Origin of the sequence: Flavobacterium sp. DSR2-3-3 (genome assembly GCF_049896585.1) — a bacterium.
Classification (GTDB): Bacteria; Bacteroidota; Bacteroidia; order Flavobacteriales; family Flavobacteriaceae; genus Flavobacterium.
Map to the genome: position 1 here is coordinate 1 of NZ_JAFCUP010000009.1, position 115,343 is coordinate 115,343.

Annotated in this window: 98 protein-coding genes, 1 tRNA gene and 2 pseudogenes (1 of these 101 running past the window's edge); 39 read left to right on the forward strand and 62 right to left on the reverse strand. The window is 33.8% G+C overall.

Annotation, left to right across the window (positions count from 1 at the left end):
* Positions 1-1,260 precede the first annotated feature (1,260 nt).
* The 4 genes from ACP7AQ_RS12285 to ACP7AQ_RS12300 all read left to right on the forward strand — a co-directional run bounded on the left by ACP7AQ_RS12285 (position 1,261) and on the right by ACP7AQ_RS12300 (position 7,734).
* A complete protein-coding gene (locus tag ACP7AQ_RS12285) occupies positions 1,261-1,536 on the forward strand; it encodes a hypothetical protein (protein ID WP_426095648.1) in 276 nt (91 codons plus the stop codon).
* A 252-nt stretch (positions 1,537-1,788) separates the two neighbouring features.
* Positions 1,789-1,878, forward strand: coding sequence for a T9SS type A sorting domain-containing protein (locus ACP7AQ_RS12290; protein WP_426095757.1), 90 nt, complete (start codon positions 1,789-1,791; stop codon positions 1,876-1,878).
* A gap of 368 nt (positions 1,879-2,246) precedes the next feature.
* Positions 2,247-7,367 carry a choice-of-anchor D domain-containing protein gene (locus tag ACP7AQ_RS12295; RefSeq protein WP_426095649.1) on the forward strand — a complete coding sequence of 1,707 codons (5,121 nt, stop codon included), beginning with the start codon at positions 2,247-2,249 and terminating at the stop codon, positions 7,365-7,367.
* A 133-nt stretch (positions 7,368-7,500) separates the two neighbouring features.
* On the forward strand, positions 7,501-7,734 hold the full coding sequence (locus ACP7AQ_RS12300) for a hypothetical protein (protein WP_426095650.1): 234 nt from the start codon (positions 7,501-7,503) through the stop codon (positions 7,732-7,734).
* Positions 7,735-7,822: 88 nt separating this feature from the next.
* Here the strand turns inward: ACP7AQ_RS12300 and ACP7AQ_RS12305 are convergent, their stop codons facing one another.
* Positions 7,823-8,275, reverse strand: a complete 453-nt coding sequence (locus tag ACP7AQ_RS12305; RefSeq protein WP_426092247.1) for a DUF4442 domain-containing protein — start codon at positions 8,273-8,275, stop codon at positions 7,823-7,825.
* A gap of 278 nt (positions 8,276-8,553) precedes the next feature.
* Here ACP7AQ_RS12305 and ACP7AQ_RS12310 point away from each other — a divergent pair, with 278 nt between their 5' ends.
* The 6 genes from ACP7AQ_RS12310 (at position 8,554) to ACP7AQ_RS12335 (ending at position 15,515) form a co-directional block, all read left to right on the forward strand.
* Entirely contained in the window at positions 8,554-9,009 is a 456-nt protein-coding gene (locus ACP7AQ_RS12310) for a DUF4870 domain-containing protein (protein ID WP_426095651.1), read from the forward strand.
* Between the two features lie 275 nt (positions 9,010-9,284).
* On the forward strand, positions 9,285-9,617 hold the full coding sequence (locus ACP7AQ_RS12315; RefSeq protein ID WP_091205948.1) for a PadR family transcriptional regulator: 333 nt from the start codon (positions 9,285-9,287) through the stop codon (positions 9,615-9,617).
* Between the two features lie 2 nt (positions 9,618-9,619).
* Positions 9,620-11,353: a PspC domain-containing protein gene (locus tag ACP7AQ_RS12320; RefSeq protein ID WP_426095652.1), complete on the forward strand. Its 1,734-nt coding sequence runs from the start codon at positions 9,620-9,622 to the stop codon at positions 11,351-11,353.
* A 2-nt stretch (positions 11,354-11,355) separates the two neighbouring features.
* The gene (locus tag ACP7AQ_RS12325; protein WP_426095653.1) at positions 11,356-12,096 is read left to right on the forward strand and encodes a head GIN domain-containing protein; all 741 of its coding nucleotides are present in this window, start codon (positions 11,356-11,358) and stop codon (positions 12,094-12,096) included.
* A gap of 193 nt (positions 12,097-12,289) precedes the next feature.
* Positions 12,290-14,563 carry a M1 family metallopeptidase gene (locus tag ACP7AQ_RS12330; RefSeq protein ID WP_426095654.1) on the forward strand — a complete coding sequence of 758 codons (2,274 nt, stop codon included), beginning with the start codon at positions 12,290-12,292 and terminating at the stop codon, positions 14,561-14,563.
* A 118-nt stretch (positions 14,564-14,681) separates the two neighbouring features.
* Positions 14,682-15,515 (forward strand): GIN domain-containing protein, encoded by an 834-nt coding sequence (locus ACP7AQ_RS12335; RefSeq protein WP_426095655.1) that lies wholly within the window; start codon positions 14,682-14,684, stop codon positions 15,513-15,515.
* Between the two features lie 382 nt (positions 15,516-15,897).
* Here the strand turns inward: ACP7AQ_RS12335 and ACP7AQ_RS12340 are convergent, their stop codons facing one another.
* The 5 genes from ACP7AQ_RS12340 to argS all read right to left on the reverse strand — a co-directional run bounded on the left by ACP7AQ_RS12340 (position 15,898) and on the right by argS (position 21,806).
* The gene (locus tag ACP7AQ_RS12340) at positions 15,898-16,824 is read right to left on the reverse strand and encodes a magnesium transporter CorA family protein (protein WP_426064900.1); all 927 of its coding nucleotides are present in this window, start codon (positions 16,822-16,824) and stop codon (positions 15,898-15,900) included.
* A gap of 224 nt (positions 16,825-17,048) precedes the next feature.
* Positions 17,049-17,930, reverse strand: coding sequence for a bifunctional 5,10-methylenetetrahydrofolate dehydrogenase/5,10-methenyltetrahydrofolate cyclohydrolase (locus ACP7AQ_RS12345; protein WP_426064902.1), 882 nt, complete (start codon positions 17,928-17,930; stop codon positions 17,049-17,051).
* Between the two features lie 78 nt (positions 17,931-18,008).
* On the reverse strand, positions 18,009-19,358 hold the full coding sequence (ffh, locus tag ACP7AQ_RS12350; RefSeq protein ID WP_426092241.1) for a signal recognition particle protein: 1,350 nt from the start codon (positions 19,356-19,358) through the stop codon (positions 18,009-18,011).
* Between the two features lie 128 nt (positions 19,359-19,486).
* On the reverse strand, positions 19,487-19,957 hold the full coding sequence (locus ACP7AQ_RS12355) for a hypothetical protein (RefSeq protein WP_426095656.1): 471 nt from the start codon (positions 19,955-19,957) through the stop codon (positions 19,487-19,489).
* Positions 19,958-20,027: 70 nt separating this feature from the next.
* The gene (gene argS, locus ACP7AQ_RS12360) at positions 20,028-21,806 is read right to left on the reverse strand and encodes an arginine--tRNA ligase (RefSeq protein ID WP_426095657.1); all 1,779 of its coding nucleotides are present in this window, start codon (positions 21,804-21,806) and stop codon (positions 20,028-20,030) included.
* A 202-nt stretch (positions 21,807-22,008) separates the two neighbouring features.
* Here argS and ACP7AQ_RS12365 point away from each other — a divergent pair, with 202 nt between their 5' ends.
* Together ACP7AQ_RS12365 and ACP7AQ_RS12370 are read left to right on the forward strand one after the other, a co-directional pair.
* Positions 22,009-26,295, forward strand: a complete 4,287-nt coding sequence (locus ACP7AQ_RS12365; protein ID WP_426095658.1) for a choice-of-anchor L domain-containing protein — start codon at positions 22,009-22,011, stop codon at positions 26,293-26,295.
* 226 nt (positions 26,296-26,521) lie between these two features.
* On the forward strand, positions 26,522-28,921 hold the full coding sequence (locus ACP7AQ_RS12370) for a TonB-dependent receptor domain-containing protein (protein ID WP_426095659.1): 2,400 nt from the start codon (positions 26,522-26,524) through the stop codon (positions 28,919-28,921).
* A 99-nt stretch (positions 28,922-29,020) separates the two neighbouring features.
* Here the strand turns inward: ACP7AQ_RS12370 and ACP7AQ_RS12375 are convergent, their stop codons facing one another.
* The 3 genes from ACP7AQ_RS12375 to ACP7AQ_RS12385 all read right to left on the reverse strand — a co-directional run bounded on the left by ACP7AQ_RS12375 (position 29,021) and on the right by ACP7AQ_RS12385 (position 31,846).
* Positions 29,021-29,692: a copper homeostasis protein CutC gene (locus tag ACP7AQ_RS12375; RefSeq protein ID WP_426095660.1), complete on the reverse strand. Its 672-nt coding sequence runs from the start codon at positions 29,690-29,692 to the stop codon at positions 29,021-29,023.
* On the reverse strand, positions 29,693-30,688 hold the full coding sequence (locus ACP7AQ_RS12380) for an isoaspartyl peptidase/L-asparaginase family protein (protein ID WP_426064909.1): 996 nt from the start codon (positions 30,686-30,688) through the stop codon (positions 29,693-29,695). It lies immediately after the preceding gene.
* Between the two features lie 150 nt (positions 30,689-30,838).
* The gene (locus ACP7AQ_RS12385; RefSeq protein WP_426095661.1) at positions 30,839-31,846 is read right to left on the reverse strand and encodes a 3-oxoacyl-ACP synthase III family protein; all 1,008 of its coding nucleotides are present in this window, start codon (positions 31,844-31,846) and stop codon (positions 30,839-30,841) included.
* A gap of 293 nt (positions 31,847-32,139) precedes the next feature.
* Here ACP7AQ_RS12385 and ACP7AQ_RS12390 point away from each other — a divergent pair, with 293 nt between their 5' ends.
* Positions 32,140-34,551, forward strand: coding sequence for a prolyl oligopeptidase family serine peptidase (locus ACP7AQ_RS12390; protein WP_426095662.1), 2,412 nt, complete (start codon positions 32,140-32,142; stop codon positions 34,549-34,551).
* A gap of 195 nt (positions 34,552-34,746) precedes the next feature.
* Here ACP7AQ_RS12390 and ACP7AQ_RS12395 read toward each other — a convergent pair whose 3' ends face one another.
* The 3 genes from ACP7AQ_RS12395 to ACP7AQ_RS12405 all read right to left on the reverse strand — a co-directional run bounded on the left by ACP7AQ_RS12395 (position 34,747) and on the right by ACP7AQ_RS12405 (position 36,988).
* On the reverse strand, positions 34,747-35,694 hold the full coding sequence (locus ACP7AQ_RS12395; protein ID WP_426095758.1) for an ABC transporter ATP-binding protein: 948 nt from the start codon (positions 35,692-35,694) through the stop codon (positions 34,747-34,749).
* A 104-nt stretch (positions 35,695-35,798) separates the two neighbouring features.
* Entirely contained in the window at positions 35,799-36,494 is a 696-nt protein-coding gene (locus ACP7AQ_RS12400; RefSeq protein ID WP_426092232.1) for an OmpA family protein, read from the reverse strand.
* A gap of 17 nt (positions 36,495-36,511) precedes the next feature.
* Positions 36,512-36,988, reverse strand: a complete 477-nt coding sequence (locus ACP7AQ_RS12405) for a lipocalin family protein (protein WP_426064914.1) — start codon at positions 36,986-36,988, stop codon at positions 36,512-36,514.
* Between the two features lie 180 nt (positions 36,989-37,168).
* Here ACP7AQ_RS12405 and htpG point away from each other — a divergent pair, with 180 nt between their 5' ends.
* The 3 genes and pseudogenes from htpG (at position 37,169) to ACP7AQ_RS12420 (ending at position 41,145) form a co-directional block, all read left to right on the forward strand.
* Positions 37,169-39,070 carry a molecular chaperone HtpG gene (gene htpG, locus ACP7AQ_RS12410; protein ID WP_426095663.1) on the forward strand — a complete coding sequence of 634 codons (1,902 nt, stop codon included), beginning with the start codon at positions 37,169-37,171 and terminating at the stop codon, positions 39,068-39,070.
* Between the two features lie 417 nt (positions 39,071-39,487).
* Positions 39,488-40,102: a hypothetical protein gene (locus ACP7AQ_RS12415; protein WP_426095664.1), complete on the forward strand. Its 615-nt coding sequence runs from the start codon at positions 39,488-39,490 to the stop codon at positions 40,100-40,102.
* A gap of 488 nt (positions 40,103-40,590) precedes the next feature.
* Positions 40,591-41,145 (forward strand): annotated as a pseudogene (locus tag ACP7AQ_RS12420) (REP-associated tyrosine transposase).
* A gap of 323 nt (positions 41,146-41,468) precedes the next feature.
* Here ACP7AQ_RS12420 and ACP7AQ_RS12425 read toward each other — a convergent pair.
* From ACP7AQ_RS12425 to ACP7AQ_RS12450, 6 genes are all read right to left on the reverse strand, one after another.
* Positions 41,469-42,434: a sodium-dependent bicarbonate transport family permease gene (locus tag ACP7AQ_RS12425; protein ID WP_426095665.1), complete on the reverse strand. Its 966-nt coding sequence runs from the start codon at positions 42,432-42,434 to the stop codon at positions 41,469-41,471.
* 36 nt (positions 42,435-42,470) lie between these two features.
* Positions 42,471-43,823 (reverse strand): dihydroorotase, encoded by a 1,353-nt coding sequence (locus ACP7AQ_RS12430; protein WP_426095666.1) that lies wholly within the window; start codon positions 43,821-43,823, stop codon positions 42,471-42,473.
* A 3-nt stretch (positions 43,824-43,826) separates the two neighbouring features.
* Positions 43,827-44,786: an L-threonylcarbamoyladenylate synthase gene (locus ACP7AQ_RS12435; RefSeq protein WP_426095667.1), complete on the reverse strand. Its 960-nt coding sequence runs from the start codon at positions 44,784-44,786 to the stop codon at positions 43,827-43,829.
* 3 nt (positions 44,787-44,789) lie between these two features.
* Positions 44,790-45,626, reverse strand: coding sequence for a DUF6671 family protein (locus tag ACP7AQ_RS12440; protein WP_426095668.1), 837 nt, complete (start codon positions 45,624-45,626; stop codon positions 44,790-44,792).
* Complete coding sequence (locus ACP7AQ_RS12445) at positions 45,619-45,921, reverse strand: hypothetical protein (RefSeq protein ID WP_426095669.1); 303 nt, start codon at positions 45,919-45,921, stop codon at positions 45,619-45,621. The genes ACP7AQ_RS12440 and ACP7AQ_RS12445 overlap by 8 nt, the downstream gene beginning before the upstream one ends.
* A gap of 282 nt (positions 45,922-46,203) precedes the next feature.
* Positions 46,204-47,640 carry an NADP-dependent isocitrate dehydrogenase gene (locus tag ACP7AQ_RS12450; RefSeq protein ID WP_426064925.1) on the reverse strand — a complete coding sequence of 479 codons (1,437 nt, stop codon included), beginning with the start codon at positions 47,638-47,640 and terminating at the stop codon, positions 46,204-46,206.
* 87 nt (positions 47,641-47,727) lie between these two features.
* Here ACP7AQ_RS12450 and ACP7AQ_RS12455 point away from each other — a divergent pair, with 87 nt between their 5' ends.
* Positions 47,728-48,645, forward strand: a complete 918-nt coding sequence (locus tag ACP7AQ_RS12455; protein ID WP_426064926.1) for a LysR family transcriptional regulator — start codon at positions 47,728-47,730, stop codon at positions 48,643-48,645.
* Positions 48,646-49,859: 1,214 nt separating this feature from the next.
* Here ACP7AQ_RS12455 and ACP7AQ_RS12460 read toward each other — a convergent pair.
* Both ACP7AQ_RS12460 and ACP7AQ_RS12465 read right to left on the reverse strand, forming a co-directional pair.
* A complete protein-coding gene (locus ACP7AQ_RS12460) occupies positions 49,860-50,078 on the reverse strand; it encodes a hypothetical protein (protein ID WP_426095670.1) in 219 nt (72 codons plus the stop codon).
* A 309-nt stretch (positions 50,079-50,387) separates the two neighbouring features.
* The gene (locus tag ACP7AQ_RS12465; RefSeq protein WP_426095671.1) at positions 50,388-52,496 is read right to left on the reverse strand and encodes a TonB-dependent receptor domain-containing protein; all 2,109 of its coding nucleotides are present in this window, start codon (positions 52,494-52,496) and stop codon (positions 50,388-50,390) included.
* A gap of 168 nt (positions 52,497-52,664) precedes the next feature.
* On the opposite strand from ACP7AQ_RS12465, the gene ACP7AQ_RS12470 reads away from it, so the two are divergent.
* The 10 genes from ACP7AQ_RS12470 to ACP7AQ_RS12515 all read left to right on the forward strand — a co-directional run bounded on the left by ACP7AQ_RS12470 (position 52,665) and on the right by ACP7AQ_RS12515 (position 60,815).
* Positions 52,665-53,066, forward strand: coding sequence for a DUF2721 domain-containing protein (locus ACP7AQ_RS12470; protein ID WP_426095672.1), 402 nt, complete (start codon positions 52,665-52,667; stop codon positions 53,064-53,066).
* A 360-nt stretch (positions 53,067-53,426) separates the two neighbouring features.
* Positions 53,427-54,323 carry a DMT family transporter gene (locus ACP7AQ_RS12475; protein ID WP_426095673.1) on the forward strand — a complete coding sequence of 299 codons (897 nt, stop codon included), beginning with the start codon at positions 53,427-53,429 and terminating at the stop codon, positions 54,321-54,323.
* 68 nt (positions 54,324-54,391) lie between these two features.
* Positions 54,392-54,745: a DoxX family protein gene (locus ACP7AQ_RS12480; protein ID WP_426095674.1), complete on the forward strand. Its 354-nt coding sequence runs from the start codon at positions 54,392-54,394 to the stop codon at positions 54,743-54,745.
* 4 nt (positions 54,746-54,749) lie between these two features.
* Positions 54,750-55,358, forward strand: coding sequence for an alpha-ketoglutarate-dependent dioxygenase AlkB family protein (locus ACP7AQ_RS12485; protein WP_426095675.1), 609 nt, complete (start codon positions 54,750-54,752; stop codon positions 55,356-55,358).
* A 45-nt stretch (positions 55,359-55,403) separates the two neighbouring features.
* Entirely contained in the window at positions 55,404-56,231 is an 828-nt protein-coding gene (locus ACP7AQ_RS12490) for a sterol desaturase family protein (protein WP_426095676.1), read from the forward strand.
* A gap of 119 nt (positions 56,232-56,350) precedes the next feature.
* Positions 56,351-56,629: a DUF2805 domain-containing protein gene (locus tag ACP7AQ_RS12495; RefSeq protein ID WP_426064933.1), complete on the forward strand. Its 279-nt coding sequence runs from the start codon at positions 56,351-56,353 to the stop codon at positions 56,627-56,629.
* 65 nt (positions 56,630-56,694) lie between these two features.
* Positions 56,695-57,039 (forward strand): hypothetical protein, encoded by a 345-nt coding sequence (locus ACP7AQ_RS12500; protein ID WP_426064934.1) that lies wholly within the window; start codon positions 56,695-56,697, stop codon positions 57,037-57,039.
* A 1-nt stretch (position 57,040) separates the two neighbouring features.
* Positions 57,041-57,988 carry an alpha/beta hydrolase gene (locus tag ACP7AQ_RS12505; RefSeq protein ID WP_426095677.1) on the forward strand — a complete coding sequence of 316 codons (948 nt, stop codon included), beginning with the start codon at positions 57,041-57,043 and terminating at the stop codon, positions 57,986-57,988.
* 54 nt (positions 57,989-58,042) lie between these two features.
* Positions 58,043-59,905, forward strand: coding sequence for a peptidase M61 (locus tag ACP7AQ_RS12510; RefSeq protein ID WP_426095678.1), 1,863 nt, complete (start codon positions 58,043-58,045; stop codon positions 59,903-59,905).
* Between the two features lie 199 nt (positions 59,906-60,104).
* Positions 60,105-60,815 carry a DUF4369 domain-containing protein gene (locus ACP7AQ_RS12515; protein ID WP_426095679.1) on the forward strand — a complete coding sequence of 237 codons (711 nt, stop codon included), beginning with the start codon at positions 60,105-60,107 and terminating at the stop codon, positions 60,813-60,815.
* Between the two features lie 128 nt (positions 60,816-60,943).
* On the opposite strand, the gene ACP7AQ_RS12520 is transcribed toward ACP7AQ_RS12515, so the two are convergent.
* The 7 genes from ACP7AQ_RS12520 to idi all read right to left on the reverse strand — a co-directional run bounded on the left by ACP7AQ_RS12520 (position 60,944) and on the right by idi (position 64,586).
* Positions 60,944-61,408, reverse strand: a complete 465-nt coding sequence (locus ACP7AQ_RS12520; RefSeq protein ID WP_426095680.1) for a hypothetical protein — start codon at positions 61,406-61,408, stop codon at positions 60,944-60,946.
* Between the two features lie 132 nt (positions 61,409-61,540).
* Positions 61,541-61,614: transfer RNA gene (locus ACP7AQ_RS12525), tRNA-Thr, on the reverse strand.
* A gap of 78 nt (positions 61,615-61,692) precedes the next feature.
* Complete coding sequence (locus ACP7AQ_RS12530) at positions 61,693-61,959, reverse strand: hypothetical protein (protein WP_091205856.1); 267 nt, start codon at positions 61,957-61,959, stop codon at positions 61,693-61,695.
* A 68-nt stretch (positions 61,960-62,027) separates the two neighbouring features.
* Positions 62,028-62,990 carry a type I phosphomannose isomerase catalytic subunit gene (locus ACP7AQ_RS12535; protein ID WP_426095681.1) on the reverse strand — a complete coding sequence of 321 codons (963 nt, stop codon included), beginning with the start codon at positions 62,988-62,990 and terminating at the stop codon, positions 62,028-62,030.
* Positions 62,991-63,143: 153 nt separating this feature from the next.
* The gene (locus ACP7AQ_RS12540; protein WP_426095682.1) at positions 63,144-63,605 is read right to left on the reverse strand and encodes a peroxiredoxin; all 462 of its coding nucleotides are present in this window, start codon (positions 63,603-63,605) and stop codon (positions 63,144-63,146) included.
* On the reverse strand, positions 63,602-64,012 hold the full coding sequence (locus tag ACP7AQ_RS12545) for a 6-pyruvoyl trahydropterin synthase family protein (protein WP_426095683.1): 411 nt from the start codon (positions 64,010-64,012) through the stop codon (positions 63,602-63,604). The genes ACP7AQ_RS12540 and ACP7AQ_RS12545 overlap by 4 nt, the downstream gene beginning before the upstream one ends.
* Before the next feature lie 13 nt (positions 64,013-64,025).
* Entirely contained in the window at positions 64,026-64,586 is a 561-nt protein-coding gene (idi, locus tag ACP7AQ_RS12550) for an isopentenyl-diphosphate Delta-isomerase (protein ID WP_426095684.1), read from the reverse strand.
* Between the two features lie 287 nt (positions 64,587-64,873).
* On the opposite strand from idi, the gene msrB reads away from it, so the two are divergent.
* The 4 genes from msrB (at position 64,874) to ACP7AQ_RS12570 (ending at position 68,579) form a co-directional block, all read left to right on the forward strand.
* Positions 64,874-65,434 (forward strand): peptide-methionine (R)-S-oxide reductase MsrB, encoded by a 561-nt coding sequence (msrB, locus tag ACP7AQ_RS12555; protein ID WP_426064946.1) that lies wholly within the window; start codon positions 64,874-64,876, stop codon positions 65,432-65,434.
* A 1-nt stretch (position 65,435) separates the two neighbouring features.
* A complete protein-coding gene (msrA, locus tag ACP7AQ_RS12560) occupies positions 65,436-66,050 on the forward strand; it encodes a peptide-methionine (S)-S-oxide reductase MsrA (protein WP_426095685.1) in 615 nt (204 codons plus the stop codon).
* A gap of 209 nt (positions 66,051-66,259) precedes the next feature.
* Positions 66,260-67,567: an amidohydrolase gene (locus ACP7AQ_RS12565; protein ID WP_426095686.1), complete on the forward strand. Its 1,308-nt coding sequence runs from the start codon at positions 66,260-66,262 to the stop codon at positions 67,565-67,567.
* A 229-nt stretch (positions 67,568-67,796) separates the two neighbouring features.
* On the forward strand, positions 67,797-68,579 hold the full coding sequence (locus ACP7AQ_RS12570; protein WP_426095687.1) for a CHAD domain-containing protein: 783 nt from the start codon (positions 67,797-67,799) through the stop codon (positions 68,577-68,579).
* Between the two features lie 370 nt (positions 68,580-68,949).
* Here ACP7AQ_RS12570 and ACP7AQ_RS12575 read toward each other — a convergent pair whose 3' ends face one another.
* Together ACP7AQ_RS12575 and ACP7AQ_RS12580 are read right to left on the reverse strand one after the other, a co-directional pair.
* Positions 68,950-69,129: a hypothetical protein gene (locus ACP7AQ_RS12575; RefSeq protein ID WP_091205832.1), complete on the reverse strand. Its 180-nt coding sequence runs from the start codon at positions 69,127-69,129 to the stop codon at positions 68,950-68,952.
* A gap of 281 nt (positions 69,130-69,410) precedes the next feature.
* Positions 69,411-70,973, reverse strand: coding sequence for an NAD(P)/FAD-dependent oxidoreductase (locus ACP7AQ_RS12580; RefSeq protein ID WP_426095688.1), 1,563 nt, complete (start codon positions 70,971-70,973; stop codon positions 69,411-69,413).
* A gap of 215 nt (positions 70,974-71,188) precedes the next feature.
* On the opposite strand from ACP7AQ_RS12580, the gene ACP7AQ_RS12585 reads away from it, so the two are divergent.
* Positions 71,189-71,425, forward strand: a complete 237-nt coding sequence (locus tag ACP7AQ_RS12585) for a hypothetical protein (RefSeq protein WP_091205826.1) — start codon at positions 71,189-71,191, stop codon at positions 71,423-71,425.
* 66 nt (positions 71,426-71,491) lie between these two features.
* On the opposite strand, the gene recQ is transcribed toward ACP7AQ_RS12585, so the two are convergent.
* Positions 71,492-73,687, reverse strand: a complete 2,196-nt coding sequence (gene recQ, locus ACP7AQ_RS12590) for a DNA helicase RecQ (RefSeq protein ID WP_426095689.1) — start codon at positions 73,685-73,687, stop codon at positions 71,492-71,494.
* A gap of 85 nt (positions 73,688-73,772) precedes the next feature.
* On the opposite strand from recQ, the gene ACP7AQ_RS12595 reads away from it, so the two are divergent.
* The 5 genes and pseudogenes from ACP7AQ_RS12595 (at position 73,773) to ACP7AQ_RS12615 (ending at position 77,219) form a co-directional block, all read left to right on the forward strand.
* A complete protein-coding gene (locus tag ACP7AQ_RS12595) occupies positions 73,773-74,738 on the forward strand; it encodes a KpsF/GutQ family sugar-phosphate isomerase (RefSeq protein ID WP_426095690.1) in 966 nt (321 codons plus the stop codon).
* On the forward strand, positions 74,738-75,553 hold the full coding sequence (tatC, locus tag ACP7AQ_RS12600) for a twin-arginine translocase subunit TatC (RefSeq protein ID WP_426095691.1): 816 nt from the start codon (positions 74,738-74,740) through the stop codon (positions 75,551-75,553). The genes ACP7AQ_RS12595 and tatC overlap by 1 nt, the downstream gene beginning before the upstream one ends.
* Entirely contained in the window at positions 75,546-75,899 is a 354-nt protein-coding gene (locus ACP7AQ_RS12605) for a carboxymuconolactone decarboxylase family protein (RefSeq protein ID WP_091205817.1), read from the forward strand. The genes tatC and ACP7AQ_RS12605 overlap by 8 nt, the downstream gene beginning before the upstream one ends.
* Positions 75,900-75,996: 97 nt before the next feature.
* Positions 75,997-76,737 carry an LPS export ABC transporter ATP-binding protein gene (gene lptB / locus ACP7AQ_RS12610; protein WP_426095692.1) on the forward strand — a complete coding sequence of 247 codons (741 nt, stop codon included), beginning with the start codon at positions 75,997-75,999 and terminating at the stop codon, positions 76,735-76,737.
* A gap of 113 nt (positions 76,738-76,850) precedes the next feature.
* A pseudogene (locus tag ACP7AQ_RS12615) lies at positions 76,851-77,219 on the forward strand (four helix bundle protein).
* An 81-nt stretch (positions 77,220-77,300) separates the two neighbouring features.
* On the opposite strand, the gene ACP7AQ_RS12620 reads toward ACP7AQ_RS12615, so the two are convergent.
* Both ACP7AQ_RS12620 and ACP7AQ_RS12625 read right to left on the reverse strand, forming a co-directional pair.
* On the reverse strand, positions 77,301-78,164 hold the full coding sequence (locus tag ACP7AQ_RS12620; RefSeq protein ID WP_426095693.1) for a glycoside hydrolase family 25 protein: 864 nt from the start codon (positions 78,162-78,164) through the stop codon (positions 77,301-77,303).
* A gap of 7 nt (positions 78,165-78,171) precedes the next feature.
* On the reverse strand, positions 78,172-78,888 hold the full coding sequence (locus tag ACP7AQ_RS12625; protein ID WP_426095694.1) for a CDP-alcohol phosphatidyltransferase family protein: 717 nt from the start codon (positions 78,886-78,888) through the stop codon (positions 78,172-78,174).
* A 447-nt stretch (positions 78,889-79,335) separates the two neighbouring features.
* On the opposite strand from ACP7AQ_RS12625, the gene ACP7AQ_RS12630 reads away from it, so the two are divergent.
* Together ACP7AQ_RS12630 and ACP7AQ_RS12635 are read left to right on the forward strand one after the other, a co-directional pair.
* On the forward strand, positions 79,336-80,322 hold the full coding sequence (locus ACP7AQ_RS12630) for a PorV/PorQ family protein (RefSeq protein WP_426095759.1): 987 nt from the start codon (positions 79,336-79,338) through the stop codon (positions 80,320-80,322).
* Positions 80,323-80,768: 446 nt separating this feature from the next.
* Positions 80,769-81,908, forward strand: a complete 1,140-nt coding sequence (locus ACP7AQ_RS12635) for a DUF4105 domain-containing protein (RefSeq protein WP_426095695.1) — start codon at positions 80,769-80,771, stop codon at positions 81,906-81,908.
* Positions 81,909-82,146: 238 nt separating this feature from the next.
* Here ACP7AQ_RS12635 and ACP7AQ_RS12640 read toward each other — a convergent pair whose 3' ends face one another.
* The 30 genes from ACP7AQ_RS12640 to ACP7AQ_RS12785 all read right to left on the reverse strand — a co-directional run.
* The gene (locus ACP7AQ_RS12640; RefSeq protein WP_426095696.1) at positions 82,147-83,541 is read right to left on the reverse strand and encodes a sugar transferase; all 1,395 of its coding nucleotides are present in this window, start codon (positions 83,539-83,541) and stop codon (positions 82,147-82,149) included.
* 515 nt (positions 83,542-84,056) lie between these two features.
* Positions 84,057-85,409, reverse strand: a complete 1,353-nt coding sequence (locus ACP7AQ_RS12645) for an O-antigen ligase family protein (protein ID WP_426095697.1) — start codon at positions 85,407-85,409, stop codon at positions 84,057-84,059.
* Complete coding sequence (locus ACP7AQ_RS12650) at positions 85,406-86,506, reverse strand: glycosyltransferase (protein ID WP_426095698.1); 1,101 nt, start codon at positions 86,504-86,506, stop codon at positions 85,406-85,408. Before ACP7AQ_RS12650 ends, ACP7AQ_RS12645 begins: the two co-directional genes overlap by 4 nt.
* A 98-nt stretch (positions 86,507-86,604) precedes the next feature.
* Positions 86,605-87,729 carry a glycosyltransferase gene (locus tag ACP7AQ_RS12655; protein WP_426095699.1) on the reverse strand — a complete coding sequence of 375 codons (1,125 nt, stop codon included), beginning with the start codon at positions 87,727-87,729 and terminating at the stop codon, positions 86,605-86,607.
* Positions 87,726-88,823, reverse strand: coding sequence for a glycosyltransferase family 4 protein (locus ACP7AQ_RS12660; protein WP_426095700.1), 1,098 nt, complete (start codon positions 88,821-88,823; stop codon positions 87,726-87,728). The genes ACP7AQ_RS12655 and ACP7AQ_RS12660 overlap by 4 nt, the downstream gene beginning before the upstream one ends.
* A gap of 91 nt (positions 88,824-88,914) precedes the next feature.
* The gene (locus ACP7AQ_RS12665) at positions 88,915-89,952 is read right to left on the reverse strand and encodes a glycosyltransferase family 2 protein (RefSeq protein WP_426095701.1); all 1,038 of its coding nucleotides are present in this window, start codon (positions 89,950-89,952) and stop codon (positions 88,915-88,917) included.
* Positions 89,904-91,445, reverse strand: a complete 1,542-nt coding sequence (locus tag ACP7AQ_RS12670; protein WP_426095702.1) for a glycosyltransferase family 2 protein — start codon at positions 91,443-91,445, stop codon at positions 89,904-89,906. Before ACP7AQ_RS12670 ends, ACP7AQ_RS12665 begins: the two co-directional genes overlap by 49 nt.
* A 2-nt stretch (positions 91,446-91,447) precedes the next feature.
* Positions 91,448-92,587, reverse strand: coding sequence for a glycosyltransferase family 4 protein (locus ACP7AQ_RS12675; RefSeq protein ID WP_426095703.1), 1,140 nt, complete (start codon positions 92,585-92,587; stop codon positions 91,448-91,450).
* A 3-nt stretch (positions 92,588-92,590) separates the two neighbouring features.
* Entirely contained in the window at positions 92,591-93,943 is a 1,353-nt protein-coding gene (locus tag ACP7AQ_RS12680) for an alpha-1,2-fucosyltransferase (RefSeq protein WP_426095704.1), read from the reverse strand.
* Between the two features lie 159 nt (positions 93,944-94,102).
* Complete coding sequence (locus ACP7AQ_RS12685; RefSeq protein ID WP_426095705.1) at positions 94,103-94,978, reverse strand: hypothetical protein; 876 nt, start codon at positions 94,976-94,978, stop codon at positions 94,103-94,105.
* Positions 94,978-95,868 carry a hypothetical protein gene (locus ACP7AQ_RS12690; RefSeq protein WP_426095706.1) on the reverse strand — a complete coding sequence of 297 codons (891 nt, stop codon included), beginning with the start codon at positions 95,866-95,868 and terminating at the stop codon, positions 94,978-94,980. The genes ACP7AQ_RS12685 and ACP7AQ_RS12690 overlap by 1 nt, the downstream gene beginning before the upstream one ends.
* The gene (locus tag ACP7AQ_RS12695; RefSeq protein WP_426095707.1) at positions 95,868-97,301 is read right to left on the reverse strand and encodes an MBOAT family O-acyltransferase; all 1,434 of its coding nucleotides are present in this window, start codon (positions 97,299-97,301) and stop codon (positions 95,868-95,870) included. The genes ACP7AQ_RS12690 and ACP7AQ_RS12695 overlap by 1 nt, the downstream gene beginning before the upstream one ends.
* Positions 97,302-97,318: 17 nt before the next feature.
* On the reverse strand, positions 97,319-98,713 hold the full coding sequence (locus ACP7AQ_RS12700; RefSeq protein ID WP_426095708.1) for a UDP-glycosyltransferase: 1,395 nt from the start codon (positions 98,711-98,713) through the stop codon (positions 97,319-97,321).
* Positions 98,713-99,834 carry a UDP-N-acetylglucosamine 2-epimerase gene (gene neuC, locus ACP7AQ_RS12705; RefSeq protein WP_426095709.1) on the reverse strand — a complete coding sequence of 374 codons (1,122 nt, stop codon included), beginning with the start codon at positions 99,832-99,834 and terminating at the stop codon, positions 98,713-98,715. The genes ACP7AQ_RS12700 and neuC overlap by 1 nt, the downstream gene beginning before the upstream one ends.
* Before the next feature lie 142 nt (positions 99,835-99,976).
* Positions 99,977-101,017: an N-acetylneuraminate synthase family protein gene (locus tag ACP7AQ_RS12710; RefSeq protein WP_426095710.1), complete on the reverse strand. Its 1,041-nt coding sequence runs from the start codon at positions 101,015-101,017 to the stop codon at positions 99,977-99,979.
* Complete coding sequence (locus ACP7AQ_RS12715; RefSeq protein ID WP_426095711.1) at positions 101,014-101,661, reverse strand: hypothetical protein; 648 nt, start codon at positions 101,659-101,661, stop codon at positions 101,014-101,016. Before ACP7AQ_RS12715 ends, ACP7AQ_RS12710 begins: the two co-directional genes overlap by 4 nt.
* Positions 101,658-102,317 carry a cytidylyltransferase domain-containing protein gene (locus ACP7AQ_RS12720; protein WP_426095712.1) on the reverse strand — a complete coding sequence of 220 codons (660 nt, stop codon included), beginning with the start codon at positions 102,315-102,317 and terminating at the stop codon, positions 101,658-101,660. The genes ACP7AQ_RS12715 and ACP7AQ_RS12720 overlap by 4 nt, the downstream gene beginning before the upstream one ends.
* A 272-nt stretch (positions 102,318-102,589) precedes the next feature.
* Positions 102,590-103,492, reverse strand: a complete 903-nt coding sequence (locus ACP7AQ_RS12725) for a glycosyltransferase family 2 protein (RefSeq protein WP_426095713.1) — start codon at positions 103,490-103,492, stop codon at positions 102,590-102,592.
* A complete protein-coding gene (locus ACP7AQ_RS12730; RefSeq protein ID WP_426095714.1) occupies positions 103,480-104,388 on the reverse strand; it encodes a glycosyltransferase family 2 protein in 909 nt (302 codons plus the stop codon). Before ACP7AQ_RS12730 ends, ACP7AQ_RS12725 begins: the two co-directional genes overlap by 13 nt.
* Positions 104,389-104,597: 209 nt before the next feature.
* The gene (locus ACP7AQ_RS12735; RefSeq protein ID WP_426095715.1) at positions 104,598-105,809 is read right to left on the reverse strand and encodes a hypothetical protein; all 1,212 of its coding nucleotides are present in this window, start codon (positions 105,807-105,809) and stop codon (positions 104,598-104,600) included.
* Between the two features lie 5 nt (positions 105,810-105,814).
* Complete coding sequence (locus ACP7AQ_RS12740; RefSeq protein WP_426095716.1) at positions 105,815-106,732, reverse strand: glycosyltransferase; 918 nt, start codon at positions 106,730-106,732, stop codon at positions 105,815-105,817.
* A gap of 13 nt (positions 106,733-106,745) precedes the next feature.
* Positions 106,746-107,663: a glycosyltransferase family 2 protein gene (locus ACP7AQ_RS12745; RefSeq protein WP_426095717.1), complete on the reverse strand. Its 918-nt coding sequence runs from the start codon at positions 107,661-107,663 to the stop codon at positions 106,746-106,748.
* Between the two features lie 58 nt (positions 107,664-107,721).
* A complete protein-coding gene (locus ACP7AQ_RS12750; protein WP_426095718.1) occupies positions 107,722-108,828 on the reverse strand; it encodes an acyltransferase in 1,107 nt (368 codons plus the stop codon).
* Between the two features lie 258 nt (positions 108,829-109,086).
* The gene (locus ACP7AQ_RS12755) at positions 109,087-110,043 is read right to left on the reverse strand and encodes a glycosyltransferase family 2 protein (protein WP_426095719.1); all 957 of its coding nucleotides are present in this window, start codon (positions 110,041-110,043) and stop codon (positions 109,087-109,089) included.
* On the reverse strand, positions 110,036-110,944 hold the full coding sequence (locus tag ACP7AQ_RS12760; RefSeq protein WP_426095720.1) for a glycosyltransferase family 2 protein: 909 nt from the start codon (positions 110,942-110,944) through the stop codon (positions 110,036-110,038). The genes ACP7AQ_RS12755 and ACP7AQ_RS12760 overlap by 8 nt, the downstream gene beginning before the upstream one ends.
* A 2-nt stretch (positions 110,945-110,946) precedes the next feature.
* Positions 110,947-111,783, reverse strand: a complete 837-nt coding sequence (locus ACP7AQ_RS12765) for a glycosyltransferase family 2 protein (protein WP_426095721.1) — start codon at positions 111,781-111,783, stop codon at positions 110,947-110,949.
* Between the two features lie 94 nt (positions 111,784-111,877).
* Positions 111,878-112,732 carry a glycosyltransferase family 2 protein gene (locus tag ACP7AQ_RS12770; RefSeq protein WP_426095722.1) on the reverse strand — a complete coding sequence of 285 codons (855 nt, stop codon included), beginning with the start codon at positions 112,730-112,732 and terminating at the stop codon, positions 111,878-111,880.
* A gap of 23 nt (positions 112,733-112,755) precedes the next feature.
* On the reverse strand, positions 112,756-113,640 hold the full coding sequence (locus ACP7AQ_RS12775; protein WP_426095723.1) for a glycosyltransferase family 2 protein: 885 nt from the start codon (positions 113,638-113,640) through the stop codon (positions 112,756-112,758).
* Positions 113,637-114,794 carry a glycosyltransferase gene (locus ACP7AQ_RS12780; RefSeq protein ID WP_426095724.1) on the reverse strand — a complete coding sequence of 386 codons (1,158 nt, stop codon included), beginning with the start codon at positions 114,792-114,794 and terminating at the stop codon, positions 113,637-113,639. The genes ACP7AQ_RS12775 and ACP7AQ_RS12780 overlap by 4 nt, the downstream gene beginning before the upstream one ends.
* Positions 114,773-115,343, reverse strand: partial view of an NAD-dependent epimerase/dehydratase family protein gene (locus tag ACP7AQ_RS12785; protein WP_426095725.1) — the 3' portion only. 323 nt of this gene lie beyond the right edge of the window; 571 of the gene's 894 nt are visible here — the last part of the coding sequence; its start codon lies beyond the right edge, outside the window; the stop codon is at positions 114,773-114,775. Before ACP7AQ_RS12785 ends, ACP7AQ_RS12780 begins: the two co-directional genes overlap by 22 nt.

Sequence of the window (115,343 nt, forward strand, 5' to 3'; positions counted from 1 at the left end):
CCTTTATTGGGTTATTCAAGCTTTTTAAACACTTTTTTTTGACCTTTTCTTAACTTTATCTTTAACTAACTGATATCATGTTTTTTGAAAGAACAAGTTTTTTAAACAAATCTACAATCTAATACACGTTAAACTCCTTTTCTTGTCAAAATCCCATATTTCATTGCGGACAGATCGCTTTTTACTTTCCATTCCTATCTATACAATATTAATGAATTCAAACATTATTGCACTATTTATAGCTTATCGCTACACTTTGCTCGTCCAGAAGTTACTTTCGTGACATCATCTAAGCACATAATTAAACTAACCAAGGGTTTTGTCCGATACATTATATTGTACTAGTACTTTTTCACTCCTATATATAAGGTAACATAATATTGCTCGAAATAACTAAGAATGCTGGCTTAATAAAGTTCGCGTTAGGGATAGCAGCGAAAAGCCCACAGGCTCGCCTTTTTTTTGGCGGGACGAGGACTTGAAGCGAATAGCCCGACCGTTTATAAAAAAGAGGCTATTATCGATATCGATAATGGCCTCTTTTTTATAAACGGTAACGCACAAATGAAAATCTAATCGAAACGTATGGCTTTGACTGGTGAAATTTTGGTTATTATAAAGGATCTACTTTTCAAGGGCCAGAAACTTCAGGAACACAAAATCTCACCTTTACAGAAAAACCAGATTACGGAACAATACAAATATTGCTGGTTCCGATCAGTTATTATTGCTAGGTAATCCGTATTGATCAGCATTGGACACTAATAAATTTATTAATGATAACATTGGTTCTGTAGAAAAATCAATTACTAATGGAGCTAAAGGCGGAGCAATCTATTCTGGGAACATTACTCAACCAATAATACGCACAATTTAGGTGTTTTCCAAGATGGCTGTAAAGTTTACAATAAAGTCGGAGTTTTAAAACCAAGTGCTACAGGAGTTGATTTTATAAGTGGTTCTGTATCTTCCTCAAAATTACTTCCGAAAAGATATAATCCAGTAGGACAAGGATTCTTTGTGATTGGAAAAATTGAATCTGCTGGAACTGTAACTTTTTATAATAGGCAACGAGAGTTTATTAAAGAGGATAATATCAGCTTATCGCAGACTGTGTATAGAATTTATTCAAAAGTTAAAGATTTAAATCATTGAACTAATAATAGTGATGCTAAAATAGCATATGACACATACGATGGAGTACGTTTACGCTTCAATTTTTACAATCAAAATTTTCTCGGACAAGTACTTTCAGCTTTTATGGATGAAAAAGAAAATAATGAGATGAATGATGGTTCCGATGCCTGTAATATCGATGATTCTCCAAGTGATATGCATTTGTTGAACGGGGAAAATGAGCTAACAATACAAGGTGAAGTTTATTTTGATATAGAAACCTCCTACGCTATTGGTGTTCAATCTAACACAACAGGAAGAATATCTTTTGTTTTGGATGGTTTGGAAAATTTTGACGAAAGTCACAATATTTTTATTCGTGACAATGAAACTAATACCTACAGTAGGATCAAAGAGTAAGTCTACGAAATAGAACTTCCGCAAGGAACCTTCAACGAGCACTTCTCATTACGTTTCACCGATAAAAGTCTTGCTACAAAAGATCAAATGTCTGATAACGCTACTACCGTATTCTTTCTACGTTCAAATAATGTGTTAAATATTAAAAATAGTGCCAATAATAACAACGTGTTAACTGCTACATTATACAACATTCAGGGAAAATTAATTTCTACATGGGATGTGAAGGAATAAGAGCAGTCCAACATTAAAATACCTATTCAGAACAAAACTTCAGCTGTGTATTTTGTGAAACTCAAAACGTCTAAAGGAAACATTAGCAAGAAAATTATCGTAAAATAATTTTTACTCCGCTTTAATTTCAAAAAGATTTCTTTTAATCGGGAAGTATTTTTTTTTGTAAAATACAGTCCTGATACAAGCAAATCGAAAGCAGGAATGTTATTAAAAAATAGAAATAAAATCATCTGAAAAATGGTAGTTTCATTCTTTAAATAAATATTACGTAACAGTAAAATGACTTTTATATTAACTTAAAAATAAACTTACATTTTTTTATTATTTATGTATTTCATCGACTTTATCTGTATTTAAACCGATTATTTCAAATGATTAATTTAAATTTAGTTTTCGAAAATATTTGTGTTACGGCGCTTAACATTTTACAACGAAAAATTAAACCATAATTAATTAAATACTGTGATTGAATTATGAAGAAAACTACTCCAATAAATAAAAAGCTGTTTTTTACAATCAATCTGCTATTTATTATAATTTACGGTTATTCCCAAACAACACAAACATACAGCACTTCTGGAACTTTTACAGTTCCCACAGGTGTTACCAGCTTAAAAGTTGAAGCTTGGGGAGGAGGGGGAAGTGGAGGTACAAGAACATCAAATGGAGTTAGCGGCGGCGGCGGTGGCGGTGCTTATGCTAAAAAAACAGTAACCGTTATACCAGGAGAACAATACACTTATATTGTAGGTACTGGAAGCACATCAAATACATCTGGTGGCGATTCTTCATTTTCTTCACTAGTCCCAACTATTCTTTTACGAGCAAAAGGGGGTAATAGTGTAGCAGATAATACAACAACTGGAGCAATTGGAGGATTAACTTCAGGTTGTATAGGCGATATAAGCTTTAATGGCGGTAGCGGTGCTGCAGGTAGTGGTGGAACATTTAGCGGAGGCGGTGGTTCATCAGCAGGGACAGCTTCTAATGGTACTACTGCTACAAATCAAACCGGAGCAACAGCTCCTTTGAATGGAGGAAATGGTGGCTCAGGCACAAATACCAGTAATAATGGATTACCGGGAATTATTCCTGGCGGTGGCGGTGGTGGTGCGTTTCGTACATCATCAGTTAACAGAACAGGCGGCTCTGGAGCTGATGGAAAAATAGTTGTTACTTGGGTGGCGCCTCAAGAAATAAACATTCTTGGAAATACTATAGCTATAACTGACGATGACGTCACTCCGAGTCCCACAGATTGGACAGATTTTGGGTCAATGGAAACCAGTACGGGAACTATCACAAAAAAATACACCATTCAAAATACGGGGAATCTTGCCCTATCTATTGGTTCCATAACTATTTCTGGAACTAATGCTGCTAATTTTACACTTACCGCAAGCCCTAGTACTTCAATTGCTGGAGGAGCAAGTGCTACATTTTCTGTTACTTTTGACCCTGAAACTGTAGGAACAAAAACTGCCACAATTTCAATTATAAACAATGACTCTGATGAAAATCCATACAATTTTGCGATTAAAGGAGTGGGAATCCAAACTTTTTTTGACAGCGATGGAGATGGCGTTTACGACAATTTTGACATTGATGATGATAATGACGGTATTATGGACGCTACCGAGGAAATAAATTGCAATAGTTCAAAGGGACGTAAAGTAGATTATAAGTTTCTTAATGAAACCTTTGGAACAGGCGGTAGAACTTCAGACTTTACTGCAGCCTATAATGCAACAACAACCTATTGTTATGAGGACGGAATAGTTGGTTCTAATACAGCAACATGTCCTTTTCAAACAAGCAAAATATTAGATGATGGAGAATACACAGTGGTTTCCAAAATCACGGGAACCGTAGCGAGCGATCCTGAAAATATTCATGGCGATTTAGCTTGGTACAATGGAGAAGATCATACCACAGGAGATATTAATGGAAGAATGGCAGTATTTAATGCCAGTTTTGAACCGGGTGTGTTTTATGAAACTACAATTACAGGCATATTGTCAAATCTGCCCATAACCTACAGTTTTTGGGCATTAAATATCATGGCATCATCTACGTACCCTAATTCAATTTTGCCCAATATAACCGTTGAATTTTTTGATTTGTCCAATAATCCGCTAGCTTCTTTCAATACTGGAGACATTGGGAGATGTTCCTCTAATACTTTAGACAATAGCTGTTCTCAAGGAGTCTGGCAACAATTCACCACTAGCGTTAATCTGGGAAACATCAATGCTTTTATCATCCGATTCAAAAATAATGCTCCCGGGGGTGGCGGTAATGATCTCGCTTTGGATGATATACTTATCTCACAAACCTTATGTGATTTAGACAATGATGGCGTTGCGGATATGTTTGATTTGGATGCCGATAATGATGGAATCGAAGACATTATTGAAGTGGGTTTAGGAAATTTAAGCGATGGTAAAGGTAAGATTGCTGTGGCTTGGGCCGATTCAAACGGAAATGGATTGCATGACAATGCCGAGCCAAGCGCGGCATTAGTAGCACTTGATTCGGATGGAGACAGCATTCCAAATTACTTGGATTTAGACAGTGATAATGATAGTGTTTTTGATGTGGATGAATCCGGTGCAGGAAATACTAGTGCAGCTGCAAGCTTTGTTAATGGTGATGGGGATATCAACGGAGACGCGACAGGAGACGGATTAGATACGGAAACTTTTAGGAGCAAAGACACTGACGGCAACGGAACTTCGGAACTTTTTGGCGATGGAATACTAGACATTTACGATTACGGTACCGGAGTTAATCAATACGGGAATTTGGGACAAGGAAGTACAGTTGCTCCTTTTCTGAATTATCTTTTGGATACTGATGGTGATGGAATTCCGAATTATATTGATGTAAAATCTAACGGACTTATATTTGATATCTCAAATACGTTGTTAATCTATGATTACAAAATTTTGGACAGTAACAGTAATGGTATTATTGACGGTGCTACTGATATTGATAAAGACGGAATTATGGATGCTTTTGATACCAATACCGCATATTTTGGTTCTCCTAGGGATTTGCGTACCAAATTATTTCTTGATTTTGATGGTCGAAACGATTACGGACAAAGTACTTCTATTCTTGGTGGTTTAACCAATGCTTCTTTAATGGCATGGATCAATTTGAATCCTGCTTTTTCAACAGATGGTGTTGTTGTGGGTCAGGATAAATTTCAAATTCGCGTTACTGCTGCCAAAAAACTGGAAGCAATAGTTAATGGGACAACAGCGACTTTTATTACAGCGCTGAATGTTTCTCAATGGTACAATGTAGCCACGATTTATGACGGAAATAATTTGAAACTTTATCTCAATGGCGCTTTGGTAGCAACCCAAGCTGCGTCAGGAAGTATCGCTGCTGATCCATCAGTTCTCACTTTAGGAAAAAATCCAGTTGCAAACACAAATTATTTTAAAGGAAAAATAGATGAAGTACGTGTATTCAATATTGCGCTGACGGATCCACATTTACAAAGAATGGTGTATCAGGAAATTGAGGATAATAGTTCACAAATTAGAGGAACGATCGTGCCTAAAAACATTGCCTCTACTCCTGCTTCCCTGCCTTTTGCAAACGTACTTCGATATTACAGAATGGACAATTATAAAGATGATATTATTGATGATTTGACAACTCCTACAATTGATATTAGTGGAACAAAAATCTACAATCATAAAAATATTTATCTTCAACAAGCTCCATTACCTTTTTTAACGGAACGAACTGGAAGTTTTGCAACAGCAGTCAATAGCCCTTCCAAAGAAATTCGAGGAAATGACATTATGGAGAATGACTGGTCCATCGTAAAGGTTCAACATGATATCACCGAAACGGCCAACAACATTGATTTAGGAATGCTGGTAGCTACCGAAAAAAAAATTGTTATGAATAACAATACCAAGATACAAAATGACTGGTATCTAAAATTAGACGGAACAATCGACTTAACCGGAATGTCACAATTGGTGCAAACAACGGAGAGTACCTTAGACGTGGCCAGTACAGGTTTTATCGAAAGAGATCAACAAGGGCAATCCAACTTTTACAACTACAATTATTGGAGTGCACCGGTAAGTCCTATCAATACCGTAGCCAACAATACTAATTATACTGTAAATGGGGTATTTAGAGATGGGACTAATCCTGCAAGCCCAGCAAGTATCACTTGGGTTAGTGGATACAACGGAGCACCAACAAATCCAGTTAGCATGGCGCGTTATTGGCTTTATAAATTTGATAATAATGCCAGTGCTTACGCAAATTGGATTCAAATAAATGAAACCAGCCCGTTACGTGTAGGTCAAGGGTTCACCTTAAAAGGAAGCGGCTCGGCCTCGGGTACACAAAATTACACCTTTGTAGGAAAACCGAATAATGGAACGATATTGACCAATACCGTCAGTGCCGAACAATTGTTGCTAACCGGAAATCCTTATCCATCCGCCCTAAATGCGTATGCTTTTATAAACGACAATCTGAATTCAGTAGACCGAGTTCAAGACGTTGGTTTAGATGGAACCATTTATTTTTGGGAACATTCCTCCAATAATAATACACATGTATTAAAAGATTACTTAGGTGGCTACGCCGTACTCAATTTGTCAGGCGGTTTACCACCTGTAGTGCCAGACTTGATCAGTGGTGTTGGGTTGAGTAATAAAATTCCAAAGCAACATATTCCAGTGGGACAAGGATTTTTTGTCTATGGAAAAACAGGCGGTGGCGGAACAGTAATTTTTAATAATGGACAACGGGCGTTTCAGAGGGAAATTGACTCCACTTCCAACACCCTTTTTAAAATCAAAGCTAAAGCCAAAGCTGAAAACGCATGGGATACAAATACCAATGATCCAATACAAAAAGACACGTTAAAAAGAATTCGTTTGGGATTCAATTCTACTAATAATTTCCATCGTCAAGTATTGTTAGCGTTCATGCAGGAGAAAGCAACCAGCGCAATTGATTACGGTTATGACGGATATATTCTGGATAATTTCCCTAACGATATGTATTTTTTAAACGGAGCCGATCAACTGGTAATTCAGGGAGAAGGCTATTTTGATATGGAATCCTCCTTCCCTATTGGGGTAAAAAGCGACATAGAAGGAACCATAAAATTCATGATTGATGATGCAGAAAATTTTGAAACCAACCAACCTATTTTTGTGTATGATGACGAAACAAAAATGTACCATAACATCAGGAATAAAACTTTTGAAATCAATATTCCTAAAGGGGAATTCCACAACCGATTTTCATTGCGTTTTAAAGATAAAACCCTTGCTACAAATGAAGAAATCAGTAGTACAAATGATATTGTAATTCTGCATTCACAAAACAAAAATACGCTCGTAATCAATAATAAATTACTGGATACAACAGTTCAAGATGTCACCTTATTCAATATTCTTGGACAGGCCGTTGCCAATTGGGAGATTGAAAATCAAGGTCAGGAAAACATCCAGCTTCCTATAAAAAAAATAAGTTCAGGAGTGTACATTGCACTACTTAAAACGTCAACAGGAGTTCTCAGCAAAAAGATAATTATTAATTAATTCGTTTTTTCTGCGAAAAAATCAAATACAATTAAATACATATTAATGTAAATCGTATCGATTAATTTGAATTATTATTTATATTTGAATTGATATTCGATGTAAAATAGAAACCGATTTTAAAATTTAGATAATGAAAAAAATAGTAACATTTGTAGCAATAGCATTCCTTATCCTAAATGGTAGTGCACAGGAAGTCAAAACTGTAACTAAAGATCAAACGAAAAAAGAATCCTGTTGTACAAAAAAAGACTCAAAGTCAAAAGATATGACTGCAGCAGAACTTGAAAAATGCAAAACAAAATGCAAAGCTGAAGGGAAAAAATGCGATGCCACAATGGCTAAAGCAAGTGGAAAAAAATGTTAATCTAAAAGATTCTTATTTTATCTAACAGAAAACGCCTCTAAAATTTAGAGGCGTTTTTTATTGGTATATTTCGTGAGGGAATCCGTTTTTATTTTACCCTGACACTCCATTCAAAATCCATTTCTGATACCTGAATTCCTTTTTCATCGGTTCCTATGGATTTCATCCAGAAAGTTTGTCCTACTCCAGTGGTTATGGTTTCTTGAATTGCTTTTTCTATCAAATGCCCATCATTACAAGTAAAAGTAATTCTGCCAGTCGCTTTTTTCGTAAAATTACCTTTATTATTGGCTACCAACATTGAGATTTTCCTGCCGCTTTTTTGAATTTGAAACATTACCAAAGCTCCTGTAGAAAGTTCAGCCGCCATGGCTTGTACTGCAAAATACATCGAGTTAAATGGATTTTGGTTGATCCAACGGTGTTTTACAGACACCACACATTGGTTCTCATCAATGGTTTTTACACGTACACCACAAATAAATGCCGACGGTAATTTGAACAATAGAAATTTATTAAGTTTTGACGCGGTAAGTTTCATAAGTAGTTACTGTTTATTTTTTAAAGAAATATAATACCGCCATTGCTTCTTATTATTGGGTTTTTAAATCCTGGCGGGTTCATAATCAGTGGTTTTTTTGCTAAAATACAAAAAAATAGTATGCGTACATATAAAATTGTTTTGTTAATTTTATGTTAATTTTAGGTACTATGTGAAACAAGATACTGTCTTTTAGATATATATTTGCATAAGAAATTACTAGGTAACATATTTAGTAATTGCGCTGAAAGTTTTAATCATCATCAAAATCAAAAAAAATGGAAACAACTACTGAAAAAAACATCGCAACATTTACACATTTGAGTTCACTTACTCAATATTTCATTCCTTTTGGAAATTATATTTTTCCAATAATTCTTTGGAGTACCAAAAAAGAGGAATCCGAATTTGTAGATCATCACGGAAAACAAGTTCTGAATTTTCAATTGAGTTTATTACTCTACTCCTTAGTGCTGATTATGATTGCGATTCCTTCGTTTCTTATTTCAGCTTTCGAAAATGTTTCTTTCCAATCATTGGTACATCATAATGACATTACACTTTCGAATTTCAACTTCGAAGACAACATTGCACTATTAACGGTTGGATTAATTTGCGTTTTGATTTTCGGACTTTTGAAAGTGGCTGAATTCTTTTTAATTATTTATGCCTCGATCAAAACATCAAACGGAGAACGATACAAATATCCAATAACGATTCCGTTCATTAAATAAGGAAGCAATCAGATTAAAAGAGAAAAAACGTAATACATAAAGCGAACAAACTAGCCCTGATTGCAATGGAAATCCTTTTATATTTTTTCTTTAAAAATATAAAAGATTGAAATGGAAAGCAGGAATTAGCTCCAAAAAAATTAAAAGAGTATCAGGCAATAGGAGATTGCTTCGTTCCTCACAATGACAAATCATCATCCGAGCCAGAAAGGCGAACTGGCAAAACAATCAAAAAATGAACGGTTTAATCAACACAAAATCAAAAAAAAGAAATTATGAACATTGAAAACACGAAAGCTCAAATGCGAAAAGGTGTTCTCGAGTTTTGCATCCTATCTGTTTTAAAAGAAAAAGATGCCTACACATCGGAAATATTGGACACTTTGAAAAATGCAAAATTATTAGTGGTGGAAGGAACCATATATCCGTTATTAACACGACTAAAAAACGATGGATTGCTCAACTACCGTTGGGAAGAATCCACTTCAGGACCGCCAAGAAAATATTACGGTCTGACAGAAATTGGACAAACTTTTTTAAACGAATTAAATGGTACCTGGACTGAATTATCCGATGCCGTAAACCTAATAACCAACCAAAAACAATAGTCATGAACAAAACTGTAAATATAAACCTAGGCGGAATGTTTTTTCACATCGATGAAGATGCATACCAAAAATTGACACGCTATTTTGACGCGATAAAACGTTCTTTATCCAATTCATCCGGACACGATGAAATCATCAAAGATATTGAGATGCGTGTTTCGGAATTATTGAACGAAAAGCAAAAAACGGATAAATATGTTATCGGTTTAAACGATGTAGACGAAGTGATTGCCGTTATGGGTCAACCGGAAGATTATATCATTGAAGATGAATTGAAAGGAACAAATACCTATAACAGCACCGCAACGAGAGCTACAAAAAAATTATATCGTGATAAAGAAAAAGGAATGATTGGCGGAGTTGCTTCAGGATTGGGACATTATTTTGGTATTGACGCCGTTTGGATCAGAATCGTACTCATTTTATTGGTTTTTGCTGGATTTGGAACTGGAATCCTGGCGTATATAATTCTTTGGATTGTGACTCCAGAGGCTCTCACTACTACAGAGAAACTGGAAATGACAGGAGAACCTGTTACGATTTCCAACATTGAAAAAAAAGTGCGTGAGGAATTTGAAAATGTTTCTGATAAAATAAAAAATGTCGATTATGACAAATACGGCAATCAAATAAAAACAAGTGCCGGGAAAATAGGAAGCTCTTTTGGTGATTTCATCATGACTGTTTTCAAGATTTTCGCAAAGTTCTTAGGAGTACTTTTAATACTTGGAGGAGTAACTGTATTATTTTTTCTTTTAATTGGAATTTTTACCCTAGGTTCAGGTGCATTTATTGATTTCCCATGGCAAGGTTTTATAGAAGCGGGGAATTTTACAGATTATCCAATATGGGCCTTTGGACTTTTAATGTTCTTTACCGTTGGAATTCCGTTCTTTTTTCTAGCATTATTAGGTTTTAAACTTTTAGCCCCTAATATGAAATCAATAGGGAACATTGCTAAATACACCTTGCTGGCTCTTTGGTTAATCGCAGTTGCATTAGCAATATCAATTGGAATAAAACAAGCCAGTGCGTTTGCAGTTGATGGACGAGTGGTTAAGAAAGAAACTATCAATTTGAATCCGAATGATACGCTTTACATCAAATTCAAACACAATGATTATTTTGCTAAAAATGTGGAAGACCGTAATGATTTCATGGTAACACAAGATTCTACCGGAACTGATATTATTTATTCGAATGAAGTAAGTATCAAAATCGAAAAAACAGATGAAAAACTGCCTTATCTTCAGATTGAAAAAGAGGCAAGAGGAAAATCATTATCAGAAGCAAAACAAAGAGCCGAACAAATTAAATACGGTTATAAAATAATTGGCAATCAATTGATTTTAGACAACTATTTACTTACTGATTTAAAAAATAAATACAGAGATCAAGAAATAGAAATAACATTATACTTACCAGAAGGAACACTATTAAAACCAGATACTTCAATACAAAATTATGATAGATCAGATGACGAATATTTTAATTTGCACTACAGTTCAGGTAATTACATTTACAAAGTTGAGAATTCTCAAATAAAATGTTTAAATTGTCCTGCAAATGAAAACGAGTACAATGATGTGGACAGTGATACTGAAAACGACAGTACAGATGTGACAGTTACCATTAACAACGACGGAGTTTCAATAGAAAATGATACTATAAAATCAAACAATAACAATAAAGGATTGAAAATAAATAAAGACGGTATAATCATTAAAACGAATTAGTCATGTTAAAAATCATCACATTAATTACAAAATTCATTCTGGTTGTATTCAGTGCTTTGTTACTCGCTTCGTGCAACCACACCATCAAATTGAATTCAATAGAAGGAAGTGGAAATGTAACCACCGAGAGACGAAATGTTGAAGGTGATTTTAAAAGCATAGAAGTCAACAACGGCATAGACCTGGTTATTGAGCAATCAGATAAAACGGAAATAGTGGTTGAAGCTGATGATAATTTACAAAAACACATTACCACCACAGTAGAAAATGGAACCCTTATTATTTCTTGTAATAAAAATTATTTTTCTAATATAGGATCTAAAAAAGTTACTGTAAAAATGCCAATTATTGATGAGCTAGAGGCCACAAGTAGTGCAACGATAACGAGTAAGAATACACTGAAAGGGGAAAACATCCGATTAAATACTTCTAGTGCCGCCTCCATCGATGTGAGTATTGAATCTGACAATATTACTTGTGACACCAGTAGCGGAAGTAGCATCACGATTAATGGGAAAGCATTACAGATGAAAACGACTGCATCAAGTGGTAGCGAAATCAACGCTGATAAATTATTTGCAAATGAAGTTAGTGCCGATGTTTCCAGTGGAGCTTCCATAAGTGTTCATCCTATAGTCAGCTTAACTGCAAAAGCATCCAGCGGAGGGGATATTAATTACGATATACAACCAAAATCAATTCAGAAGAATACCAGTTCTGGAGGCAGTATTAGCAGACAGTAAAAAAAAATTCAAATTTTAAAAATAAACATCCACCAATCATGGGTGTTTTTTTCGCTTTAGTTAATCAAAAAGACCTAATCAACTCTTTATTTACAGTAAAATTTAAAACAAGTGGGCATTTTATAAATTAATGTCACTTCCTAAAAAAACAATACAGCACTTTTACCAATCATCAATCAAAATCAATAAAATCATGAAAAACAATCTCTTGAAGGCTGCATCCTTTGCCGCATTATTTTTTGGAGCTACGACGCTACAGGCGCAACAGAATCCAGCTACTACCCTATCGAGCAAGGCCGTATCAAAATACAATTATCACGATACTTTTGGCCCTAATTTTTACGCTAAAAACGGTACCGATTCCCGCTCCGCCAGTGGACAGCCCGGTCCAAAGTACTGGCAAAACAAAGCCGATTATAAATTATCAGCCACATTAAACGATAAAAACAATGAAGTTATCGGCTCGGAAATTTTAACCTACACTAACAACAGTCCAGATAAAATTTCTTTTTTATGGATGAATGTCGATCAGAATTTATTTAAAAACAATTCTCGCGGAAAAACCGTAATTCCAATAACTGGTAGTCGTAATGGAGATAAAGGACAAGTTTTTGACGGCGGTCACAAAATAAAATCGATCAAAATAGTTTCTGGGAAAAATGGAAAGACTGTCGAGACGGAAGCCAAATATGAAATAATCGATACACGAATGCAAGTATTCCTTCCTCAGGATGTGAATCCAAATGGAGGAAGTATTAAACTTAAAATTGACTTTTCATTTATTTCTCCAGATTACGGATCAGACCGAATGGGGGTTTTAGAAACCAAAAACGGCAAGATATTTACAATGGCACAATGGTACCCTAGAATGTGTGTTTATGACGATGTCAAAGGTTGGAATACCTTACCTTATTTAGGCGCTGGCGAGTTTTATCTGGAATTTGGTGACTTTGATGTAACCATAACAGCTCCTGCAAATCATATCGTAGTTAGCTCCGGTGAATTAATGAATGCATCTGAGGTATATTCTGCTGAACAGCAAAAACGATGGGCAACTGCTTCTCAAAGCGACAAAACAGTGACAATTCGTTCGGCGGAAGAAGTAACAAATATTGCTTCAAGACCTATTGGAGAATCTACTTTAAATTGGCATTTTAAAATAAAAAATGCTCGCGATGTTTCTTGGGCATCTTCGGCAGCATTTATTATTGATGCCGCAAAAATTAATTTGCCAAGTGGTAAAAAATCATTAGCCATTTCAGCCTACCCTGTTGAAAGCGGTGGTCAAGATGCTTGGAGTCGTTCAACAGAATACACAAAATCATCGGTTGAAAATTATTCTAAACGATGGTTTGAATATCCTTATCCCACAGCAACTAATGTAGCAGGAAACGAAGGCGGAATGGAATATCCCGCAATTGTGTTTTGTGATTGGCAATCAAAAGGCAAAGAGTTATGGAGAGTTACGGATCATGAATTTGGACATGGATGGTTCCCCATGATTGTGGGCTCTAACGAACGTTTATTTGCCTGGATGGACGAAGGATTTAATACTTTCATCAACTCATTGAGTGCCGAAGATTTCAATAAGGGAGAATATAAACCCAGACGACCTTCAGATATGCAAAGAATGGCAGATATGTTAACCAATCCGAAATTAGAACCTATTATGACCGCTCCAGACGGGATGAAAGAACATAATATGGGATTACTCGCTTACGAAAAACCGTCCTCAGGATTAGTTATGTTGCGTGATCAGGTGCTAGGCAAAGAACGTTTTGATAAAGCCTTTAGAGTTTATACCGAACGTTGGGCTTTTAAACATCCAACGCCAGATGATTTTTTCAGAACTATGGAGAATGTTTCCGGAGAAGATTTAAACTGGTTTTGGAGATCATGGTTTGTAAACAATTGGAGTTTAGACCAAGGCATTTCTAAGATAAAGTATTTAAAAAATGATCCTAAATTGGGAGCGCTTATTTACATCGAAAATCTGGAAAAAATGGCTATGCCTGTCGTATTAGAAATTAAAACCAAAAGCGGAACTATTAGTCGTGTGCAACTACCGGTAGAAATATGGCAACGCAATACATCCTGGTCATTTAAACATGCTTCTACTGAAGAGATTGACACCATTACTTTAGATCCAGATCAAGCTTTACCTGATACAAATACAACAAATAACGTGTGGAGTTCAGAGAAAAGTGAGCTGGAAAAAGCAGTTATTTTAGATGAATATTTGGGTGATTTTGTAAGTAAACAGATTTCAGTAAAATTAGCTTTTAGCGAAGATAATGGAATACTTGTAGTAACTCCAGAAGGCGAAACATCCATTCATTTTGACTCTATTGGTAAAGATACGTTTGGTGCTGATCAGGAAGGAGGGATTGAAATTCAGTTTAAAGAGAATAAAACAGAATTTACCTTAAAAATGGAGGGTCAGGAATTCTTGTTTACCAAGGCATAAAGAAAATGCGCTAAGAAAGAAGTTGTCCATAAAAAAAATCATTTTACTAAAATCAAAAAATCATCCATCACAAGCGGATGATTTTTTTATATTTGTGTAGACTCTAATCCAAATGACTATGAAAAAATATACGGTTATACTCCTGCTCCTTTTATCAACCACATTGACACTGGCACAAAATAAGGAAAAAATAAAAGGATCAAAAACGGTGACTGTGGAACAAAGACAAGTTGGTAATTTTGAAGCATTAATAGTCGAAGACAATCTCGAAGTTCATCTGGAAAGAGGGGAAAAAACAGAATTAAAAATCGAGGCCGACGAAAACTTACATGACATTATTTCTTTAGATTTAAGTGATAAAATATTGCGAGTTTATACTACAAAGCAAGCCACAAACTATAAAAAAATGATAGTCCGAGTGACGTATACCACTGATTTGAATCTGATTACTTCAAAAGATGAATCGACCGTCAATGCGATACAGGAACTTTTATTGAAAACCATTACTTTAAAAGCCCATGATGTTTCCAAATTATTTTTGAACGTTAACACCAAGGATTTCTTACTTCAGGCAGACGATAAATCAAAAATAGAACTCAATTTAAAATCAGAAAATACGATAATCGAATTAAGTAAAAATGCATCGCTGAAAGCCTTAGTTAACACTACCGATTTGAAAGTGGATATGTACCAAAAATCAGGTGCTACTCTTGAAGGAAACGCTGTAAATACTATGCTTCGACTGGACAACAATGCCTCATTTACTGGCAACAAGTTGACTACAAAAAATGCGGATGTAACGACCGAAAGTTATTCCAACTGCAGTCTATTTACTGAAACAGCCGTGATTATTGATGCGGCTGATAAATCAGAAATCCAACTGCTGGGTTCCCCAAAAATTGAAATACGAAAATTTGCTGATGAAGCTAAATTGATAAAAAAGTTGAAATAGAGAATCCTCTCTCTCCCGCGACCCCTTTAAAGGAGGGGAAGAAAAACTATTTTTGATTATTTAAAAGTTCAATCAAATGGTTTGGTATTTTTAGGGAACGATTCTTTTTTGCAGTTTTGTGAATTAGGGAAATACAATCACGGATTACAATATCGCTGTAAATAAAGGGGCAGAGCCTACATTTTTATCTGCACTAAATTGCAATGATGAAAGGCGCAGCAATTATTATGTCCAAAAGAAATGAGATTGACAATACATTGAAATTTCAAGAGAGAAGGAAAATAGTCGGATGCAGGCCGAACTCTTTTTGTCTAAAGCTTTAGATTATGAAACTATTCAATCAAAAATGAAAAAAATAAGATTGTATATGGTAATCAAAAAATCAAAACCATCTTTTTCTTTTGAACAAAAACACACCAAAAGCAGATAACAAAACGGATCCAGAAATGACAATCCAGATTCCATAGCGATTGTCTTGTAAATCATTGGGAACGTTCATTCCGTACAAACTTGCAATCAATGTTGGAATCATAAGAATTATCGAAATCGAAGTCATTTGCTTCATAATCGTATTCATATTGTTAGAAATCACAGAAGCATAAGCATCCATAGTCCCCGTTAAGATATCGCTGTAAATATTCGTAGTTTCTTGCGCCTGACGCAATTCAATTTCCACATCTTCCAGCAGATCCAAATCAAAATGCTCTTTTTGGGATTTTATATTCTTAATTCGGTGTAACAAAATATCATTCCCCTTCAACGATGTCATAAAGAATACCAAACATTTTTCTATTTGAAGCAACGCTTGTAATTCTTCATTCTTTATTGACTTCTCTAAATTGTCCTCGGCTAATTTTATTTTTTGATTGACTTGCTTTAAGTATTTCAAAAACCAAACACTGGACGACAGCAATAACTTCAGCACTAAATCGAAGTTATCTTTTATGTTGATATTTTTGCGTTTCGTGTAGGTTACAAAGTCAGTAATCATTTCCGTTTGATGGAAACTGATGGTGATGCAAACTTCTTCCTTAAAGACAACCCCGACAGGAATCGTATGAAAAGGCAACTTCACATCGTTGCTCTTTACAGGAATTCGCATGATAATTAAAGTCCAACCATTTTCAATTTCTATCCTTGGTCTTTCGTCAATATCTTCAATGTCATTATAAAATGCTTCAGGAATTTGTAATTCGTCGAGTAAATATTTTTTTTCTGCTTCGGTAGGGCATTCAATATTTATCCAACAGTTAGGAATCCATTCAGGAATGGCAATTAACCCGTTATTATTTTTGTAAAAAGCTCTCATTTCAAAATTCTATAGGTTTATTTACAGCGTCTTGAAAACAGTGCAAGAGCTGTATTAGTTTAATATTTCCGAATAATAATCGTCCATTTTAAAGGTCATTTTTAAGTGATGCAAAAGTATTCTTTAAATTCCGTTTTAGCATCAATCATGATAAATTTAAGCGTTTTTTAAGATAAAAAAAGCCTTAAACGTGTGTTTAAGGCTTTTAATCAAAACTATTTTCTCTATTTGTTTCTTTTCATTTCTCTTGCTAAAAGTGTATTTTTCAACAACATTGCAATTGTCATTGGTCCTACTCCACCCGGAACTGGAGTAATAAAAGATGATTTTTTACTTACTTGTTCAAAATCAACATCACCGGTGATTACATATCCTTTTTCATTAGTTTCATCAGGAACACGAGTAATACCCACATCAATTACAACAACTCCTTCTTTCACCATGTTCGCTTTTAGGTAATTAGGAACACCCAGAGCCGTAATGATGATATCCGCCTGAATGGTTATTTCTTCAATATTTTTAGTGTAACTGTGCGTTAGAGTTACCGTTGAATTTCCAGGAAATCCTTTTCTTCCCATCAAAATACTCATTGGTCTTCCCACTATATGGCTGCGACCAATTACTACAGTATGTTTTCCTTTTGTTTCTACTCCGTACCTTTCTAATAATTCTAAAATTCCGAAAGGAGTTGCAGGAATAAAAGTAGTCATGTCTAACGCCATTTTTCCAAAATTTTCAGGATGAAATCCATCCACATCTTTGCTTGGATCAACCGCCATCAAAACTTTCCGCTCGTCAATTTGCTCGGGAAGCGGCAACTGAACAATAAATCCATCAATAGCTTCATTCTCATTTAATTCCTTTATCTTTTTTAGCAATTCAACTTCAGTAGTTGTACTTGGCATTTTCACTAAGGTAGATTCAAAACCTACTCTTTCGCAAGCTTTTACTTTACTGCCCACATAGGTTAAACTCGCTCCATCATTTCCAACAATCAGCGCTGCTAAATGAGGAACTTTCTCCCCATTGTCTTTCATTTTTTGTACTTCTGCAGCGATTTCACTCTTAATATCTTCCGCTGTTTTTTTTCCGTCTAGTAGTTGCATTGTTATTTAGTTTTATGCATTAAAGCCGAAAGTCTTAAAATCATTACAATTTTAAGACTTTCGGCTTTTGACTCATTTTTATTTCATTCCTGGCATTCCGCCTTTCATGCCGCCCATCATTTTCATCAGGTTTTTTCCTCCTGGTCCCTGCATCATTTTCATCATCTTGCTCATTTGGTCAAACTGCTTCATCAACTGATTCACTTGTTCGATTTTAGTTCCGGAACCTTTTGCAATTCTGGTTTTCCTTTTTACATCGATTAACGCCGGCTTGCTTCTTTCAATTGGCGTCATCGAATGGATTATCGCTTCAATATGTTTAAAAGCATCATCTTCTATCTCAACATCTTTCATGGCTTTTGATGCACCTGGTATCATTCCAACCAAATCTTTCATATTACCCATTTTTTTTACCTGTTGAATTTGAGAAAGGAAATCATCAAAACCGAATTCGTTTTTAGCAATTTTCTTTTGGATTTTTCTTGCTTCTTCTTCGTCAAATTGCTCCTGAGCTCTTTCTACCAAAGTCACAACGTCTCCCATTCCCAAAATCCTTTCAGCCATACGAATTGGATAGAACACATCAATCGCATCCATCTTTTCCCCTGTACCTACAAATTTTATGGGTTTATTAACAACCGATTTAATCGAAATTGCAGCTCCACCACGAGTATCTCCATCTAATTTGGTTAAGATAACCCCATCAAAATTTAATCTTTCATTGAAGGCTTTTGCTGTATTTACAGCATCTTGACCTGTCATTGCATCCACAACAAATAATGTTTCTTGCGGCTGAATGGCTTTATGAACGCGTTCTATTTCGTTCATCATTTCCTCATCGACTGCTAAACGACCAGCTGTATCGACAATCACTACATTGAATCCGTTCGCTTTCGCATGTTTGATTGCATTTTGAGCAATTTCAACAGGGTTTTTATTTTCTGGCTCTGAATAAACCTCAACTCCTATTGAATCTCCAACAACATATAATTGTTGAATTGCCGCAGGACGGTAAATGTCACACGCTACTAATAATGGTTTTTTATTTTTCTTTGTTAAAAGATAATTGGCCAATTTTCCTGAGAAAGTAGTTTTCCCTGATCCTTGCAATCCTGCCATCAAAATAACCGATGGATTTCCCGAAAGATTAATTCCGGCAACATCACCACCCATTAATTCTGTCAATTCATCTTTTACTAACTTCACCAATAATTGTCCTGGTTGAAGTGTCGTTAATACATCCTGACCAATCGCTTTTTCTTTTACCTTGGCGGTAAAATCTTTGGCAATCTTAAAGTTAACATCCGCGTCAAGTAAAGCTCTCCGCACCTCTTTGAGCGTTTCGGCTACATTTATTTCGGTGATTTTTCCGTGACCTTTAAGTATATGAAAGGCTTTATCTAGTTTATCGCTTAAATTATCGAACATAGTATTGATTTATTTTGAAATGCAAATTTAAGCATTTGATTTTGAAGTTGTATTCATAATATTATAAAAAAAACAGTCTTTTTTAAGACTGCTTTTAAAGTTTTACGAAATCGTGAAACACCATAAATTTATTTTTTTTTGAAAGTCAAATAATTGATTCCATCCACATTGCTCGATTTACTTTTCATCCGAACCTTAGTTTCTTCAATTTCAGTGACATCCCAATGCTCCGATAACTTCATTAATGTTTCAGAACTTGAAAATGAAATAACAAAATCCAAATCATTGTTTGGATTATTATTGATACCGTTTGATTTTACGACAGACCACTTCCCAGAAAACGTATTGGCAGCATCGTTACTAGTCAAAATTTCATTCGTTCCAAAAGTGAAATTATATCCTGAATATTCACTTGTCAGATTACTATTTTTATCAATAAAATAGCTCACTTTCCAAGTGCCTTCACTTAGTATACCATTTACTTTTACCAAATCATTTTTTGCATTAGACACTATTTCGGGATCGTCAGCACAGCAGGTTCCGGCTACATTTAGCAAAAAAACACCAAACAAAAGTGGATATAAAAACAGTTTTTTCATGACTAAAGTGTTTATTTGATACTAAATGTATTAAAAAAACATTGTTTTCACAAAAAATAAGCCAAAAAAATTACATTCTTTCCGGAACATTAATTCCCAACAATTTAAATGAAGCAGCAATAGTATCGGCAACTTTTTTAGACAATTGAACTCTAAAAATTTTCTTTTCTAAATCCTCTTCACCGAGAATAGGAACCGCCTGATAGAATGAATTGTATTCCCGAACTAAATCATAGGTATAATTAGCAAGCAAAGCAGGACTGTGATGCTGTGCAGCATTTTGAATAACGTCAGGGAATAACTCTAATTGTTTCACCAATTCTTTTTCTTTTTCATGAAGCGTTGTCATTTTTGATTTATTCGAAAAATCAAAATTTGCTTTACGAATAATCGATTGAATTCTGGCGTATGTATATTGAATAAACGGTCCAGTATTTCCTGCAAAATCTACCGATTCTTCCGGATTGAATAGGATTCGTTTTTTTGGATCTACTTTTAAAATATAATATTTTAAAGCCCCTAAACCAATCGTGTAGTATAATTTTGCTTTTTCATCAGCAGAATAGGAATCTAATTTTCCTAAATCTTCTGCAATTTTTTGTGCTGTATCTGTCATTTCCTGCATTAAATCATCGGCATCGACAACCGTTCCTTCACGGCTTTTCATTTTCCCCGAAGGTAAATCAACCATTCCGTAAGACAAATGAAATAGATTTTTAGACCAGTCAAAACCTAGTTTTTTCAGAATTAAAAACAACACTTTAAAGTGATAATCCTGCTCATTTCCTACGGTATACACCATTCCGCCTACATCCGGATAATCTTTTACACGCTGAATGGCAGTGCCAATATCTTGTGTCATATATACCGCGGTACCATCTGAACGCAATACAATTTTACGGTCTAAACCTTCGTCTGTTAAATCAATCCAAACGGAACCGTCAGGATCTTTTTCGAAAACGCCTCTGTCCAAACCAATTTGAACGACATCTTTTCCTAACAAATACGTATTGCTTTCATAATAAAAACAATCGAAATCAACACCAAGATTTTCATAGGTTTTGGCAAAACCATCATAGACCCATTGATTCATGGTTTTCCAAAGGGTGATTACTTGTTCATCTCCAGCTTCCCATTTTAGTAACATTTCCTGAGCTTCCAAAATGATTGGCGCTTGTTTTTTAGCTTCTTCTTCCGTTTTGCCGGCGCTCATTAATTGCGCTATTTCTTCTTTGTACGCTTTATCAAAAGCAACATAATAATTCCCAACTAATTTATCCCCTTTTAAACCTGTTGATTCTGGAGTTTGTCCGTTTCCGAATTTTTGCCAAGCCAACATTGATTTGCAGATATGGATTCCTCTATCATTAATGATTTGAGTTTTATACACTTTTTTACCGGAAGCTTTGATGATTTCCGCAACTGAATATCCCAAAAGGTTGTTACGCACGTGACCTAAATGCAAGGGTTTGTTCGTATTTGGTGAGGAATACTCTACCATAACCGCTTTATCATCTTCCGAAGGCGTTACAAAACCAAATTTAACATCATCTTTTATTTCTCCAAAAAAATCTAAATAATAATCATCTGAAATAACAATATTTAAAAATCCGGAAACTACATTGAACCGATTTACCTCAACTAAATTTTCAACAAGATAGGCTCCTATTTTATTCCCTAATTCCACTGGATTGCTTTTCACTACTTTCAACAATGGAAAAATAACCATCGTTATATCCCCTTCAAATTCCTTGCGTGTAGTTTGAAATTCAGCTTTATCAATAGTAACGTCAAATAAAGCTTTTACAGCTTTTTTAATGGAGGGCGTAAGAATCTGTTGTAATGTCATGATGTAAATTTAAAAGTGCAAAGATAATTCTAATTCCTTAATTTGGTTAGAAAAGTTACTCAATTACGTCTTAAAAACACTAACAAATAAAAAAAACCGTTGTACTGCTATATTTAGGATTGAGTTAACAAAATTTTAGCATTTTTTAAAAATGATAATTCAATTTTCACTATTTTTACTCTGCAAATTAACAACATAAGACATGAAAAAGACTCTTATTTTTATATTGTTGATGGCTTCATATGCTATTCATTCCCAAGCAGTTACCGTAAATACTACAAAATACACGATTGACCAATTGGTGAATCAGGTACTCGTGAATTCGCCATGTGTTCAGGGTACCAATGTAACTTCAAGAACAGGAACATTTTACGGATCGTCCAACGGAATAGGCTATTTTGAAAATACTAATTCTGCCTTTCCATTTTCCAACGGAGTTGTATTAAGTACGGGAGATGTTACTAAAATTCCGGCACCCAATACAACTATTTTAAGCGATGGTATTCCAGCATGGTCAGGCGATTCAGATTTGGAAGCTAATTTACTTTCGCAGTCGGGAATAACTCTTAATTCAATAAATGCCAGTTTTATTGAATTTGATTTTCAACCCAAAACACCCAATTTCGATTTTTCTTTTCTTTTTGCTTCTGAAGAATATGGGACTTCCCAATGCAGCTTCTCGGATGCTTTTGCTTTTCTTTTAAAAGATGTAACAGCCGGCGGTGCTAATGTAAATTTAGCCGTAATACCAAGCACAGCCATCCCGGTATCTGTTGAAACCATACGAGACACGGCTTACAATCCTAACTGTCCTTCCGCCAATCCAAACTATTTTGGTGCTTTTAACGGAGGTGGATTTGGCCCTGCCATAAATTTCAACGGACAAACAGTTTCAATGCTAGCTTCGGCAACTGGGTTAGACATTACGCACGTGTATCGCATTAAATTAGTTATTGCTGACGGAGGAAATAATACGGGTTATGATTCTGCTATTTTTCTACAAGCCAATAGTTTTAATATCGGGCAAGATGTTGTAGGACGGGATTATATAACGGCAAACAATGCTGCAATTTGTCCGGGAAACACGTTACCAATATTATCCGCCGCAGGTTTAGATTCCGGAACTACTTTCGAATGGAAAAAACAAGGAGTAGCATTCTCACCACCACAAACAGGGGTAACATTAGACCTCAACACAGTTATTCCACTGGTTAGTTCTGGAATTCATATTTACAGTGTTACATACAAAGAACCCGGTTGCATCGAAGTCACAGATGATATCACGATAGAAATTTTTCCCAAGATTGGAGTAATTACATCTGTTCCCAACATTTATATGTGTGATTCGGGGGCTTCCTCTTATGATTTTAATCTCAGTAAAAATAGTTCAATCATTCTGGCTGGAGTTAACCAATCTACTAGCACAACTGGTATTTTAGATGATTTACCCGCAAATACAATTATCACGTATCACTTTACTGATGCAGATGCTAGGAGAAATACTGCCGCAATCTCAATTCTTCAAACTATTTCAAGTACGGAAAGTGGCAAACAAATTTTTGTCAGAATTCAAAACCTTAACACGTTGTGCTATGAAATTAGATCTTTTCAATTGCTAATTGTCGCATCGCCACTAATTGCAAATATTCCTATTGATAATACATTGTGTTCCAGAAATTTATCTGAAACTCCTCTGAAAGCTAATTTTAACTTAACGTCACAAATTGCGTCCATTACTGGTTCTCAAAACACCTCATACAACATCCTCACTTTTCACTCCTCGGAAACGGGAGCAAATAGCAATACTAATAGTATAACTTTAAATTCGAGCAACCAATTATTATCGGCAAGCACAACATTATGGGTGCGATTACAAAATATTTCAAATCCCAGTTGTTTTGTTATTACCAGTTTTAATTTGATTGTCACGCCTTTACCAGAAGTAGATATATTGCCAGATGTATTTGTATGCACCTCTTACAAACTCCCACCATTAACAAAAGCTGGAGCGCAATACTGGACTGGAAATAACGGAACTGGAACACAACTTTTTGCCGGGGATGTTATTAACACTACCACAATGAACCTTTATGTTTTTAATCAATCTGGACTGTGTACCAACCAAGATTCTTTTAATGTTACCATTGCTGATTTAGACACAATCACACCAGCTTCTGAAACCTATTGTATACAATATTCCCTTCCAGCTTTACCGTATGCAAAATATTTCACTCAAAGCGGAGGTCCCACTACTCCGGGAAATATCCAGTTACCAGCTGGATTTATAGTAAATACTGCAGGAGTAAACAGAATATATGTATGGTTTGAAGATACTACTGTTACACCATCCTGTACGCAAGAAAACCCATTTGCTATAACTATAATTCCATTTAGTCTATTGCCTAATTACCCAAATCAATTTGCATGTACTTCTTACACGCTGCCCGTTGATCCAAATGGTGGTGTTTATTATACTGGTAGTAATAAAAGTGGATCTCTTTTGTCTCCAGGAACAGTAATAAATACGACGACCATTATTTATGTGTATAAAGAGAGTGGTACGGTTCCAAAAAATTGTGTTGACGAAAAAACCTTCACGTTTTTTATTAGCGTGGGAAGTATTACACCTCCAACAGATGTAAATTCCTGTTCTGCCTACAGTCTCCCTGCATTGACCGTTGGAGAATATCGAACTGCTGCTGCCGGCAGAGGAAATATTGTTCCTGCTGGAACATTAATTAATGCAACTACAACTCTTTGGTTTTATGTCACAGGACAAACGTGCACCGATAATTTAGACTTTACTGTTACTGTAAATATTGCTCCTTTACCAGTAATACCAGACACCACCCCTCAATGCGATGTCTATTATTTACCTAGTGTGGCACATTCAGGCAACTACTATACCGGACCTTTAGGGACTGGACAACTTCGTCCAGTGGGATTTCCGGTTACCACAACTCAAAAAATGTACTTCTATGATAAAGCTGTAAGTGGACCTTGTTATGTTGAAGAAGAATTCCTAATTACCATTAATAAATCTCCTGTAATTGATGCAAAACCTGTAGAAGTTATTCGATGTGGTCAAAGTTATATTTTAGATGATTTAAGAAATGGGGAATATTACGAATTTGCCGGTGGTCCATCGCCAACGAATCCTGTTTTACCGGCTGGTACCGTTTTGACAACCTCAAAAATAATCTATGTTTATGTCGCAGCTACAGCACCAAATACCTGCGTTTCAGAATACAGTATAGACGTTTTGGTAACTTTTGTAAATGACAAAGAAGATCAATATGCTTGCAATAGTTTTAACTTACCAGCCATCGTAGGTATGGGAAGTTATTACACCGCTCCAAGTGGTCCAAATGGAACTGGAGTACGATTGCTCCCTCCTTATTCCCCAATAACTACCACGACAACGATATATGTTTACGTAGAGAATAACAATAGAGTTAATTGTACTGATGAAGACCCTTTTACTATTACCATTAATAATAGCCCAACCATAACAACTATTGCGCCTGTAACAAGATGCGAATCTTATGAACTGCCGTCCTACACAGCACCTGTAACAAGATATTTTACAAATCCAGGTGGTCCGGGAAGCAACAACACTGAAAAATTTCCGGGGGATTTCATCACTGCTTCAACCACTATTTATGCGTATGCCGAATCAGGAACATCTGCAACAGTTATTTGTCCTGTTGAAAGACCAATGGTAATTACTATCACCGCAAAACCAAAACCAGTACTTAACATTCCAGCCATTTGTATTGATATTGATACCGGAATCACGACTGATGCTTTTATTAAAAGTGGATTTACTACACCTCAATTCTCTTTTGAATGGAAAAGCGAAGACGGGACGTTAGTAGGTACCGAAGAAAATTTTTCAACAAGTGAACCTGGTAACTACACACTCACTGTTACCAACTTATCTATTTTTGGTTGTACCTCTGACATCGTCCCTTTTATGGTTATTGAATCTTCGATACCCTCTTCCGTAACATTTACAACCAGCGGATGGTTCACGGATAACCAAACCATAACTGTCAATGCCGTCCCGTTTGTAGGAGATGGGAGTAATTTTCTGTATTCTTTAGATGGAGGTTCCCCTCAAAGTAGTAACGTATTTAACGATGTAAGTTCCGGACTTCACGAAATATCGGTTAGCGATGCCAATTGTGGAACCTTTACCAATCCAATATCGGTTAAGCTGATTAACAGTCCTAAATTCTTCACTCCAAACGGAGATGGTTTTAATGACACTTGGAATATTACTGGAATACCAAATAGCGAAAATTTTAAATTATATATTTTTGATCGCTATGGAAAACTGCTAAAAGAATTATTCGCAAATGGCTCTGGTTGGGATGGAACTTTCAATGGTTATGCGCTACCAGCGGATGATTATTGGTTTTCAATCTCGTATACTGAAGACACTGTCACCAAAGAATATAAATCCCATTTTTCTCTAAAACGATAAATATTACTCTATTCTCTAGAAGGGCTTTTCTAATCGAAAGCCCTTTTTTTGTTATTTAAATAAATAAAAATGCAGAATGTATGTAACAAAACTGAGCCTCATCAGTCTATTATGTAGATTCAAAATCAAAAAAATTATATTTATGTATAAAATAGTACTTTGTAATACATAATATTAAAATAAATATTTACCTTTGCATCATCAATCAATTAAATCACAATCAATCATGAAACTTAAATTAATCTTAATCTGCTTTATTGGAACATTGTTTTCAATGCAGGCGCAAACTTCGGTCAAACCGACACTTCTTAATAATTCCGGAAGTATTTCAGGAAAAATCACTGATAAAAACACTAACGAGCCATTGCCGTATGTGAATGTTGTGATAAAAGAAAACAGCAAAGTAATTACTGGCGGAATTACATCTGAGAAGGGAACTTTTCAAATCAAAAATTTAGCATTGAAAGATTATATCGTAGAGATCCAATTTATGGGATACAAAACGATTTCAAAATCGGCTAAATTAACGTTAGACAATAGCATCAACTTTAACACCATTGCTCTTGAAGAAGATGCAATTAAGCTGGAAGGAGTCGAAATTGTAAAAGAAAAATCTACCATTGAACAAAAAATTGACCGTAAGATTATAAACGTGGGAAAAGATTTAATATCTGCCGGAGCAACAGCTGCAGAAATAATGAACAACATTCCATCTGTGAGTGTTGATCCGCAAACAAACGCCATCAGTTTAAGAGGAAATTCAAATGTTCGGATCCTAATCGATGGAAAACCAACAAATATGGATGCCGCTCAAGTTTTGCAACAAATTCCATCCGCATCCATCAAACAAATTGAGTTAATCACCAATCCGTCGGCTAAATACAATCCGGAAGGAATGAGCGGAATCATCAACATTGTTTTAAACAAAAATAGCCGACTCGGATTTAACGGAAGTGTAAATAACGGGGTAACCTTTGGGATAACACCAAAAGTAAATTCATCTCTTGACTTAAATTACAGAACAGGTAAATTCAATTTTTATGGGAATTATGGCTTTAATCATGGGAAATATTCGAACAACGGTTTTATAAACAGTCAAGAATTAAACAATGAAAATAAGCAGATTTTTGACATGAATTCTAAGAATACCTCTCATTTAGCAAAACTTGGATTTGATTTCAATATTAATGACAAAAACACATTCTCTTTTTATACCAATCAGAACCTTTCTAAAGGAAAAGATTTTGGAAATACTAAAGTCGATTATGTTTCGTCGGCTACCAATGACAGATTCCAATTGTTTGACAATAAAAGCGAAAACCACTCTGAAACTTATAATTTTGATTACAAATTAGACTTCAAAAAGGAAGGACACAATTTAGAATTAGAAGTGAATTACAATAAAAATGACAGTCCCGAAAATGCATTATACACTAATGTAAATGGCACGACTAATTCGTTTACAAATGATGTAAAAACGTTAGGAAAAAATACGATTGTAAATCTTGATTATGTAAATCCGCTTTCTGAAACGACTAAATTAGAATTAGGTTTAGAAAGCAGAAATGAAAATACGGACAACAACCTGTTTTTGAATAATGCTTACAATTCTGATTTCACCTACGAAAGAACTTTATATTCCGCCTATGCAACCCTCGGAAAACAATGGAAAAAATGGAATTTTCAAGCGGGAGCACGTTTAGAACAATACAATGTTGAAGCTTTATTTAGAAAAGTCAGTGAAGTTGATTCAAAATTTGAAGATGATATTTTAAGTATTTATCCATCGGCATTTATAACCTACAACCCTAGTGAGAACAACTCGTTCAGTTTGAATTATTCTCGAAGAGTAGACAGGCCAAGTATTTCTCAGGTAAATCCTATTAGAGAATGGAGTACACCAACGATAGATTCTGAAGGAAATCCGTTTTTGGTTCCTCAATTCACCAATTCATTTGAATTAAATTACACCCGAAAAACTAAAATTGGCTCTATTACTTCAGGGATTTTTTATAGAAGAATTCAAGACGAAATAACACGTGTGATTTTCACAAATCCAAATGCTCCGAACAGACAAATCATCTCTTACGATAATTTTGATAACAATAATGCGTACGGAGTTGAAGTTTCCGGAAACCTAGATTTCAAAAAATGGTGGAGTGCCAATATCAGTTTTGATGCCTACAATAAGAAAACCAAAGGCACTATTGAGGATACGCCGGGAAATTATGAATTTGTAGAGATAGATGTTACAACCTTTAATGCCCGTATTAATAATACGTTCAAAGCAACAAAGGACTTGCGTTTTCAATTATTTGGAATGTACAGAGGAAGAGATTTAAGTCTTCAGCTTGACAGAAGCCCAATGTGGAAAATGGATATTGGGGCGAGTTATAACGTATTGAAAGGTAGCGGAACCATCAGTGCGCGATTCAGTGATATTTTCAAAACCATGCGATTTGCTTTTAATGGAGAACGTCCTTACAAAACAAATGGAGAATTCAATTGGGAAAGCAGAACCGTTTATTTAGGTTTTAATTACAGATTTGGAAGCGGAAAAAACAAAGCAGCCGCAAGAAAGCAAAGAGACAAGAACGAAACCCAAGGAGGCGGAGGGCTTTTGTAAAATTAGTATTAATAGTTAGTTAGTTAGTTAGTTAGTTGCAAAAAGAAAAACTCGGAGTATGCCAACTCCGAGTTTTTTGATTTCACAAAATTATGCGAATTATAAATGTGTTTTTATGGCTTGTATTTCTTCCTCATTTGCTATTTCCCCAACATCAATAATTGCTGATGAATGATAGAAAACAGCTTTTATTTTTTCTTTTAATAATTCAATATTTGATGAACGCAATCCGCCGCCTGGCATAATTACAATCCTATTATTCGCCTTTTCCACTAATCTAGCCAAAACATCAATACCGTCAACCACATTGGTCTCTTGGCCAGAAGTCAAAATAGTTTTAAAATCACATTCTATTAAAGATTCAAGTGCTTTCAATTTGTTTTTTATTCCATCAAAAGCGCGATGAAATGTGCAAGGCAATGGGTTTGCCAAAGCTACTAATTCCGCATTTTGTAGTTCATTTACATTACCGTCTTCTTTTAAAATTCCAAAAACAAAACCATCAACCTGAAGTTTTTTGAATGTCAAAATTTCTGATTTCATTTGTTCGAATTCAAAATCAGAATAAATAAAATCCCCACCACGAGGCCGAATCATAACATTCAAATCTATAGCTATTTTTTTACGAACAGTTTTAGTGAGTTCATAATCTGGCGTTATTCCGCCCTCTTTCATACTGGCACATAATTCTACTCTATCGGCACCATTTTTCTGTGGGATAATCGCCGATTCTAAATTAAAACACGCAATTCCCAGTTGTGCTTTTTTCATTTACTTTAAAAAATAATCGGCATCAATTAATCGATTTCCCATAGCATCATTGACAGCATAATTGAAACCGCCCTGAATACAATATGAACCATATTCTCCTTTTTTATTTAAAGCAATAAAACCAACTTGAATATCTTTTAAATTTTTATTCCTTTTTTTAGTCAAATTCACTATTCGAGCAACTGCCTCTTCGCAGGCTTTCTGTGGCGATTTCCCTTGTCGCATCAACTCTACCACCAAATGACAGCCGGAAATCCGAATTACTTCTTCTCCATGGCCCGTAGCCGTTGCCGCACCAATTTCGTTATCGACGTACAATCCTGCCCCAATAATTGGCGAGTCCCCTACACGTCCATGCATTTTAAAAGCCATTCCGCTTGTAGTACACGCACCGGAAAGATTACCTTCAATATCCAAAGCAATCATTCCAATAGTATCATGATTTTCTATATTAGCGATAGGCTTATAATTACTGGTTTTCAACCATTCCTTCCATTCTTTTTCGGATTCTTCCACTAACAAATTTTCTTTTACGAAACCTTGAGACAACGCAAACTGCAAAGCTCCATCACCAACCAACATGACATGCGGCGTTTTCTCCATCACTGCACGAGCCACAGCAATAGGATGTTTGATAAATTCTAAACATGCTACTGAACCAATATTTGCATTTTCATCCATAATGCAAGCATCTAGTGTGACGCGACCATCTCGATCCGGTCTTCCGCCATAGCCCACGCTTCTTTCGGTTGGATCGGCTTCAGGAATTTTTACCCCAGCTTCGACAGCATCTAGGGCTCGACCGTTAGCCCGTAAAACCTCCCAAGCAGCTGCGTTAGCTTGAATTCCAAAATTCCATGTCGAAAGCACAATGGGTTTTGTTCCTTTTTTAGATAAAAAATCATTTTCTTCCGCTGGTTTCCCTTCGAATGAATGCAACGCCACAGCTGCTGAAGCAAAAGCTGCTGTTTTCAAAAAATTTCTACGATTTGTCATTTTGATTGTTTTAGTATTGGCTGCATCTCATTTAAACTATAAATATAAAGGTTCCACTTTAAATAAAAAAACCTGCACAATAATTTGCGCAGGCTTAGAATATTTATCTTGAATCAACTGGAATCGACAACCGATTTATTAGACCATTTTTTACCATTTAATAATAGCACTTCCCCAAGTAAAACCACTTCCAAAAGCTGCCAAAACAACCGTATCTCCTGATTTTATTTTGCCTTTTTCCCATGCTTCAGTTAGCGCAATAGGAATAGAAGCTGCGGTAGTATTTCCGTATTTTTGAATATTATTGTACACCTGATCATCGGTCAAGTTGAATTTCTTTTGAATAAACTGTGAAATTCTCAAATTTGCCTGATGCGGAATTAACATATTAATATCTGAAACCTGCAAATTATTTGCCTGCAATCCCTCATTAATTACTTCGCTGAAACGAACCACAGCATTTTTAAATACAAACTGTCCATTCATGTACGGGAAATAACTTTCATCATTCGGATCATTATCCGCCAAAATATCCGTTATCCAGCGGCCTCCCATTCCTGGAGCTTTTACGATTAATTCTTCGGCGTGCTGCCCTTCAGAATGTAAATGTGTGGACAAAATTCCTTTTGTCAAATCTTCTTCTCTGCTCAAAACAGCTGCTCCGGCACCGTCTCCAAAAATTACCGAAACGCCTCGTCCACGAGTCGTCATATCCAATCCGGTCGAATGAACTTCAGATCCAATAACCAATATGTTTTTATACATTCCGGTTTTGATATATTGATCTGCCACTGATAACGCATAAATAAAGCCTGAACACTGATTCCTGACATCTAATGCACCAACGGTTCGTAAACCCAAATCACGTTGTACTAAAACTCCAGGGCCAGGAAAATAATAATCAGGACTTAACGTGGCAAAAACTATAAAATCGATATCTTCTTTCGCAATGCCAGAACGTTCAATCGCAATTTTGGCCGCTTTTACACCCATAGAAGTGGTTGTGTCTTCTCCTTTTATAATATGTCTTCGTTCCTGAATTCCTGTTCTTTCCTGAATCCATTCGTCATTGGTGTCTATGATTTTGGATAAATCGTCATTAGTTACTACGTTTTCGGGAACATAATAACCCAATCCTGCTATTTTTGAATGATACATACAATTGTTATTTTATTATAAAAAGAGTTCAAATTTAAAACATTCTTAAAAATTTGAGCCGACAAATTACTAATTTTTTAGCAATTTACAAGTTTTATGGCTTTTGTCATCCTTTACAGCTTGCTTCAGTACTAAAATTATGACAGAACATAAATCAAAAACATAATCACAAGAAAGCAAACTGAAACCAACGCAAAAGTTAAAAAGAGATATTTATTTCCAAATGTAACAACATTGAATTATTTTAGACCAATTATTGACAATACCAACGCTAATTTAAAATCATTCAAATTATGAAATTAAAAATTCCATTTTTTTTATTTCTTGGACTAAGCTTAACCACTTTTGCACAAGAAAACTTAACCTATCAAAGACCATCTCAATCCATATTGGATTTGGCGGATTATGAAAGAGCGCCTTCGGTATCGATGGATACCAAAAAAGAATACATGCTGTTGACGTATAGAAATACCTATAAATCATTGGACGATTTAAACCAAGAAGAACTTCGTTTGGGGGGATTGCGAATTAATCCAATTACGAATATTTCAAGTACAGTTACGTATGTGAACAACCTGAAATTACGTAAAATAAAAGACAAAAATGAAGTACAGGTTGCAGGTTTGCCAACGAATCCTCGCATCAGTAATATTGCTTGGTCACCAAATGATAAAAAAATCTCATTTTCCCACACCACAGCTTTAGGTGTTGAACTTTGGTTTATCGATGTTGCTTCGGCGAAAGCCACAAAATTAACAGAAGCGACAGTTAATGCCAACATAGGAAGTCCGTTCAGCTGGATGAATGACAACGAAACTATTTTGGTGAAAATGTTACCAAAAAACAGAGCGGCACTTTTGGATGCCAAAAAAGATTTGCCAACCGGTCCTATAATTTCGAATGCTGATGGTGCGAAATCCCAAAACAGAACGTATCCGGACATGTTGAAAAACAAGAATGATGAAATCAATTTTGAAAACATCATGACTTCTGAATTGTACAAAGTAAACTTGAACGGAACAACAACTTTATTCAAAAAAGCCGATATGTACGCCGGAGAAAGCTTTTCCCCGGATGGTAATTATTTGATGGTGACTACGATTCAAAAACCATTTTCATACATTGTTCCATTAAGTCGTTTTCCATCAAAATCTGTTATTTATGACATGGCTGGTAACGAAGTGAAAGTGGTTAATGAAGTACCGCTTACTGAGATTATCCCTAAAGGATTTATGGCAGTTCGAAAAGGAAAAAGAAACATGAGCTGGAGAACAGACAAACCGGCAACATTAGCGTATGCTGAAGCTTTAGATGGTGGCGATCCTGCAAACAAAGTGGAATTCAGAGATGAAGTTTTTCTTTGGAGCGCACCGTTTGATGGAGCAGCTACTTCATTGGTAAAAACTCCGCAACGCTACGATCAAATCATTTGGGGAAATGACAACACCGCCATAATTACAGATGAATGGTACGATACGCGTAATACCAAAACGTATGTAATCAATCCCTCGAATCCAAGTCAGGCGCCAAAAGTAATTTTCGACAGAAACTCACAGGATGTGTATGCGGATCCGGGGAATTTCGAAACTAGAAAAAACCAATACAACAGGTATGTTTTGGCGATCGAAAATGACAATGCGTATCTTATTGGGGACGGATTCACTAAAAACGGTCAATTTCCGTTTATCAGTGAATTTAATTTGAAAAACTTTCAAGCAAAACGTTTGTATACCTCAACGTACAACGATAAAAAGGAAGACGTTTTGGAGATTGAAGACTACAAAAAAGGAACTGTTTTAGTCCAAATCCAGTCTAAAAATGAATACCCTAATTATTACCTTAGAAATATCAAACAAAAAAATAAACTGACACCAATTACCTCGTTCAAAAATCCTTTTGAAAGTATCAAAAACGTGAGTAAGGAAGTGATAAAATACAAACGTAAAGATGGTGTTGAATTATCCGGAACATTGTATTTACCAGTTGGTTATGACAAAGCAAAAAAAGAGAAAATGCCCTTGTTGATTTGGGCATATCCAGCAGAATACAAAGACAAAAATTCAGCGGGACAAAGTACACAAAATCCGAATGAATTCACGTTTCCCAGTTATGGTTCGTTCGTATATTGGGTAACCAAAGGCTACGTAGTTCTTGATGACGCTGCTTTTCCCATTGTTGGTGAAGGAACAACGGAGCCCAATGATAATTTCATGACCCAATTAGTAGACAATGCAGAAGCCGCCATCAATGCCGTGGATGCTTTAGGATACATCAACAGAAAAAAAGTAGCTGTTGGAGGTCACTCCTATGGTGCTTTTATGACTGCTAATTTATTGACGCATTCTAATCTTTTTGCCTGTGGAATCGCTCGAAGTGGTGCTTACAACAGAACGTTGACTCCTTTTGGTTTCCAAACAGAACAACGCAATTACTGGGAAACTCCTGAAGTTTACAACACGATGTCGCCATTCATGAATGCGGATAAAATGAAAACGCCAATGCTTTTAGTTCACGGTGAAGCCGATAATAATCCAGGAACGTTCACTTTGCAAACCGAACGTTATTTTCAAGCTTTGAAAGGTTTAGGCGCACCGGCAAGAATGGTAATTCTTCCAAAAGAAGCGCACGGTTATGCAGCCAAAGAGAACATTTTACATTTACTTTGGGAACAAGATCAGTTCTTAGAAAAGTATTTGAAGAATTAACGCTGAAAGTAGTGATCAGTGACCAGTTAAGAAGTGGTCAGAAAGCTGAACATAGAACAAAACCCCAAATTCACTTTGATTTTGGGGTTCTTGTTTTTTACTACTTTTATAAAAGTTGAAAACGACTTCTACTTTTGATAGCTATCAGAACTGAAAATCACTGAATACTGAGCACTGTTTACTGAATTCTTATCATCAGGATAACATCAAATATACCTCTTGATTTAATGCTAATTCCGAATCGTGTTCGAAAAAAATCGCTCTTCTTTCAAAAGCTGCTTTGACTAAATAATGACTTCCTTTGAAATAACATTGTTTCACGACTGCTTTCATAATGGCGTTGTCCACCACTTTCAATTGATGCGGATACAACAAAAGCGAGGCATCTTCGTCATCTTCAAGTTCTATTAACTGAGACAATTTTAACTCATTTACTTCCCCAAAAAGTGAAGCAATATATTTGTTAGCGGGGTTTTCATACAAGGATTTGGAATCACCTTTTGCTACTACTTTTCCGTTTTGAACCACTATAGTTTCATCCGAAAACGACAAAGCATCAGTACTGTCATGTGTGGCAATAATGCAGGTGACGCCTTTGTCTTTTAAGTAACGGAATAAATTGCGACGCAAAGAATTCTTTCGGAAAGAATCAATTTGACTGAAAGGTTCGTCCAGCAAAATAATTTCAGGTTCCAAAGCTAAAACTCTTGCCAAGGCTACTCGCTGCTGTTGTCCACCACTCAGGAATTTTGCTTTTACTTTTGCGAAAGCGGTCATTTCGACCATTTCCAACAATTCTTGAACGCGGGCTTTCTTTAGTTCAGGATACATATTCGACAAGAACTTACCGACATTTTCTTCAACGGTTATGTACGGCATCAAATCGAAGTCCTGCGCTAAATATTTAATGTAATCTTCTCCGGGAACCAGATTGTATTTGGGTCCCAAAATGGGTTTATCATTATAGCTAATTGCTCCAGTATCCAAATCATACAATCCGTAAATCAGTTTTAGCAAGGTACTTTTACCGCAACCGCTTTCGCCAATAATAGCAGTATTTTGGCCTTTAGCAATCGTAAAACTTACATTTTCAATAACGGGGGTTTCAGTGTAAGTAAAGGAAATATCTTTTATCTCGAGCATCATCTTTTTTTAGAGCTACAAATTTACAATGTTTAATTCTAATTTAGACACAAAAAAAGGCTGCTTCTTGATGAAACAGCCTTAGTTTTTATGGTATTTTTTGCTTAGTTTTTCACTTCAGCTTCTGCATCTTTAATCATTTTATCGTTTGCAGTGATAGCAAATTCAACACGACGGTTTTGGCTTCTGCCCTCAACCGATTCATTAGAAGCAATTGGATCAGCAATTCCTAAACCAGTGACTTGAAACCTACTTGAAGAAACACCTTTGCTAGCTAAATAATTTTTAACTGCCGCTGCTCTTGCTGCTGAAAGTTTCAAATTGTAAGCTGCTGCACCCGTATTATCAGTATATCCGTAAATTGTGATATCAGTATCAGGGTATTCCGCGAAAACTGGAACTAATTTATCCAAATTTGCTTTTGCACCAGCAGTCAAAGAAGACTTGTTGGTATCAAAACGCACTGCATTTTCATTTAAAACTAATTTGATTCCTTCTCCAATACGAACCACTTCAGCTCCTGGAAGAACAGCATCAATTTCTCTTGCTTGTTTATCCATTTTGTTACCAATAACTCCACCGGCAACTCCACCAATAACACCACCCAGTACTGCGCCCATTGCGCCTTTTCCACCTTTTCCAAGATTGTTTCCAAGAACACCTCCAAGTACAGCTCCGGCAACTGCGCCGATTCCTGCTCCTCTCTGTGTTTTATTTGTATTTTTCACAGCCTCACAGCTTGTAAACATTGAACCAATAACCATTATCGTTGCTATTGCAACTATCGAAATCTTTTTCATATCTTTTTTTTTACTTATTAATTAACTTTTTGAAACTGATACACAACGTCAGTCATTTTTCCACCTACATTAATTTTATCTATCAATTGAAAAGAAGATTCTGTTTGATTGGCTACATTTAAAACATATCCTTCTCTAACTTTTCTAGCTTTTTCTCCAGCATTAAGTACTTTAAGTACAAATTGCCCCTCTTTATTAATAAACCATGTAATTGGTGAGCTGAATGTCATACAATTCGCTTTTGTCAAAGCCATAGTTCCTTTATTGTTATTCGAAACAAACTTCCAATTACTTCCTACGAAACATTCTGAATCTGCAATTTGAAAAGTATTCACTTTTACATATTGTGAACCTGGGTAGGTTACAGAACTAATAACCCAATTTCCTTTAATGGCAACCTGAGATTTTCTATCTGTGTTTGTACCTGTCGCTGACGTAGACTTACATGCGAACATCAGAACCGCTAGCGTGCACAATAAAATAACTTTTTTCATTTTCTTAAATTTAATGAATTAATACTTACACAAAGATACAATTGGATCTAACAAGTTTGTTTCAGAATTAAATTATTTTATATCATAATTAACGCTTGCGACAATTTGTCACTACATTTATAATTGGTATTCTATTTGAAAGGCTTATGGATATTCAAATAAACTAAAAAAAATCAAAATATGACAACAGGTAAAATTAATGTTTCGGTAGAAAACATCTTTCCCTTAATCAAGAAATTCTTATACAGCGATCACGAAATTTTCTTGCGTGAATTAATTTCTAACGGAACAGATGCGACACTCAAATTAAAGCATTTAACAAGCATTGGTGAAGCCAAAGTAGAATACGGAAACCCAATCATCGAGGTGAAAATCGATAAGGAAGGCAAGAAACTGCACATCATCGATCAAGGTTTGGGAATGACTGCTGATGAAGTAGAAAAATACATCAACCAAGTGGCGTTTTCTGGTGCTGAAGAATTTTTGGATAAATACAAAGATTCAGCTAAAGATTCTGGAATTATTGGCCATTTTGGTCTTGGTTTCTATTCAGCTTTTATGGTAGCCGAAAAAGTGGAAATCATCACTAAATCATTCAAAGATGAACCTGCTGCACATTGGACTTGTGATGGTAGTCCGGAATTTACCTTAGAGCCTGCTGACAAAACTACTCGCGGAACAGAAATTATCTTGCATATTGCTGAAGATTCTCTGGAATTCTTAGAAGATTCCAAAATAAATCAGCTTCTTAATAAGTACAATAAGTTCATGCCTATTCCAATTAAATTTGGAACTAAAACGGAGAAAATTGAACAAAAAAAGGGTGAAGAAGTTGCTGTAGAAGATAAAGACAAAACTTTTACTGAAGTAGAAGTTGACAACATCATCAACAACCCAAATCCAGCTTGGACGAAACAGCCAACTGAATTATCAGATGCTGATTACAAGGATTTCTACAGAGAAGTATATCCAATGCAGTTTGAAGAACCGTTATTCCACATTCATTTAAATGTTGATTATCCGTTTAACTTAACCGGTATTTTGTATTTCCCAAAATTAGGTTCTGATCTACAAATTCAGAAAGACAAAATCCAATTGTACCAAAATCAGGTGTACGTTACGGATAATGTAGAAGGAATTGTTCCTGAATTTTTGACTATGTTAAAAGGAGTTATAGACTCACCGGATATTCCTTTGAATGTATCTCGTTCTGGATTGCAAGCAGATGCTGCAGTGAAGAAAATCTCCAATTACATTACGCGTAAAGTTGCCGATAAATTGAAATCGTTGTTTACTGAAAACCGTGAGGATTTTGAACAAAAATGGAACGATATCAAAATCGTTTTGGAGTACGGAATGCTTTCTGAAGATAAATTCTACGAAAAAGCTGGCGCGTTTGTTTTGTATCCAACAGTTGATGGAAAATATTACACGCTGGAAGAATTAAAAGAAAATCTTGCTGCGAATCAAACGGATAAAGACGGGAAATTAGTGGTTTTATACGCTGGAAGTAAAGAAGCGCAACACTCTTATATCGAAATTGCAAAAGACAAAGGATATGAGGTATTAGTGCTTGATTCTCCAATTATTTCGCATTTAATTCAAAAAATTGAAGGTGATAACAGCAACATGACTTTTGTACGTGTGGATTCAGATCACATTGATAATTTAATCAAGAAAGAGGAAACGACTATTTCTAAATTATCCGAAGAAGAGCAGACCAACTTGAAAACCGTTTTAGAAGCTATTGTTCCTAAACAAACATATTCCGTACAACTGGAGGCTTTAGATAGCAATGCTTCTCCATTTATCATCACGCAACCGGAATTTATGCGTAGAATGAAAGAAATGAGTCAGTCTGGCGGCGGTGGAATGTTCGGAATGGGAAATATGCCCGAAATGTACAATTTAGTAGTAAATACTAATTCTGAATTGGCAACCAGCATTCTAAACAACAAAGATAAAGACGCTCAGGAAAGTTTGGTCAAACAAGCGCTTGACTTAGCTAAATTATCACAAAACCTATTAAAAGGAGAAGCATTAACCGCTTTTGTGAAAAGAAGTTTTGAGTTAATCAAATAAGCAGAGAAACCATTTTATGAAGTAAGTGTGAATCTCCTATTCTAAACTTGCTTCGGAATATCCAAAATATTAAAGCTGTCCAACCTTGGGCAGCTTTTTTTTTGGAGCAAAACGATTGTTTTCCAGAATTACTTTCGTCCCGCTATGCGCTACAATCTTTGCTTTTAGCTCACGCCAAAGCAAAGGATTTCCACTCCTATCGGGGCTATTTACAGCTTTTTAAGGTTATAACTTCGTTCAGCAAAAGGACTAACCAATTGATGATTTGTAAAGGATTATTTATATATTTGTATTTAAACCGCTATTTAATAGCGACAATCTACCCAATTTTGGGTGCATACTGGCTATAGAGTAACGGGTATATACAAGTTAGCCGTTATTTAACCGCAGAATTGCACAAAAAGAAAAATTAAGAAAATGAGAAAAATAATATTATTAGTTTTTATTATCACGAATTCGATAAATTTGGTTTACAGTCAAAAAACATTCTTAAACAAAGAATACGAATTTGAAATTCAAGAACCAGAAAATTGGATTGAAGCGAGTAATAAAGTTCTTCTAAAAAATCTTGAAAAGTTTGAAGTAAATGAAGAAAATCTGAACAAATTAATTTCAGATAATAAAGGTTCTGTTTTATTAACGTCATTTTACAAATATGATCCAAAAACTTACGCTGGAATAATTCCCACAATACAAATAAATGTAAGATCAAAAGGGAAAAGTGATTTTGAGCAATTTAAAAGTGGAATGGCGCAAAGTGCAAATGGATTTAAAAAATATTTTGAAGATTTTGAGTTTATAAATGAAATAACAGAAATTGAAATATCTGGAATTAAATGTGTTTATTTTATAGGTAAATTTACAATGAAAACACAAAACGGTCAAGAAATGAAGGTAAGAAGTAGAACTTATGCAATTCCTTATAAAAATTACTTTTTTCAATTGAACTTCACTGATGGACAAATTGGAGAAGATTGCACCAAAGAATTTGACGAATTGGTAAAAACAATAAAAATCGGTGTGAAAAAATAAACAACGGCTAACAGCCGTTTCAAGAAATGACGAAAAATGTGCAAAATTCACATTTTTCTTCCCGATCGCTCCGATATACCACAACAGTTAGCGCAGTTTTGCAAACTGTGCCCACAATAGTGAGCAAAAAATAGTGAGCAAATAAACCTTTTAAATTCTTCACTATATTTTGATTCCCATTTTGATGAAGATTCTTTTGAATATCTTTCCATAATTTTACACTTTCGTGTAAACCTATTTTCGGACAAGACATCTCAAAGCGCCGGAACTTTAGTGGTGATTTTGCGGAAAACGAAGAAGAAGAGCACTAATTAAAATCCTTTAAAAATAGTTTTAATCTATAAAAACAATAAATACTATAAGAACATACAATTAAAATATTGCCTTGTTTTAGATTTACCCTGATCGTGCCGATATACCACAACCGTTAGCGCAGTTTTGCAAACTGTGCCCACAATAGTGAGCAAACAATACAAATAATACAAAAAATGTCTACAAAGTATAAAGCCACAACAACCGAAGATGCTTATTTTATTTCTATTACTACAGTGGGTTGGGTAGATATTTTTACACGATTAAATCAAAAACAAATTATTATACAAGCGTTACACTATTGTCAAGATCAAAAGGGCTTAGAAATCTACGGATATTGTATTATGCACAGCCATATTCATCTGCTTTGCAAAGCAACAAACGGTTTTATACTATCCGATGTCATGCGCGATTTTAAAAAATATACATCTAAAAAAATTATATAGGCTATTATTGAACAGCCGGAAAGCAGAAGAGAATGGATGTTGGATTATTTTAAAAAAGCTTGTCAGCATTTAAAACTAGAACAACAATACAAAGTTTGGCAAAACGGCTATCATGCAGAACATATTTACAGCAATAAATTTATTAGACAAAAAATGGATTACATACACAACAATCCTGTAAATGAAAAAATTGTAACGATGCCGGAAGATTATTATTTCAGTTCTGCAAGAAATTATGCTACATTAGAAAATGAATTAGAGGTGGTTTTATTAGATTTATTTTAGTTGCCAATTGAAATGGGCATAGTTTGCAAAACTGCGCTAACGATTGTCTTTAAATAAGCGATCTGACAAAGGAAATTCGCAATTTAAAAATTTCAAAAAAAAGGATCGTAAAACATATTTAATTGATCACTGGAATCAGGTATTGCATCTCCGATTTAACGAAAGTTTCGAGATGGTTAGATAAAATTTCACCTTAAACTCTGGGAAGAAAATTGTAACCTGCAAGCGCAAACTTGCAGGTTTTTTGTTTAAAAAATTACCATATTATGCGCTGCATTTAAACAACAATTAGTATGCTAAACTACACCGGATAAAGCACCATATTAAATGTGACACAGCACAATTGAAAAATAAATAGGCATTCCAAAAGTAATGTTAAAAGGAAACGTTACCGCCAAAGCCATAGGCAAAAAGATCCCTGGATTCGCCTTTGGAACTGCTATTTTCATCGCGGCCGGAACGGCAATATAAGAAGCACTCGCCGCCAGGACAGCAAAAATAAAACGATTCCCAACATCATCGGTAACGAATTGACTTAAAAAAGCAACAATACACCCGTTTAGCAATGGGAAAACAACAGCAAAAAAGACGCTAAACCAGCCACTTTTGAAAAAATCATTTAATTTTCGTCCACTAACAATTCCCATATCCAATAAAAATAAAGCCAAAAACCCTTTGAAAATATCAGTAGTAAATGGCTTAATTCCTAAAGCCTGTTGCTCACTGGCCAAAAACCCAATAACCAAACTTCCAAGAATCAAGAGTACGCTTCCGTTGGTAAACGAGTGTTTAACAATCGTACTCATTTTAGTTTTCTGAACTTTTTCCTTACTAAATAATCGGATTAAAATTACTCCAATAATGATTGCAGGGGCTTCCATCAGCGCCATAACAGCAACCATGTGGCCGCTAAAATTGTAATTTTGAATTTCTAAAAAAGAGATGGCAGTTACAAAGGTAACTGCACTCACGGATCCATAAGCCGCAGCAATAGCACCTGAATTCTCAATGCTATATTTTTTCTTTAAAATAAAAAAGGTATAAAATGGAATTAATACCGCAATCAATACCCCAAAAACAATAGACCAAAGTATGTCAACAGTAAAGTGACTGTGCGCTAGTTCCTGTCCGCCTTTAAAACCAATGGAAAAAAGCAGGTACAGCGATATAAATTTAGAGGTATTCTCAGGAATTTCTAAGTCACTTTTTACGTAGACTGCTATAATTCCCAACACAAAAAACAATAAGGCTGGATTAGTTAAATTATCCAGTAATAAACTAAGATTCATATTTTAATTATTTTAAAATTATTTTAAACATATTGATTATCTTATCTTTTCAAATCGCAATCTTTTTCCTTTTATATCTGTCTTTACAAGTCCTTTTTCATACACCAAATTTCCATTTACAAAAGTTGAATTGATGCTGCTTTTAAAAACCTGTCCTACAAAAGGAGACCACTTGCATTTATATAAAAGAGAGCTTGTGGTTACTTCCTGTTTTTTATTTAAATCGACTAAAACTAGATCGGCAAAATAGCCCTCTCGTATGAAGCCTCTTTCTTTGATTCTATAGATTTCGGCTACATTATGGCTCATTTTTTCTACAATTTTCTCCAAAGGAATTTCTCCACGGTGAAATAATTCTAACATTGCTAAAAGAGCATGTTGCACTAATGGTCCGCCTGAAAGCGCCTGAAAATAATTCCCCGCTTTTTCGGCAATAGTATGGGGAGCATGATCCGTTGCAATAATATCTATTGAATTATTGAGCAAATTCTCCAGTAAACCTTTTCTATCTTGCTCTGTTTTTATGGAGGGATTCCATTTGATCTTGGAGCCCAATCTATCATAATCGGCGTCTGAAAACCAAAGATGATGGATACAAGCCTCGGCGGTGATTCGTTTATCTCGAATGGGTATCGTATTATCAAATAATTTGGCTTCCGCCAAAGTTGAGATATGAAATAAATGTAAGCGAGTGTGGTATTTTTCAGCAATAGAAAGTACTCTCTTGGTAGCTTTTCGGCAAACTTCCTCATCCCGAATAAGGGAATGATAAAAAAAAGGAATTTCAGTTCCGTAAAGTCGTTTATAATCCTCCGTGTTCTTTTTTATCAGTGAATCATCTTCGCTGTGCAAAGCCACCAAGGTGTCGGTTCTTGAAAAAAGTTGCTCCAAAAATTCTGGATAATTGGCTAAAATCCCCTCATCATTATTAAAATAAAGCCCATCATCCGTAATTCCACATACATTTTCGGTATTAGTTTTTAAAGCTTCTTCCAAGTTATGCTTAGAAATCCCCATAAAAAACGAATAATTAGCAATTGATTTTACAGCCGCTATCGAATATTTTTCTTCTAATAAATCTTGAGTCAGCGTGTTAGGAATCGTGTTGGGCATATCCATAAAGGAGGTAATGCCACCAGCCACAGCCGCCACAGATTCCGAAAAAAGGGTGCCTTTATGAGTTAGTCCGGGATCTCTAAAATGAACTTGATCATCAATCACGCCAGGCAACAGATAAAGTCCAGTTGCGTCAATTTCAATTATTTTTTTAGCTGGGTTTACGACAATCGATGGAGCTATCTTTTCAATTCTTTCTGCTGATATCAATACATCTAAAACACGTATCTGACCTTCGTTAACTACAGTTGCGTTTCTTATAATACTATCCATATTTTATTTTTGCGTGGCTCTTTTTAACCGGTCATTTATCGTTTTGCCTAAGCCAATGTCTGGAAATCGTTCCGCTATAATGCAGTCGAGGTTGCACTTATCCAATCGATGCAAAGCAGCATACAATTGTGAAGCTGCTTCTGCTAGATTTCCTGTTGAAGATAAAATTTCCTGTTGAACAATTTTTGGATCATCAATTCCTTTTTGGAATACTAGAACTCCTATTTTCTGATCCGGGAACGTTATCAGCTTCTTCTTCACATCAGCTGTCAAAAAAGTCGATGTCAAAGGCGCATAGTGCTTAGAAAACATTCCTGGTGCCGCTGGAGCGATATCATCATGGGTAATCATTTTTACCGGCCCTACAATTGCTTGAATATCCTCTATTGCCAAAGAGCCCAAGCGGTATGCTACAGGCTCTCCGTTTTCAAATCCTATGATGGTCGATTCTATTCCCCTTTGACAAGCTCCCCCATCTAAAACCATAGGCAACACCTCTTCAAAATAGCCGGCGACATGTGTTGCCGTAGTGGGACTAATAGAGCCAAAAGGATTAGCGCTTGGAGCCGCGAGAGGATAGGCTATTTGATTCAATAGTGCTAAGGCTACAGGGTGATTTGGAACTCTGACTGCTACTGTATCTTTACCACCGGTAACTAAATCCGGAATGGCAATTTGCTTTTTTAAAACCAAAGTTAAAGGTCCCGGCCAAAAAGTTTTCGCTAACAAGGCAGCTTTTTCAGGAATGTCTCTCGCTATTTCAGAAAGAGAAGCTGCCGATTTTATGTGAACAATTAATGGATTAAAAAATGGTCGTTTTTTCATAGCAAATATGCGCTCTACCGCCTTCGAACTGTAAATGTTGGCGGCTAAACCATAAACCGTTTCGGTAGGAATTCCTATGATTTGCTCCTGATTTAAAAGCGCAACAGCTTTTGGAATCGAACTACTGATTATATTCATATTTTAAGGGTTACAGGAATCGCAGAATCCTGGTTCTTCGGTTATTTTTTGATGGGGATGCATTTTTTCAGAACTAAAAAAGCACTTTTTACAACTGTAAATAAAACTCAAGGTAGATCGCGTGGGCGCTGAACACCAGGAACAAGGTAAGCCCTGTTTCATATCTGTCACACTAAAACCTGGAGTTTTACAACTGGGACATTCGGTTTTTATAATTTCCAGTAATTTTTGTGCCGCTACTTTTATCACACCCATACGAGTGGGGTTGTACAGGGCACGCATATCGGTTTCGGCATAAACACTACCATATACGTTCATAAGGTGCTGAAAAGTATCCTCCAATTGACTCATGACAGTAATCCCTTTACTTATCGCAGTACAGTCATTCTCCGCAGTTCTCAAAATTATGGCATGGCTAGGAAATTGAACTCTATTTGCAAAATCTAAGAGCATTCCTTTATTAAGGATTTTTTCTCCATAAAAATTTGTCTCCAAACTGAGCTCTCTGGCAATGATTTCTAAGTCGTTTTTTTTATCGATGAAAATTAAAAACTCATCATCGGCCTGCGCAAAAAAAATAGAAGGATGTGACCCAAAGGAACCTTCACTGGCTATTCCTAAATCGCAATCAAATTCTTCCATTGCCGCCAAGCATTTAGCTTTAACCGTTTCTAATGCCGTGTTTTTTCGCTCCACTTCGCCTGAAAAAGTGCCAAAAATATCCGAATCATACTTTTCAGGAACAAAACAGTGAACACCTAAACCTTTTTCAAAAATTGGAGCAATCACCTGTTCTTTGTGATGTTTAGTTGCAATAAGCAATTTCCTGTCTTTAAACATCCACTTCTGTTTTGCTTTTGGGTAGGAGTACTATTTGAATCACACCTTCAATTTTTAGCTCCATATTTTTTAAGGATGCTTCGCTGATGAGATCTTTGATATAATCTGAGGCCTCAGAAAGAGTTTCGAGCCTTGTTTTTGAATGAGAATTGTCTTCTTCAAATCGAATTTGATTACTAAATTTTTCTAAATTATGGTAATTAATCTTATTATTGATTAACGAAAACAGTACTTTACCGGCTTCTGATGGTGCAAATTGACCTTCAACTAGCTTAAATTGATATTCTTTTTCCATAGCTATTTTATAATAATTTTTGAATTTTTGGTAATTTGTAAGTAGTAAAAAATATTCCGATTCCCAAAAACAAAGTAAAAAAGATGTTTTTAGGCTCAAGGAGAGTCAAGAGGATTCCACAGATGAGCCATATCGCTCCAATGAACAAACTAATATTTTTATTTTTCATAATAATTATTTTTTTTTCTTTAGCGAAAAGACTAGCAAAAACCTACTCCTATTAAATTCTTTCCCTATTTAATAAAATATCCTTTCTCAAATAAATAGTGGCTAAATCATTTTTTATTGACCCTGACCCAATGAAAATGCAATTTTACCATCAAACTTATATAAATTTTCAGTTTTGATACTATCAATATCCGCGTCTATAAATTGCTGTAACAATTGAATAATTTCATTCTTACTAACTATTTTGCCATCCTCAGCTTTAAAACGACATCTCCAGTGATCCGTACAAAATGTTTGTTTAAATCCTTCTGGCCAAACTTTGATTCCTCTATTGGTAATCATATTCAGTTTTAAATTAACAGTTCCTATATTTTTAAGCATCTCTGCTAATACATCAGGTTCAGTTCCATTCCAATGCACAAAAACATCATGACCTACCAATTCTTTTTTAGCGGCTGGTCTTTTCTTATATTTTGGTAGATGTAGCGGTTGACCATTTTTATAATCTACCGCAGCAAGCTGTTTCGGTTTTTGCCCTAAATTTAAGATAACTGCATCCGCAAATTCTGCAGTTCCAACTTTCAAACTACTTACCCCTTCTTTAAATATATCGTACGTATGAATACCGTCTTCAAGAGTTTTTAACCATGCGTTCTGTATTTTACTGGCTACCTCGTTTTGCCCCATGTGATTTAACATCATTACTGCTCCTTGTAACAATCCCGACGGATTCGCTACATTTTGTCCAGCCCTTCTCGGTGCTGATCCGTGAATAGCCTCAAACATGGCACATTCTTCCCCAATATTAGCTGAACCTGCCAATCCCACAGAGCCTGCAATTTGCGCGGCAATATCTGAAATCACATCTCCATATAAATTTAAAGTCACTATGACATCGAAATTTTCGGGTGTATCACTCATTTTCGCGGCCCCTATATCAATAATCCAGTGCTCGTTTTCAATTTCAGGATATTCTTTAGCTAACTCATCAAACACTTCATGGAATAATCCGTCAGTTTGCTTCATAATATTGTCTTTCGTGAAACAAGTCACTTTTTTTCTCCCATACTGTTTGGCATATTCAAAAGCATAGCGAACAATTTTTTCACACCCGGGACGGCTGATAATTTTTAGGCATTGGATAACCTCATCAGTTTGTTGATGTTCGATACCAGCATATAGATCTTCTTCATTTTCACGAATTATGACAATATCCATTTTAGGGTGCTTTGTTTCCACAAAAGGATGCAAACTCATACATGGTCTAACATTAGAATACAATCCTAAGAATTTTCTGGTTGTAACATTCAGACTTTTGTAGCCCCCGCCTTGAGGAGTCGTTATCGGAGCTTTAAGAAAAACTTTATTATTAATTATCGTTTCCCAAGACGATTTTTCGATTCCGGACGTATTACCTTTTAAATACACTTTTTCACCAACTTCAATTTCATCAAATTCTAGCTGCGCTCCCGCAGCTTTGATGATTTTCAGAGTAGCATCCATGATTTCAGGCCCTATTCCGTCTCCTTTCGCGATTGTTATTCTTTGCATATCTTTATTATTTATTTTCTTCAAAGGTAAAATGAGCTATCCATAAATTTTTATTTATATTTGTAATGATAAACATTAAAATTATTTATGAATTACACGCTCCACCAACTACAGGTATTTCTAAAAATTACGCAAAATAAAAGTATCACTAAGGCGGCAATAGAACTGCATCTTACCCAGCCCGCAGTATCTATACAGTTAAGGAATTTTCAAGACCAATTTGATGTTCCTCTAACAGAAGTAATTGGACGGAAATTATACGTAACCGATTTTGGGAAAGAAATTGCTATTGCTGCGGAAAAAATATTAAACGAAGTGCATGCGATTAATTTTAAAACAATGGCATTTAAAGGACAACTGACCGGAAGATTGAAAATTTCCGTTGTATCAACTGGCAAATATGTAATACCTTATTTCTTATCTGACTTTCTAAAACAAAATCAAGGTGTCGAATTACTACTTGATGTAACCAATAAAACAAAAGTGTTAAAAAATTTAGAAAATAATGAAGTAGATTTTTCTTTAGTTTCCGTTCTACCAGAAACCTTACAAATTGAAAAAATAGAATTGATGCCCAATACTCTTTACCTTGTTGCCAACATTGATCAGCAAATAGGGAATGAAATTCAGGATAAAAAAATCATTGAAAATTTACCAATAATTTATCGCGAGCAAGGGTCTGGAACCAGATATATAATGGAAAAATTTATAGAGTATAACCAGCTAACGGTTCCAAAAAAAATGGTACTCACCTCAAACGAAGCGGTAAAGCAAGCAGTATTGGCAGGACTTGGATGTTCTATAATGCCCATAATTGGTATAAAAAACGAACTCAATAACGGCAGCCTGCAAATCATTCCAGTCAAAGGCTTACCTATTCAATCCAACTGGAATTTAATCTGGCTTAAAGGCAAGAAATTTTCACCTGTAGCAAAAGCGTATATCAAATTTATTGAACTAGAAAAAACGAGAATTATCGAGCAAAAATTTAACTGGATTATGTAATAAATTACTTTAATCATTATAGGAACAAACATAACCTTTGAACAAGATGATTTTGCAGATGGAAACTCTGGCATTTTTTTTGGTTTGCACTGTTGCATTAACGACTTAAAAACGATTTTGATCATTGTACTCTTGGCAAAACAACAAAACATTCACCAAATCTCGCTTACCGTTGGAAATTCTCTATTTTTCAGTTTTTCATGTAAGCTAATTTTCGTTTTTATAAATAGTTTCCGCTACATTTTCGTAGGCTTTAAAATATACAATTACCTCAACTTCAGCAGTTGTAATTTCTAAATTATCGAAATAATGATTTATCACCCAGTGATAGAAAACTCCTTTTAACTCTTACTTTGCAATTTTGCTTTTTGTCTAAAGCGAGACAATTCCTTTCCTAAGATAACTACTTTTTCCTTTACGATTTTTAGCTTCCCTTTTTTTGTATCTCAACAAGTTATAAATTTCAAGAAGACCCATTTCTTTAACTTGTTAGATTAGAATTGTCAAATTAAAAGAATTGTCAACTGATGATAAAAATAATCCAGATTGATCTAACGATTCTTTTAACGACAATAGATCCTCCTTTCCCCACTAAAAAATCTGATGACAGCAAAAGTCAATAAATTCTTCAAATTAAATTCATTTACTTGTATTTTTTAGACCTTAAAGTCCGAGAATCCTTTGAAGTAAATTTTAGTAATGCTACTTTTTTTGATTTTTTCACAAGTTGGTCTATCTCATTTAAACAGGTAGTTGGACCAATAACCGCAAGAAAAATAGGTTTTATCGCAATATTTTACCAGTTTTTTATAATTCAAGCTTTTCAAATGACCCGTTTCAAATGGACTTATGATTTTTATTTAAAATTTATCTGGGTTTATTTTGGAATGTTTGTAAAACAGATTGTTTAAAACACTTCAATTTCGCAGATACAACAGATTTATTTCTCTAACAATTTCCTATTTAATTACATTTATGACATTTAAAATATTCATATTTATACCTAAATAGCTAAGCATATTAAAATAAGACCATCCGAAACAAAAAAACTTAAGAAGAGAGCCCGTCAAAAGTGTTAAAAGAAAAAAAGTTTGATAAAAAACGGAAATCAACTGAGGAAAAATATACAACTAAATTGTACCCATAAATAATCCGATAAATTATTGCATTTTAATATTATTTGATAAGAAATGTCTGGAAATTAGCGATGAAAACTAAGATGATTCGAGCTGCATCAAAACAAAAATATCAAAGAAAGTAGATAATAAAATACCAATAAGAATAGAGATAAAAATAGTAGAAACCGGAATCAGCCGATTATAAATTTCCATTTTTTTGATTGTGAATTTCATTCCAAAATCAACATAATAACCAATTGTCAATAAAACAAAACCAATAATAAACTCATAAATACCACTGGTAAATGTGTCCATTTATTTTATCTAATTTTGAAATATGTTCTTGACCAGCTGTCTGAATTTTTGTTTATTACAATAAATTTCGATAAGTAAATTTAGCTTAAATATGTCTTTTTACGATAAATTTTGCTTACTTTGTAAGTTAAATAGACTAATAGCAGATACAATAATATTAGCAAAAACATAATAATATCTGTTAAAAGGAAGTTTTAACGGCTAATGTGAAAGAAGTTTTGATAAAATTTCAAACCATAAAAAAACCTGCAAGCGTAAACTTGCAGGTTTTTTATCGTTTAAAAACATAGAAAATTAAAAACAATATCTTTATTGATTCAGGATATTTCCTCCTTCTTCTTTTTTCTCTTTATTTAATAAATTAGGATCTTCTTTTGCCAATTTATTTTTGGTTGGAATTTTATAATTTATACTGAACCCAAAACGACGCGTATCATTTTTATTCGCTAGTAACAAAGGAGTTCCAACAGAACTGAACACAAATCGATTCGAATTAAAGATATCGTCAGCACTTATGGAAACTGACAACTGGTCTTTGAAAAACTTTTTCGAAAACGTTAAATCAAGCGTATTGTTAAAAGGCTTCTCTGCAATGAAATAAAAATAATTCCCCTTAGACATAATGTAATTAAAGTTAGCTACAAACTTGATGTCTTTTGGCAACAAAATTTGAGACATCAAATTAAACATCCAGAAACCATTGGTCTTAATTTCAGGAATTTGATGAAACTGATACGCTGTATACACATACAAAAAGTTCATTTTATCCGGATTAATATTCATTTTCATGGTTTCTTTAAGTCCTTCTGTAAACAACATATATGGAATTGGCATTCCCACATTAAAATTGTGAATTTTAATTCGAGGAACATTTATATTTGTATTTACCACAACATTATCTGTAAGCAACACTCTGTTAATTACCTGATTTTGAGCAGAGCTTACGTTATAACCGATAAAAGCATAATCAAAAGCACTTAATTTTGCTTCATAATTATCAAAAATAGTAGGTTGCAAATTAGGATTTCCAGAGTATTCTATATTTGGATTTTGATAATTAGTGTTGTTTGGATTTAGAGCTGAAGTGCTTGGCAAACTTATTTTCTTGTTGTAATTCACGTTAAAATAAACCGAATTACTAAAATTATATTGAGCGCTGGCATTTGGAAAAAAACGGAATTGTTTAAACGGAATTAAATCGGCGGTATTGGTTTTTCCGGTAATATTGTAATCCTCGGCTCTACCTCCCACAATAAAATTGAACTTGTCAAATTTAGATTGTAGCTCTCCATAAGCTGATGCTGTTTTTCGTTGATAATCCAGATTGACAATTTGCATGTTTTGGGCTTCAAAAAGAAGCGCTTCATACAAACCTCCAAAGCTGATTTTCCCTTCATCAGAAAATGCAATAGGTTGCGAATAATCAAATTTAGCATTGTACAACCGCTGTGTTGAAGCATTATCTAATATGGCAATGTTATTTGTTCTTGAATTCAGTGTGAAATCATTTTGATTACTGTTGTAATTAAATTTGAAGTCTAATTTTTTAGATTTATCCTCAAACTTTTTTTGGAAAGTAACAACAAAATCCTGACGTAAAGCATCTGTAAAGGAATCATCATTGGTGCTGAAACCAGGACCATTACCTAATGTATTGCTATTATTATTGCTGTAGTTTACATCGTAATTAAATAACAAACGGTCGTTGCCAATATCAAACGTAAGTGCGGATTTTGCAAAATTAGTACGTCCGAAGCGATCTGCTTCAGTAGTGGAAAGTATCGAAGTCGTATTGTTTTCTTTTGTAGTCAGTGAAGTCCACACCGCAGATTCTCTATAATTTTGTCCAACATTCAATTGCCATCCAAAATATTTATTTTTAGCACTTAACAACAAACTATTATTGATTCTCCATCTCAAATGGTCATAACTCGTAAAATTAGTGCTATTCGTATACGTGGCGCTTAAATAATTTTTAGCGTTTTTATTAGTGATGATATTCATGATCGCACCACCCGAAGTCGCGGGAAACTCTGCCCCTGGTTGTGTGATGATTTCAATTTTTTCAATTGCATTCGCAGGCATTCCTTCCAGAAAAGAATTTAATTCATTTGAGGTGATATTAAGCGGTCTTCCGTCCATAAAAACATCCAACTGTTTGCCTTGATACATCATCCCGGCAACATCTGAAGCGATAAGTCCAGGTAATTTTTTGATCCCTTCTAATACCGATCCGGAATTTAAACTGGGCTGACCGGAAAAATCAAATATAGTTCTATCCGCTTTCTGTTCAATTGCTTTTTTAGTTTTTACAATTGCAACTTCATTCAGTTCTACTGCTTTTTTGGGTTCTTCTTGAGCTGAGAGTGTGAATATTGCTCCTAAAAAAAACATACTCAATAAATAATTCTTCTTCATCGTTTCTATTTGTGTTACTCTTTTAGTAGTACTAAGCTTCTAAACGTTACCAAAAAACGAACAGATTTTAGAAAATTGTTATTTTTCATAAGACTACAAGATCGATTTTAATACAGAATAACGAACTTTGTAATTCGTTTTAAATTACAATTCAAAACTAAATTAAAAATGATTTTACAAATAGAAACTCCTGCCTTACTTTTTGGTGCAACCTCGCTGATTTTATTGGCGTATACCAATCGATTTTTGACTATCGCCACAATCGTAAGCAGTTTAAAAAAAACGTATAAGGAAAAACAAAATGATGTGATTTTATTGGAAATTAAAAATCTGAATTTACGCTTAACTTTGATTCGCAACATGCAAATGGCTGGAGTTTTAAGTCTGTTTTTATCTGTTTTTGCAATGCTGCTATTATTCTTGGAACAACAAACGGCTGGAATTTACCTTTTTGGACTAAGTTTATTAGCACTATTAATATCATTATTATTATCGTTTTGGGAAATCAGTATTTCCGTTAACGCATTGCGATTGCATTTAAGCGATTTAGCAGATCAAGAAGTAAAATAACTCGTTGGAACAATTATTTTAATTTGAAAAAATATAAAAAATAAACACATAGAAACATAGAAAAAAGATTGGTATAGCCCAATTATTGGGTTCACAATGCAATGATTTACTGCAATTAAGTGTAACGTCTTGATAGAAATGTATAAAAACTATGTTTCTATGTATTAAAAAAACCTGATTTGTACGCAACGGATTAAAATAAACCCAGCATTCACCTGAGAATCCAATCGATTTAATTTAAATCCCCTCCTTGCGACTAATATTCATAACAGAATTAAAGTCTTAAATATTAACTTCTAGTTTATAACTCATAAAAGGAACTAAACCTTATCTTTGCCCGCTTTTTAAAATTGAAAAAAAATGATAAAGAATAATGTACTAAAAGGAGTTTTTCTGGTAGGTCTTGGCGCAACGAGTTATGGAATGCTGGCAACTTTAGTAAAAATAGCCTATGGAGAAGGTTTTACCACCCCTGAAGTAACCATTGCACAATTTGGGTATGGAATATTGGGAATGCTGCTTATCAACATGTTCCAAAAAGCTAAAAAAGGAGATGACGTTATAAAAGCCTCCAAGAAAAACATTACTCAACTAATGCTGGCGGGAACTTCGCTCGGAATGACGAGTATTTTTTATTATTTGGCGGTCAAATACATTCCCGTTTCTATTGCTATCGTTTTACTGATGCAAACCGTTTGGATGGGGGTTTTATTCGAAATGATTTTAGAAAAGAAAAGACCTTCCACTCAAAAAATCATCTCGGTAATTATAATTTTAGTTGGAACGGCACTTGCCACAAATCTTATACAAAGCAAAGCAGAATTAGACTGGCGCGGAATCGTTTTAGGACTTATGGCCGCCGCTTCCTTTACCACAACCATGTTTACCGCTAATCGTTTGGCAACGCACGTTTCCTCAGCGCAACGTAGTTTGTATATGCTCCTTGGTGGTGCTTTTATCGTAACCGGATTTGCAATAGCAACACAAACTACTCCTTTCAATTTTGAGATTTTCATCAAATGGGGAATAATACTGGCGCTTTTTGGAACTATAATTCCACCTTTGTTGTTCAATGCTGGTTTCCCTCTTACCGGAATTGGTCTGGGAAGTATTGTATCTGCACTGGAACTTCCGGTTTCAGTACTTATGGCATACTTTCTTTTGAGTGAAAACGTGAGTTTAATCCAATGGATTGGAATTATTTTAATCATCTTGGCAATTGTGATTATGAACGTGAATTTTAAGAAAACGACATAATTTCTATTTAAAAACATTTGTATTTATTTCATTAAAAATTTTATAAATTCGTATCAAATAACTTTATTATGAATTTACCTTGGCATATATATTTGATGGCTTTCGTTTACTTTATTGCAGGATTAAACCATTTCAGAAATCCGAGATTATACCTGAAAATCATTCCTCCTTCTTTCCCGAATCCAAAATTACTAAACTACGTAAGCGGTCTAGCGGAAATAATTTTGGGAATTGCATTGTGCATCCCTGAACTTTCAAGCTACGCTGCATGGGGAGTAATCGCTTTATTAATCGCAGTTTTCCCAACTCATTTGTATATGTATTTCGATGAAAAAGCAAGAATGGGTTTGCCTAAATGGGTTTTGCTTTTGCGAATGCCTTTACAATTAGTTCTCATTTTTTGGGCCTACCAATACACATAAAGCTGTGAAATCACTTTTCGAATCCTTATCAAACCACATCTTTCTTGACTTGCCGGACGCTGATATTATTTATTATCCACAGTTTTTTGACAAAGAGCAAGCCGATCTTATTTTTGCAGAATTAATAAAAGATGTCCCTTGGCAACACGATGAAATTCGGGTGTATGGAAAAATTCATCCGCAGCCGCGCTTGACGGCTTTGTTTGGAAACGAAGGAAAACCCTATTCCTATTCGAATATAACCATGGAGCCGCATCCTTGGAATTTGCTTTTGCAAAAGCTGAAAACGGAAATCGAAAAAGTTTCGGATACAATTTTTACAACTGTTTTACTCAATCAGTATCGCGACGGAAAAGATAGCAACGGCTGGCATGCCGATAATGAAAAAGAATTAGGGATAAATCCTGTTATTGCTTCGTTGAGTTTTGGCGCAGAACGCACGTTTCAGCTGAAACATAATTTGGACAAAGACCAGAAAAAAAGCATTGTTCTGGAACACGGAAGTTTGCTTTTAATGAAAGGAACCACACAACATTTCTGGAAACATCAAATTCCAAAAACCGCAAAATCCATTGGTCCCAGAATAAATGCTACTTTTCGGGTAATCAAATAGATATTTTCTAAAAAATTTATTAGATTTGGTATAAATACTTAAATCATGGATGCTATTGTTACTTATTTTTCTACGATTCCATCTTCACACCGAAGTTTAATTCTTGTGGGTGGAATCACTTTTTTTTGGCTGATTGAAAATGCTTTTCCGTTATTTAATTTCACGTACAAAAAATGGCATCATGCGGGTATTAACATCTTCATGACGTTCACGACTATTCTTGTCAACTTTTGTTTAGCTTTTATTTTATTGAAAGCAGCTGATTGGACTATTGCCAATAATTTTGGAATATTACAATGGCTTCCTGAAATGTCATTGTGGCTTTACGCTTTAGTCGGATTGCTTTTATTGGATTTGATTGGTGCCTATCTAGTACATTTAGTGGAACATAAAACCAAATTTTTATGGCGTTTCCATTTAATCCACCACACAGATACTTGGATTGACACCACAACAGCGAACAGGCATCATCCGGGAGAAAGTGTAATTCGCTTTGCATTTACGGCCATCGGTGTTTTAATTATAGGAAGTCCCATGTGGCTGGTTTTTCTGTACCAAACGTTATCTGTAGTGGCTACGCAATTCAATCACGCAAATATTTCTCTTCCTAAAAAGGTAGATACTTTTTTAAGTTATTTTATCGTTTCTCCGGACATGCACAAAGTTCACCACCATTATGTTTTACCGTATACAGATAGTAATTATGGAAATATTTTTTCAGTTTGGGACAGGCTTTTCGGGACTTTCATGACGCTGCCTAAGGAAGATATCATTTACGGTATCGATACACATCTGAATCCTGAGGAACACAATGAATTAAAAAATTTATTAAAAATACCCTTTAAAAAAGCCGCTTTAAAAGAAAACAAGTAAAAAGAATAAAAAAAATGTCCAATTGAGAAAATCTAATTATTTTTTTTCTTAATATTGATATCAAATTAGAAATGAAATTTATTAATCATTAACAACTTATTTGAATTAATTTTCACGTGATGAAAAAGAGTAACCGAAAAGAATTGAACTGGGAGCAAACAGAAAAACTTGTTACAATGGCTTTAGAAGAAAAAAATCCTTTTGAAGTCATAAAAAAAGAATATGGTCTAGCAGAAAAAGAGATTCTTGAGATCATGAAAAAGAAGATGCCCGCAGAAAAATTCGAAATGTGGAAAAAGAAAGCAACTGCCAACAAACCAAAACCAAAACCCGTTAAGATTGATAATTTTGATGAAGATCTGGATGGTAAATACTATATAAAAAATAAATTAGATTAAAGAATGAAACTCCTGATATCCGGGAGTTTTTGTTTTTAAACAATTAACTTTTTTCCCACTCAATTATGGTTGCAATTACATCAGAAGACAACGAATTTATCTTTAACATTCTTGGAAGTCACAAATTTTGGGCTTTAGAAAATAAGATTAGAGTACCTAAAAATAAAATCATCAGAGCGTATCAAAGCAATGATGAGTTTACTTTTTGGATTGGTTGGAAAATGCCAGGTACCCAATTACCATGGGTAATTACTGCTGGAACTTACATAAAGAAAGGAAAACGTAATTTTTGGGATGTTTGCAATAAAAAAAATGCAATTATTGTCGAACTCAAAGATTCCTATTATAATAAACTAATCATTGAAGTTGAAAATCCTGCAATGATAATGAACTTATTAAATGAAAAATAAAATGAAGAAATTATTATTCCTATTGATGGTGTTTTATTCAATATTAAGTTATTCCCAAACAGAAACTGTAGTTCAATCTTTTAATAAAGAAGAAATTGCTGTAAATCCATTGATAAATGGTTCGCTGTATTCGCCTTTAAAACAAAATAAGAAAACCAACCTTGTGATACTTATTGCTGGTTCAGGACCTACAGATAGAGATGGCAATCAAAAAGGGTTAACCAATAACTCTTTAAAATACGTATCCGAAGCATTAGCAAAAAATGATATTGCTGTTTTTAGCTATGATAAAAGAATCATTGCTCAAATGAAAAGTAAAACCGTGAATGAGGCAGCGCTAACTTTTGATGATTTCATTACCGATGCGACATCCGTTTTGTTATTTTTTAAAAATAAAAAAAAATACAACAAAATAATAATTGCAGGGCACAGCGAAGGTTCCTTAATAGGAATGATTGCCGCGAATGAAAAAGCAGACGCTTTTATCTCATTGGCAGGAGCGGGAAGAACTATTGATGCCGTTTTAGTAGATCAGATTACAAAACAAGCGCCTTTTCTAAAAGAAGAAACACAAAAAAATCTCAATATCCTTAAAAGTGGAAAAACTTTTGAATTAAAAAATCCGATGTTAGCTTCCATTTTTAGAGAGAGTATTCAGCCTTATATGATTTCATGGATACAATACAACCCACAAATTGAAATTGCAAAATTACAAATGCCGGTATTAATAGTAAACGGAACCAAAGATTTACAAGTAGCTGTTTCAGAAGCGGAACTGTTAAAAAAAGCAAAACCCGGGGCTCAAATCGTTTTGATCGAAAATATGAATCATATTTTTAAAGTTATCAACGGAGATGACGCTGAAAACATGAAATCCTATTCTAATCCTGATATACCAATTTCTACAAAATTAACGAGCACCATAACAACATTTGTAAAATCACTTTAAGCTGTAACAATTGTACAACTGAGAAGACTAACAACAACAAATAAAACAAACAAAATGAAAAGAATACTTTATTCACTGGCATTTGCTTCGATTCTTTGGAGCTGTAAAACTGCAAACCCGGCCGTTGTTGCTATTAAAAAAGAACAAGTAAACGTTGTCATTAATTTGAACGAAGTAAAAGATGACAAGGTTATGGTCACTATTACATCGCCTAAAATTAGTACTGAAGATGTGACGTACAGCGTTCCTAAAATTGTTCCCGGAACCTATTCAGTAGATGATTACGGAAAATACATCGAAGATTTCAAAGCTTTTGACAGCAAAGGAAACCTACTTGCCACGACAAAAACCGATGATAACACTTGGAATATCAAGAATGCGAAATCATTGGTAAAAATCACTTATTTGGTAAACGATACATTCGATACTGAAAAAGGCGGCGGTTTTGGTCAAAATGATATTTTCTCTCCTGCTGGAACAAATATAGATGCTGGTAAAAACTTTATGCTAAACATGCATGGTTTTGTGGGATATTTTCAAGACAAAAAAGATTTTGCCTACACCGTAAGCATCTCACATCCTGAAATGCTTTGGGGTGCGACCTCAATGACCGACTTGGATGCAAGTGCGACCAATGATGTTTTTAAAACGATGCGTTATGCTGAATTGGTTGAAAATCCAGTTATGTATGCTAAACCAGATTACACTACTTTCACTGTGGATGGCATGGAAATCTTGATTGGCGTGTATTCTCCTACTGGAAAAGTAACTGCCGAAAGCATCACTCCGGAGATGAAAACAATGATGATCGCTCAGAAAACTTTTTTAGGAAAAATTAATGCTACTAAAAAATACACTGTTTTACTGTATTTATCAAGCATGACGCCTACTGACGCAAAAGGATTTGGAGCTTTAGAACATCCTACAGCTACGACAGTTGTTTTACCGGAAATGATGCCTAAATCCGAATTGGTAAAATCAATGAAAGATGTCGTTTCACATGAATTTTTCCATATCGTAACTCCTTTAACGATTCATTCTAAAGAGATTCAGTATTTTGATTACAATACGCCCAAAATGTCAGAACATTTATGGATGTATGAAGGTGTAACGGAATATTTCGCCAATCTTTTTCAGATTAATCAAGGATTAATTACGGAAGAGGAGTTTTATACGCGTATGTCTGAAAAAATTGAACATGCAAATGCGATGAATGACACGATGCCTTTCACTACAATGAGTGCAAATGTGTTGACAGAACCTTACAAAGCCCAATACTTGAACGTATATGAAAAAGGAGCATTGATTGGAATGTGTTTGGATATCATCATCAGAGAAAAAAGTAAGGGCGAAAGAGGAATTCTTGATTTGATGCAAAAATTATCCAATGAATATGGTGTATCAAAACCATTTAATGACAATGAACTTTTTGCTAAAATAACGTCATTTACATATCCTGAAGTGGGCGATTTTTTGACTACTTATGTTTCTAGTACAACCCCAATTCCTTACGCTGTATATCTGGCTAAAGTTGGTGTTACAAAATCCGTTGAAAAAGTTCCGGGAAATGTATTTCTGAAAGGGCAAACGCCATACATTACCGTAAACCAACAAACAAAAGAAATCTTTGTAATTCCAAATATGGAGTTAAACGCTTTTTACACTAATTTGGGTTTAAAAGGAGGTGATATTTTAGTATCCATAAATGACAAACCGTATTCATTAGACAACATTTATGAAATGATTATGGAAAGTCAAAACTGGAAAGAAAATGATGCTATCGCAATTAAAATAAAACGTGACGGCAAAGAACAAATTATCAAAGGACAAGTAAAATTTCCTTATGAAGAAAAAGAAGGCCTTAGAGCAACTGATGCGACAAAAAAAGCGTTGAAAGAAGCTTGGTTCAAAGCATAACTTCTACAATAATTTTAAGAAATCCCAATTTAGAAATTAGATTGGGATTTTTTTTGTAAAATTTGGATGCGTTACCAAAATCTTTCCAACAATTTTCTTTATTTTGCGCCACAATAGAAACACCAATTAAATTGCAATCGTTCCAGTCAAATTACAAACAGAATAGCAATTCCTTATCCAAAACAAATTTTAACTACACATGAAAAAAATTATTATTGCATTCGTTGCATTCCTATTGTTATCCGCCTGCAGCCAGAATGAATCTAAAGGCAATGTACACATTACCGGAAATATTAAAGGATTAAAAAAAGGGATTTTATACATTCAAAGAATCGTTGATACAACATTGGTAGCCATTGACACAATCAATATTGATGGGAGTGCTGCTTTCAATAGCGATCTTGATCTCAAATCAGCAGAGATGCTTTATTTATTCTTGGACCGAGGCGTGAGCAATTCTTTAGACAACAACCTGCCTTTTTTTGCTGAACCGGGTAATATCACTATCGAAACCACTTTAGACCATTATTTATCTGACGCCAAAATTACAGGATCAAAAAATCAGGAAATATACGAAGAGTATAAAAAAATTAATTCCCGTTTTACAAATGAGAATCTTTCGCTGATTGAAAAAAAATTCAATGCAATCAAAAGTCAAAACACTAAAGCTGTTGACAGTCTGGGTGCAAAACAAGATTCTAATATCAAAAGAAAATATTTATTTGCTACTAATTTTGCATTAAATAACAGAAACTTCGAGGTATCACCGTATATCGCATTATCGGAGATTTATGACATTAATGTAAAATACTTGGATACAATTCAAAAAGCAATGTCTCCAAAAGTAGCAAAATCACTGTACGGTAAAAAACTAACGGAGTATATTGTCACAGTTAAAAATCAAAAATAAACGATTCCTTTTAAAACAAAATAGCAAAAACCATCTTGATACAAACAAGATGGTTTTTTGGTTTATCATACAAATGTTTTCAATATTCGAATAAAAAACATTTGGCATCATTAAGAAGATACAGTTAATTAAGCATTATTAAATGACATTCCTGCAATAATCATCCCGATAAATATTAAAAAATAAAGAGCGAAAACAACCAAAGTCATAATTCCTATATACTTATAATGCGATTTTAGATATTCTAAAGAAGTAGTCAAGGTTTCGGAGTTATTATTTTTGAATGCTCTTTTAGCATTGGAGGCAAACTTATTCAGGTAATATACCGGGAAGAAATATAGCACCGCAATCAAAAAGTAAACAAAAGCCATTACGATTCCCAAAGAAGATCCCATGGCTCCCATTGCAGGATTCATCTTGCTCATGCTTGAGAAAAGTGTCCCGGCAAATAATGCCGCAAAAATAATAAAACCTATTCCTATGAAACCCAAAATGGATAAAAAATAGGCCCACTTTGCGGTTTCCTTCAAAAAGTCTTTTGCAGACTCACTTAGTTTCAAATCGAAACTTTCAACAACTGAATGCTCTTCCATAATATATTTGGTTAAAGGTTAGATTTCAAATTTAACCAAAAAATTAGGACATTCAATAAAAGTAGAACTCATTTCTCATTTTTACCAAAAACAAAAAACCATCCCGCTTCTGACGGGATGGTTTTATTAAAGAGCCGGCGGAGGGACTCGAACCCACGACCTGCTGATTACAAATCAGCTGCTCTAGCCAACTGAGCTACGCTGGCGACTCATTACGGGTGCAAATATAAGTCTGAATTTCTATTTTCCAAAACAAATTCAAACTTTTTTTGCGTTTTCTTTAACTACAATTCGTTGATTTTAGCAATCAATTGATTAGCAGTTTGTTCCAATTCAACATTGATTTGTTTGAAGTGTGCCTTTTTATCTTCTACTTTTTTAACGTTCACTTTAGTGATCAAAGTGTCAAAAGCAGCGATAGCTTCATCAATTAAAGCATTAGTTTCTGTTGTTGGTTTTCCTGTAGTAGAAATTTCGAATAAGTAAACTGCTTCAATAATATCTCCTAAAACGTAGTTGATGTCTTTTTTTAAATTTTTAACGTTTGCCATTTTTATTTTTTTAAAATTTGAATTTTAATTTGCGTCTGCAAAAGTACACATAATCTTTCTATTACCGACTATGAAATGTAAATTTCTAAAATTGAAGCTTTTCCATTGAGAATAAATTCCTTCATAGCTGCTGGAATCAAAACAGTGTCTCCTTTTATGTAGTGCAATTTTGAATTGTTGTTTTCTATTTCGAAAGATCCTTCCACGCACATGTAAACCGTAAAGCTTTCCCCGGATTTAGAAACCGCAATTTCTCCGTCCAATGGAATAAAATTAGTTGTAAAATAAGGACAGTCAACAATTTCGTTTGACTCATTTACATTCTTCGTAAACTCTTTTTTGGTTTGTACTTTATTATAATTGATTGCATCCATAGCTAAATCGACATGCAATTCCCTTATATTTCCATGAATATCCACCCTATCAAAATCATAGATACGATAGGTAATATCTGAAGTTTGTTGAATTTCGGCGACCACCAATCCAGCTCCTATAGCGTGAACCGTCCCCGTTTCTAAAAAGAAAACATCCCCCACTTGTACTTTTACTGTATTGAGAATAGAAAGTAATGTTTTGTTTTTAAGATTTTCTAAATATTCCGCCGCATCCGAATCTTCCTTGAACCCTACAATAATTTTGGCGTCATTATCCGCTTGCATGACATACCACATTTCAGTTTTACCAAAAGAATTATGTCTTTTTTTAGCCAAAGCATCGTTAGGGTGCACTTGAATGGACAAATCCTCGCTGGCATCCAAATACTTAAAAAGCAATGGGAATTGTTTTCCGAATCTGGCATGAACTTCCGTTCCTACCATTTCATCGGGAAACTCATTAATAATTGCCGTCAATGATTTTCCTTTCCATTCTCCGTTGACCACAACACTTACGTCACCTTCAACTGTAGACAATTCCCAACTTTCGCCAGTGTTATTAGTAGTAATTGGCTTATTAAGTACTGTTTTTAGTTTTTCACCACCCCAGATTCTTTCTTTAAAAATGGGTTTAAATTGTAATGGATAAAATTTCATATCAGGCTGGGTTTTTTTTTGAAAGTCAAATGTACAAAACCAATATTTTTTTATATAACTATTGACACATTTACTTCAATAATTAAAGCAAACTCACTACAGATTACAAAACAAGGAACAAATAAAAAAAATAGCTTATTCTACTTTGTTACTCTATGATACTATTTTTTTAATGGTTTCAAGGGCTTTTGAAATATGCTTTGTTGCCAATACACTGTCAAAAATCATTTGTATGACTCCATTTTTGTCGGTTACGTAGGTCACTCTTCCCGGTAATAACCCAAACATTCCGGCAGGGACGCCAAAGAGTTTCCTGATTTTTTTATCCGAATCCGACAAAAGAATAAAAGGCAACTTAAATTGTTTGCTGAATTTTTGATGGGAAGCGACGCTATCACTGCTAATGCCAATCACTTCAGCTCCCAAATCTTTAAAATCTTCATATTGATCCCTGAAACTGCAGGCTTGGGCAGTGCAACCCGGAGTATTATCTTTTGGATAAAAATAAATAACAAGCGGTTTTTGACCTGCTGAATTTGCGCTGTCAAAATCATTTCCATTGGTATCTTTTGCGTTAAAACGAGGAATGGTGTCCCCTACTTTCAGTTCTTTCATTCTCCCTTGTAGGTTACAAAATTACGAGGCGTTTCATAAAGCACCACTTCCAATTCAAATTCCGCTTTAATTCTTTTTCTGATTTTATTCCAAATGACTACCACAATATTTTCGGCTGTTGGATTCAAATGTTCAAATTCAGGAACATCCAGATTCAGGTTTTTATGATCGAACTGATTCTCAACTTCCTCTTTAATAATATCACTTAAAAATTTTACATCCATCACATATCCTGTTTCAGGATCAATCTCACCTGTAACACTCACTGTCATATCATAGTTATGTCCGTGGAAATTAGGATTATTGCACTTCCCAAAAACAGCATCATTTTGTTCAAAAGTCCAATCTTTCCTATGTAATCTATGAGCCGCATTGAAATGGGCTTTTCTCGAAATGGTAACTTTCATAAAATAGTATGAATTAAAGATTATTAACTGTAGCATTTGCCGACGAAGGACTTTTATGCTCTTCCAGAAAGTGATAAAACTCGTCGAAAATTATTTTGAACCACACCGTATACAAAGCAGGCTGAAGTTCCATATCTGTTTTCACATCTTCAATTTTCATCCATTTCCAGTTTTCCACTTCCTCCGGATTGATCAACGGTGCTTCGTTATAATAGCCAATCATCACATGATCGAGTTCATGCTCCGTCAAACCGTTATCAAAAGGTGCTTTGTAAATAAAATGAAAAAGTTCTTTGAGTTCAGTTATAAAACCCATTTCTTCAAACAATCGTCGGCTTCCTGCCTGAATATTTGATTCTCCCTCACGTTGATGGCTACAACAGGTATTGGTCCACAGCAAAGGTGAATGGTATTTTTGATGCGCACGCTGCTGCAGCATAATTTCATTTTTACTGTTTAAAACAAAAACTGAAAAAGCACGATGCAAGACCGCTTTTTGATGTGCCTCAAGCTTAGGCATCAATCCTATCTGCTCATCTTTTTCGTTAACTAATATTACGTTTTCTTCTAACATGTGGTTTTATTATAAAGTCAAAAATACAAAAAAAGAACGGGTATCTGTGACGTTTTTGAAATTATGAAAAGTTTAACGAGTGTTGAATACGCCAATATTCTAATTTTATATCAACTAAAATACAAGCCTAATTTACTGCTTATCATACTTTGAAATTTTAAAACTAAAAGTGTCATTTTTTCGTAAATGTAAATAAGTTAGAATACAATTAAAAGAAAATCCACTTACAAAGTAGCTGACACTTTAAAATCTGAAAGTCAATTACATTTGTGATAAAAAAAATTAAAATGAAAACAAAAAATCAAGTGCTAAGCGCATTATTTCTCATCCCATTATTCATGTTTACAGCCTGTGCGCAAAAAACAAAAAAACAAGGAATTATCAAAAAAACTATTGCAATGGAAAACACTATAAACAAACCCGGAAATCCGTATTACTCCAATACAGATACGACAAAACTTAACGTAAGTGATGCCGAATGGAAAAAAGTTTTACCCGAAGATGTGTATGAAGTCACCCGTAATGCGGATACGGAACGACCTTTTACAGGAAAATATTGGAACACAGATGACAAAGGAACCTATTATTGTGCGGCCTGTGGCAACAAATTATTTCGTTCCGGTGCCAAATTTTCAAGCAATTGTGGCTGGCCAAGTTTCTTCGAACAAGACAATAAAACCAGTGTGGTTTATAAAACCGATAACTCTCTTGGAATGGAAAGAATTGAAGCACTATGCGGAAGATGTGATGGTCATTTAGGGCATCTATTTGATGACGGACCAGAACCAACCGGAAAAAGATACTGTATGAATTCTATCGCACTTGACTTTATCCCTGATACTAAATAACATGAAAAAACTATTTTTACTGTTTATTTTAGCAACAAGCAGTTTGTTTGCGCAAAGTCAAACACCGAAGCAATCCAATCTTGAAACCATCACTTTAGCTGGAGGTTGTTACTGGTGTGTTGAGGCTGTTTATGAGAATCTTATTGGAGTACAATCGGCAATCTCAGGATATGCAGGGGGCAAAAATGCGAATCCTACCTATGAAGATGTGTCGACCGGAAAATCGGGTTATGCCGAAGTCGTAAAAATCACCTACGACAAAAATGTAACAAATCTGGATGAAATTTTTAAAGTCTTTTTTACGGTGCATGATCCAACCACATTAAACCGTCAAGGAGCGGACGTCGGAACTCAATACCGTTCAGCCATTTTTTACAAAAATGAAGCACAAAAAAAATCAGCGCAAAAGATAATCAATGCAATGAAAAAAGCTAAGATTTATGATATTCCAATAGTAACAACTGTAGAACCACTCAACAAATTTTACAAAGCAGAAGATTACCATCAAAATTATTATGCCAACAATAAAAATCAACCCTATTGTCAAATGGTAATTCAACCTAAAATGGAGAAATTCGAAAAGCTTTTTAAAAGCCGATTGAAAAAGCAAAAATAAATTAGTAAGCTACCGCCTTGTTGTCACAAACAAGGCGGTTTTTTTTATATCCTACTCAACGAAAGATATTTTACGCCGGTATTTAAAATTGCTGCAAGGCAAAATAATTTTGCTATATTTGTTTTCACCTGAGCTTGTTTAATACCGTAACAGACCACATTTCAATTGAAATAGACGCTGATCATGACCCAAAACTTACACCACAACTAATGAAAAAAATTATTTTTTTTACTTGCTTATTTACGTACTCTATTTTTGTCTCAGCACAAAATACCGCAGTAAAAGCTACCGTTGCTCAAAAAGCTGCTTCTTTAGAATCCAAAGTTATTTCTTGGCGCAGAGACTTTCACCAAAACCCGGAATTAGGAAATAGAGAATTTAAAACTTCTGAAAAAATAGCTACGCATTTACGTTCTTTGGGCATCGAAGTTCAAACCGGAGTGGCAAAAACAGGCGTGGTGGGAATTTTAAAAGGAGGAAAACCTGGTCCTGTAGTCGCTCTTCGGGCCGACATGGATGCCTTACCGGTTAAGGAAAGAGTAAATATTCCTTTTGCTTCAAAATCAATGGGCGAATACAACGGTCAGGAAGTGGGTGTCATGCATGCTTGCGGACACGATTCGCACGTAGCCATGCTGATGGGAACTGCTGAAATTCTGGCATCTATCAAAAGTGAATTAAAAGGTACTGTCAAATTCATATTTCAACCTGCAGAAGAAGGGGCGCCAGAAGGAGAAGAAGGTGGAGCCGCACTAATGGTAAAGGAAGGCGTCCTTGAAAACCCAAAAGTAGACGTGATTTTTGGTTTGCACATCAGCGCACAAACCGAAGTTGGTAAAATCAATTACCGCCCAAAAGGAGCTATGGCTTCATCCGACTGGTTCAAAATAAAAATAAAAGGAAAACAATCGCATGGAGCCAGTCCATGGCAATCCGTGGATCCTATTGTTACGGCTTCTCAAATAATTTTGGGTTTGCAAACTATTGTGAGTCGCAATGTAAATCTAACGGAATCAGCTGCTGTGGTAAGTGTTGGAAAAGTGACCGCTGGTGTAAGAAGCAATATTATTCCGGAAGAACTCGAAATGGCCGGTACGATTCGTACACTGGATAAAAAAGTACAGGAAATGATTCACAACCGCGTGAAACAAATAACTACCAGTATCGCGGAAAGTGCGGGAGCCACTGCTGAAGTAAGCATTACAAAACAAACATTGATCACGTACAACGACCCAATACTGACCGAAAAAATGGTACCAACACTGGAAGCTGTGGCCGGAAAAAACAATGTAGTCTTAACACCCGCAGCAACTGGAGCGGAAGACTTTTCGTACTATCAAGACAAAATTCCTGGTCTTTTCTTTTTCCTTGGCGGAATGCCTAAAGGCAAAAATCCAACTGAAACTGCCTCTCACCATACTCCTGATTTCTATATTGACGAGAGCGGTTTTGTGTTAGGAATGAAGGCAATGTCTAATTTAACTTTAGATTATATGGAAATGAATGCTAAAAAATAAATCCCTAAAAACAGAAAATTTTAAAAAATAGCAAGCGAAAAGAGATTTCCTGCTTTTTTCTGTTTTTGATAAATATAAAAATAAATAGCTGATTTAAAGCAATTTAAAATATATTATAAAACGTTTTTCAGTAAATTTACTTTATTATCCGGAATTATTGTTTTTTCCAGCATATAAGAAACGAACTGCAATACATTTATAGAAATATGATCAACTATAGGGCTGTTAAATGAAAGCATTGGAAACATATTTTAAAAAACGAAAAAAAGCCATAAACCTAATCTTGGAGAAAGCTCCCGACTGTTATACAGTTGAAACTTTTCATGAACTGCGGTTGGAAATCAAAAGACTCAAGGCATTGTTTGAATTAATTGCCTTTTGTTCCAAGAAATTTAAGCTTCAAAAAGCCTATAAACCTTTCAGAATTATTTTTAAAAAAGCCGGAAAAATTAGGGAAATTCAATTGGAACAAACCCTTCTTGAGAAACAGCCCAATTTTCATTTGCTTAAAAAATACCCCAATCGATTAAAAAAACTAGAAACCAAAGAAATAAAAAACTTCTTCTCGACAGCAAATAAGCTTTTTATAAAAAAGTTGAAAGGGAAATATCGTGAAATTATACGTTTTTTCACGAAAACAAGTAAAAAAAAGGTACATCGCTACAGAAATAAAGCGAGAAGGGAGATGAAAAGATTAATCCAGAAGAATGATTTCAAAAAGAAACAAATCCACGATTTTCGAAAACAATTAAAAGAATACCAGTATAATGAGAAAATCATGAATCCTGATCAAAAAAAATTAGTTCCTGATCAGGATAAGCTGTCGGATTTGCTAGGGAAATGGCACGATTACGATGTCGTTATTCTTCATTTAAAAAAAATAATTTCTACCTTCAAAAAAGATTCTAATGAAAGAAAACAAATCAGAATCATTATAGTAACTATGACTTCTAAAAGAGCATTCCTGTTCGTTAAAATAAATGAGGCTTTACCTTATCAGACCTTTTTGTAAAAATTATGATTCTCAAATACTGAGGAAATAAGTTCACCATTAAGATATGCGTGAAACAGGCTGCAAATTAAACAATTTTTATTGTTAAAACGAACTTGCATCCTATACCTTATAACACACTTATGCTTAAAATTGACTGACAATCGAAGGGTTAAATGATGAATTAGGCAACAAAAATGCTGCTACATACCTTTAATCCGATACTAAACTTTCCAAGTATGCTAAGAATCTGGATATTATACCCCTGCTATTCTCGTTCGTTAAATTTTTTTTTTCGACTTTTTCAAATTCGTTAAAAGTAGAAATAAAGAACGCCGCAAAGCATAAAATCACCACGCCTGTCATGATAATTAATTCTAAATTTTCCATATTATTTTTTAAGTTTTAAATTTAAAAATATCAAAAGACCAAGGATTGTTGGAGGCCATAATCCAATAAAAATAGCGCGCTGTGGATCTTTTAATACAATATAAAAATATTCAGAAGTAAAAATCAACGCGATAACCAATACCAAAATCAATATTTCAGATTTTTTAAATTTTTCAAACATTTTTTTATTTTTATCGTTTACTTGCAAATATAGTAGAAAAAAAATCATTAACGATACAATATTAGGAAGCGCAATAATAATACTATTCTTTTCTTCACAAAAAAAAGCTTAATTATACCATTTATAAATAAGAATTCTTAAAATTAAATATTTGGATAGCATAAAAATGACATTTTTAATAGAATGTTAAATTTTACAAAACGTAGTAAAACATTCTTTAAATAATTTCAATTTTTTATTAAATTTTTTAAAGGCACACAATTGATTATTCTTTTTGATTTCTATTTCTTCAAAATCGCACCAATCATCAAAGCACATTTTTCGCCATCAATAGCGGCAGATATAATTCCGCCGGCATAGCCCGCACCTTCGCCGCAAGGATATAAGCCTTTTATTTGAACGTGTTCGTATGTCAACGGATCTCTCGGGATTCGCACTGGCGATGACGTTCTGGATTCCGGAGCATGAAGTATGGCTTCGTTTGTCAAATAACCACGCATAGACTTTCCAAATTCAGTAAATCCTTCTCGCAATATTTGCGTTAAAAATTCGGGAAAAACCTGTCCCATTTCTACTGAAGTCGTTCCGGGAACATAGGACGTTTTAGGAATATCTGAGGAGACTCGGTTCTGTGTAAAATCAATCATGCGTTGCGCAGGAACTTTTTGGGTTTCGCCTGCCAAGTGCCACGAGCGTTGCTCGATACTTTTTTGGAATTCCATTCCGGCCAAAGCACCAAATTTCGCAAAAGGTTTAAAATCTTCCAGTTGCAATTCAATTACAATTCCGGAATTAGCGGTGGCCTGATCTCTTTTGGATGGTGACCAACCATTCGTTACCACTTCTCCGGGACTAGTGGCACAAGGCGCAATCACACCTCCGGGACACATACAAAACGAATACATTCCTCTTCCTCCTACTTGTTTCACAATTGAATACGGAGCTGGAGGTAAAAATTCCCCACGATAATCACAACTGTACTGAATACTATCTATTAAAGATTGTGGATGCTCCGCCCTTACACCCAAAGCAAAAGGTTTCGCCTCGATAAAAATCTTTTTTAGGTCCAATAATTCAAAAATATCACGCGCCGAATGTCCAGTGGCCAAAATGAGTTTATTAGCAAGAATCGTGTCGCCTTTTTGCGTGACAATACCTTGCACTTCATTATTTTTTATTAAAATATCCGTTAGTCGGGTTTCAAACAAAACCTGTCCACCACATTCGATAATTTTTTCGCGAATGTCTTGAATAATTTGAGGCAATTTATTTGTTCCAATATGTGGATGTGCTTCAATCAGGATATCCTCGGAGGCTCCAAAAGCGACAAACAATTCCAAAATTCGTGTTACATCGCCTCTTTTTTTAGAACGGGTATACAATTTCCCATCAGAATAGGTTCCTGCTCCGCCTTCGCCAAAACAATAATTAGAATCTTCATTTACAAGATGATCCACATTTATGGCTTTCAAATCTCGACGTCTGCCTCGAACATCTTTTCCACGCTCTATAACTATGGGCTTCAAACCCAATTCTATCAATTGCAAGGCAGCAAAAAGTCCGGCAGGTCCGGCACCAACAACAATCACTTCTTGAGCTCCAGCCACATTACCATAATCCGGAAGTTGTATTTTTTGGTCTTGAAAAGGTTCTCCTTTTAAATAAATTACAACCTTAAGATTAATTTTTATAGCTTTTTGACGGGCATCTATAGATCTTTTTAAAATAGAAACATGCTGAATTTCATTTACAGAAACCTTAATTTGTTTTGATAAATGATTTTTCAACAACAAATCGTTTGCTGCAATTTCTGGAGAGACTTGTAATAAGAGTTCTTGAGGCATTTTGTTAGATTATTCGATTTTAAGATTATTAGACTTTAATAAACTGTCCAACAATTTAGGTACAAAAGTAGTATTTTGAAGTGACTTCTTCTAAATGAAAACAAAATCCATTTTCAATTTTTTACATTGACCAATTTTCGAATTAGACTTTGTAAATTTGTACTCTAAAACAGGTAAAACAATTAAACCGTTATCCAATTAATCTTAGAAAAAAAATGTCTAGAAAAATAAAATTGATTTGGGATTTCCGTGGTCCGGCTTCCGCAAAAACAGCGGAACACCACGAAATTCATTTAAAAGAATACATCGCTATTGAAAAATTACCACTGAATATCACTGGATTTGAGATTCAAAACGAGATGCAAGCCATTGCTTTTATGGTAGTAACGGATGAAAACATGATTCAGGTTAGAGATGTTTTGAAACCGCATCGAGGAGAATTGTTTGAATAGAGTTCACAGTTTTCATTCCCAGTTGACAGTACGAAACCTGAAAACTGCGAATGAAAACTGAAACCTTTAATTCGCCACTTCGCTGATAAATTTGATACGCATCAAACGCAATTCATCAATATCATAATCCCCTTCAAATTCCTTGAGTGCATTTTCTATATTATCGGATTCAGATTCCATAAAATAATCGTGGATTTCTTCTTGCTGATCATCGTCAAGCATATCATCAATCCAATATTTGATATTCAGTTTGGTTCCGGAATAAACAATCTGTTCCATTTCTTTAATTAGAGCATCCATGTTAATCCCTTTGGCGGAAGCAATGTCATCGAGCGATAATTTTCTGTCAATATTTTGAATAATATAAAGTTTATTCACAGAGTTGACACCGGTAGATTTTACCACCAAATCATCCGGACGAATGATGTCATTTTCGGCAACATAGCGGCTGATTAATTCTAAAAATTCCTTTCCGTATTTTTTAGCTTTTCCTTCACCAACCCCATGAATATTGATTAATTCTTGTTGAGAAACAGGATATTTCAAAGCCATATCTTCCAGCGATGGATCTTGAAAAACTACAAATGGAGGAACGCCCACTTTTTTGGCTACTTTTTTACGTAAATCTCGCAGCATTCCCATCAGCAATTCATCTGCAACTCCTGTGGATTTAGATGCAGTTACAATAGCTTCATCGACAGTTTCGTTGTATTCATGATCCTCTGACATCATGAAAGATTCAGGTTTCTTTATAAAATCTAATCCTTTATCGGTAATTTTTACGATGCCATACGTTTCAATATCTTTTGATAAGTATCCCGCTACCAGCACTTGTCGCAATAAAGCCATCCAGTATTTTTCATCATGAGCTGAACCCCATCCAAAAAAGGATTGCGTATCTGTTCTGTGTGCTTTGATAACCGCATTCACGCGACCAATCAACGTAAAAACAACCTCTTTTGATTTGTATAAATGTTTGGTATCTCGTACTACTTGCAACAATTGCACTACTTGATCTTTTGCCTCAATTTTTGTTTTCGGATTTCTGACGTTGTCATCCATATCAGCTCCTTCGCCAGTAACATCGTCAAATTCTTCTCCGAAATAATGCAATAGAAATTTTCTTCTGGACATCGAAGTCTCGGCATAGGCCACTACTTCCTGCAACAAAGCAAATCCAATTTCCTGCTCGGCAACGGGTTTCCCAGACATGAATTTCTCTAATTTTTCGACATCTTTATAAGAGTAATAAGCCAAACAGTGTCCTTCGCCGCCATCACGACCGGCACGACCCGTTTCTTGATAGTAACTTTCCAGTGATTTAGGAATATCATGATGAATTACAAAACGCACATCCGGCTTGTCAATTCCCATCCCGAAGGCGATAGTTGCCACCACTACATCAACATCTTCCATTAGGAACATGTCCTGATGTCTGGCACGGGTTTTAGCATCCAATCCCGCATGATACGGCACGGCACTTATACCGTTTACTTGCAAAACCTCGGCAACAGCCTCGACTTTTTTACGGCTCAGGCAATAAATTATGCCTGATTTTCCTTTATGTTGTTTTATAAACCGAATAATATCCGATTCGATATTCTTGGTTTTAGTACGTACTTCATAATATAAATTGGGCCTGTTGAATGATGCTTTAAAAGTTTTAGCATCGGTCATGTCTAGGTTCTTCAGAATATCTTCCTGTACTTTTGGTGTCGCCGTAGCAGTCAAACCAATAATAGGTACATCGCCCAATTGCTTGATGATGTGTTTTAAGTTTCTGTATTCAGGTCTAAAATCATGTCCCCATTCTGAAATACAATGGGCTTCATCAATAGCCACAAAAGATATAGTAACGTTTTTTAGGAAATTTACATACTCCTCTTTGGTCAAAGACTCAGGCGCTACATAAAGCAACTTGGTGAGTCCGGAAGTGATGTCTTTTTTTACTTGGGCAATTTCAGTTTTAGTCAGTGAGGAATTTAAAACATGAGCTACACCATTTTCAGAAGACAAACTTCTGATGGCATCCACCTGATTTTTCATTAAAGCAATAAGGGGCGAAACTACGATAGCGGTTCCTTCCTGAATTAGAGCGGGCAGCTGATAACAAAGTGATTTTCCTCCGCCTGTGGGCATGATCACAAATGTATTTTCTTGATTTAGAACACATTTTATGACTTGTTCCTGTAACCCTTTGAATTGGCTAAAGCCAAAATATTTCTTTAATTCTTTGTGTATGTCAATTTCGTTTGGATTCATTCTTTATTATGTGGTATTTTGTATAAATTTGCAACACCTAAAGGTACAAATTTCTTTTACACACACAAATTTTAATCATTCTGTTTTGATCACTAAAGAAAATATATTGGCCAGTGCCAAAAAAACAATCTTATCGGAGAGTCAATCAATAGCTAAACTGATTGATTTTCTGGATGAAAACTTTATTAACGCGACACAAAAAATTTATAATTCGAAGGGAAGATTAGTCGTAACCGGAATTGGAAAAAGTGCAATTATTGCTCAAAAAATGGTAGCTTCTTTTAATTCCACAGGAACGCCTTCACTTTTTTTACATGCCTCTGAAGCCATTCACGGTGATTTGGGCATGATTCAAAACGAGGATGTGATTGTTTGCATTTCAAAAAGTGGCAATAGTCCCGAAATAAAAGTCTTGGTGCCACTCTTAAAAAGATTTGGAAATACCCTGATTGCCATTACTGGTAACATGAATTCTTTTTTGGCAAAAGGCTCTGATTTTGTTCTCAACACTGCAGTCGATGCTGAATCTTGTCCTAATAATTTGGCTCCAACAAATAGCACCACAGCACAACTGGTGATGGGCGATGCCCTTGCCGTTTGCCTAATGGAAATGCGCAATTTCAAACCCGAAGATTTTGCAGTTTACCATCCAGGAGGCGCATTGGGGAAAAAATTACTGTTGCGTGTCAAAGACATGTTGGAACACAGCTTAAAACCTATGGTTGCTCCAGATGCATCCATCAAGCAAGTTATTTTTGAAATTTCCGAAAAACGTCTTGGTGTAACTGCAGTAGTTGAAAATGAGCAAGTAATTGGAATTATCACTGATGGTGACATTCGAAGAATGTTGAGTGACAGAGACACTTTTGCCGATTTGACCGCAAAGGACATCATGACAAAACACGCAAAAATGACGACTTCTGACGCTATGGTGGTGGAAGCACTAAATATAATGGAAGATTTTTCCATCACTCAATTAGTAGTGATTGATGGTACAGAATACAGAGGCGTATTGCATTTGCACGATATTTTAAAAGAAGGAATAGTATAATGGCGAAAAAAAACTTAAACGAAATGTCGTTTTTAGATCATCTTGAAGAATTAAGATGGTTACTGGTTAGAAGCACGATGGCAATATTAATCTTGGCCACCATCACTTTTTTTGTAAGTGATTATATTTTTGACGTGATTATTTTTGGCCCGACAAATGCTAATTTCATCACGTATCGTTTCTTTTGTGATTTATCCAATCAGTTGGGTTTTGCCGAAAGCATTTGCGTAACTGAAATGCCTTTTATTATACAAAACACGAACATGGAAGGCCAGATTAATGTTTTGATTTGGACTTGTATAACCGCCGGATTCATTCTTGGATTCCCATTCATTCTCTGGGAAGTTTGGAAATTCATCAGTCCTGCTTTGTACGAAACGGAGAAAAAACATGCAAAACTTTTTATTTTTTCGTCATCATTACTGTTCTTTTTGGGCGTATTGTTTGGCTATTATGTAATTGTACCGATGTCTGTTAACTTTTTTGCTACATTTACAATCAGTGCTGTTGTAAAAAATCAGTTTAGTATTGATTCCTACATTGGACTGGTAAAAACAAGTGTAATTGCTTGCGGATTGTTTTTTGAATTACCAATAATTATCTATTTCCTGACTAAATTAGGATTAGTAACACCTGATTTCTTAAGGAAATACTGGAAATATGCCGTAATTATCATCTTGATTGTGGCAGCAATTGTAACACCTCCGGATGTAGTGAGTCAAATCATTGTAACCATTCCGATGTTGTTAATCTATGAAGCGAGTATCTTAATTTCAAAAATAGTAGTAAAAAATCAAAAAAAAGTAAATGGCTGATATAATAGAAGAATTCAACGAGTACCGTTCGAAAATGAACGAAAAATTATTGGCAGACAATAATAAAATTGTAAAACGTATTTTTAATTTAGACACCAATGCATACGCAGCTGGAGCTTTGGACGTAAAAACCAAAGAATTACTGGGATTAGTCGCTTCAGCAGTTTTACGCTGTGATGATTGTGTAAAATACCATTTAGAAACCAGCCATAAAGAAGGCGTTACTAAAGAGGAAATGATGGAAGCTATGGGAATCGCAACACTTGTTGGCGGAACTATTGTTGTACCTCATTTACGCAGAGCTTATGAATTCTGGGAAGCGTTGGAAGAAGCCGCGACTAAATAATTTGTTAAGAAGTTTAATCGTTTAATTGTTTATTCGTTTATTTGACAAGAATGAACGAACAAACAATAAACGCGTTTAAACGATTAAACCAAAGAATATGAAATTAAGAGCCGAAAATCTAATCAAAACCTATAAAGGACGCAGTGTTGTCAAAGGCATTTCGGTAGAAGTGAATCAAGGTGAAATCGTAGGGCTTTTAGGTCCAAATGGTGCAGGAAAAACAACTTCTTTTTATATGATTGTGGGATTGGTGAAACCCAATTCAGGCAATATATTTTTGGACGATTTGAACATCACTGATTACCCGATGTACAAAAGAGCACAACAGGGAATTGGATATTTGGCACAAGAAGCATCAGTTTTCAGAAAATTAAGCATTGAAGACAATATACTGAGCGTTTTACAATTGACCAAACTATCCAAAGGGGAACAAGAAGCGAAAATGGAAAGCTTAATTGACGAGTTTAGCTTAGAACACATTCGTACTAACAGAGGCGATTTACTTTCTGGTGGAGAACGTCGTCGCACTGAAATCGCACGTTGTTTGGCCACCGACCCAAAATTCATCTTATTAGATGAACCTTTCGCAGGTGTTGACCCTGTTGCCGTAGAAGACATTCAGAGAATTGTAGCACAGCTAAAAAATAAAAATATCGGTATTCTGATTACGGATCACAACGTACAAGAAACGCTGGCTATTACGGATAAAACCTACCTGATGTTTGAAGGAGGAATCCTGAAAGCAGGTATTCCGGAAGAATTAGTCGAAGATGAAATGGTGCGTCGCGTCTATCTTGGACAAAATTTTGAATTGAGAAAGAAGAAATTGGAGTTTTAGAAAAAGTGGTCAGTTTTTAAAAAAGTGGTCAGTGGTCAGTCTTAAATACAGTGGTCAGTGGTCAGCTGAAAAAAGTGGTTAGTACTCAGCGTTTATTTTTAAAAACAGTAAATATGAAATTCCAAAACTTATTAGCGTACCAGAAATCATTTTCATTAGCCATGAAAATCTTTAATATAACAAAATCTTTCCCAAAAGAAGAAATGTATTCTTTAACCGACCAAATCAGACGTTCCTCTAGAAGTGTCCCCGCTAATATTGCAGAAGCATATAGAAAAAGAGATTATCCTAAACATTTTTATAGCAAATTAACTGATTCCGATGCAGAAAACTCAGAAACACAAGTATGGCTGGAATTTGCACTGAAGTGTAATTATATCAATGACAATACTCATAATTAGTTATTAAATGAAAGCAAATCAGTTGGTAAACTAATCAATTACCTAATTTTAGATCCTCAAAAATTCGGCGTAAGTATTTAGAAGTCTAGCCTTACTGCTAAATCAACATTCACTTTATTCTGGCAACTGAATACTGAGCACTGAATACTGAACACTAAAGAATTACTCCACCGTAATAAACTGCAATTGCTGCAAATCTCCATTATAAATATTGACATCTACATTCCCTTTAATTCCTGGAACCGATGCTTTTTCTGTAAATTGCCAAAACAACCACTCATCATTAATTTCCTCTCGGTAAAAATTATAATTAGCGATCCAAAAAAGATAATCGCTGAACTCTTCTTTCAAAAAATCATCATAATAACGCTCACCAGTATATATAATTGGCTTAACACCATAATGGGATTCTACTGCATGCAACCAGCGCTTCAAGCCTAATTTAAGATTGACAATCGACTGATTTTTAGGCAATTTTTCAATGTCCAAAACAGGAGGTAAATCTCCTTTGTGAAGGGTAACCGTTTTTATAAAAAGCGCAGCTTGCTCCAGCGAATTTTCATTTGGACGATAGTAATGATAGGCGCCGCGAATCATTTTATTTTCTTTGGCGCCAAGCCAATTCCTATTAAACTGACGGTCTTTTCTGTCTTTCCCAACCGTGGCTCGGATGAAAACATAATGCAATGGATATTTTTTTTCTAAAGTATCAACGTAAGACCATCGGATTTTGCCTTGATATTCCGAAACATCAATACCAATACTTTTCCCTTCATGTTTTTCTAAAACCTGAAAATTTCGAATATCTGAAATGCGTTGGGCTTCTCTCTCAGCCCTGATAATTTTATCCGACTTAAAACCAAAATAATAGGCTAAACCATTTCGATAATGAAAACCAATTCCGGCGAGCAATAACACAAAAAAAGTAATAATAGCATAGCGTAGCAACTTTCTCGAGAAAACAGCTGCTTTCTTTTTTGGTTTACGAACTACATTAGTTTTTCTTCGAACGGTTTGTTTTCTCATTCAAAAACTACTTTTTAAGCACTTTATTATTCACAACGGACAACAATACATAAAATAGTATCAGCAATGGAATTCCCAAATAGCGAAAGAAAACTAGCAATAAAAGAGAACTAGTTAAAAAAACGATTTGAAGTGAATTTTCTTTGAAACTGAACTTCTTGACTTTCAAAGAAAATAACGGAATTTCTGCATTCAGCATGTAAGCGCTTACTAGTGTTATCACCAATAAAAACCATGGATTGGTCAATAGCTCAACAATGAATATAGAATCCGTATATCGTAAAACCAAAGGAAGACTTAAAATAAATAGCGCATTAGCAGGTGTTGGCAAACCAATGAAAGAATCCGTTTGACGGGTATCAATATTAAAATTAGCCAAACGGTAGCAAGATCCCAATGCAATGATAAAACCTAAAAACGGAAAAAACTGCAAATGACCAGCCGCTGCGGTAGACGAATGACTAATCATCATTTGAAACATTACCAAACCCGGAACCACACCGCTGGTAACCATATCAGCCAAAGAATCCAATTGCAATCCCAACGGACTGGAAACGTTGAACAATCGCGCAAAAAAACCATCAAAAAAATCCAAAAATATCCCCAGACAAACAAAATAAAAAGCCATTTCAAAATCTTGGTTGAAAGCGAATACCAATGCGATACAACCGCAAAAAAGATTCAGAAGCGTAATTAAATTCGGGATATGCTTTTTAATAGTCATGATAATAAAGTTTAAGGAATCAAAGTCGCAAATTTAGCATAATAAGTCAATGATAAGTACGTTTTTCAGTAGAGATTTTTTAACAGCAAAAGACAACATCAGTTGTTTTGATGGTAATTACTCTATTCTCAAATTTATCATGTTGAATAGGCAACCACAGGAAAAAATTCTATTTAAAAAAAATCAGCAGAAATCAGCTTCATCTATGTCATCCTAGTACTATTTTAATCTGTAGCAACACTACTTTAAAACTAAACCGTGAGGCCGACACAGTAAATTAAACAGCAAAATGAAATAACCTCAGTAAAAAATTATATTTTTGATAAAAATTAAACAGACATTTCGTTTGTAAAAATGACACCCTTGAAAAAAAACTTTTTAGCAGCAATCCTTCTGATAAGTACCCTGATGCACAGTCAGGTTGGTAGGAAATACTCGAATGAGTTCATGAATATCGGCGTGGATGCTGCAGCATTAGGTATGTCAAATACTGTCGTGGCTTCGACCAATGATGTCAATTCAGGATATTGGAATCCTGCCGGTCTCATCCGTCTGCAAGACCATCAGGTATCATTAATGCACGCAAATTATTTTGCGAATATTGCCCAATACGATTACTTGGCCTATGCCAGTCCTATAGATGATCGCAGCGCTTGGGGAATTTCATTAATCCGTTTTGGGGTAGATGACATTTTGAATACTACAGAACTAATCGACAGCCAAGGCAATATTGACTACAACCGAATCAGTTTGTTTTCAACTTCTGATTATGGCTTCACTTTTTCTTATGCGCGAAAATTACCAGTTCCCGGATTTCAATATGGCGTGAATGCGAAAATCATCCGACGCATTATTGGGAAATTTGCCAGTTCTTGGGGATTTGGTTTTGACGTTGGATTACAATTCGAAAAAAATGACTGGCAATTTGGACTGATGCTTCGCGATATTACTACTACCTATAATGTTTGGAATATTGACGAGGACGAGTATCAGAAAATTGCAAATGCGATACCCGGAGAAAATCAGGAATTACCGGAAAGTACCGAGATTACGGCTCCAAAAGCACAACTGGGAATTGCCAAAAAATTTATTATCCGGTATGATTACAGCATTCAGGCTGCAGCCAATGTGAACATGCGCTTTGCCAGAACCAATGACGTAATTGCAACTGATTTTGTGAGTATCGACCCGGCTTTGGGATTGGAATTTGGATATACTGATTTAGTTTTTGTTCGTGCCGGAGTGGGGAATTTTCAGAATGTACAACAATTGGACAGTACAGAAAAAGTAGGTTTCCAACCCAATATCGGTTTGGGATTTAAATACAAAGGCATCCAGATTGATTATGCGCTGACTGATTTAGGCAATCAAAGTGCTACCTTATATTCGAATATTTTTTCGGTAAAAGTAGATTTGGGACTGTTTAGAAATTAATTTAGAAGAACACTTAAATTAAAATACAAAATTGAATTTATAACAGTTTTTTCGAAGTTGTTACCAAGTTGCAATCAACCGTTTCAATTACAACAGTTTCTGGTGTAACAAAAAATTTTATGCGGATTTTTACTTTCTGTAAACTCGTTGGGTATAATTCAATCTTCTTTTTTAACGGATAAAAAAATAGTTTTTATGTATTTCTATTAAGACGTTTCACCCTACTACAGTAAAACACAGCTTTGTTACATTAGAATTGGGCTATTTTACTCTTTTTTTCTATGAATCTATGTGTTTATTTATAAATTCTTTTCGGAGTTCTTAATTTTAAATAATTACACCCAACGGGTTTTCTTTAGGTATCTTTGTCAGACAAATTAAATCAATGGAATCGTAAATCAGTTTAATCTGTGCCATCCGTAATCCGTATCATAACATTCCCTTAAATGCATACATCTTCTTTCAAAAAAATAGTATTACTCTTATTCTTATTTCTAACGGTACATTTAAGTTTCGGACAAAACATTCAATTATCAAAAAACACCATCGTCAGCGTAATCACTTGTGGAACAGGCAATGAATCCTATTCCCTTTTTGGACACACGGCAATTCGAGTACTGGATACAACCAACGCTATTGATGATGTGTATAATTATGGCGCTTTTGACTTCAACACACCAAATTTCGTGATGAAATTCATAAAAGGAAACTTGCAATATTTTGCTGTAGTACATTCCTATCCTGATTTTATCAATCAATATCAGTATGAAAAAAGATCCGTTTATGAGCAGGAACTGAATATTCCTCTCAATTTAAAACAAAAAATATTTGACAACCTGAATACTTCTTTGGCATCTGGTGAAAGTCATTACACCTATAAATTTATCGACAAAAACTGCACTTCGATGGTGGTTGACATCATCAATAAAACACTGGACACTGTTGCTATTGTAAAAAATACCGATACTGATATCACCTACAGAACTATATTATACCCGTATTTTGACGGTCATTTTTATGAAAAATTAGGAACCAGTATTATTTTTGGTAAAAAAGTAGATCAATCAGGAAGCAAAATATTTCTCCCGTTTGAATTGCAGAAAAGCCTGAAAAAAGTTTCTTTTCAAAACCAACCGTTGGCAAAGCAAAACAAAACCATAATCGAATTCAAAAATGAAGTTCCTATGTCTTGGTGGAATAATCCCTTCACGTATTTTATACTGCTAAGTTTCATCGTTTTTATAAACAAGAAAAGCATCGATTTGTTCTACCTCTGCATCATGGCTATACTTGGAATATTCTTTGCTATTGTTGGGTTTTATTCGTTACATCTAGAATTAGGATACAACTACAATATTCTACTTTTCAACCCATCATTATTAGGATTACTTTATTTTTATTGGACAAAAAACAAAAAGGGAATTTATAATTTGGCGCTGTTCAATATACTATTATTAGTAGTTTATTTCTTTTTTATAATCAACAAAGCACATTTGGTGTTAGTATTGCCACTGGTAGTTTGCAGCGGAGTTGTTTTAGTGCGAATGGCTATTCAAAATAAGAAACGCATTCCTATCATCATCTAAGCAAACGTTTTTAATACTTTTAGTAGAATTCCTTTTAACGAGCTGTATTCAACCGCTAATTCGCTAATTTTTTTTAATGTATGAATTCGTGTACTTCATGACTGAAATAATTATTTTGTAGTCTGTACAAATAGTCCTAAAATAAATCACCATTTTGAATTTAATTCGTTTAAATCCATAGTAAAAAACCAACAACACTGAACTCCAAAATAAATATTAATAATAATAATAATAATAGCTACTGGCCCCTATAAAACAATACGGTAGTTATCGTTTTAAAAGCAATATTCAAATCCAGATAAATACTGCGGTGCTTGATGTAATACAGGTCATATTGCAGCTTGATTAAACTATCATCAATGGTTTCCCCGTACGAATAATTGACTTGCGCCCAACCGGTAAGACCCGGTTTAATAATGTGTCTCGTCTCATAAAAAGGCATTATTTCAGCAATTTCTTTTACAAAAACAGGACGTTCCGGACGCGGCCCAATAACAGCCATATCACCTTTTAAAATATTAATAAACTGAGGAAATTCATCCATTCTGGTTTTACGTAAAAATTTTCCAAACATTGTCACTCTGGAATCATTTGTAGCGGTAAAAACAGCACCATTAGATTCGGCATTTTTTACCATCGTGCGGAATTTCAAAATTTTAAAAACAGCCCCGTCTTTGCCCACACGCTCTTGCGAATAAAATAGACCTCCCCTATTCCCGATAGCATTTCCCACCAGTATCAATGGAAACAAAAACGCACCTATAATAAGACCGGACAAAGAAATGGCAATCTCAAAAATACGCATGGTCAATCGGTATAATTTATTTTGATTGCTTCGACTGAAGGGGAAAAAGCGATAAAAATCGCGAGACATATACTGTACTGGAATACGTTGCGTTTTACTTTCGTAAACCTGGGTGTATTCTCGAATAATATTTCCAGACTCTAATAAATGCAGCAATTGCTGGTACAACTCAGGAGTGATCCCCTCCGTTTTTTGGGAAGCAATAACAATTTCAGAAATCCCATTTTCCTTAACAAAAGAAAATAAATGATCTCTTTTGATGTGTTGTACATAATGATATTCTTCCATTTCCTCTTCATTGGCATCCGTATTAACAAAACCAATTATTTTATAATGCGGATCAATATTTTCTAGGCCTAAAATGAGCTCTTGGACCTGTTCCTGATCACAAATTAATATGGCTTTCTGAAAAAATCGGTTGGAGGCTAAAAAAGCAACATACATCATTCTCCAGATGAACAATGCCAGAAAAATGACCAGAAAAAACAATAAAATTTGGAGTCGGTTGGAAGGCAATTGCGGGGAAAAAAAGGGTGTCATCAAATACACTAAAACGGTGGTCGAAACCGTAATGAGAGTACTTTTCAACACTTGATATTGATTGCTGGCCACCTGAAGATTGTACATTTCGAAAATAGTACCAAATACATTAATGTAAATTGCCAAAACGATAACCCAATAATAATTTGTGGCAGATACCGTAAAATAATCAAAAGCAAATACGTTTCCGGTAACGTACAAAGCCGTCAAAACGAACAGAACATCAAAAAGCCGAAGAATCATCTTTCGCTCTGATATTTCAAAATGCATTTTGTCAAATGAAAACATTTGTGTATTGGGGTTTTAACGCAATTTAGTGCTTTTGTATCAAATTAAAATTATGATATATTAATTTTTTTAACAAAACTTACTTTTTAACCTAATAAATTTTTTAATTGCAGAAAATTGACAATGAAATGCTACAAAAAATCCGTCAAAATGCATAAAAATAAGGTTTACAAACATTAACCGATCTAATCTTTCATGCAAAAAAATAATTTAAAATCTATAATGTATCATTTAAAAAGTTAGTTATGAATTTTCGACGACCTTTAGGGCTAGAGTAAAACGAAAATTAAAACAAATCCTATTTTCTTTTTCCTTCCCCAACCCTAATGGGAGGAAAAAAGAAACACAACGATATCCTAATTGAAGAACGTCCTTAATTCTCGGCTCCCTTAGGGCTGGGGTAAAACGAAAACATTCCGCAATCACACTAATTATAGGCTCCATTTAGGACTAGGATAAAATGAAAACATTTAGCAAGTATTTCTTAATTCAATATTCACTTTCATCTATATTCTCTACTCTCCTTCTACAATACTCTTTTTCTTGGGAAATCCCAACTGCACATTCAACAGAGATAAAGAATACACAAAAGCAGGTGCGGCGGTACGCATGGCAGCGTGATTAATCGTCAAAAACCAAAAAGCAACAAAACACAACAAAAACATATTGAACTTATTCTCTAAATACAAAACCAGCGGCGTAAAAAACAAAAGCAACAATGCTATTATACCCAAGGAGCCATGTTCCGCTAACATCCGCGTAATTTCATCATGCGATAACACTTTAATTCCAGTTTCCTCCTCACGAACTTCAGCCCCTTTTCCAACTCCTACCCCAAAAATAGGGTTCTTTAAAAATGTATTTATCTCGTTTTGGGCAACTTCTTCTCTACCAGTAAATTGACTTTTTTTAACCCTTCCGGCAGCATCTTGATTTGCATACCGTTTGTCAATAAGACCGCCTGTTTGAAATGAGGTGTAAGACCATGTTGCGATCATGGCTCCCATTAATAAAACAATAATATAATTTAACTTAACTCTTCCGCCAAAATTAGATTTAAAATACAAAAATACCAGCAACAGAACGATCATTAAGAAACCCGTTATCATTCCACCTCTGGAAAATGTCAACATCCCACGGTAGGTAATATTTAAGGCAATAATCAAATTAAGTATCACTTGAAATTTTGTTTTAGAATCCAATATTACTCTGGAAAAAAAAATAAACATTCCCAAACCTAGAATCGTGGCCACCTGATTGGGTCCATACCCCCCGGAAGTTTGAAAATTAGATTGTGTTCCGGTTACAACATCCTGAACATTGGGAGTGTAAAAAGTGAGGTACACCATACAAGTGATAATAGGCAATCCCATACTTAACAAGACATTGTTGATTTCTGCTAAAGCAATTTTACGCCGGAACGTATACAAGGAAGCAAGCCCCAAACAAACGGGACCAGAAATATTAAACGCAATAGCCTTCCGGATATTAGTGTCAAAATTCAATGTGAAAGTCGAAATAATAACACTTGGGACCAACAACAATAGAAAAATCCAATAGGGCACTGCACCTTTAGAAAAACCACTGTAATACATCCCAATCAAAATAAAGACCATCACCCCATACTTAGAAATCTCATAAAGTGGATTACCACCGGTCATCCTCAAAAAAACTTCACTTCCTACAACATAAGCCGCGGCAATCAACGCTTCGTTATTTCTATTTTGTTTTTTTATTATGTAATAAACTCCGTAAATAAAAATCGAATACCCATAAATCTTTGCTGTAAAAGGCAACAAAAAGCCCAATGCACCAATTACTACGTGGAATAGAACTAAATAGAGATAAGGTTGATCTTCTTTTTTCATTTGTAACTATTTTGCAACCAATTTAAATACTGTGCGATAACGGCTGTTTCTGAATTATGATCCCTTACCGTACGGTAAAGGGCTTGACCAAACTTCAATTGCAGCAATTCACTTTCGATTAATTCCTCCAGAGCCTCATAAAATAAAGACTCTTGTTGTGGCGCAATAATAAAACCGTTTTTGCCGTGTAAAACTAAAGAGGGTATTTCTCCGACTCCAGTAACCACTACCGGTTTTTGATACCATCCGTACTCCAAAAGTGTCACGGGTAATCCCTCTGATTGTGACGTGAGAATCCCTATGGTCGATTGCTTCAATATATGGGCTATATCATTTTTGCTGCCGTAAAGAAACACATTTTTTTTTAACTCAAATGCTACAATTAGATCCTTAATTTTCTGGGAATAATCATCATTAAAATCTTTTCCAACCAAGTGAAAGGTCCACTCAGGATGGGATAATTTCAATTTACAAGCGACGTCCAATAATAAAAAATGATCTTTCTGCAATCTCAAATTAGCCAGACAGACAATCCGCTTTCCGGCAATCCCCTCCAAAAAGGTCTCTGATGTACTGTTATTTTCTTCTGATGGAAAATTAGGCAAGTAAATGGTATTCTTAAAATTTAATTTTTGCTCCGCCCAAACTTTCAATTTTTGGTTAACAGCAACAATACCACTAAAAAACGGAGTTGTAATTCGTAAAGCACCCAAAGGTCTTTTAAATAGAAATTCACTATCCCCATAATGATCATGCCAGACTAAGTGCAAAGTGGGACAACTTAATTTTAATAAAAAAGCTATAAAAAATGAGGTGCTATGCGCATGAACCACAGCTACCTGATGCTGTTTCACAAACTTTCTCAGCCTGTAAACAGCTTCAAAATCAACCACACTTTTTTTATTCAAAAACAAATACGAAACGCAATTGCTTACCTCAACTTTCAAAGGTCCTTCCGCACGGGTAACCACCAATCCGGAAAACTCGATGGTTTCGGCTAATGCATTAGCATAACTGACTGCCATACGCTCTGCACCGCCCGCATCAAGTGAATCGATAATTTGAACAATCCTTATTGTGTCAGTACTTTGTTTCATTTTGCATCTTTAATAATTCCGCTGCATCTCCTCAAACTTTAAACAATTAACCCACCTTAAACAATTAAACAGTTAACCCATTTTAAACAATTAAACAGTTAATCCTCCTCAACAATTAAACCCTCAATCGCCTGCTCAAAAACCTCCAGCGTATAACTCCTCGACCAGTCCGAAGCTTTAATTCGTTTACGATTAAAATCCGTTTGATCCTGCAAAACAGCCTCTATCAAACGACTATCATGCTCTATCTCCATTTTCAGCAAAAGCCCTCTTTTCCCATAATCCAGCATAAAAGGCACACACGAAACAGAAGTGGCAATAGGAACGCAACCCCAAAACATCCCCTCGGCAATCACTTTAGGCCATCCTTCACTTTCAGAAGGCAACACTACAAAATGACTGTCCTGATAGGCTTTTTGTACGATTGTTTTGGATTGATTTCCTTCTAAAGTAATAATGGACTCGAGCTGATGGGCTGCAATATAATCCTCCTGTATTTTCCGCTGAACGCCCTCGCCATACATGCGCAAACGAACCAAATAACCCTTTTGATGCAATCTTTCAATCAACTGAATGACAAACAGCGGTTGTTTCCCTTTGACCAAAGTACCCACAAAAACAAAATCAACTACGCCCTGTAATACTTTTGGTGTTAGTGCCATTTTTTCGTTTTCCGAATACGTAGCAGTAAAAAAAGGTTTGATATTTTGTGAACTTCCCTCCCATTCCCCATAGACCAAAACCTGCATGTTACGGGTCAAAAAGGGGTTGCTTAATATCCATTTTTGCAATTGATATGTCCAAGGTTGTTTTGATTTTGGATCCCAATTCCCGGCGTACTTGGCAGTTTTGGGAGTATTGGGAAATAAAATTTGAACTAAACAACCCAACAACCCGATGTTTCCGGGACAACGCAAATGAATGTGATCCGCATTTTTCATCGCTTTAAAAATAATCCAAAGTAAATAGGGAAGTTTAAATAGAGTAAGTAAAACAGCTTTTAATGATAATAAATCAAAACTTGGAACGGGAATAAATTGTATTTTTTTATGTTCGTAATAACTATCAATTATTCCTGCTTTACCTGAAAAAAAGGGAGCTACAATTAGAAGTTCATCAACATGTTTACCCCATATATTCATTTCACGAACATAGGGCGCATAAGCATAGTATTTCTTCTCTTCTTTTATGTGAGGAACATGAGTAATAATAACAAACTTCATAAAATAAGTTTAGAAAAAATATTACAATAGATTTCCATGCTAAATTTATCTAAAAAAGTAGCTCTTGCATTTCTGCTCATTTGCTCTTGAACATCAATATTGCTTTCGATTCTTTCAAATAATAAAACCATTGATGCAATATTTGAATCAAATTTAAAACATTCTTTTCCATCTGTTAAATAATCCGCTAAACCTGTAGTTTTAGAAATTAACAGAGGAGTTTGGTTCATCAATGATTCAATTCCAACAACATTAAAAGCATCATACTTTGATGGAATTACGGTAAAATGACTCTCGTTCAAATAATCATCAATAGCACCATACACCAATCCACCCAAGTACGAAATACCTGAAATATTTTTAATCAATTCCTTAATTTTCACTTCTTGGCTTCCAGTTCCTGCAATTCTCAAAATAATTTTTGAATTCGCAACCCTCTCCTTATATTCTTTATAAGCTTTAATTAAATCAATCACTCCTTTTGAAGGATCCAATCTGCCCAAATACGATAGAATAATGATATTTTTTGGGAGGGCTTTTTTATTTTTAAATCGATCCACCATGGGATTCAAGACTACAGATCCTTTGTCGATACCATGAAATATACCCAAATCTTTTTTGGCCAAATCAGACGGACATACAATTACATCACAAAACAAGTTATAAAAGACTTTTTTTCTGAAAAATAGTAATTTTTGCGTCCATGTAACCTTTTTCAAATCTGTTAAAAGTTGATCCGTTAAGGTATGATAATAATCAAAAGTTTTTACTGTCCCAAAAGACAACAGTTTTGAGCCGAAAATAGTAATATTGCTTCCAACAAAATGTCCAATTATTACATCCGGTTTATATTTGAAATGTATTTTACAATACCAAAAAAAATCTTGTAAAGAAGTAGGTCTTTTTATTGTAGGCCAAGAAAAAACAACAATTTTTCCTGCACCTTTTAAGACAATCTTTTTTTCTGATAAGTAGGGATGATGGGAAATAAAAACAACCTGATGTCCTAATTTAGCTAGATAGTTTGCCAAATGATAACTCATAGCCGAAAAAGAGACCTCACTATAATTATGGGCTATAAATATTGTTTTCATTTAAATTTATTAGTTATTCACTTTCATTACTACAAATTAATTTACGCTATAGTTTTGCTTAATATTTTTAAAACTATTGTGTAACTAAAAATTACTTTGGTCTACTAAACCACAAACTCCACCAACCAACAGTCCTTCCCACTGCTTCCGTAAAGGCTTCTTTTTTGGTACTGCCGGTTAAAGTATTACTGAATCGAATACTAATCAAAAGCAAAGTAATCGCATGCCATTTTAGTTTATGTTTAAATACTGGCTTGGGATTTTTTGTCCTCCAAACATACCAGCCATTTCGCACCACCATTTTCCCGTATTGATATTTATTAGGTCTTCCGGAAGGATGATGATAATGATTCAATTGCACTTTTGTATTGATGACATTTTTGCCAAACTGTAAAGCCCGGATACTAAAATCTGCATCTTCGTACAGACCATAACCTTCAAAATAAGTGGAGAATCGTATAGAATCAAATACTCTTTTTCGAAAGGCAAATGACATACCTATTAGTAAATCTACTTCGTACGTTTTTCCATTTAAGGGAAATCCACAGGTTTTACCATGAGAATACTCCGGCATTCTTGCCGGACCTACATTAGAATGCAATCCTAAATAATTACGCACTACATTGCGTTGCCCTTCTTTATAAACAAATTCCTCAAACTGAAAATAACGATTAAGATCGTATTTTTTATCGGGTTCTTTCAATTTCCAACAATTCTCATTAATCGTAACACCTCCAACACCGGAGATTTCTTGATTATCCGCAAACGTTTTGATTAATTCTTCGAAATAATTTGGCATCAATTCCGTGTCATCATCCAAAAATGCAACAATAGCACTGGTATGGTATATTCTATCTAATCCAAAATTTCTTTGTTTAGTCAAACCCCTAACGTTTTCAGGCACTAAAAAATAATGAAGATTCCTAAACTGATTTTCGAAAATAACAGCCTCGGTTTCTTTGTTCGACGAACCGTCAATTATTAAAATTTCATCAGGATATACCGTTTGCAACTGAACAGATTGCAATAATTGCAGCAAGGCGTGAGGACGCATATAGGTGCAAATAACCAAAGAAATCCTCATGATGTCTTTATTAATTGATTTGCCCAAAATAGGCTTTGATTCCATTGTTTTTGAAACATCTTATAATATTGGATTGGATTTTTATGTTTTTGATGTTTATAATACTTAAAAAATAAAATTGTTTTATAGCCTGACAACTGCTCTTTGGTATTATGCATCAATTTAAATAGAATTATAGTAGGAGAAGGTTTTGGCATTATTTCATCATCATCCCATGCTAGTTTAGGTTTAGTTCTGAACCCTCCGATTGGCGCTCTTAAATGCAACATTGTAGGCTTCGGCAAATACAATACATCTACCCCATTGTTACGCAATTGCATTCCAAAATCGCTGTCTTCACCGTAACCAAATTCAAATCCCAAGTTAAATTGACATTTTTTTAAACTTTTCGATAAGACAACACTACATCCTGAACCAAAACTCCCCCACTGAAAAATCTTTGTGTAAGTTTGTATTTCTTTCTGATGAGAACAATTTATTGAGACTGTTTTAAGTCCATAATTTTTGATATGTTTCAGTGTTTCATGTACAAATACATTATTAAATCTAACATCATCGTCTGCTAAAAAAACCCATTCACTTTCTACCTTACTCAATGCAATATTCCTTGCATTACAAGCTCCTGGCTGATGGGTAAAAGTATGATCTATTGCAAAAGGCCACTTTTCATCATGCAAATAATCCAATTCAGATTTACTTTCTGGTACAGGATTTTGCTCTATAATAATCACATTTTTTGGCAAATGCGTCTGTTCTCTTAAATCACATAAAACATTATATAGATATTCTTTTCTGCCAATGGTTGGTATAACAACATCGATAGTCTCTCCATCGAACACTTTTAATGAAGATTGGACTGCAATGACATCCAAATAATTTCTTTTTCCATTTCTGTTTTTAAAAAATCCAGAATAGAGACAAGCTAAAAGTGGAAACTTACCTTCGTAAATCAATAGATTTAATAACAATATTAAAATCCATCTGCCCCTATAATGCTGTTTTACAAATTTAAAAAGAGTGTAACCAGAGGCACTTTGTTCGTCAAAAACACTCATTTTCATTAAAAGTTTGGGCTCCGAATAACATAGTAATCCCAGAGGCATACAAACTTTGGCAACCGAATTTAGGTAATACTCAAAATCGGAATCTAATTTTATCTTATCTTTTATAGCAATTAATACCGAAGCATGAACAACACCCACCAAACTACTCATTTGCCAGGTAGGATAAGACACTTTTTTATTGATTTTTATAAATGGTGATTCCTCAACATATCCAATTTTACTCCCTAAATAATTAGTACTATTGGGCGTGTAAGAAAGCATCATTTTATTGTGATGAAATAAGGTTTGTATTTCCTCTATATTCAGTTGCTCTTTGACATTTGAACTACACCAGAGTATTTTTTTATCAGGAAATTGCTGGGCTAAAACATGCAAACCTGCTGCAATAGTCAATTTATAATCAAATTTAATTTTTTGATTATTGATAGACACAACGTCTATAATTTTTGCATTTTGATGATATACGATTATCAAAACTAGTTTATTAAAGATTTATAAAATAATAAACTCTGTTGAGCAACTATTGACATACTAAATTTTCGCTCTATCTTTTTTCTGGCTGCTATTCCTAATTCTTTTTGCAAGCCTTTATTTTGAAGAAATTGAATGATTTTATTAGCATATTCCGTATGCTGGCCAGGATTTACCAAAAAACCATCAATCCCATCATCAATAACTTCTTTAGACCAGCCTATATTTGAAGCAACAACTGGTTTAGCCATAGCCATTGCCTCTATCCAAGACACCGGCAGTGCTTCGGCATAAGAAGGAAAAATACAAAGGGTAGCTTTTTCTATATACTTTTTAATCTCCTGATAAGGCACACTTCCTAAGAACTTCACATTTAATCCAGCCTCGTCAGAAAATAGTTGTTGCATCATTTGAAAAGTAGATACGTTTCCGGTTAATTTATCATACATATCTTGTCCTATCAAAATCAATTGAGCATCAGGTATTTTTTCAATTACTCGATTAAAATAATGAGGAATTTCTAACACTCCTTTTTTTCTGATAATCCCTCCAAAATACAAAATGGTTTTAGAATCATTACAAGTGTCATTAGTATTAAATGAATTAGTGTTAATACCGTTAGGAATTATAGTAAACTTTTTATTAATATGGAAAAGCTGATTCGTTACATCCGCAGTATACTGACTAACTGAGATATGCCCATCTGCTTTTGCTAATGCTCTTTTCTCATGAAATTTATTGATCCATTTTACGGGACGATTATCCAAATGACAAAAATAAGTATCGGAACCATTCAATCGAATTACAACAGGACAATACAAATTGATAAAAGAAGAAATCCCTTCCCAATCAGGGGTTTCAACAATATCAATTTTAGAAATTTCATGCGCTTTAAGAATCGTACTTTGAATTTTTTTTCTTGTCAAAAACCAGGATAATCCTTTTATCTTTATGTTCTTAATGGTAACTAAAGTGATGCCTCCTTCAATAAATTTGTCATCTTTCTCCTGTCCGTAAACAAAAACACTAACGCTGTGACCTAAAGCAACTAACTCGTCACTTAAATTTTTGATACTGGTACCAATACCCCCAACGCTTTTAGTATCATGAAAAGGAAAATGTGATGTTATGAAACCAATGTGCATTTTTTAATTCTTTTTAGGTTTGATTATATTTTTGACACTTGTTTTTATAAAAACAATAAGGCTTCTTTTTTTGACGGCAAGGTAATATTTACACTCGAAAAAACCTTTAATTTTACCTGCAAAAGAAAAGTAAAGAATATACCCTAGCGCTTCAATTAGTGCACTTTTATGAAAATTCTTCAAAAATGAAATCTCTTTTTCGGTTATATTTCTTGGAAAGAAAACAAACAATAACTCTTTTGGGTTATGTTTACCCTTTTTTTTATTTAGGATTTTAGCAAACAATCCATAATCGAACTGTTTCTTAAAAAGGTCATAATCTAAATATTTTGAAATATTTAAATAATCTCCTTTTAAAAAACCAGCAGAATTTTCTTCTTTTTGAATTGCATTATAAATACAAAATGGTGGAATGATACAATCATTTATTAGTAAGAGCGAATTCTCCTTAAAAGTATTAGTTCCCTTAAAATTAGAGCAATAAAACAGTTGATTTTCGTTTGCAAAATGAAAATAATGAGACAAATATTCTTCCACTATTGGATTCACCCTTTTTAAAGCGACAACAGTGTTTTGTAAATCAATTTTCAAATTTAAATGATTCAATATTTTCCATCTTTCCGGGAAGTAGTCTTTATCATTATCTTTTTTGTTTTTCGCTGCTGTAAAATAATGCAAAGGTCGAACAACTGTACTGTGCCCTTTTTCTCCTAACCAGGCGCACCACCAAGAAAAAGTTGAATTGCTAATAATAAAATCATCACACAAACTCCCTAAAGCTAACTGCTCTATACCGGAAAGTTGAGAACCAAAAAAGGCATTATCCAGAAATGAAAAATGAAATTTACAGTAATCAATATCATCACTTAATACGATAAGATTCCTTTCATTCCAATCCGGAAAATTATGTAGCAACGCAAGAATGTAATAATTAATTGGCAATTGAAAATAATCCGGATGATCCACAAAATCACCTCTTCGAATAGATAACAGTATAGTTTTTTTAGAAAATGCCTCTTTATAAACGTTTTTCAATTTCTCAATTAAATTGGCTTTAAATTCAAAATAATGTTTCGTTCGGTATTCATCAAAATATTTTTCGGACTGGAACCAGCCTTCTAAATCATAATTTTCGGAATCGAATTTTTTAGATTCATAATGAAAATGTTCTTCTTTGTAAGCTTTAAATTCTTGTTTTGACAAATCAGGCAGTTCATTTTTAAAAAAACGATTATGACTCCATTTTGGAAAACAAAAATCATGATCATTTCCAACAGCGATACCTATAGTCGACGCTATTTGAAATAACTGATTTCCCAAATGTCCTTTTTTTTCGAGTTTTGAAAAAGTAATCATTATAAAAATTTAAATTTTGTTAAAGTAACACATCTTTCAAAATAATGGTTTACCCTTTTTTTTAATAGTGTACCGCTAATTTTTACTTCTTTTTATTTAACCGTTATTCTGATCGGAACTTTTTTATAATGCTCCACATGATTCAGACTACATGTAAACTTACTTTTTAAAAAAATCTTTTATAATTCTAGTGGTAAATAATCGAGCTCCTTTTTCATTCATATGGCCGCAGGAGGAGAAATACTGATCTCCTTGTACCACATTTTCATAATTGTGAATTTCGGGATAGATTGCATTTACTTTCTGAAAATAATCCAATCCTTTTACATCGGTGCACATAGGGGTCATGACTGCAATTAGTTTAATATTATTTACCTCGCAAATCCGCTTAATTTCTTCATAATATTTATTACGTATCGGTTTTAAAGCGGTTATATCGTTTTTCATATTACCCTTTTTATTCCCTAAAGCATGAAACCCCCCTTTTTCTAAAGTGTTTGTCGGTTGATTCCTTAAATTATTGTACATTTCCCGAACACCTATTGAAGCATCAAATTTCACATAACGATAGAAAGGAATATAATACAATTCGCAGAAATCTTCTTCTTCCGAGAAATGTTTTTGTATTGTTTTAGAATGATGAATGTAAGGCAAAAACTTAGCGGCAACAGCGTCGGAACGGTGTTCGTTAGATAAATTTAAATCGGTTTCTATAATTAGGTTTTTGATAGCATATTTTCGTTCTACCATCAATTTCAGCAACAATGAAGCTTCAAACAAATGTCCACCACTCATACCGTAGTTGAAGGATCTTAGCCCTTTTTCTTCAAACAATTGGGTGACAAAATGATTATTGGCTCTGGAAGAGCCTAAAACCGCCACATCATAATGTCGTTCTTTTGAATTATAGACATAATCTATTTTTCCGCGATTTATGGCCTCTAAATAGACTTCCGTAAAAGTCACATCCAAAATTACAGACAAAACAATTAGTATCACAAAAACTTTAAGCACAAAAAAAGAGAAATATTTCATTAGTATTTATCAATTAGTGTGTTTTTAATTAAGAATCTAGTAAAATAATTCGCACCGTTTTGGTTTAAATGTGAACAGTTCAAAAACATCTTATCATCACTTATTGCCCCTGAAAAATCATATAATCCAGGTATTTTCTGCTTTAATTTTTCCATAAAAATCAAGTTTTTTGTATGCTTACAAAAAGGGGCACAAAAAAAGACTATCTTCATATCATTATTTTTAACAAACTCTATTATTTTATCGTAGTACTTGTTGTTATCATTAATTTGGATAGGTAAACTATATTTATGTTCTGATGAATTCCCTTCTACACCTACAAATCCTTTGTTTTTTATAATTTTCGTTTCTTTATTAGCAATATTTAAAATAAACTCTCGGAACCCAATTTTAGCCTCAAAAGTAAAATATCTATAAAAGGGAAAATAGTACATCTCTTTTTCACCTTTGAAATGTCTTTCAAAATATTCCTTTGTTATCTCATTTTCTTTAATAAAAGGCATCAATTCATATTGCATAACATTTGAACATCCATCTTCAATATTAAAAATATAATCAACTTGAATAAAAATTTTTTCACTTTGAATATTATATTTTTTTATAAGCTCAAGCATAGTATATAGGTCCCCTAATTTTGAAGCTTGAAACCCAAGATTGACAGCACTTTTTCCTGTTTGCTCCTCAATTACATCAGTTACAATCGTACTCTCTGTGCGAGAAGAACCTAAAAAAATATAATTGATTTTTTTGTTCTTTAAACTTCTAAAATATTGAAACTTTGTCCTTGGATTTGAATTTTCATAAACCTTTGTATATGAATAATCTAAAAACGATAGTATCATTAAAAGAGTAAAAAAAATAGATCCTAAGTATTTTACAAACCTTCTCATTAAAACTGAAAATAAATAAATTCTTTATAATCGGAATAGGTTCCCAACGCAGCTATAGCAACTAAGCACAATGCCACTTTTATCCAGCTATATCTTCCCGATATAGGCTCTATCTTATTCCTGTAATTCCATTCAACAAGAATAAAAATAAAAATCAACAAAACAAGTTCGTAACTGTAGCGTTCGTTTTCTAGATATTGTGGAACGAATTTTCGATCTAAAAAAATATGTCCAATATAATTAAAAGCATCTTCTATAGATTTTGCCCTGAAAAATATCCAAGCCAAACACGTTAAGGCAAAAGTACTCAGCATACTTAAAAAAACTTTCAGGGAACCAAAATCCCATCCTAGCGCTACGGTTTCTATATTAGAACGATTTTTATTAAGTAACAATAAGGGTAAAAAATACAAGGCGTTAATAAAACCCCAGGCGATAAACGTCCAGTTAGCGCCATGCCAAAAACCACTCAATAAGAAAATAACGAACACATTCCGAACTTGTTTCCATTTACTGCCTTTGCTTCCTCCCAGAGGAATATAGACATAATCTCGAAACCATGACGACAAGGAAATGTGCCAACGACGCCAAAACTCGGCAATATCCCTAGAGAAATACGGATAATTAAAATTCCGCAACAAGTCCAATCCAAATAATTTTGACATTCCTAATGCCATATCCGAATAACCGGAGAAGTCCCCATAAATCTGGAAGGCAAAATAAAAGGCACCCAATAGCAAGGATAACGAATTCATTGATTCATAATGATCAAAGATGGCGTTGGCATAAGTGGCACAAGTATCAGCAATAACTACTTTTTTAAACAATCCCCAAATGATTTGATAAACCCCTTCTTTGGCTTTTTCAAAATCAAACGTTCGCTTTACTTTTACTTGTGGCAGTAAATGTGTGGCTCTTTCAATGGGGCCAGCGACTAATAAAGGAAAATAACTAACAAACAAGGAATAATCCACAAAGTTATATTCGGCTTTGATTCTTTTTAGATAGATATCAATCACATAGGACAAGCCGTGAAAGGTATAAAAAGAGATCCCTACGGGAAGAATAACATTAAGCAATAGTGGACTAGTTTGCAATCCAAACCCATTTATTAATTCCGAAAAAGAGGCAGCAAAAAAATTATAGTATTTAAAAACACCCAAGAATCCCAAGTTAACACCAATACTCAACCAAAACCAAAATTTTCGAGCGGTTTCAGTCTTGGCCTTTTCGATTCGAATACCGGTATAATAATCCAAAAAAGTCGAGAATACTAGAAGAAACAAAAAGCGCCAATCCCAACAGGAATAAAAATAATAACTTGCTACAATAAGTAGTGCATTTTGAGCACTTTTGGTTTTATTAAAAACAAACCAATACAACACAAATACGATGGGAAGGAAAATGGCAAAAGATAATGAATTAAAAAACATGTTATTATAAGTGAATTTTATGAAATTATTTTTTTAATACTGTCCCAAATTCGTTTGGATGCGTCTTGGGGTGGATGCATATTAATTACTTTAAACCAATCTTTAGCATGATTCACAGTAATTTGTGGATTCCTAAGTGCATTTTCGATTTTTATAATAATATCCTCTTTATTATCGAACCATATAACTGCTGCTGCATTTGGCATCGAACGAAAATGAACAAACCGATAGCATTTAAAAATATCCCAATTTTTATTATTTTTTATTTCTTGATTATATCTAAAGTAACCACAAGGCTTTTTATGAGTCAAAAAATCAAAAATGGTTGTAGAGCCAATATTTACTACTAATTCACAATGTTCAGCTACATTAGACAATAGTTCCCCATCCTCTTTAGTAGGTAAAATTGCATTCCAAGCGTTTGATAATGGCTTCCAGAGTGGGCGAATCTCAACAATTAGTTCACTATAATTGGCTAAAACAGAATCATATCGATTTGAGAAATCTACTGGGCATCTTCGGAAAATAATACCTAAATTTTGCCCTTTTTTATTTAAAACAGAAACCGCATTTGCAAGATCTTCAAGATATTGAGAGTCATCAGGACTTGTTACACTATCATCACCTGAAAAACACACATACTTTTTGTTTATATCTAGCTTATTTTGCTTGCAAAATAGTTCTCGTGAAAGTATTTTACTGGTGTCAAAATGCACTTCAAATTGGGGTGTTCCCGTTATAAAAATAGTTTCCTCTTTAATGTTTGGATAATAAAATAGTAATTCTTCTTTCATGTGAGTACTCCAAACAAAATAATAGTCGGTTTCAACTACCATTGTAGCCTTAGGTAAATTGTCCCATGAAAAAATAAAAGTGGCTGTAGGAATTCCTAAATCTTGCGCCGCCAGAAGAGGAGCAATTGCCAATACTGGCCTTTGATTCGTACAAAAAACTAAACTAGGCTTTTCTTTTTGTAGGGTTTCTAAACTTTGATTGTAAAATATTGTTTTTCGTTCATAATGGTTCATTTTTTTACGAATCTTCCGCAATCCTTTTTCCGTATCATAGTAGCGCGTTAAAACTTGAATAACAATACTTTTTATGGCTGTTTTTAAAGTTGAGTAAGAAAAAGGAAAACGATAAGTATTATAAACGTTGTCTTTAGTATTCTTGATATTCAGATTTAATTCAGCCTGAATTTTTATATTCTTATAGATATCTGTTAATTGATGCGGTTTTACACCCTCAATCTTGATTTCCTGAAATCCTAGATCTGTTAATGGAAAAGGAGTATTATTCCAAAAAACGACATCGAAACCTTGCGTTTTCCCTATTTCATAAAAACTCGAATAGGCAAAATTACGCAAACCAATTCCGTCTGGAAGTAAAATAAATATTTTTTGGTTAGACATTATATATCTTTAAACTGTTTTTGATGATTAATATTCCAAATATCATTTTGTTTCAAAGATTTCAAAAACAATTGGGTGCTATTACCAGTCCCAAAATCATTATATGTTATTTTAACCCGACTCCTATCAATTTTTTTTAATGCACAAAAGATGCTGTTACTACTGTAATCAGTATTAATAATGTCTGCATTTACAGTGCGATTTTGTTGCCGAGTTCCAATATTAATAATTGGGATTCCATAATACGGGGCCTCTCGTATACCTGAACTACTATTACCAATAATAAACTGACTATTTTTTAATAAAGTTAAAAAGTATTCAAAACGAAGGGATGGAAAAACTCTAAATCGAGAATTGTTTTTTAACTTGTCGTACGCCTCAATGATATCTTTACTTCCTAAATCATTATTAGGATAAATCACCACGTAATTATGGGTATCTTTTAACAAAACGTCAACAAAATCATTGGTATATTCCTGCATTTCTTTTGCTTCAGTAGTAACTGGATGAAACATCATTATAGCGTAAGTACGGAATGGAATTTCGTAATATTTCTTAACCACATCTAGGAAAGGTAATTCCTTTGAAAACATGCTGTCAATATCGGGCGAACCTATCACAAAAATAGTCGCTTCAACTTCACCCATTTGGATCAACCTTTTTTGAGCTTCATCATTAGAAACAAAATGGATATGGCTTAATTTACTGACGCTGTGCCGTATCAACTCGTCCACAGTCCCTGACACCTCTCCTCCTTCAATATGCGCAACTAAAATATTATTAAGCGACCCCACTATAGCACCCGCAAGCGTCTCAACCCTGTCTCCATGAACGACAATCATATCAGGTTGAATTGTTTTTATATAAGCCGAAAGACCACCGATGGTTTTAGCCAAGGTCAAATCCATTGTAGATTCATGAGTGTAATTTTCAAATGTATGCACATTCTTAAAATTACACCTTTGAATTTCAATCACGGTGTAGCCATATTCTTCTTGCAAATGCATTCCAGTAACAAAAACAAAAACTTCGAATTCTTGTTGCTTTTCAAGAATTGAAATCAATGGTTTTATTTTTCCAAAATCAGCACGGGTCCCAGTTAGGAATAATATTTTTTTCATTTGTTTTATTACTACACTTAATTCTCTCAATTCTATCTTGCCAGAAAATAAGGTAAATGCTCTACAATAATTTTGACTCCCTAGATTTTCTAAAATTATTACTTTATTACTTAAGTTTTCTTGTCGACCTCAGAAGACAGTTTCAATATATATCCTCCCAAATCAACTGCTCATCATTTTCAATATTCCGAGTCGCTACTTTTCCTATAATATCGTCAAAATACATTGCAAGAATTTTTCCGGTTCCCGGTCGTTTTACCCAAATATTTTCTTTTGTGAATACATCGCCTTTTTGTATAGTTCTAATAGAACATACCGTAGCAAAAGCAAAATCAATAGTCACTTGTTCCTCTAAAGCGGGTTTTTTTGTTCCTCCACGCATTTGCCACATTTCATTGGAACTTATAAGTAATTCTTCACTAACTTGTTCATCCATACTACAAACAATATCCGGCCCTACACGACTCATGTGATCTGTAAAATGGCGCTCCAAAATGCTGGCACCTAAAGCTACCGCACCTAAACAGGCATTATTATTTAAGGTATGATCCGATAGTCCAAAAACTTTATCAGGAAAAGCATGATGCATTTCAATCATGGCTCCAAATCGAACTAAATGTATCGGTGTTGGATATAAATTAGTGGTATGCAATAAAGCCAAGGGTACTTTGTTTTTATCGAATATCGCCACAGCTTTGGTAATACTTTCAATAGTATTCATCCCGGTACTTAAGATTACCGGCTTACCAAAAGAAGCAATATGTTCAAGAAGCGGATAATTGTTGCATTCGCCCGAACCAATTTTATAAGCCGCAACATCAAATTGTTGCAATCGATCAGCAGCTGCACGAGAAAAAGGTGTGGAAATAAAGATCATCCCTTTACTTTCGACATAGTTTTTTAGTTCTAATTCATCTGCTTCGTTAAGCGAACAGCGCTCCATAATCTCGTAAATAGAAATAGTAGCATTGCCGGGAATCACTTTTTTGGCCGCTCCACTCATTTCGTCTTCCACAATATGTGTTTGGTGTTTGACTACCTCGACACCAGCTCTATAGGCTGCGTCAACCATTTTCTTTGCTATGTGCAAAGAACCCTCATGATTAATTCCTATTTCAGCAATAACTAAAGGGGGATAATCTGGGCCTATTTTTCTTCCTGCAATTTCTATGTATGGGCTCATGCTGATTTAAAAATTCTAATTTTATTTTTTACGTAAGTGATACTTTTCTGTAGGAACCAAAAAATATTCATTTTAAATGTAGGTTTCGTAAATATAAGTTGTCCTCCTCCTACATAATGTGAAGTTGGAGAGTAACCATGAACATAAGGTTTGTTTTTATTAAGTGAAATAACATTTACATATTTAGATTTTGGAAAAATCTCTCTGACAGTCTCTGTTTGCCCCTTTCTGTCTCCCTCGATAAATATAATGGTGTTTTTTTTGCAAAAAGCAACTATTTCTATTAAAGTATCATCATAACCATCAATGATTATTAAATCAAATTTATTATTTTTTATTTGATTTAATTCTGCATATAATTCTATATCATCATAATCGATTATATTTTTTTTTAATGCATTTAAACAGAATTCATTTTTTTCTGTACCAACATAGCTTATTTTTTTGTTGTCCTTTTTAGAATATTTTAAAACTGTATCGGATATGGATCCTATTCCTAAACCTAATTCTAAAATAGTATTTACATTAAATTTTTTTATTATTTTGAGAATGGTTTCTAAGGCAAACTCACTGGCAATATAATCGCTTCCATCAAGCGCACAAAATCTTTTGTAGTTGTGTACAGCTAAATCTCTGTTTCTCATGTTTTTTTAATTAAAAAATTGGCATAATCTAAATCTTCTTGTGTATCAATATCAACATTGGCAAAAATATGATTTACTTCATAAGGGGTACTATTATCTGAAATAATTCTACCTTTTTTAATCGATTCCGCCCTAATGATATACAACAATCCATTTTCAAAATAAAGAGGATCTAAATCCTGACTTCGTTGACCAATAGTGTAATTGAAAGGAAAAAATTGTTTTTTCATAATTTTTCCTAATTTTTGATGATTTCTTGTAACGGTGAATAAGCTTTCACAATTGTGGTCTTGATACCTTTCAAAAGCTTCAACCAATAAATTTTCTGGACGTAAAGGATTTGTAGGTTGCAGTAAAATTACATTATCAATAATAGTGGAAATATTTGCTAAGACATGCTGAACAGCCGTTATTGTAGGCTCAAGATCTCCTGACAAACTTTTTGGCCTGTCAATCACTTTGGCGCCATATTGCAAAGCCACATTCTTGATAGCTTCATCATCGGTAGAGACATAGATATCACTAACAATAGAACTGTTTTTTTGAGCAAATAGAATACTATGTGCAATCAGAGGAATACCGCCCAAAGACAAGATATTTTTCTGTGGTAGTCGTTTCGAACCACCACGCGCTGGAATAATGGCAATATTTTTCATTCAAAATTTATAGAATCGTAAAAATACTTTTTTTAAGTTCACTTTACTTAATTTATATGTTTTTTAAACAAACACGCCATAAATAGCTCGATAGATCAATTTATAAATGAACTCAATCTAAAGATGATTGCTTCATCCTTTTCAACGAAAGGAAAATAACCCCATTACTAAAAAAAACAAATTAAATATCTACTCTTTTTATAGACATGAAATTAAACTTCTTACCCTTTTTGTCAGTGTTCTTATTTTTATTTTATACATACTACTTCAAATTATTCTTCTGGTCGCCAATATAGCTTTGTATTTTCTAATTTTTGATAGATACTATACTCCTTATGTGACAAACGGTTACTATTTTTTATGATTCGGGGAATAGACCAAACCAAATCCAACAATGCAAGTAAAAGAGCTCGCAATGCATTGAAATCTCCCTTGAATACTTTGACTTTCAATTGAATCCAAATAGAATAAGCCATTTTTTTCGGGATAATATTAACAGGATAAAACAAAAAAAACAAATACCATCCTGAACGAAGTGACCTACGCAACCGAATCGTATAATCAGTATCTTTTTTTCGAGATTTCAAATCTACCCTATGATGTACAAGGACTTCGGGCAGATAATGGATTTCCCATTTTTTTTTGAATAATTGATACGACGCAAAATCCTCCTCACCGTAAAAGACAAACCATTCAGGATAATTGGGAATCTCACGCCAAGCTGACATTCTAAATGCATGAGCACCTGCTCCAAAACTTTTCACTCGAACTACTTTATCTGTGCATGCAACTGTTGATGGCGTATTTATTGACCAAAAAATTCTAAAAGCCACAATTGCGCATTCTTTATTAGCTTTAAAATGCTCTAAAACTTTTTCAACTACGTTATTTGTTAAAAAATGGATATCATCATCCAAAGAAATAACAAAATCACCTGTGGCATGTTGAAACATTAAATTCCTTACATAGTGAATACCTTTGCTTTTTGGTATAGTTAATAGTTTTATTTTTGGATAATTCTTATTTATAAAGCTACTTGTTTTGTCTAATGAGCCATCATCTGCAACTATTAATTCAACATCATCTCTCTCTATTATATCAGATATTTTACTTAATGTAATTTTCAGTTCATCAATTCTATTTTTTGTTGCAATTACCAAAGTTATTTTTTCCATTCCTTTTTTAATTTATATAAAACATGTTTAACATAAAACAAGCAATATTTCAGTAATGAAGCTGCGTTTTTGTTTTTAGATATAATTTTAGCAAACAATGAAAATGAATTTATTTGGATCGAAATTGAAATAAAATATTTTATAATTTCTTCATTAAGCTTTTTTTTTCTGTCTAAGTTATTTAAAACTAATTCAGTTGCTTTCATTTGAGATAAATACATTAGTGAGCTTTTAGAAAAAAAAGATGATGTATTCGAATTTGAGTGCCTACGGTTATAATATAGAACATTATTGAGAACCAGTCCAACATAACCTTGGGATACTATTCTGGAATACAACTCCCATTCTTCAGCATATTTTAAATTTTCATCAAAATAATTATCTTTAAAACATTTTTTATTCCACATTACTGAACAGGAAACGAAAGATGTCTTAAAAGTAAGAATACTTTCTAAAAAAGTATTGTCGGTTTTATAGTTAACTACAAAATGTTGTTGAATCAAATCCACTTTATCTATAAAAGACTGTAATTTATAATGTACAAAATCGACTTGTTCAATCGAAAATCCATTTAAACAAAATTCCAAATTGTTTGGATGAACAATATCATCATCATCAAAAAAAATGATATAATCTCCTTTCGCTAAATTTAATCCAAAATTTCTACAACTAGATAATCCTTTTAAAAATTTATCTGGTCTTACATAAAATTTAAATCTTTTATCTAGATTTAGAATTGGAGAAATAACATCTAAGGTATTATCTGTTCCTCCATCGTCTACTATTAAACATTCCCAATTTTCATATGTTTGATTCCGAATAGATTGAATAGTTTCTTCAATAAAGTGAGCTCTATTGTAGGTCGCCATTATTATTGTTATCTTTATCTCTTTCATTTTTTTAAAAATAAATGGCATTCCTCTCTTAAATTATTCAAATATTTGCTTTCAATAAGAATAATTTTATTGTCGTATAAATCATTGAATATTTGATTTAGGATCAAATCAATACTTTTTTTGAGACAAAAGGAAGTGTTATATTTAAGAAGTAAAATAGTTATTTTTTTTATTTAATTTTAGAAATCATTTTATTAAAAAATATGGCTTCATTCCGCTTGTAAAATTTCATCCAAACTTTTCTTAAAATTTTTATCGCTAAAATAATCACCAAACGGATACACTTCATCTGTTGAATTCATCCTATCAATAATTAACTGCTCTAATTTGAATTTTATTTCTTCTTTGTTATCCATAGTAGCAATGTATTTTTGATCAATGATGCAATTTCTCAATTCACTCCTTTTAGGAGAAATCGATAAAATTGGTTTTTTATAAGCTGCTAAAAATGGAGCTTTACCCACTAAAATATTACAATAAATCGGTCCATTTTCTAAAATAATGGCAATATCCGTTTCATCTATTTGCTCATTAGAAGAATTTGAAAAGTTCGAAGTACCGAAGATTTGAATATTCGTTGTGGATGCATATTTATTTTGCAATCGTATGCAATCACTTCCTTTAATCCTCATAATAAACTCTGTTAGTTCCTTGTAATCGACATTTTCATTAACCAATTCTTGATACGCATCTAAAAGAATATCTGCATTTCTACCAAACTGAATCGCTCCATGATAGGAAATGGTTACTTTCTTAGTCTTTTTGAGAACATGTTCTTTTTCAGATAAATCAAAAACACTTTCACTGTATTGGTGAGGTAGAACATAAAATTTTTTTGTGGATCCATATAAATACTGCATATCTTTTGACATGGTATATGCGGAACTCATACAAGTTTTTGCCTGCAATACTATTTTTTGCATTTCTTTCATCCTAAACATTTCTAAATTAGATAATGCTTTTTTTGCACCTGCGTACCAAAAAACAGGATAAGGATCATGAAAATTGACAATTGCTTTTTTTAGAATAGGTAAATCTTTAGCCCCTAAAATAGTCTCATGTTCCAATCCAGCACTTCTAATAAAAATATGATCGTATTTTTCATATTCTATTTTAGCTATATAGGAACCATATACTTTATGAATATGCCGCTCTCTTAACGATATATGAAACAATCTCCAATAGATTTTATTGAACCATTTTGTAAAAAAAGGAATTCTTAAATCCAGAATATATGACTTGATACTGTCAACGGGCAGCAAATCCAATTGATCGTCACTGGCCTGGTGCTTCAAATAAACCACATCAATAATTGCCTGTGGATAAGCTATTCTCAATCTAGCCAAAAAAGACCTGGAAATAATACCTTGGCTGGTCCCTGACACTCTTAAATCCTGTTCAATTATTAAAAATTTCATCATTCTTTTTAATGTTTTCTGATTGTTTTTTTTAAAATTGATTTGAGCATTTTAGCTATAAATAATAAATACTTCTTGAAATAAAAATTTGAAATATATAACTTTGTGAACAGCATCCAGAAATTTGCATTCTTTTTATTATCCAAAAAAGTTTTTTCAAGTCTTTTTAACAGCATATTTTTTTGTTCCCTATTAAGAACATGTTTTTTATCCTTTAATAAATAATGGTAGAACTGAAATGACGCAATGTTTTTTTGTGTCAAATTATCATTTCTGGAAGTAATATTTAATCCACTAATTCGGAAACAGACAACACCCTCATTTATGGTATATATAGCATCAAAATTAGAAACCTCCAATACTGCTAAAAGATCGGCATACCATGCAAGAGGTAAGTTCTTAAAACCAACACTTTTCAAAATTGATTTTCTGAAAACATATTCACTCAAAGAACTTCTTGTACCGCCTTTAAATTTTCGCATTAAGAAATCAGATGATTTTTCTATTATAGGATGTTCATGAATTCCAGTTAATTTTGCATCATTTTGGTCAATAACTATTGTCGCATATCGAATGACATTAATTTTTTTTAGCTCTACTTCTGCTATATGTTTATAAAAACTAGCTACACAATTATTTTCTATCGTATCATCATCTCCCAAAATCATAATCCACTTTTCATCGGCCACCATACCGACACATCGCTCCCATTGTTTCACTAAGGCCGTACTCCCCAAATTACCTTCAAATTTTTGATAAACAAAATTAAGAATGCTTTTATATTTCTCTAGTAAAACACAAGGATTTTCAGGACTGTCATCATCTCCGATGTAAACATTAAATCTTTTATCAGTTTGACCGATTAACGAGATTAAAGTTGATTCAAAAAAAGTCAGTTTGTAATAGGGAATCACTACAGCTAGCATATACTAATTATATTTAATTTTTAAACCTTAGAATAAATCGAAACAAGTATTTGAAAGGTCTTAAAATGCCAAGTGTTTTTAGAACTTTCTTTATAAGTAAACCTGTTTGATAGCTATTTGACTTCTTAGTAACTCTCAGTCTTTTTTTAAAATCATCAGTAGATTTATAATACCTGGAAATCAAGACTAAAGAAAGCTTGTAAAATTCTTCAACTGATAATAAGTCTTTAAAATATTCATAAGCTTTTATCTGGTCATCATATAATCCTTTGGTCATAGTTCTACTGGAAGGGTTTATTCTATATAAGACTAATGGCTGGTCAATAAATATAGCTTTACACCCAGATCTAAATAGATTAACCCATACAATCCAATCTTCTTGTGCAGTGAGATTCTCTGGAAATCGAACGCTTTTAAATAAAGATGAATGAAATAAACCTGCGTGTATAGGAATCGAAAAATCATCATTCCATTGATATAATAAGCTTTCGAAATTAAATAATTGAGTGTTTAAATTGCAGAATGGCTTAAATGATTTTTCAGGGTTTTTGATAAACATTCTAAAGTTACAAATGACAAGTTTTTCACTTTCTTTTTGTGATTTTTTTAAAGTAAGAATTGACAGTTCTAACTTTCGGCTTTCTAACAAATCGTCCGAATCCAAAAACTGTATATAATTGCCATTAACTTTTTCAAGCCCTAAATTGCGAGCAGAACTTACACCTGCATTATCTTTATAAAAATATTTAAATCTATTATCCTTAACTGCCCATCTGTTACCAATCTCTTCCGAGTCATCAGTACTGCCATCATTTATTATAATACATTCCCAATTTGAATAGGTTTGATTATAAACCGACAAAATAGTTTCATTTAAGAATCTACCCTGATTGTAACAAGAAATGATTATAGAAATTAAATTATTATTCATTTTTCATTATTTTTTTCATAAAAACACTCTCAATTTTTTCAACATTGTTCAATGTTTCTTAAGAGATTACATAGCCATATTTCAATTTCTTTAAACAAGAAATAATAAAAAAGCAAAGTAAAAAACACACTATTGATATTAATAAAATACTTATAATAGGATCTAATAAATATACATTCAGACCAATTAATATAAATAGTTTAAGAACTAAAGGATGGATGAGATAAATACCAAAACAACATTCATTTAATTTAAAAACAATTAAATTAAATTTTTTATTAGAAATTTCTATTTTTTCAAAAAGGAGAAATACCCCAGATGAAACCATTAATGTATTTAAATTTAAATACTGATAAAAATAAGAATGGAATTTTGCATTTTTTACAGTAAAAATATAAGTACCTAAAATTGTGATTAAAATACCTGAAATAACCAAGAAAACAGGAATTAATTTTCCTTTATTACTAAATTTTTGTAAATAATATCCTAATACAAAATACCCTAAAAAACCGGAGAAGTAAGAGAGATCAATTTGAGGAAAATATATTTTTAGCCCTGGAATATCAATAATTAGAGTAAGAATCCAGATAATTAAAACGTATAAAATTTCTTTCTGTAAAGCATTTTTAATCCATTTTTGAAGAACTGGAGTAAATAAATAAACTCCTATCAATGCATATATAAACCATAAGTGATATTCACTTCCGTAAAATATATCTTTTATTGTTTTACCAAAATTAAAAACCTCACTTCCAAACACATAACGATTTAGGATAGCATACATTAACGACCAAAACAAAAAGGGGGGCAATATTTTACCTAGTCTTTTTTTTAAAAACTCAATAAATCCATAATCCTGACTTAACAATAAAGAACCACTAATCATAAAAAAAACCGGAACGGAATATCTACTAATACTATCAAAAAAATTGGCAACATTCCAATCAAAAGAAGATATTTCTCCATACTTAACAACCAATGGACCCGAAACATGAATTACAATAACAGATAGTGTTGCAAGTATTCTCAAAAATGAAATCCCAATTTGAGTTTGAAAAGAATTATTTTTTTCATACCCTAATTTTGAAGAAGTTACCATTTTAGTACTAATAAAATCCTTAGATAAATGAGAAAATTGACCAGTTTTAAAAATAAGTTTTTTCATTATATTTACAAATCTACATAATGAGAATTTTCCGTTGGATCCTTTAAAACACTTTTATGCACCAAAAAAATACATTTCAAATTTTTAAAGGTTTGTCTAAAAACGGATTGCAAGGCAGCATGTATGTATTGTCGTTGGTTGCAACAGGGAATTATTATTGGTATCAAGTTATTGTCTTTCATTATTTTATTTATTTTAAAAAAATATCTTTTTAAAATCTGCCCTACAATACAAAATTTGACAAATTATTGTGAGAAATCATATTCGCGCATATTTTGAAATCGAGTACCCTTTCCCAAAATATTTTGCAGTTCCTAGCGAAACTATAAAGGCCAGCCCTTTCCAGAAAGAGTAATACCTGCAAATTAACTTAAAAGCAGGTTTACAAAATGGTATCTTTTCTTTTTCTTTAGCTAAATCAAAGGAATACCTTATATATCCGGACAAAAACCAACGTATCAGTTTTTTATTATTATATAGAACTAAATCCTGTGCCGTTTGGTATTTTACATTTGCAATTTTAGTAAAGTAATTAACTGAATTTTCTCCATTCTGCATACTTAGAGAGTTCGTATGTATACGCCTCAGAGTTACAACTTCATTTATCAAAACTCCATTAATTGGCAGATGAAGCATTCTGACAAAAAAATTATATTCATCACCATCGGTAGTAATGTTTTCGTTAAAAGCAATGTTTGCAACAATTTCACGTTTCCCTAAAAAATCATCTGTAATCCAGCATACATGACTTAATGCGTAATTTCGCGCTGTAATTACTGCTTTATTTCTATTAAAATCGTATGGCTTCTCTAACATTTTACCATCCTCATGATCAAAATTTACTGTATCTGTTACCACAAAATCTAATTGATGTGCTTCTAAAGTACCATATGCAAGCTCTAAATGATTCGGTAGCATGATATCATCACTATCAAACCATTTTATATGTGATGCGGATGATTTTTTAAATCCAAAATTACGACAAGCATTAGCTCCTTTTTTTAATTCAAGGGGCCTTTTGTAAACTTTTATCCGATTGTCCTTTTTTTGATAGGATTCCATTATTGTAAAAGAATCATCTGTACTTCGATCATCAACAAGAATACATTCCCAATCTACAAAAGATTGATTAATGATACTGTTTAAAGTAAAGGATAATAAACTTTCTCTATTGTAAACAGGAATAATAATAGCAATTTTTGGAATATTAGGCATCTTTACTTAAATGTATTAATAATCGTCTTGTAAACTTTACCGATTGAATAAAATAAAAATTAATTAAAAACAATGAAATTAGATGCACCCAAAATCTAAAATTTACGCTACCTCCCTGATAAACAATCTGTTCGTAATACAATAACAAATTTCGACGTTGGTTTCTTTTAAATTTAAATAAGTTCTTTAAAATAAAATCTTTAAAAAAAACAATTTTAACCTGTTTCTTAACTTCAATTTTATAGTCTGGCCTTGAAATATTCTCATCACTCAAACCAATAATCAAATAAGAAGTGTTTATCGTATAAATAGTACCATAATTTGAAAACTCCAGCCACGCCCTGTCATCAGCATACCAAGCCAAATCATAATTATGAAAATTATGTTTTACATACGCTTCTCTTCTAAAAACATATTCGGATAACGAACTACGAGTTTGATTTTTATACCGTTTATAGAAAAAATCAGTAGCGTTTTCTACCTCGGGATGCGTATAAAGGGACGACAGCTTTTGATAAACAGTATCATTTACTATCGAAGCATATCGAACTACTTTACATTCATTTTGATTAATTTTATCCAAATGCAAATAAAAATCTTCAATACAACTAGAACTTAAGGAATCATCATCACCCAATATCATTAACCATTCTTCCCCTGCTGACAAAGAAATACAACGATCCCATTGCCTTACTAACGATATTCCTCCTAAATTATCTTTAAATCGATAATAGGTAAAATCAAACTTTCCTTTATATTTTTCCAGTAAAACTACAGGGTTTTCTTGACTGGCATCATCCCCAATATACACCTTAAATCGTTGATCCGTCTGATCGACCAGCGATTGCAAGGTAGATTCAAAAAAAGTAAGTTTGTAATATGGAATTACTATTGCCAGCATTACTATTTTTTTACTTTATATAATCCAAATATAGAAAATCCAAAAAAAGTACTGCAAAATAAATCTATTACAAACTTTTCGCTTTTTAAATTTTCGCAAAAAACTCTTTCTTTTTTTTTATACATTGAGTAATGTAATTTATAATTTTTTTGATACAATTTATTATACTTTTTAAAGATATAATCATCATTAAGTTTATCCATAATATCAGTAAACGATCTAATCATTGAATGTTTTGAAACAAAATACTTAAAAGTAGTTTTATTTAAATGATGAAATTTAACATTTATAGTTCCCAGAGCGATCCAAAAATCCCAATCCTCATGACCTTGATAAGGCATATTTTCATCATATCCTCCTACTTCTTCCCAAATCTTCTTTTTGTAAATGGCGCAAGCATCAATATAATTCTGCACTAATATTTTTTCCAGTTTAAAATCATCTACTTCCCAAGGGCCCGTTTTTTCACCAAAATATTCTGCATCTCCGTAAACAACTCCTATTTCGTGATCCTTTTCAAAAACGTCAATTGCATCCTGAGCAAAGTTCTCTTTCAATTGATTATCTGAGTCTAATGGCAGGATATATTTCCCTTTTGCCCTTCCTATACCATAGTTTCGGGTTTTACCCAAACCTTCATTTTGCTTGGTATAATATTTAAAACGGTCATCCTTCTTAACAAAATTTAAAGCTATATTTTCAGTAGTATCTATTGAACCATCATTTACAATTATGGCTTCCCAATCGTCAAAATTCTGTTCAAGAATAGAATTTAAAGTTCCCTTCAGCGTTTTTTCTGAATTATAACAGGGTATTATTATGGACAATATTGGTTTCATAACTACTAACACTTTAAACGAGAATCTATTATCTAGATTTTTTTTCCAACTCGATCATCAGAAAACGACAAATAATACAATCTTCCTAATAAAATCAAGACCCTAAGACCTCTTTGATTTTTTTTCTTGAAAATAAAACTAACAAAACTCTAAACAAAATAGAAACTGCTTTTTTTCCTGCTTGTGATTTTTCAATTTCTAATAACATTCTGAGTCTATTTGTTTCCAGATAATTTTTATGATCCAGTAATTCATCACGACTTTTATATAATTCATAATAGTCAGAAATATATCCTTTAAAAAGCACCTCAAGAACTTCTCTTCTTTCTTGCGAATAATCTACTTTAGAGCTAATCCCATCCAAATAGAAATTTGAAAAAACGGAATCAATGTATTTATAACTTGCTCCGTGTTTCATTAATACTAAAATAAAAAATTTCCAATCGGAAACGATCTTTAAATCTTCATCATAAAATCCGAATTCCATAAATAGACTTTTTTTTATAAAAGTGGACTGGTGAGGGATGGTATCTTTATAAAAAAAAGAAAAAGTCAGAATTTCAGGAGATTTTTTAATAAAAAAAGAGTTTTCCTCTATAACATTAATATCAAAATAAATAATATCTCTTTCTTTTAAATGAATATGATTTTCCTCCAGGGCTTTCAAATCAGTCAAATCATCTCCACTGTTCAAAAAAAGCAAGTACTCCCCGGTAGCAACTTTTATCCCTTTATTCATAGCATTATAAATGCCATTATCCGGTTCGCTTACCCAATAATCTATGTTTGCACTTTGGCTTTCAATATAAGCTAAACTGCCATCTGTAGAACCACCATCAATGACGATATATTCAAACTCACGCCAAGTCTGATTAACAACATTACCTATTGTTCGTTTCAACCCCGCAAGGTTGTTGTAGTTAATAGTAATGATGGATAGTTTATGCATTATTTATAAAGTTATTAAGATATTTATAACATCATCTTTATAGCTTCAATTTCAGCTATAGTATATTTTTTATACTTTTTATATTTAATCATTTTTAAAAAAGAAATTCTATTAAAACCTTTAGTAGGTAACAATTTACAAACACGGAATATAACTTTTTCTCCCAATGACAAATTAAAATTTTCGTTTTTTACTAACTTGTATAATTTTGCATATTTTGGACTGTAAATCTTATAGATTTTCAATAATTCTTCCTGTCTTTGTTTTCCTCCAGTACCCGTTTTATGTTCATCATGTATACGATACAATGAAATTGGTTTGTTTATGGAATAAAAAGGAATACTGTTGTTTTTTGCTCTTAAAAACCATTCCCAATCAAAACCAAAATGAAAATTGTTATCTAAAATACCGTTTTGCAACCACACTTTTTTACTCCAAAAAGAAGAAGGCTGAATTATAGTGTCTATCAGCTCGAGTGGAATTGTATTGAAAGATTCTGCTACATTACTCCCGCTTGCATATAAACCGCTATTCATATTCTCTTTAAAATGGATGCAATTTCCAAAATAAATTGCATCCCCTTTTTCTATATATTGTTCGGCAATAAAATGCAAAACATTAGGCATCAGAATATCATCACTATTTAACCACATTAAAATTTCTCCAGTTGCTCTTGCAAAACCTTTATTAATAGCATCAGACTGTCCATTGTCATTTTCAGAAACCCAATAAGTTAATTCATTCTCATGTTTTTTAATAATGGTGACTGAATTATCGGTGCTTACAGCATCATAAATTAAATATTCCAAATTAGGATATCTCTGTCCTAAAACGGATAATATTGTATCTTCAATATATTGACCTTGATTATAAGATGGAGTAACTATTGATATTTTAGGATAATTCATTTTGAATTTATTTCTTTTATTATTTTAATAAATTTTTCTCCAAATAAATGTAACTGTTCATTATAATTAAATTCTGGACACTTGATGGAATTCTCCAAAAACAGCACTATATGGTCAACTAATTCCTTCTCATCTTCAGGATTAAAATAATAGGCTTGATTTCCTAATTGTTCTTGATGAACATTTAACGAGGAAACTATTAAGTTTTGATTCATCGCTTTTGCATCTTCTACAACACTACTCCAACCTTCAAATAAGGAAGGTTGTATTACAGCTACTGCATTTTTCATAAAACACAACTGCTCACTTCTATCAATAAACCCTAAAAATTTGATATTTTCTCCTAAATTATTTTTCGAAATATAATCTTTTAATTCATCAAAATAGGTAGGATTTCGATGATCAGATTCTTTGCCTGAAAAAAAAATTTGAAACTTAAAATTATATGTTTCTTTGATTTTTTTTACAGCTTTTAAAATGACAATATGATTTTTGTGTTTCCAAAATTGATTTGGAGAAAAAAAATAGGAACTCTCTTCTAATTGATATTTTTCTTTAAGTTGCTCAATATTTATTTTCAAATAATCAGGATGAAAAACAGAAAAATTTACTACATAAAGTTTTGATTTTGCCGATGGGTAAATTTTTTTAAAGTCATTACAAGCATCATTACTGCTGAATAAAATATGTTTATCGATCGCTAACAATTCTTGTTGTGACTTTTTTCTAAAATCTAAATAATCCCTAGAAAACAAATGAGGTAGATACACTTCTTGAAAATCAGGTATCCAATATAAATGATTTTTTATATTATTGGGAATTTGCACTTCACTTGGATGAAACAAAACATCAATACCACAATTAATTTTTTTCTTGGGAATAACCCTTTTAGGAAATAATCTTCTCATTAACTCATTCCTAAATTCATCAAAAAAAGAAGTTGGGCTATTTAAATCTTTATAAGTAATAAAAGGATAGTTTAATTCTCTTATAGAATCAAAAGAGGCGGTACTATTACTTAAAATAACCACATGCGGTTTCTCTTTATTTGGCAATAAGTTAAGGGACCGTATTAAGTTTTGATAATAATAAGTACCTCCAATCCAATTTTCATCATAAGAATAAGTAATTCCTACTTTAATTCGTTTAGCCATGACACATATTTGTTTATCCCTTCTTTTAAAGTAATTGTTTTTTTATAACCCATCTTGGTGATTGCAGAAATATCTGCAAGCCAATTATTCGGGTCTCCAATTTTGGCTTCTCCATTGAAAACTAATTTCTTTTCTGGAGAAAACGAACTTACAAATACTTGTGTTGCTTCGACAATTGTCGTTTCTACCTGATTGGCAACATTATAAATAGTACCTTTAAATGGCGAATTATGAATTACCAAATCAATGATTTGCAAGAGATCATTTATGTAAATAAAATCACGAGTTTCATTTCCTGTTCCAAAAAGCGAAATCACATCACTTTGAAGTGATTTCTGGTATAAATCCCAGAACAATTGTTTTTTCAATCTAGGTCCATAAGCAGAAAAAACACGCAGACTGCAGGTATTTAATCCGAAAAAATTATGGTACTCCGTAAGCAATAACTCGCTTTGCAATTTATGAAAACCATAAGGTGACAAAGGCTTGCAAATACTATTTTCAGTGATGGGTAAAAACTGCGGATTCCCATACACAGCGGCGCTCGAA

What these genes read in the sequence shown, in the direction of transcription:
- ACP7AQ_RS12285 (WP_426095648.1), top strand. Translation starts at nt 1,261, where the DNA reads ATGGATGAAAAAGAAAATAATGAGATGAATGATGGTTCCGATGCCTGT.
- ACP7AQ_RS12295 (WP_426095649.1), top strand. Translation starts at nt 2,247, where the DNA reads ATGAAGAAAACTACTCCAATAAATAAAAAGCTGTTTTTTACAATCAAT.
- ACP7AQ_RS12300 (WP_426095650.1), top strand. Translation starts at nt 7,501, where the DNA reads ATGAAAAAAATAGTAACATTTGTAGCAATAGCATTCCTTATCCTAAAT.
- ACP7AQ_RS12305 (WP_426092247.1), bottom strand. Translation starts at nt 8,275, where the DNA reads ATGAAACTTACCGCGTCAAAACTTAATAAATTTCTATTGTTCAAATTA.
- ACP7AQ_RS12310 (WP_426095651.1), top strand. Translation starts at nt 8,554, where the DNA reads ATGGAAACAACTACTGAAAAAAACATCGCAACATTTACACATTTGAGT.
- ACP7AQ_RS12315 (WP_091205948.1), top strand. Translation starts at nt 9,285, where the DNA reads ATGAACATTGAAAACACGAAAGCTCAAATGCGAAAAGGTGTTCTCGAG.
- ACP7AQ_RS12320 (WP_426095652.1), top strand. Translation starts at nt 9,620, where the DNA reads ATGAACAAAACTGTAAATATAAACCTAGGCGGAATGTTTTTTCACATC.
- ACP7AQ_RS12325 (WP_426095653.1), top strand. Translation starts at nt 11,356, where the DNA reads ATGTTAAAAATCATCACATTAATTACAAAATTCATTCTGGTTGTATTC.
- ACP7AQ_RS12330 (WP_426095654.1), top strand. Translation starts at nt 12,290, where the DNA reads ATGAAAAACAATCTCTTGAAGGCTGCATCCTTTGCCGCATTATTTTTT.
- ACP7AQ_RS12335 (WP_426095655.1), top strand. Translation starts at nt 14,682, where the DNA reads ATGAAAAAATATACGGTTATACTCCTGCTCCTTTTATCAACCACATTG.
- ACP7AQ_RS12340 (WP_426064900.1), bottom strand. Translation starts at nt 16,824, where the DNA reads ATGAGAGCTTTTTACAAAAATAATAACGGGTTAATTGCCATTCCTGAA.
- ACP7AQ_RS12345 (WP_426064902.1), bottom strand. Translation starts at nt 17,930, where the DNA reads ATGCAACTACTAGACGGAAAAAAAACAGCGGAAGATATTAAGAGTGAA.
- ffh (WP_426092241.1), bottom strand. Translation starts at nt 19,358, where the DNA reads ATGTTCGATAATTTAAGCGATAAACTAGATAAAGCCTTTCATATACTT.
- ACP7AQ_RS12355 (WP_426095656.1), bottom strand. Translation starts at nt 19,957, where the DNA reads ATGAAAAAACTGTTTTTATATCCACTTTTGTTTGGTGTTTTTTTGCTA.
- argS (WP_426095657.1), bottom strand. Translation starts at nt 21,806, where the DNA reads ATGACATTACAACAGATTCTTACGCCCTCCATTAAAAAAGCTGTAAAA.
- ACP7AQ_RS12365 (WP_426095658.1), top strand. Translation starts at nt 22,009, where the DNA reads ATGAAAAAGACTCTTATTTTTATATTGTTGATGGCTTCATATGCTATT.
- ACP7AQ_RS12370 (WP_426095659.1), top strand. Translation starts at nt 26,522, where the DNA reads ATGAAACTTAAATTAATCTTAATCTGCTTTATTGGAACATTGTTTTCA.
- ACP7AQ_RS12375 (WP_426095660.1), bottom strand. Translation starts at nt 29,692, where the DNA reads ATGAAAAAAGCACAACTGGGAATTGCGTGTTTTAATTTAGAATCGGCG.
- ACP7AQ_RS12380 (WP_426064909.1), bottom strand. Translation starts at nt 30,688, where the DNA reads ATGACAAATCGTAGAAATTTTTTGAAAACAGCAGCTTTTGCTTCAGCA.
- ACP7AQ_RS12385 (WP_426095661.1), bottom strand. Translation starts at nt 31,846, where the DNA reads ATGTATCATTCAAAAATAGCAGGATTGGGTTATTATGTTCCCGAAAAC.
- ACP7AQ_RS12390 (WP_426095662.1), top strand. Translation starts at nt 32,140, where the DNA reads ATGAAATTAAAAATTCCATTTTTTTTATTTCTTGGACTAAGCTTAACC.
- ACP7AQ_RS12395 (WP_426095758.1), bottom strand. Translation starts at nt 35,694, where the DNA reads ATGCTCGAGATAAAAGATATTTCCTTTACTTACACTGAAACCCCCGTT.
- ACP7AQ_RS12400 (WP_426092232.1), bottom strand. Translation starts at nt 36,494, where the DNA reads ATGAAAAAGATTTCGATAGTTGCAATAGCAACGATAATGGTTATTGGT.
- ACP7AQ_RS12405 (WP_426064914.1), bottom strand. Translation starts at nt 36,988, where the DNA reads ATGAAAAAAGTTATTTTATTGTGCACGCTAGCGGTTCTGATGTTCGCA.
- htpG (WP_426095663.1), top strand. Translation starts at nt 37,169, where the DNA reads ATGACAACAGGTAAAATTAATGTTTCGGTAGAAAACATCTTTCCCTTA.
- ACP7AQ_RS12415 (WP_426095664.1), top strand. Translation starts at nt 39,488, where the DNA reads ATGAGAAAAATAATATTATTAGTTTTTATTATCACGAATTCGATAAAT.
- ACP7AQ_RS12425 (WP_426095665.1), bottom strand. Translation starts at nt 42,434, where the DNA reads ATGAATCTTAGTTTATTACTGGATAATTTAACTAATCCAGCCTTATTG.
- ACP7AQ_RS12430 (WP_426095666.1), bottom strand. Translation starts at nt 43,823, where the DNA reads ATGGATAGTATTATAAGAAACGCAACTGTAGTTAACGAAGGTCAGATA.
- ACP7AQ_RS12435 (WP_426095667.1), bottom strand. Translation starts at nt 44,786, where the DNA reads ATGAATATAATCAGTAGTTCGATTCCAAAAGCTGTTGCGCTTTTAAAT.
- ACP7AQ_RS12440 (WP_426095668.1), bottom strand. Translation starts at nt 45,626, where the DNA reads ATGTTTAAAGACAGGAAATTGCTTATTGCAACTAAACATCACAAAGAA.
- ACP7AQ_RS12445 (WP_426095669.1), bottom strand. Translation starts at nt 45,921, where the DNA reads ATGGAAAAAGAATATCAATTTAAGCTAGTTGAAGGTCAATTTGCACCA.
- ACP7AQ_RS12450 (WP_426064925.1), bottom strand. Translation starts at nt 47,640, where the DNA reads ATGCAAAGAATAACAATCGCGAAAGGAGACGGAATAGGGCCTGAAATC.
- ACP7AQ_RS12455 (WP_426064926.1), top strand. Translation starts at nt 47,728, where the DNA reads ATGAATTACACGCTCCACCAACTACAGGTATTTCTAAAAATTACGCAA.
- ACP7AQ_RS12460 (WP_426095670.1), bottom strand. Translation starts at nt 50,078, where the DNA reads ATGGACACATTTACCAGTGGTATTTATGAGTTTATTATTGGTTTTGTT.
- ACP7AQ_RS12465 (WP_426095671.1), bottom strand. Translation starts at nt 52,496, where the DNA reads ATGAAGAAGAATTATTTATTGAGTATGTTTTTTTTAGGAGCAATATTC.
- ACP7AQ_RS12470 (WP_426095672.1), top strand. Translation starts at nt 52,665, where the DNA reads ATGATTTTACAAATAGAAACTCCTGCCTTACTTTTTGGTGCAACCTCG.
- ACP7AQ_RS12475 (WP_426095673.1), top strand. Translation starts at nt 53,427, where the DNA reads ATGATAAAGAATAATGTACTAAAAGGAGTTTTTCTGGTAGGTCTTGGC.
- ACP7AQ_RS12480 (WP_426095674.1), top strand. Translation starts at nt 54,392, where the DNA reads ATGAATTTACCTTGGCATATATATTTGATGGCTTTCGTTTACTTTATT.
- ACP7AQ_RS12490 (WP_426095676.1), top strand. Translation starts at nt 55,404, where the DNA reads ATGGATGCTATTGTTACTTATTTTTCTACGATTCCATCTTCACACCGA.
- ACP7AQ_RS12495 (WP_426064933.1), top strand. Translation starts at nt 56,351, where the DNA reads ATGAAAAAGAGTAACCGAAAAGAATTGAACTGGGAGCAAACAGAAAAA.
- ACP7AQ_RS12500 (WP_426064934.1), top strand. Translation starts at nt 56,695, where the DNA reads ATGGTTGCAATTACATCAGAAGACAACGAATTTATCTTTAACATTCTT.
- ACP7AQ_RS12505 (WP_426095677.1), top strand. Translation starts at nt 57,041, where the DNA reads ATGAAGAAATTATTATTCCTATTGATGGTGTTTTATTCAATATTAAGT.
- ACP7AQ_RS12510 (WP_426095678.1), top strand. Translation starts at nt 58,043, where the DNA reads ATGAAAAGAATACTTTATTCACTGGCATTTGCTTCGATTCTTTGGAGC.
- ACP7AQ_RS12515 (WP_426095679.1), top strand. Translation starts at nt 60,105, where the DNA reads ATGAAAAAAATTATTATTGCATTCGTTGCATTCCTATTGTTATCCGCC.
- ACP7AQ_RS12520 (WP_426095680.1), bottom strand. Translation starts at nt 61,408, where the DNA reads ATGGAAGAGCATTCAGTTGTTGAAAGTTTCGATTTGAAACTAAGTGAG.
- ACP7AQ_RS12530 (WP_091205856.1), bottom strand. Translation starts at nt 61,959, where the DNA reads ATGGCAAACGTTAAAAATTTAAAAAAAGACATCAACTACGTTTTAGGA.
- ACP7AQ_RS12535 (WP_426095681.1), bottom strand. Translation starts at nt 62,990, where the DNA reads ATGAAATTTTATCCATTACAATTTAAACCCATTTTTAAAGAAAGAATC.
- ACP7AQ_RS12540 (WP_426095682.1), bottom strand. Translation starts at nt 63,605, where the DNA reads ATGAAAGAACTGAAAGTAGGGGACACCATTCCTCGTTTTAACGCAAAA.
- ACP7AQ_RS12545 (WP_426095683.1), bottom strand. Translation starts at nt 64,012, where the DNA reads ATGAAAGTTACCATTTCGAGAAAAGCCCATTTCAATGCGGCTCATAGA.
- idi (WP_426095684.1), bottom strand. Translation starts at nt 64,586, where the DNA reads ATGTTAGAAGAAAACGTAATATTAGTTAACGAAAAAGATGAGCAGATA.
- msrB (WP_426064946.1), top strand. Translation starts at nt 64,874, where the DNA reads ATGAAAACAAAAAATCAAGTGCTAAGCGCATTATTTCTCATCCCATTA.
- msrA (WP_426095685.1), top strand. Translation starts at nt 65,436, where the DNA reads ATGAAAAAACTATTTTTACTGTTTATTTTAGCAACAAGCAGTTTGTTT.
- ACP7AQ_RS12565 (WP_426095686.1), top strand. Translation starts at nt 66,260, where the DNA reads ATGAAAAAAATTATTTTTTTTACTTGCTTATTTACGTACTCTATTTTT.
- ACP7AQ_RS12570 (WP_426095687.1), top strand. Translation starts at nt 67,797, where the DNA reads ATGAAAGCATTGGAAACATATTTTAAAAAACGAAAAAAAGCCATAAAC.
- ACP7AQ_RS12575 (WP_091205832.1), bottom strand. Translation starts at nt 69,129, where the DNA reads ATGTTTGAAAAATTTAAAAAATCTGAAATATTGATTTTGGTATTGGTT.
- ACP7AQ_RS12580 (WP_426095688.1), bottom strand. Translation starts at nt 70,973, where the DNA reads ATGCCTCAAGAACTCTTATTACAAGTCTCTCCAGAAATTGCAGCAAAC.
- ACP7AQ_RS12585 (WP_091205826.1), top strand. Translation starts at nt 71,189, where the DNA reads ATGTCTAGAAAAATAAAATTGATTTGGGATTTCCGTGGTCCGGCTTCC.
- recQ (WP_426095689.1), bottom strand. Translation starts at nt 73,687, where the DNA reads ATGAATCCAAACGAAATTGACATACACAAAGAATTAAAGAAATATTTT.
- tatC (WP_426095691.1), top strand. Translation starts at nt 74,738, where the DNA reads ATGGCGAAAAAAAACTTAAACGAAATGTCGTTTTTAGATCATCTTGAA.
- ACP7AQ_RS12605 (WP_091205817.1), top strand. Translation starts at nt 75,546, where the DNA reads ATGGCTGATATAATAGAAGAATTCAACGAGTACCGTTCGAAAATGAAC.
- lptB (WP_426095692.1), top strand. Translation starts at nt 75,997, where the DNA reads ATGAAATTAAGAGCCGAAAATCTAATCAAAACCTATAAAGGACGCAGT.
- ACP7AQ_RS12620 (WP_426095693.1), bottom strand. Translation starts at nt 78,164, where the DNA reads ATGAGAAAACAAACCGTTCGAAGAAAAACTAATGTAGTTCGTAAACCA.
- ACP7AQ_RS12625 (WP_426095694.1), bottom strand. Translation starts at nt 78,888, where the DNA reads ATGACTATTAAAAAGCATATCCCGAATTTAATTACGCTTCTGAATCTT.
- ACP7AQ_RS12630 (WP_426095759.1), top strand. Translation starts at nt 79,336, where the DNA reads ATGAATATCGGCGTGGATGCTGCAGCATTAGGTATGTCAAATACTGTC.
- ACP7AQ_RS12635 (WP_426095695.1), top strand. Translation starts at nt 80,769, where the DNA reads ATGCATACATCTTCTTTCAAAAAAATAGTATTACTCTTATTCTTATTT.
- ACP7AQ_RS12640 (WP_426095696.1), bottom strand. Translation starts at nt 83,541, where the DNA reads ATGTTTTCATTTGACAAAATGCATTTTGAAATATCAGAGCGAAAGATG.
- ACP7AQ_RS12645 (WP_426095697.1), bottom strand. Translation starts at nt 85,409, where the DNA reads ATGAAAAAAGAAGATCAACCTTATCTCTATTTAGTTCTATTCCACGTA.
- ACP7AQ_RS12650 (WP_426095698.1), bottom strand. Translation starts at nt 86,506, where the DNA reads ATGAAACAAAGTACTGACACAATAAGGATTGTTCAAATTATCGATTCA.
- ACP7AQ_RS12655 (WP_426095699.1), bottom strand. Translation starts at nt 87,729, where the DNA reads ATGAAGTTTGTTATTATTACTCATGTTCCTCACATAAAAGAAGAGAAG.
- ACP7AQ_RS12660 (WP_426095700.1), bottom strand. Translation starts at nt 88,823, where the DNA reads ATGAAAACAATATTTATAGCCCATAATTATAGTGAGGTCTCTTTTTCG.
- ACP7AQ_RS12665 (WP_426095701.1), bottom strand. Translation starts at nt 89,952, where the DNA reads ATGGAATCAAAGCCTATTTTGGGCAAATCAATTAATAAAGACATCATG.
- ACP7AQ_RS12675 (WP_426095703.1), bottom strand. Translation starts at nt 92,587, where the DNA reads ATGCACATTGGTTTCATAACATCACATTTTCCTTTTCATGATACTAAA.
- ACP7AQ_RS12680 (WP_426095704.1), bottom strand. Translation starts at nt 93,943, where the DNA reads ATGATTACTTTTTCAAAACTCGAAAAAAAAGGACATTTGGGAAATCAG.
- ACP7AQ_RS12685 (WP_426095705.1), bottom strand. Translation starts at nt 94,978, where the DNA reads ATGAAATATTTCTCTTTTTTTGTGCTTAAAGTTTTTGTGATACTAATT.
- ACP7AQ_RS12690 (WP_426095706.1), bottom strand. Translation starts at nt 95,868, where the DNA reads ATGAGAAGGTTTGTAAAATACTTAGGATCTATTTTTTTTACTCTTTTA.
- ACP7AQ_RS12695 (WP_426095707.1), bottom strand. Translation starts at nt 97,301, where the DNA reads ATGTTTTTTAATTCATTATCTTTTGCCATTTTCCTTCCCATCGTATTT.
- ACP7AQ_RS12700 (WP_426095708.1), bottom strand. Translation starts at nt 98,713, where the DNA reads ATGTCTAACCAAAAAATATTTATTTTACTTCCAGACGGAATTGGTTTG.
- neuC (WP_426095709.1), bottom strand. Translation starts at nt 99,834, where the DNA reads ATGAAAAAAATATTATTCCTAACTGGGACCCGTGCTGATTTTGGAAAA.
- ACP7AQ_RS12710 (WP_426095710.1), bottom strand. Translation starts at nt 101,017, where the DNA reads ATGAGCCCATACATAGAAATTGCAGGAAGAAAAATAGGCCCAGATTAT.
- ACP7AQ_RS12715 (WP_426095711.1), bottom strand. Translation starts at nt 101,661, where the DNA reads ATGAGAAACAGAGATTTAGCTGTACACAACTACAAAAGATTTTGTGCG.
- ACP7AQ_RS12720 (WP_426095712.1), bottom strand. Translation starts at nt 102,317, where the DNA reads ATGAAAAATATTGCCATTATTCCAGCGCGTGGTGGTTCGAAACGACTA.
- ACP7AQ_RS12725 (WP_426095713.1), bottom strand. Translation starts at nt 103,492, where the DNA reads ATGGAAAAAATAACTTTGGTAATTGCAACAAAAAATAGAATTGATGAA.
- ACP7AQ_RS12730 (WP_426095714.1), bottom strand. Translation starts at nt 104,388, where the DNA reads ATGAAAGAGATAAAGATAACAATAATAATGGCGACCTACAATAGAGCT.
- ACP7AQ_RS12735 (WP_426095715.1), bottom strand. Translation starts at nt 105,809, where the DNA reads ATGATGAAATTTTTAATAATTGAACAGGATTTAAGAGTGTCAGGGACC.
- ACP7AQ_RS12740 (WP_426095716.1), bottom strand. Translation starts at nt 106,732, where the DNA reads ATGCTAGCTGTAGTGATTCCCTATTACAAACTGACTTTTTTTGAATCA.
- ACP7AQ_RS12745 (WP_426095717.1), bottom strand. Translation starts at nt 107,663, where the DNA reads ATGAATAATAATTTAATTTCTATAATCATTTCTTGTTACAATCAGGGT.
- ACP7AQ_RS12750 (WP_426095718.1), bottom strand. Translation starts at nt 108,828, where the DNA reads ATGAAAAAACTTATTTTTAAAACTGGTCAATTTTCTCATTTATCTAAG.
- ACP7AQ_RS12755 (WP_426095719.1), bottom strand. Translation starts at nt 110,043, where the DNA reads ATGCCTAATATTCCAAAAATTGCTATTATTATTCCTGTTTACAATAGA.
- ACP7AQ_RS12760 (WP_426095720.1), bottom strand. Translation starts at nt 110,944, where the DNA reads ATGCTGGCAATAGTAATTCCATATTACAAACTTACTTTTTTTGAATCT.
- ACP7AQ_RS12765 (WP_426095721.1), bottom strand. Translation starts at nt 111,783, where the DNA reads ATGAAACCAATATTGTCCATAATAATACCCTGTTATAATTCAGAAAAA.
- ACP7AQ_RS12770 (WP_426095722.1), bottom strand. Translation starts at nt 112,732, where the DNA reads ATGCATAAACTATCCATCATTACTATTAACTACAACAACCTTGCGGGG.
- ACP7AQ_RS12775 (WP_426095723.1), bottom strand. Translation starts at nt 113,640, where the DNA reads ATGAATTATCCTAAAATATCAATAGTTACTCCATCTTATAATCAAGGT.
- ACP7AQ_RS12780 (WP_426095724.1), bottom strand. Translation starts at nt 114,794, where the DNA reads ATGGCTAAACGAATTAAAGTAGGAATTACTTATTCTTATGATGAAAAT.